The sequence below is a fragment of the Psychrobacter sp. TB67 genome (genome assembly GCF_000511065.1).
GTDB lineage: Bacteria > Pseudomonadota > Gammaproteobacteria > Pseudomonadales > Moraxellaceae > Psychrobacter > Psychrobacter okhotskensis.
This window is the reverse complement of the sequence record NZ_AYYA01000083.1, coordinates 1-86457: the sequence shown is the minus strand read 5'-3', so window position 1 is coordinate 86457 and position 86457 is coordinate 1. Positions and strand designations below refer to the sequence as shown.

The window sequence follows — 86457 nt, the reverse complement described above, 5'->3', positions numbered from 1 at the left end:
TGAGCTATGCTGAAGAAACCGTAGAGATAAACTTGGTAAACTAAGCGTATTAATCGGAGTTTATCATGACCAAGAAAGTAAGAACCTACAGTGACGAATTTAAAGCAGAAGCTGTCAAGAAGATATCAGACAATAATGGCAATATCTCGGCTACCGCAAAGCAGCTTGGCATTGCCATGCAAACGCTATCAAATTGGCATAACAAAGCCAATCAAGGCAAGCTTATCGGCACAGAACAATATGATCCTGATCTTATGACAGCGCTTCAAGAAATAAAGCAGCTCAAGCGACAACTTAAAGTTGCCGAGGAGGAGCGAGAGATATTAAAAAAGGCCACGGCGTACTTCGCGAAAAACAGTTAGTAAAGTACGCCTTTATTAAGGATAACCAGCAGATATTTAGTATCACAGCTATGTGCCGTGTACTAAAGGTTAAGCATTCTAGCTACTACGACTGGCTGAGTCGTGATATCAGCGATCAACAGATACATCGCAACCAGTCTGAGCTGCTGGTTAAAGCCGCGCACAGTGAAACAAAGGAGCGCTATGGATATGAGCGTCTGCATGCGCATCTAAGTGAGCGAGGCCATGACATTAGCCTATACATGGTGAGACGCATCAAAGAAGAGCACGGCATCAAATGCCGACGTCATAAGCGCTTTAAAGTGACCACCGACTCTAATCACAACAAGCTGGTTTATCCAAACGTGCTCGATCAGCAGTTTGATGCCAAGCGTCCTAATGAGTCTTGGGTCAGTGACATTACTTATATCTGGACAAATGAGGGCTGGCTGTACTTAGCAGGGGTCAAAGATCTATACACCAAAGAGCTGGTTGGCTACGCCATTAATAAACGCATGACTGCTGATTTAGTCTGTCGTGCACTAAATATGGCAATCAAGAACAGACGACCAGGCAAAGGGCTGATTGTGCATTCTGACAGAGGCAGTCAGTACTGTAGCCACGCTTATCACAAAATCATCAAGCAGCATCAGTTTACAGGCTCAATGAGTGCTAAAGGCAACTGCTTTGACAACGCACCCATAGAAAGCTTCTGGGGCATATTAAAGAACGAGCTGGTGTATCACCAAGACTATAAAACTAGATTTGCCGCCATTACCGATATCATTGGATATATTGAACTATATTACAACCAAACGAGAACTCAAAAGAGCTTGGGCTATAAATCGCCAAGACAGGTGTGGTTTGATTATTATCGTCAAGCTGCGTAATTAAATCTCCCAAGTTTAACTGTACGGATTTGACGGCAGGGGTCAGTCTCAGTAGTGGTGGTGTCCTTCATATATTTATCATATAAAGAATTTAGATGAATTTCTTCGATATTATCTTTCACAAAGACTTCAGGCGCTCCGCCTTCTCTAACGAAATACCACAAAATATGCTCTAGCAAGCTATCGGCAATAGATTCTATTTTTTTTGGTATATTGCTCAAATACTTTTTATTTACGCCCTTGAGAATAATAGTTGTTATCTGCTGTTTGGTATCTGCACTTAGTAGTTCGCGGTTATCTATTCCTCTGTTGGCAGTAAAGGTAAACTGCCTTTTTTGAAAATGACCTTCATCATTTTTAAAAACGCTGTTTACGGTAGCTATATCAAAGACCTTCAACCAAATTAAACGGCCTAAACCACGACATCCTTTATCTAGCTTATAATCAGAGTCAAGCGTATCAAAAGAGACAAAGTTTTTCTCTGTAAAGCCACAACCGTTATCAGTTATGATAAAGCCTTCGATAGGAGAGGACAGATCACTGTCTAGTTCAGATAAAACTTCCTGAGATCGAATAATGTCTAAAGTGATCTTACCATCTACTAAGTTTTTGGTTTCCTCAATAGCATGAATAGAATTAACTACAGCTTCGAAAACAGGCATCAAGGCATGGCTTTTAGGTAAATCCGTATTGCGAATACGTCCTGCTAAATTAGTTTGTAAGCTCATGGCAACCCCTTGATAAGTATTATTTAAATTCAGTTCTGATATGCAAATACTTTAAATCTTACGATTATTATGCTGCTGACTCTACCGCCCCTTTCCCATTCATCGGCATAGGCAGTAGCCAGTCTTTAAGCTCAGCTAATCTGCTTTCAAATGCGGTATCAGCTCACCACTAGGTAGCTCTATTAGGTAAGTTGTCACAAGGTACGGCTCTGCTGGAAATGTTAAGGCTTCAGGAATTAGTGGGCCATCTACGCCTATTCCATAGTTATTCATATTAGCAAATGACTTTTCAGCAGCTATTAACGTGTCCTCTAAAATACTGTGCATATATTGATTAAACATACCTACTTCCACAGCCCCAGACATCGTCCCATGCTCAGAGCTAAGCTTATAATTATCAGGAATCTTTTCTACCTGTGCGGTTCGGTAGTCAGAACGAGCGAGTATATTAAGAACCGTACTTATTTCCTGATCATTAGACTCTAAAGCATATGCCCTAAATAAAAAACGCTGAACGATACCAGTTGTTTGATCTACGATTGGCCAAACATTTGCTACAAGTTCCATAACCCTCTACCTAATTGTTACTTTAAAAGAGATTAGCATTCATTAACTAACAGTCACCTGACCATTCATTAGCATAGGTAATAGCCAGTCTCGAAGCTTCTCAAGTTGTAAGTTTTCCTGACGATTCACCATGATGGTCTTAATCATTGGATCAATAGTCTCTCCAAATTTCTCAGCTATCTTTTGGTCAAAAGGCTGGACAAAGCTCATCATCACATTAGGATTAACTCTTTTATGACTGTTCGATGTACCCGTAGCTGACTGAGTGCAATGGGCAATAAACTGATCTGACGTCGCAATTAAATACATGAAATTCTTTATAGCTAAGTTAGGGCATCTCCAAACAACAAATTCAGTAGAGCAAATTTGATCCTGTAAGTCTAAAGCGTATACGACTCTATTAAACCAAGGGTTAAGCTTAGAAACTAGCAAATCAAGTTCTTTGACAGTAAATTTATTACTCCCTATTGAAATACCTTTTTCGATACTGTAGCTGCTCGTGACATCAAATACTGGAATACTATATAGCTTAAATATCATCTCACTATTTTTAGCTGGGTCGATAGAATCATTACTGACACTTGTAATATCACGCAAAGGTTTGACATTCCACTCTTCAGGAATTTCCCTGTTTAACATCTCGCTATAAGCCATCTTACCGCCAGATGATTTGTAAGGCTTGCCCTCTGCATTAGAAAAATCGAACTGCACAAACCAGTAGTCATAGAGCGTCTTTGCTATGGCTTCTAGCTCAGCATTAACTTGGTTGTTTGTTTTAATTTTTTTATCTATCACTATTAACTTATTTGCAATATCGCACTGCTCATCATATGTGATATTTCTAAGAGATATACTAGTTAGAATAGGCATAGTCAGAAACTTAGTTTGAGAGCCTTGTGCTTTTTCTCGCAAGCGCTTTAGCTCAAGCTTCAAAGCATAATAAATGAAATCAATATTATAGCCAGCTTTAGCAGTCAATATATAGGTTCTCTGATAAGCATTAAACTTACCTTCATATCTATTAACATGGAAATTACCACTAGCATTATTTCCTGCTACTAATACAACGTTATCATCAAAAGCATAATGGTCTATTTCATCTGGATACTCTGCACATGTGAAAAATGGATAAATACCACCTTCAACTGCCGCATTTGCATTCAATTTACCAGTTCTAATATGGCAAGCATCTTCTAAAGTTTTATTCATCAATTAATAACTCCGCCAGCTGCTCTTTTATTTCCACTTCTAACTCATGAGACTGCTTAAACAAGTTATCCAAATTATTAGTAAAACCCTGCATCTTTTCGGCAAACTGCTCAGCGGTAATATCAACATACTCAATTTTTACCTCAAAGTATTGCCCAGCACTTAAACTATAGCTTTTATTTTTAATATCTGTATAGCTAACAGCTACTGACAAATTATCGACTTGCTCTTTATTATTGAAGGTGCTGATAATTTGCTGTTCTTCGCTAGCAGACAGTACCGTCTTTTGAGTTTTACCCTCTTTAACTTTTTTACCTAGATTAGACGCGTCAACCAATACGACATCACCATCATTGCTATCATCGATAAACAGTATCGATACGCTTGTCCCTGTAGTGGCAAAAATATCTGATGGCATTGAGACCACACCAGCGAGCATTTTTTTATCTACTAGCTTCTGGCGAATCTTTTTATTAATGCCAGACTGAGCCGTGATAAAGCCAGTAGGTACGACTACCGATGCCTTGCCACCCTTTTTTAGCGAGGTAATAATATGCTGTAAAAAGAGCTGATAAATTGCCATGCTCTCTTTTTTCTTTTTGGGTATAGTTGGAATACCTGCAAAGAAGCGTTCTTTATTCTCTTTGCTATCTAGCGCATCTCGATAATCGCTAAAGTCCAGTTTGAATGGTGGGTTAGAGACAATGTAGTCAAACTTTTTAAGCTCTTCATCATCCTTATGGTATGGATGAAAAATAGTATTACCTTGAATTACGTTAGGAATAGAATGCACTAAGTTATTTAAAATCAAGTTTAAGCGTAATAGGTTCGATGACTTTTGTGAGATATCCTGCGTATAAATGGTACAGCGGTCTTCACCGATGGCATGAGCAACGTTCATCAATAACGTACCTGAACCTGCTGAAGGGTCGTAACAGGTGACATCCCTTACCGTACCACGCTCCGCTTGTGGCACCAGTATCTCAGCCATAATGCGAGCAACTGCATGTGGTGTGAAATACTCAGCATATTTACCTCCCGAGTTACTGTTATAGTCTTTAATTAAGTACTCAAAAATACCGGCATAAAAATCGAATTTTTGGTCAAAGATACGCTCAAAACTAAACTCGATCAGCTTATTGATAACCGCACGGCAAAAATCATCACGCTTAGACTCATCAGCGATGTATTGGCTGAGACGATCAAACAGAACAACCTTTGCACCACCATCTGTTTTTACCGCAAAAATATCGTTGTTCTTAATCGCGATATCAATCAGCGTGTCATCAAATAGCTTAGCAAAGTCAGGCGCGTTACTTTGGCTGAACAGATAGCTGATAAAGTGCTGAGGCTCCAAACGAGCAGTATCTGCGCTCATCTGTAGCTGTAGCATCTCATAGTCTTCATCACTCATATCACTAAGCGACTTTTCCCAGTTATCCGCCTTGGCGATATCTTCATCTATTTTTTTAGCTTCATAAGCAAATTTATCATTTAGAAACTTGTACAAGAATATCTGGGTAATGATTTTAAACTCGTTACCGTCATTACCTAGACCATAATTGGCACAAATACTTTTTAAACTATCGATTAATTCTTGGGTTTTCGCTTTAAATTCAAGCTCTACCATGGTCTTGCTCCAACGTTATATTCATTGATGTATTCTGAGACAACCAGCTTATTGATGTAGCGTGAGCTGTCAGGTTTTAATTTGATTTTGTGGTCTTTCATAAAACGTTTAATAACGATGGGCATCATCTGCCCCTCAAAGTAGCTTTCGTTATCGACGATCTGACTACTATTAAGTACCTTCTCATCCGCGTCGTTTTTTACAGCCATTAGTGCTTCATGTATGGTGCGTTCGGAGCTATTTATATCCGTCTGCTGAGACTCAGTTAACCGCTTATGTATTCGAGCATATTTAGCATCACCTTTGTATTTCTGCCGCATTTGCTCATTCGTACGGTTGAGCTCTTTTATGCGTTTATGAATTTTAGTGAGCTCTTCAATATTTGCATTCATCTGCTCTTGTGAGACTTCGCTAAGCTTTCTTTTTTTGAAGATACGCTCAAGCTCTTCTTTTAGGCTGACAAATTCAGGATCTTTCTGATCAAAATTGCTTGCCATCGCTTCACGGGTTTTACGTAGGGTACTTTTAAGTTCATCAGCTAGTACCAGCTCTTCTTCGCCTATTTTAGTAAACTTAAATATCACATCTTCTAAGGCTTGGTTAAGTAAATTACTCGTGCCTATACCCTGCTCTAGATTTTGCTTGGTGTTTAGTAAATCAAGATGATGACTGGTCTCACGGTAAAGAACGTTTAACTTATTGAAATCAAGTTCCTCTAAGAATTTATAGTCGCCTTGGAGCCGAACCAGATTATATAGACTTCTAGCATCAGCAAGCACTTTTTTAAGGCTCAGTACTGTTTCTCTATCTTGAATCTGGCTAATTTGATCGCTGAATACTTCCATGTTATCCGTCTCGTAAAGAAACAGCACATCCTTAACATGCTCGATTTCCTGCTGTATCTCTTCGTGCGATTTAAACAGGTGTGAGTAGCTTTCCATCTCATCACCAAACTCTGATTGCAGCTCTTCGAAATAGGCTTTGTTAGTCGCATCAAACTCTGCACTAATATCCGCAAAGTCAACTACATAGCCATACCTAAAGTCTTTATAGGTACGATTCACACGAGTGAGCGCTTGCAAAAGATTGTGTGCACGAACCATACGCCCAAGGTATAGCTTCTTTAAACGCTTGGCGTCAAAACCAGTCAGTAGCATGTTATACACAAATAAAAGGTCTATGTTTCCAGCCTTAAAGTCCTCTACCCAGTCCTTACGTTCTTCTTTAGTACCAACATCATGCAAAATCAATTGAGCAGATTTGACCTTTATTTCTTCATGACGAATCTCTGCTAAGGTTTTAACATTTGAATCCGACGCTTGATTGTTAGTAGCCGCTTCGTCTTGAGCATAGAGTTTATTAAACAGCTCAAACATATGCTTGGCTTGCGGTGCGCTATCACAAATAACCATGCCGCCGATGCTCGCATCATTTAGCGCCCCACGACTTTTTTCAAAATCTGACACAATATATTCAAGCATTGGCTCAACAAAGCAGGAATGAGCATATATATCCTCTCGCTTAACATCGCCTACCAGCACCTTAGCTTTAGCAAGTGCTTCTTGTAGGATCAGTTTATACTCGGTAGATATCTCCTCTCTTATCAGTCGCAGAGTATAACCATCAGCAATAGAGGCGTTGTAATAGTACTTATGGATATAATCGCCGAACAAGGCTCTTGAGTTGTAGTCCTCCCCCAATAGCGGCGTACCTGTCAAACCGATCTTAATGGCATTAGGATCTGATTCTTTTAGATTCGCTAAAAAACTACCTTTAGGGTTATAGCTACGATGCACTTCATCTAAAAAATATATTCGCTGGATATCGACGTTATAATCTTTAGTCGAAACAACGTCAGGATCATCTTTAAATTTGTGTATATTGACCACTGTGATCTCAGGTACACCTGCATCATTGTGAATGGCTTTGGTTGCCTTGATATCACGAGCAAAATCATCTCTGGAGTCAACGGTTCGAACTCTTAAACCACGTGCTGTAAACTCGCGCTGTGCCTGTTGTAGTAAGTCTAATCGATCAACGATGAAATAAAACTTAGGTGTTATTTGTTGCTTTTGGAAATAGTCTGTTAGGAAGCGTACGTTATAAAAAGCCAAAGCCGTTTTACCACTGCCTTGTGTATGCCAAATAATGCCTTTTCTAATGCCTTCATCGAGTTTGTTCCCAATCGCCTTAGTCGCAAATATCTGCGGATAACGCATGATGTGCTTTTCTAGTCCTTTAGTCTCATTCACGTAAACCAGCGCATAACGCAAAATAAATGCTAACCGCTCACGACTGAGTAAAGAGGTACAGATGCTATTGGTAGGACGTTCTGGCTGCTTATTGGTTTGAAACTCCGAACTATTTCGAATAACTTCTAAGTTATTATCCTTTAATACTCTAAGCTCATCAGCTTCAGTAATTGGTTTTAGTAATGCCGTATAGTTAAACGTTTCTTCTTCACGGAAATAGTTGAATATCGGTTTTTGGTAAGAAGAACTGGCGTAAAAGGCTCCACGTAATGGCTCAGGATCGCCATCCACATATTCCATATTGTTTGAAAAGATCATAAACTGCGTGATATTAACGAACCGTTTGAACTTAGGGTTCTCAAATCGTGTATTGATACGATTTCTCTCAGCAATAATACCTTCTCGATTATGTGGCTTTTTGACCTCTATAAACACTAATGGCATACCGTTAATGAGCAAGGTGATATCAGGACGAAATTCTTCATCACCGTTTTTGCAAGTCAGCTCCGTCACCACATGAAAGCTATTATTATTAAAGTTTTCAAAATCAATCAACTTCGTACCTGAACGCTCAGATAGCTTGTCAAAAAAGGCCTTCCCTAAATCTTCATTGTCTAAGAGCAACTTCACATCTTCGAATAGGCGTTTGACCTCATCGTCTTTAATACCCCCATTTATTCGCATCATGGCATCATGAAAAAGTTCAGGGAAAATGTTGGTATCGATATCCCATTTGGCATCTTTAAGCGATAAGTATTGATAACCTAGCTTCATCAAATGAAGAATTGTTGGAATTTTTACGCGGGAATCTTCATTGAAGCTCATGATGGATAGCTCACTTAATCAATAATAAAATGGTTGTAGTAGCAAATCTATAGATAAGAATCACTATACGTCAATCGGTGTCGTTAGTTTTTAGAGTTTTAGGCATCAGTATAGCAACACAAAGCATGAAATCGCATTGTGCGATTATTAATATATTAACGAGTGGTCAGATCAAATTTTTCTAATCTAAAGCTCAGGAATTTTCTATTATTTTAAACAGTCTTTGCAAAAGACTGTTATTTTTATTGGCAAGTCTGCTTTCTTACTTCAATGTTTACCTTCGATAACAAACAAGGTAGTATTAAGAAACAATTTTACTAATACTTGTTCCTTACTTAAAACTAATATTGAACAATACTTAAGGTTAATAAATGAAAGTTTTCCAAGCACTTCCAGCTATTGCGATTACATTGTTAATTTCAAGCACCTACTCCCATGCCAGTGATGAGCGTATACCTATAGATTATCTAAATAACTATCCATCTGAGTTACAAGCTGAATTTGATGAATTAAAAGAGATGTGTGAAAGCGCTCAATATGGAGATGCAGTTGACCTTCCATTAAGTGTTCAGCAAGGGTTCATTACGCGTTCTGACGTCACTGGTGACGGACTTGATGACTATATCGTACACACGGGAAAACTAGCATGCGAATATGGTGCATCCATATGGGGTAATTTTCCTTCTTTTAATATTTATCAGGGAATGCGCAATAATGACGCTACCCTTATATACAGTTCATATAGCTTTAATTCTGACGAAGAAATTTACCCCAGAGTCGTATCAAATGGTAAAGGTTTTTTTGATATTCAGTACATTGGCGCTGGAGGGGATTGTGGTCAAGAGGGTAATTATAGTTTTGCTGAAATGAAAGCTTGTGAAATCACCGAGCGTTGGAACAAAGATACGCAGGATATGGATGTTATATCTGCAAAGGTGTTAAGTTATAAGTAAGTCGTCAAGCTAACAGAGCTATACGAAGTATGAGTAGTCAAATTTCTTGATATCATAGCCAAGGGATTATTTGATTTGTTCGAAATAGTAGCAAGTGGTATTAAGAAGTATAAGCAGTGAGATATAAAATAATTCCAATAACCCAAACGCTTTTTTAGTGATAGTATATATTTGAGATTAAATAGTATTCTAGAAATATTTAGTTACAATTTATCAAAGGATAAATTCCGTTATTCGCTTTGCATCCGATACTTGAAAGGTGTTGGTCTATTAGTTGGTCTACGCCTTTCCTTTATAAATAAAAATACTTTAAAATCAATGACTTATAATAAAAGTGCGGCTTCCTCCTTCACCGCCAATCTTATTCTGCTTTATCAAAGCCTCTAGTTTTACACTCTATCCAAATTTCTTTAAAACATCTCCTAAGTGTTAAGCAATAACGCTTAACTTTATCTTGCCTGATTTTTCTAGTTATTCCTATTTAAACTTATTTACTAAACCCCGCCCGCGCCTTTACTGGACGCCTCGCTGTTTTTTCTCAGTATCCCAGCTGCTATTTTTTGAGTATCAGCCACTACTGTCATCGACATGAATGCCCTATCTTCATGAGCGCTGATGGGTCTTAAACAGCTCATCCGTCAATATCTTATAATCAAAATATTATATTTTACTAAAAATCTAAGTTAACGGTAGCTAGCTCAAGGATTATATCGTTGGTATTATAATTATCTTGCAGTTCATTAAACACAAGCAGTTTTCAGCTATGTCCAAAACCTTACTCACCCGTATACTCCTACTCATTGTCGGTATCATCATCACCATAGACTGCGCTGTATTGATGATTATTGGCAAGATTAACTTTGGCTCAGTAGTGCCATTTATTATTGGCGTAATTTTTGTCATTCATGGCATTTACTGGGAACGAATTCGCCGTTTCATCAGGCATCACCCTCTATTTAAGCGAGTATGGTATGGCTTATGGGGCTTATTTATCCTATGGCTTATCAGCTTTATGGTGTTTGTTTGGTCACTGCAGCAGCAGATTAAGCAGAGCAAACAACCTGCGCCTGCAGTGGCAGCGATTATTATACTAGGCTCCGGTACGGTGGCTGGTAAGCCCACGCCAACGCTTGCCAAGCGTTTGGATACCGCTGTACCCATTATCAATGCTCAGTCAAACGCGCTGGTAGTAACCAGTGGCGGGGTTGGTTTTCAGCGGACGCGTAGTGAGGCCGACATCATGGCGACTTATCTAAATGACGCGCATGACATCTCATTCGAGCGTATCTTACAAGAGGGCAAAAGCACCAGTACCGAGGAGAACTTACGCAATAGCCAAACCCTATTAGCAGCACATGATATCTCTAGCAGCGCCCCTATCGCTATCGTGACCAGTGATTTTCATACCATTCGGGCAGCAGCCATTGCAAGGCATCAAGGCTATCAACAGCCAATTACGGTGGCTAGCCCGACCCCTTTATCCATTCGTTATAATGCATGGTTTCGAGAATATTTTGCCTTTGCCAGTGGTTGGCTGTTGGGGGAGTATTAAAAAGCTCACAGCACTTCACAGCCCTTATAAGTAAGCCTTTAGTAATATAGCATTTATCAATGTATAACTGGCGTGCCTTGCGTGGTAAAGGCAAAGGCTTTATTGCTAAAGTTGCCTATCATCACCGCCTCAATGACTGGGGCGACGGTCTCATCAATACCTTCGACTTCAATGATGAAGTTAGCTCCAGAGCCGCCTTTGTCTTCTTCTTTTTCGACAATATAATTGAGCGTGCCCATTGCTGGTAGCTCGATAGGTTTATTCAGATATGATTTTACGAAAGCCCCACGGGTATCGTAGTAATCGATTTTATTGATATAAAGTGATTTTTTTAAGGTGGTATTACGCACACTCAAAGTCGCAGACAGCAAGACCTTACGATTGTCTCTATCGGTATAAATGTCAGAGTAAATCGGCACATAAAAGGTTTGCTGATAGCCAAGTTTACTATGATCAATTTTTGAGGTGATCTCCAGCTGTTTGATTGGGTCTTTTTGCCCTTCTGACAGCATGACATTCGGGTCTTGCGACGATTGATCACAGCCTGATAATAGTGCCGTCATGGCAAGCATTAGGATGGATATGTGACGCTTATTCATAACTTTCCCTTTTATAATGTCATAGCGCGGCTATTTAAATAACGCTTATGTCGTCATTAATAGGTAGACAATATACCCCTTATTTAGATTTAGCCCGCTACTGCACTTTTACCCCAACGCTACGCAAAAACTGGTTAATATGCTTGTTTGCGCCATAGATTATCAAGACATCTTTATCTTGTAGCACCTGCTCAGGCTCGGCCAATCCTTCGATACTTGGCTTACGTTGCGTACGTCCAAAGCTATCTTCATAATACTCATAGCGCATGGTACTAAGCAATCGAATATTGAATTTTTGCTCAAGCTGTAAGTCGTCGACGGTCTTTCCAATCAAGGCGTTTGGAATACTAAGCTCAACGATACTAAAATGATCGGTAAGCTCAAACGAATCTACAAAGTAGCGCAGTGACAAGCGTTTTGCCCAGCGGTCGGCGGCTTCTTTTTCGGGCAAAATAAGATCGTCCACACCGATGGCTTGCAGCACTTTTTGGTGCAATGGATTGATACTGCGGCTGATCAAGCGCCGTGCTTTTAAGGTCTTAAATAGCGCCGTTGCCATGACATTTGCGCCTTGGTCTTCGCCGATTGCGACCACGACGATATCGGTATCGATAATGGGTAAACCGGTGACGGTATACTCGTCGGTGGCATCCATACAGACGGTATGCGAGATGACTTCTTTATAAGCCTCGACTTTTTGCATACTGCTATCGATAGCAATTACTTCGTGACCTTGACTGGTCAACGCTATACCCAGCGACGAGCCAAAGTTCCCCAATCCTACGATGATATATTTCATATTGTCCTTTTTGTGCCTTAATAATAGTGCCACACTTGAGGTAATAGAACTTTAATTAACAAAATCTTAGTTAACAGGTTCAATTAGCAAGAAATCATTTAATAGCACTTAGTTAATAGCACTTAGTTAATAGCACTTAGTTAATAGCACTTAGTTAATAGCACTTAGTTAATAGCACTTAGTTAATAGTAATCTCTTCCGTGGGATAGCGATAGTTACGCTCGCGCATGTTTTTGAGTAAGGCGATAAACAGGGTTAACATGCCCACCCGTCCAACGAACATAATCACCGAAATCACCATTTTGCTAAAATCCGACAACTCGGTGGTCAAATTCAAACTCAAACCGACGGTGCTATAAGCAGAAAAGCACTCAAAAACCACTTTAATCAAATCCAGCTCAGGTTGATCATAACTGATGAGCGTCACCCCAGTCCCAATGACCAATAACGACAGCCACATGATAGAAAAGGCACGACGAATCGAAATCTCAGCGATTTCCCGTTTGAAGACTTCTACTCTCGTCTGCCCACGCGCCAAACTCAAGGTATTTAATAGCGCAATGGCAAAGGTGCTGGTTTTGATACCACCGCCCGTCGAGTTCGGTGACGCGCCAATCCACATCAAAAAAATCGTCAACATAATCGTCGGAAAGGCTAGGTCACCCATATCAATGCTATTAAACCCAGCGGTTCGCGGGGTGGCAGCGGTAAATATCCCTGTCACTAACTTGCCATAAAAACTGCCATGGTCAGCCAACACGCCATTATATTCAAACAACATGACCCCAATGAGTCCGACTAGCAACAGTGCACCCGTGGTAATCAGAGTGATTCGGCTATTGATATTGAGCAGCCACGGGCGATAAGCGTAGCGCTGATTGCGACAATATATCAGGCGCTGGGCACGATAGCGTAAATACCGCAGCACATTGACCACAATCACAAAGCCCATACCGCCAAAGATAAAGGTAATGCCAATAATCAGCTGCAGAGGATAATTAAAGCGCAGCGCGTCATCATATAAGCCCGCACTAAAAGTAGAAAATCCGGCATTACAAAAAGCCGAAACCGCATGGAAAATGGAAAAAAATAAGCGCTCGGATACGTCCATGCCGGGTAAATTGTAAATACTGGCGTAAATGAATGCCGCCGCCAACGCCTCAACAGCAAAGGTGACATATAAGATAGATTTGAGGGTTGCCACCACATTACCCGTACCGCGCATATAGGACATCTCACTGATGCTCAGCTGAGTCTCGTAGCTGACACCGCCCTTAAAGAAATAGCTAAAATATGTGACAAAGGTCAAAATCCCGAGACCGCCTATTTGGATCAGACCCATAATAATGACTTGGCCAAAGGTCGTGTAATAGGTCGCGGTGTCTACCACGATAAGCCCAGTAACACACACCGCACTGGTCGCAGTAAATAATGCATCGATAAATGATAAAGGCTGGGTCGTCGCGTTGGGCATCATTAATAGCAAAGCGCCAACCAGTACCACCGACAAAAAACTTAGAATAAAGAATTGGGCTGGGTTCAAAAAAGTACGGTCGAGATTGAAGTCGTGATCAGAGATTTCACGGATAAAGGTCACTAGTACCGCAACCTTAATCGCAACAAAGCCATCAACGGAAACCGCCAAGCCTGAGCGTATTAAATCGGTGAAATGCGCCACGAGTAAAATGACGATAGCGATACTGGTCAACAAGTCAAAGACAGCCACTTTGTTAATCGTTAGCGGTTTTTTGCTATAGAGGTAACGCCCTGCCGTGACGATAAAACCTAAAAAGATAATGAGCAAATAAAAGAGATGAAAAACATGCTGTAGCCAGTTCGGTAGCGTAAAACCACTATCGAGAAGCGCCACTGCGACCCCAATGATGCTAATAAAAATCGTAAAATTATTAAGTAATCGATAGCGTATGGCGGCGTGCATAGCCTGAGTCCATGAGAGGAATAACCACGATATTTATACTCCTTTTTTTGACTATTAACTAAAACTGATTTTAGAAAATCGTAACCAGTTATGAACGAATTATCGAAAGTGATTAAATGGACTGACCGTATTGATGACAATCTGATGACAAGTTGGCTACGGTCGAAATGAGATGCCATGATAAAGTACGGATTATTAAATAAAGGCTGCAGCACCCTGCATAACAATAATCACAAAGGACGACGCCATGGTACTGGACATCTTATTAACCATTCATTTTATATTACTCGTGCTGATATCCTTACGGATACTCTCGCGTCATGATTTGACCTCATCGGCTAGGCTAGCATGGATGGTGGTGCTGTTTATATTGCCTTATGTCGGCGTCGTGGTTTACTGGATGTTTGGTGAGATACATTTAGGGCGTAACTTTAACCGCCAGCATGAGCAAATTATTAATAAACTGCATACTCACAATCCTGAAGTGTTCGGTAGCGACGCGGCTTTAACGCAAGCGATAAAACCTGAGTATCAAGCAGCGTTTGCTTACTCTGCGAACGTCACAGGCTTTCATACTACCGTGGGCAATCATGCGGAACTAATGGCGGATGCGGCTGAAACCCACAAACGAATGCTAGCGGATTTTGAGGCGGCAACCGATCATATTCATGTGCTGTATTATATTTGGCTGATTGATGGCACAGGTATCGATATCGCCCAAGCGCTAATGCGCGCAGCACGGCGCGGTGTGACTTGTCGAGCGATGGTCGATGGCATGGGCTCACGCAAAATGGTGGGCTCAAAGATATGGCAAGAAATGAAAAATGCTGGCGTGCAAGTCAGCGTGGCTCTACCGATTAGCAATCTTATAAAGGTATTATTATTTAGCCGAATTGATCTGCGCAATCACCGAAAGATCACCGTGATCGATGGCAACATTGGCTACTCTGGTAGTCGCAACTGCGCAGATCCTGAGTTTCGCGTAAAGCCCAATTTTGCCCCGTGGGTCGACATCATGCTGCGCGTTGAAGGACCAGTAGTGGCACAGAACCAGATGCTTTTCGCCAGTGATTGGCTGATTGAAAACCCCGACACAGCGGTCGAAAGCTTTTGTTATCCTACCGCACAACCAGACTCATCAGCCTCTACAGGCTTCGCCGCACAAGTCTTTGCCGATGGTCCTACCCAACGCTCGGGCGCAACGCCACAATTTTTAGGCGCGCTTATTAGCCAAGCCCAGCAAACCCTGACCATCTCAACCCCTTACTTTGTCCCAGATTATTCCCTAATCAATGTCTTGTGCGCCACCGCCTATCGCGGCGTAAAGGTCACAATGATCTTCCCCAAACACAACGACTCCTTAGTAGTCGCTGCGACCAGCCGCAGTTATTATTGGCAATTACTAGAAGCAGGAGTAAAAATTTATGAGTACAAGCCGGGATTGCTACATGCGAAGACCTTGACCGTCGATGGCCAGCTAAGCTTAATTGGCTCGACCAACTTAGATTTGCGCAGCTTTGATTTAAATTATGAAAACAATATTGTCTTTAGCGATAGCGCCTTAACCACTGACATCATGGAACGCCAGTCTCAATATATCGCTGACTCTGATGAAGTGACACGCGAGGAGGTCGAAAACTGGCCGCTACCCTATAGAATTTGGCACAATATTGTTGCTACCATGGGGCCCATCTTATAAATAACGGTTGGATGCTAGAGTGTGTCCTCATTATTTATCAGCGCTATTTATCAGCGCTTTTTTGCAAAACATAGACCACAAATTTTGCTTCGGTACTAAATGCTTGTTGTTCAACCGCTGCCAGTAACGCTTGTCTTTTTTCGCTACGGGCACGGTAGGCATAAGGGGTCATGGTCAGCAAATCAGCCAAGTCAGACGCTGATAATGTCATTTTGGTACTGACGCGATGCGTCTCTATCAACGTAAAGTATGGCGCCAACTCCTGCAAAAACTTATCAGAATCATGCTCGCGCACGCTATCAAATAGTGCATCGCGCATCGTTGCCAAATGCCCGACATCGGGCTTGGCAATGATTAGGTAGCCCTTATCAATCAAGACTTCATTAAATGCCTCAGGCAAAATAGGGCTAAAAATACTGCTGATGCCCGTGACGCTATGAGTACGCAGTGGTAGATGTGCCGCACTGGTGACCAATGGGTAAATCACCGTCGTCTTTTCCGCTTCGTCTTTATGTTGTTGATACCACAGCTGACTGGCTGCTTTGCTCACTTTAGCCAATTCAACCAACGCGGGCTTGCTGATATCAGCCGCTATCAAAGTAGTGATACTATCTGAGCCCATCTGCACCATCGCCTGCGTGTAATAGCCTTCCCCGCAGCCGATATCCAACCAGTTGACAGGGTTTTTATCCTGAGCGTTTGCTGATGAAGTGATTGATGCAGTAATTGGCTCAGAGATGACCTCGTTTTGCGCTAATAATTGTTCCATTTGCTGACAGATCACTGTCTGTAGCGGCTCATAATGTCCAGCTGCTAAAAACCGCTTGCGCGCTTCAATAGATTGCTGACTGTCGCCCGGTGCTTTGGATTTTTTTTGTTGCACAGGCAGTAGATTGACATACCCTTGACGCGCCACATCAAACGGATGGGTGGTTTGCTTAGGGTTTAAACTACCATCACAGCGCCACGTATCGGCGGCAGGCTGCAGAGGTGACTGACAAAGGGGACAAATAAATAAGGACACAAGCATCTCAAGATCATCGCAATATGGCTGCCATTTTAACAAAAATTGCGCAGGTTAATGGATAAAAGAAGCAGTTAAAAAAAGGTCTAAGAAAAACAAAAAGCCACCTCAGTGATTGCTGAGATGACTTTTTTAATCACATAAATACTTATTTACTACAGCACCTAGGTTAATACTATTTTAGCGCAGCTTCAATGTCATCAAACCAAGTATGACCAATAAAATGGCGATAATCCAAAATCTAGCGACCACTTGTGTTTCTTTCCAGCCAATTTCTTCAAAATGATGATGCAATGGCGCCATCCGAAAGACACGTTTTTTGCGCAGTTTATAGGAGCCAACTTGCAGCATAACCGATAGTGCCTCGGCGACAAATAGACCACCCATAATGGCAAAAGCAATCTCTTGGCGGGTCATGACGGCAATCGTACCGAGCATCGCACCGAGGGCAAGTGCACCCACATCCCCCATAAAGACTTGCGCGGGATGCGCATTAAACCATAAGAAGCCAAGACCAGCACCAATCATCGAACCACAGACAATAATCACTTCAGAGTTATAGGCAATATAAGGGACATGCAAATAATCGGCAAAGCGTACGTCACCCGAGACATAAGCCATCGCGCCTAAACCAGCTGCAACTAATACAACGGGCAAAATCGCCAAACCATCTAAGCCATCGGTCAAGTTGACAGCATTGGAAGCGCCATTAATCACAAAATAGGTAAAGATAATAAAGCCAATACCAAAAGGTACGGCTGAAAACGGAATCATCCAATCCTTAAAAATGGGTATTAATAAATCCTGCATCTCGCGGGTGGTGGCGATGTCCGGTTGCAAGGTGGCGATATAATATAAAGACACACCGACGAACAATGCTCCCATCGACAACCAAAAGTATTTTTTGCGAGCAATCAAACCTTTGGGGTTTTTATATTTGATTTTGAGCCAATCATCAGCCCAGCCAACCGCGCCAAAGATAATCATCACGATCAGCAAAATCCACACATAAGGATTGTTAAGGCGTGCCCACAGTAAGGTCGATACCCCGATGGCGCTCAAAATCAATACCCCGCCCATGGTCGGTGTACCAGTCTTTGCCAAATGCGACTGCGGACCATCATTACGAATGGCCTGACCATACTTTAGTGCCCGTAGACGTCTGATGACCGGTCCGCCTAAAAACATACTAAATGCCAGTGCTGTGACGACCGCAAGTAACGCTCGTAGCGTCAACGAAGAAACCGCAGAAAACGGTGTATAATACTGGCCAAGCCAGCCAAACAACCAAACTAACACCGCCTACTCCTCTACTAGCGCATGAATAAGTGTTTCCATTTGCATGGAACGAGAGCCTTTGAACAACACCGTACAAGGCTCAGCCTGTTGCGCTTGCAAGTAAGACTGTAAATACTGCAGCAGACTCTCTTTATCAGCGAATGCATGCGCACTAATCTCAGAAATCTCTTGCGCCCCAGCCACAGTATAAGGCGCGTACTCACCAACACATAGCAGCACATTGATGCCTGTGGTTGCGATAGTACGACCCAAGCTTTGATGCTCGCTCACCGCCGCCTCACCCAATTCAGCAATATCTCCTAGCACCATCACCTGCGTACCAGTTTGCGCCGCCAATACCTTAGCAGCGGCGCGCACTGAATGTGGATTGGCATTATAAGTATCATCAATCAGGCGATGCATACCGAGCAGCTGACTGTTCAAGCGGCCTTTAGCGGGACGCGCATTCTCAAGTCCGATTACAATGTCATCGACGTCGATATTCAAGGCATGAGCACAAGCCGCCGCCGCCAAAGCATTATTGACGTTATGCTCCCCTGCTAGTGGCAAGCTAATATCATGGACTTGGTTGCCAATGTGTAGCTTAAACTCACTGCGCTCAGGCTCGACATCTAAGTGACTGGCGCTGACATCGGTATTACCAAAGCCAATGACATGTGAGGTATGCTTTTCAGCAATACGGCGTAATTGATTGGTAAAGTCATCTTTATCTGGAACGATCGCAAATTGTGCATCATTCAAGGTATGATAAATCTCTGCCTTGGTCTGGCAAATCCCTTCGCGGCTACCAAACTCACCCAGATGCGCCGTGCCGATGTTCAGAATACAAGCCACATCCGGACGGACAATCTCAGTGGTATAGGCAATCTCACCAATATGATTGGCGCCCAACTCTAAGATGGCATAGCGATGGTGATCGGATAATTCGAGCAGCATCATCGGTACACCCAAGTCGTTATTGAGATTGCCACGAGTGATGAGCGTCGGTGCTAATCTGCCGAAGATACTTCCAAGCATCTCTTTACAGGTGGTCTTACCACTAGAGCCAGTAATAGCAATGACGGTTAAATTTTGATGCTGTTGACGACGATACGCAGCCAATTGCCCTAGCGCTAAACGGGTATCGCTCACGACTAGCTGCGGGATATTGGTAGAGATTGGCCGTGAGACGATAGCAGCAACCGCACCTTGTTTCATAGCAGTAGCGATATAATCGTGACCGTCAAAATTGTCACCCTTTAAGGCCAAAAAGATATCACCGGATTTTATCGTGCGGGTATCAGTGGCAATGCGCGTGCTCGTAACATCATTGCTCGATCCTGCTTGTTCTTCACTTAGCTGTCCTGCATCTAGCTGCCAGTGACTATCAAGCGCCGCTGTTGCTGTAAGCAGATTACCTGCCTGCCAGACATACAGCCCTTGCGACTGTATGGTGTTATCGTTGTCGGCTGTCATAGTAGTGATTACCTTATATGATGATTACTTATTTTTTATAACTGCATGTTAAAACTTATAAATATTATTAAAAATTAGTGTTGCTAAACACTCAGACAGCACTTTTTTATACGCGGCCAGCATGCTCTAGGGCGTTTTGTAAAATAATACTGTCGTCAAAATCATAACGGACATTATTGATTTCTTGATAAGTCTCATGACCCTTGCCAGCGATGACCACAATATCATCGGCAGCCGCTTGATTGACGGCATATTCAATCGCTTTTTGCCGTGCTGGTTCGATATGGGTACGCTGATATTGCTCCGCACTCATACCTGCTTGCATATCTTGCAAAATCGCCTGTGGATCTTCAGTGCGAGGATTGTCTGCCGTTAGAATCACTTGATCCGCGCCTGCCAGCCCCGCTTGCGCCATCAATGGGCGCTTGCCAGCATCACGGTCGCCACCGCAGCCAAATACCGCCCATAATTGACCCTTACAATGGGTTTTAAGACTGGCTAATACCTGACTTAAGGCGTCGGGCGTATGCGCATAATCAACGATAAAACAACCATCATTAGATGGCACACGTTGCATACGACCTACGGCACCTTGTAGCTGTGGCACGACTGGCGCAATACGCTCCAAACTGATCTCTAAAGCTACGGCAGCTGCCATAGCCGCAAGCAAATTCGCCACGTTAAAACGTCCAAGTAATGGACTGACGATATCTAAATTATTAACGTTACCATCGCCAAAATCTGTACGCAGGCTAATCTCGACACCTTGTAAGCTGGGCTTAATTTTAGCAGCGACAAAGGTAGCCGTTTTTGTAGCATCCAAACTATAGGTCCAAACCGTCAATTCACTAGCATGGGCGGTATCCAGCATAATCTGCGCATGCTCATCGTCGATGTTGACAATGGCGTGAGTCAAATCTGGGAAGTGTGCTTTATCAAACAGTTTGGCTTTGGCTGCCGCGTACTCTGCCATATCGGCATGATAGTCTAAGTGGTCACGGCTAAGATTGGTATAAATTGCCACCGACACCGGCATGCCTTGCAAACGCTGCTGATCCAAACCATGTGAGCTGGCCTCTAACGCCAGTAGCTGTGCCCCTTCGCGACCCATTTGATATAGAAATTGCTGAACCGCTAAGGCATCGCCCGTGGTATGACTGGCTTGTACCAAAGTGCCAAGCCTACCATTACCTGCCGTACCCATGACGGCGCTGCTCATGCCAGTCAGCTGGGTTAATTGCGCCACCAGTTGACTGATGGTGGTTTTGCCATTGGTGCCCGTCACCGCCACCACTGCTGGTAATGTTACGGGCTGCTGATGCTGCAAACGCGCTTGAATTAAGTCACCCAAAAAGTCACGGATGTTGGGCGCGTATACGACGGGGCAAGGCAAGGAATCTAATTGCTGCTGCGCCGTAGCTTGAGCATTATCAATCAATTCAATATTAGCATGTGGCGGCACATTAGCCGTGGCAAGCAAGGCGATAGGATCGATTTCTGATAGGATAAAAGCCGCATTTTTAGCGGCTTGATAAAGGTAATCACGGCTTTTTTGGCAGTTTGGTGTATGGCTCTTTAGTAGTACAAACACGTCATTTGACGCTACCTGACGGCTGTCTAAACGAAACTGCTGAAACGGTAAATTGACAAGCGTAAGTCGTTGATTGGAGGCTGATTGGTTCGTTAATGTTTTATCTGCTGCTATTCTCATTGCTGATAATGCCTGCGCTAGATGATGACTATTACAATTGCTAGCATTTATAAGCTGTTGCAGGGTAACAGTGGCACTGGTCAGCGATGAGTTGAGCATGGTCATGAGCAAATCCTAATCGGTTAAAACAAATCAAATCATTAATAGCTGAATACGTAAATATCCATATCCATGCCTACTGGGCTTCAGTTTTTAAGGGTTTATCTAATGGCACATTATAGAGACGTAGCGCTTCTTTCATGACGTTATGGAATACGGGCGCCGCTGTCAGACCAGCATAATGCAGCCCTCGAGGGTCTTCTACTAAGATAACACCGACCAGTCTTGGGTTTGATGCTGGTGCCATGCCCGCAAAGACGTTGCGATACTGATCGGTATAATAACCACCTTTTGGGTTGATACGACGCGACGTCCCTGTTTTACCCGCCACTCGATAGCCATCAATCGCCGCTGCTTTGGCGGTACCACCCTCTTCGGTGACGCTCTCTAACATCTGGACAATAGACATGGCTTGTTCGTGCGCCATGATGCGTTTGCTTGGTTGTACTTTGTCGCTCTTAACCAAGGTTAGAGGATGCATGACTCCGCCTGCCGCTAATGCCGAATAAGCCTGCGCCACCTGCGCTACAGTCGCCTCCATACCATAACCATAACTGATCGTTGCACGACGCGAGGTCTCTTTTTCTTCCGGTGTAACCACAAGCCCACTGCCTTCCGCTGGGAACTGTAGCGGTGTCTTTGCACCGAAGCCAAATTGCTTTTGCATATTGGTAATGGCATCAGCGGGCAAAGATAAGGCTATCTTGGTCGAGGCCACGTTACTTGATTTTTGTAGGAGTGTGGCAAGATTGATGGTGCCCAAATTATTATGATCACGAATGGTATAGCCACGCACACGAATTGAGCCCGGATTGGTATCAATTAAAGTAGTCGGTGTGTATTTGCCCGAATTGAGAGCCGCAGCCACGGTAAATGGCTTCATGACTGAACCCGGCTCAAATACATCGAGGAGCGCACGGTTACGCTGGTTTTCACCAGTCATCTCATTCAGGTTATTGGAGTTAAATGATGGCCATGTCGATAGTGCCAACACTTCGCCAGTTTGTACATCGACGACCATACCAGTTGACCAGCGCGCTTTTTGCACACGTCCTACTTTCTCTAGTTCTTTATAGAGCAGATACTGTAGACGCGAATCAATGGTCAACGCCACATCTTTGCCAGGTATTTCTGGCTCAATCTGTTTAATCTCTTTTAGGCTGTTTTGTTTGGCGTCTTTGAGTACCAGTACTTTACCATCATCACCCGCCAGCTCTTTTTCGAATTGACGCTCTATGCCTGCCCGTCCTTCGTAACCACCTTCAGGATCGTTGGCATTTTGCCCCATAAAACCCAACAGCTGCGAGTTTGGTTGTGGCTGCGGATAATAACGCTGAAAGAAGTTTTTCTCATACACGCCGGGGAAGTCAAGCGAGCTGACACTTTCGGCTATTTCAGGCGTGACTTTGTTGAGTAGTGGCAAATAATGCGAGCCTGCGCCCGATGGCAGGGCGGCTTTTACCGCTTCTTCATCAGTCACATCAATACTGTCATCGACAGAAGTGACTTTCTTTAGCTCACTGACCGGAATGTTGGCGGCCGCTGCCAGCCGAGTCAGATCCATATTATCCAGACGTTTTTGCATACGCGCTTGTAACTGTGGACTATTCGGATTGGTAATTTTGATACGTTTAAGCTCATAGTATTCGCGCGAATAATCATGCGGACTAAAGGAGACAGTCGCAAGCGGCGCACTAACAGCTAAGGGTAAATTATTGCGATCGGTAATCATACCGCGATAGGATTTTTGCGTCCGTACGCTGGTGATAAGCTCGTCACCTTTATCTTGATAAAACTGTGCGTTAGCCACTTGGATATAGTAGGCACGCCCTATCAGTAGCGCCAACACCACAAGCGCCACGCCCCAAACGGTACGGAATCGGTTTTTGTCATACTCAAAGCCGCCACGAGAGGAGGCACCAGTAGCCTTATTAAATACAATTTTTTTACGGTTTTTAACACTGGTATACGCGCCTTGATCTTCATTCTTTTTGAGGCGACCAAAGAGCTTGGCTTTGCGATTGTCTGAAGATTTGCTGTCAGTTTGCCCAGATTTGGCAGCACTGGCTCGGCGTAATGGTTTGGTTACTTTACCACTGGCGGGTTTTTTGCTGGGGTTTTTTGCTGATGTTTTACCACCATTGGCGTTTGGCTTTTTATCACTCATTGTCCTGCCTCCGCAAGATTGGCGTCGCTCACGGGAGCATCGGTTTCGACAACGTCTGAATCATTGGCTCTAATCAGCTCTGCGCTAGTTGGCTGGGCTGGTGCCAATGCGACGGCCGCACCCGGCTGAATGATCAGCTTATCCTTAAGAGTGGGTGAAAACATACCAAGCTCGGCAACGGCGCGACTGGCAATTTGCGGTGTGGCACTAAAGGTTTGCTGTTCAATTAATAGGCGCTGGTGCTCAATTTGCAGTTTGCGTTCTTGTTTTTTCATGCCTTGCAAGGTTCTATAATCCTGATGATATTGCTGCACTTCCTCAGCCGTTTTGATACCGCTCCAGACGATGGCTGCTGCCAATAGCAACAACACCGCCACATAAATGCTGACCACATTAAAGCGGCGCACGAATAGCTCGCCAACATCAGTGGTATTGGCCATTGCGGCGCGACGGTTTGCAGGTTTGTCAGATATTGCCATGACGATCTCAAAAAAGTAAACTTCAAATATAAAAGAGCGGCGACTGTATAAGGGTTATGAAAATCTCATCCCTGATCAGTACCCTCAATAAAAATAAAATCAAACGCGCTGTGCAATGATAGCCGTAAAAACCCGCTATGATTGACCTTTACTCTACAAGCTATAATCAAAATATCCTAAAAATGCGATGCTATTGCTGATATCAATTTTTTGTCGCCTCTGTCTGCGCAGGCACAGCAAGCCAGAAAAATAGATATCAGCAGTGCGTGATGGTTCGATATTACTTTTTACTGACTATAACTGTCTTCTACTCTAAGCTGACAAAGAAAATAATAGCTAATGGTCATCGCTAAATTAGCGCAGACATAAACAAAAAACTAGCTGCTGAGCCTAGCAGATAATATTTACAGCTTTTTAACAGTTGCGTAAACATTAAGACATTTAGTCACATCCACTAAACAGCATACTAGGGTGTGTCCTGAATTCAACTGATAGCGATCTAAATGGGCTAAAAACGCTTTTACTGCTATAGCGTCTGTTGATACTCAGTATCGGTACGAGTCGCCATGCGTAACCATGCGCTACGTGAGCGTGGATTTTGACTCACCTCATCTTTGCTAGGGCCCACGCGTTTTGGCTTGCTAAAATAACGCGGACGCTTAGGCGGCATCGGCAAATTCTCGTCTTCTGGATACTGCCCTTTACTATGACGCTGCAAAAATTGCTTAATGCGGCGATCCTCTAATGAATGAAAACTAATGACTGCCAGCTGCCCGCCTGACTTTAGAATCGGGATGCTTTGTGCTAAAAAATCATCGACATCGCCAAGCTCATTGTTAATGAAGATACGCATCGCCTGAAAGCTCTGCGTCGCTGGATGCTTACCACGCTGCCAGTTTGGATGCGCCACTTTTATCACTTCTGCCAGCTCAAGTGTGGACTCAAAACTGTCCATCTGCTTAATTGCACGTGCAATACGACGGCTGTGACGCTCTTCGCCAAACTCATAAAGCACATTGGCTAAGGTTTCATCATCGACTTTGGCAAGCCATTCAGCGACGGATTGACCACGACTGGTATCCATGCGCATATCGACCGCACCATCGCGCATAAAGCTAAAACCGCGACTACCATCATCAATTTGCGGTGAAGAAATGCCCAAATCTGCCATCAGACCATCGACCTCAGTGATACCCATAGCGGCTAAGCTGTCCGTCAAGGTCGCAAAGCTGTCATGCACCACTTTTACGCGACTATCGGTATTTGCTAGTTCGCGCGCCACACTAATGGCTGTTGGGTCTTTATCAAACACAATCAAGGTGGCATCGTCAGCCAGCTGGCTTAATAGCAAGCGGCTATGGCCACCACGGCCAAAGGTTGCATCGACGTAGATGCCGCTCATTCGTAAGCTGCTTTGGTTGTCACTGTTTTGTCCTGCGTCGCCGGTTTGCTTGGGCAGTGATTTGACACCCAACACCGCCGCGACCGCTTCTTGTAGCAGCACAGCATCGTGGACAAAACTTAATTCATCCGACACTTTATGGCCTTGACTAGAATCTTGCGCAGAAATGTCTTCCACAGAAGATCGGCTAACCACTGACTCAGCGCTATCGGTAGCAGCAGGACTGGCGTTAACATTTGGCTTTGGCTTAGATTTTGATAATGACACAAACAACTCAGTAGATGACGACCATCGTGGCCAGTAATAGTAAAAAATCGGATGAAAATAAACAAGTTATGACTTACCTAGCATTATTATCGCAAGGATACACTGGTAGTCAAGCGCTAGAAGGGCTTTTCATTAAAAATATCCCATCTCTCTGTTATACTAGCGCTATATTTTACGCTATTTTTCTACCTTGACGACTATTGTTTCATCCGTATTTTTTGTTCAAAGCTTTGATTAGCATTTTTCACTGCCCTATTCATTAACTACCCTATTCTGAGATTTTTATGATGCAACCATCGACTTCTACTAGCGGCACACGCCCTGTTCGTACCCGCATTGCACCCTCACCGACTGGCTTTCCTCATGTCGGCACTGCTTATATCGCCCTATTTAATTTAGCCTTCGCTAAAGCCCATGGCGGCGAATTTATTTTACGTATCGAAGACACCGACCAAACACGCTCAACGGAGCAATCTGAAAAAATGATTTTGGATGCGCTGCGTTGGGTCGGCCTTGACTGGGCGGAAGGTCCAGACATCGGCGGTCCGCACGCGCCTTATCGTCAGAGCGAGCGTAGCGATATTTACAAAAAACATGCTGAGCAGCTGATAGAAAACGATCATGCGTTCCGCTGCTTTTGTACCAGCGAAGAGCTAGATACCATGCGCGCTGAGCAAATGGCCAATGGCGAGACGCCACGCTATGACGGTCGCTGCGCACATTTAAGCTCTGAAAAGGCTCTTGGACTTGTTGCAGCAGGCATGCCTCACGTGATTCGTATGCGCGTGCCAAGCGAAGGCGTCTGTCAGGTACAAGACATGCTACGCGGCACCGTTGAGATTCCTTGGACGCAGGTCGATATGCAAGTGCTGCTAAAAACCGACGGTATGCCGACTTATCATTTAGCCAACGTTGTCGATGACCACTTGATGGATATCAGCCATGTACTACGTGGTGAGGAATGGCTGAACTCTGCACCGAAGCATCAGCTACTTTATGAGTATTTTGGTTGGGAGATGCCGGTGCTTTGCCATATGCCACTGCTGCGTAACCCAGATAAATCAAAATTGTCTAAGCGTAAAAACCCAACCTCTATCACCTATTATCGTGATGCTGGCGTACTACCTGAAGCTTTGCTGAATTACCTTGGACGTATGGGCTACTCCATGCCTGACGAAGCAGAAAAATTCACCTTGGACGAGATGATTGCCAGCTTTGATATTCAGCGTGTATCGCTTGGTGGCCCTATTTTCGACATTGAGAAACTTAATTGGGTCAATAGCGAATGGCTACGTGCACTTACTCCTGAAGAGCTAAAAAATAAAATACTCGACTGGGCAAGTAATAGCGATAAATTAACGGCTATCGCAGCAGCCATTCAGCCACGTATCGAACTACTGTCTGATGCAGTCAATTGGGGCGGCTTTTATTTCCAAAATCTCCCAGATATTAATGCCGAAAGCTTCACCCATAAGTCATTGACACCTGAGCAAATTATCGAGATGCTTCAGCTGTCATTATGGCAGCTAGAAGTCTTGCCAACGTGGTCAGAAGAAAATATCTACGCCACTTTAAAAGGGCTTGCGGCTCATCTCGATATTAAGATGCGTGACTTTATGGCACCGTTCTTTATCGCTATCGCTGGTAGCACCTCATCGACACCCGTCATGAACTCTATGGCGATTATCGGTGCTGATATGACGTTGACGCGCTTGCGTCATGCGGTTGATGTACTAGGCGGCTTGGGTAAAAAGAAGCTTAAAAAACTAGAGAAACAAGCGGCTGAGTTGCCAGACTTTTTGGCGGCTGAATAGTTTAGTTAGAACGTTCACTCTTGAAAAGCTACTTCAAATTTAGGCCCATAAGGGAAATCCTTTAAAAAGAATTTTCAATACTTCATTTAGATAGGACGCGAGTTTTGCAATAGCAAGGCTCGCGTTTCTATTTTGAGACTTGAATAAAGTTTATATTTAGAACAATATAAAGTTTTTTACATAATCTTTCGGTAGTAAGCGGTATTGAGTTACTCTCAAGCGAGCGTGACATCCCAGATGTCGATAATAATAAGCTAATTCATGAGCCTATCAAATAAATTCTCAGTATCAAGTTTTCTCATCATTGTGGTGTTATGCCTTCTGCAAGCTGGTTGTCTGCGCAAAGAAAGAGTAGACCCATGGAGCGAAGGTGAGCTGGTTACTTGGATGTTCAACGAGAATTTTATTGTCAAACTTGAACTAGGGCAAAGACGAGAGCACGTACCTCCTACTAAACTTTCCTATAATCCAGAAAATGAAATGTATCTTGGACAATTCCCTCTTGATTATCAGCCAAAAAAGTATGCGCTTTTAACTGAGTCAGAAGCAAAGCAAATACCCATTAAACGAAGAAGCTCGTTTGATGGCTTAGAGTTTAGTCTCATGCTAAATGGGTCAACTATCCAACCAACTGATAGAAGCGGTATGATAACGGGTAGCTTAGATCATCTTGATCAGGTAAAAGTCAACATAAAGGAAACTGATCGTGACTCCTCCTATCTGACCACCGAGCAAAACTATTTAAAATATTCACCGCTCGAAAATAGAAAGTATGACCCGACAATGTCGGATAAATACGGCATGCAATGTCATAAACTGGAATATCGCTATCAATGTTTCGGAGAATCTAATAACCCTAAAATATCTGGATTAGTGGTTGATATTTGGGATTCTGAACCTAAAGTGAGCGTCAGCTACTCTGAGCTTATTTATGGAGGAATTGAGTTATCATGGTATGTGCATAAGGATAATCTGCACCAGTGGAAGGAAATAGACGCTAATATATGGCGACTATTAGAGGCTTGGAATGTCTCACCTGTTATTAAAATCCAGCATCTTATAGATAATCCAAGAGAAGATTTGTCAAAGACTGATACACCAAAAGCCAAAACTGGTGAAATTTTTACGCTTGAAGTCACACCAAAACTGATTGTTAGTGTTAAAAAGGATGAAACCAACCCTTACAATCGAAAGTCGTCGGGGAATTTTTTGGGTCAATTTCCAATCGAATTCATACCTTCTAAGCCAGCTAAGAGCGACATTAAAGAGGTTAGAACTCCGACCTTGAATGACTCGCTTAAGTTTGTCCTCTTTCGTAATGGTCTCAAAGACCACTATATACGGTCAGGACCTTCACCCAATCGTGTAATGGTTAATGTAACAGACAGTGCAGGCATAACTAACCCTGTTTTTTTGTCAGCAAGAGCAAAAATCAATCATTTATTGAAACACGCTATTATCATAACAGACACGAAATTCGTTAAAAATAATTTGGAATGCTATCCGAAGGAACATGGGGATTTATCTTGTATTGGTCAGCCAAAAGACCCAATTTTATCTGAAGTATATTTGACTGCTGACCCTATTCATGATGGTGAATTATTTATTATACGCAGTCGTTCAAGTTCTAATAGATATAGCGGTATCATTGTAGAATGGTCTACTGTAACTGACTCTTATGAGGACTGGGAAGAGATAGAAGAAGCTATTTGGCATTTGCTTGATGAGATCAATGTAGCGCCTTTAGATAAGATTGAAGACAGTAGTAATCAAAACCCCACTATATTATTGGATAACAAGTAAACTGATTCAAAAATAACTAAAACCCACTGAAGACTGCCTCCTCTTTACGTTAGTATCAGCATTTAAAATTTAACTGGAATAAACATGGCCGTTAAAACCGTCACGATAGAAAGCAAAGATTATGTCTTTAACACCCTCAAAGAAGCACAGAAATATTATGATGCCATCGTAAAAGAGCTTTATGATGCAAAGCTTACCCTTACCAAAGGTCAAGACTTTGAAGATCTAAAGTGGATATATACGACTTACTCTGATTATAATAAATCAGCGCGATTAAATGAGTCTGAGATTATAGGCTTTAAAGGTATCAGCACAGTACAACAAAAAGGCGGGCAATATATCCCCACAGAATGTGCTGCTATTGTTTTTTTAGATGGCACCGAAGAAGAATTCTTTACCGATAAAGCCATTAAAGAGATTGCTAGTCAGCAAAATCCACGCTAATTTAGGCTTATTAAGTAGCTAAATCCGCTTTAAACGCTTTTTTTCGCATATTTATCGATTATTTTGAAAATAGCGGTTGACAAGACTGCTGCTGTTACCTAAAATACGCACACTCTTAGCGAGGGGCTATAGCTCAGTTGGTAGAGCACTTGCATGGCATGCAAGGGGTCAACGGTTCGACTCCGTTTAGCTCCACCATACTATTTACGACAAAGCTCAGTTTACTGAAACTTTAGAATGAATACTCGCTAGTAGGACGATATCAGCACCTAGGCAAGGCTTGCTCTATTAATAGATAAGCTCTCTGATATTGTGAAGTACCGTTGTAGCCATTTGGTTATGACACTCTATGCGTCCCCATCGTCTAGAGGCCTAGGACACCGCCCTTTCACGGCGGTAACGGGGGTTCGAATCCCCCTGGGGACGCCACTATACGGCGTCACTTATTAGCACTTTTTCTTAGTACCTTTAAGCATCAGGTAAGACTAATAAGCGAACAATAAAAAAGCCCAGTCATCATACGGCGACTGGGCTTTTTTACGTCTGTCGTTTTTATAATGGCTTGTTGCAACTTACTTCAAATATAGTCAATCCTATATAACTCAGATACGGTGTCAGTCTCGCTTAGCCTACTATTTGCAGTACTTTCACTCGTCTTCCTTGTATCCAAATTATATTGAACCGACTATACCATTCATCGCTTGAGCGTTTATCGGACAAACCTTTAGCCTGTCCGATAAAGCAGTTTACGACTTGACCAAGCCTTTTAATGACAAGTTTAATGATAAATAAGTGCCAAACAAGATCACGACTGAACCAATGATCGCGCCGATATCCAGTGCTTCGCCAAGCAAGATATAACCAAAAAATATCGCAAAAATAGGGATAACCAGCGTAATACTGGTCGCGCGCATCGGGCCGATATTTTTGATCAACTGGTTCATAAAGATGAGGGCAATGGCGGTCGAAAATACCCCGATACAGATCACCGATACCCAAGCTTGCAGGCTGATACTTGTGCCATAAGGGAATTTGTAGACGGCAATCGGCGTCATCACCACACTAGCGATAATGAGGGAGCCTGCCGTAATCGCAATCGGGGAGATATCCTGTAAATAATTTCTGGTGATATTTGCCCCTATCGCATAACCAACACTGGCAAATAGCGCATAACCCATCGGTAGCAACGCTGAGCCTAAATCCGTCCCCAAGCCCTGCCCCTGCTCACCAAATAAGTTCCCACTCATGAGGATAATCACCCCAACCAGACCAATGACCAATCCTAGCGTTTGCCGCTTGGTCAGTCTTTCTTTAAAGAACATACTGGCGATAAAGCCGCTCATCATTGGTACAGAGGCATTAAGCACCGCCAATACACCAGCGTTCACCGTCTGCGCTGAAAAGGAAAATAACACGAATGGAATGGCAGCCGAGAACAGCCCAACGATGGTTAGCACTTTGTAGCTTTCTTTGATACCTTTGCGGTTTTTCGCACTCATTAATATAAAAATAAGCATGGTCAGTCCAGCAAATACCACGCGCAGGCTGGCAAATGCCAACGAGCCAAACTCAGGGACACCCACCCGATAAAATATAAATGAGAGCGACCACATAAAGGAAAGCGCAAAGAAGGTAATAAGGTCGCGTCTGGTCATGGTGTACTCAATTTGGCTGGCTATTTATTTAGCGGTGTTAAATGGGTTGGCTAAGTCATAAAAAATATTGTGATCATAACGTTTTAATGGCTTCAGAGATGCTGTTTTTATGTGTTTTTGCAGGATAGATATCAAGAAATAGGCAAGACTTCTTGAGTTTTGGCAAGACGAAAATTTGAATGTAGCGCAGGTTTGTAATGATTGGGATAACTTGGTTTGAATGAGATTGGTTTGAACAAGATTGATTTTATGGATGTCCGGCGTGATAGGATTTGACGAAAGATGGGTGTTCTTGCTAATTCAACTTAAGCTCACTACTATCTACCCTATAAAAAACTTATAAAATATATAAACACTCTATAACATAGGGATATCTAGAGCCATCAAAGGGAGGTGCTTGTTGTGTTTGGTATTGAAAATTATCTAGGATTTATCGCTGCCGCCATTTTATTAAACCTAACACCTGGTTCGGATACCATGTACATCATTACTCGTAGTGTCTCACAAGGGCAAAAAGCTGGGTTTTATTCAGTACTAGGCGTGACTTCCGGTGCGTTGATTCATACTTTATTAGCGGCGCTAGGTCTATCAGTATTATTGGCCAATTCCCCAATAGCATTTATGATCGTCAAATATATTGGTGCCAGCTACTTGTGTTATTTAGGCTTTAAGATGCTAACAAGTAAACAAGCACCTTTGATAACGAATAACGTGCAAGACCACAAAAACATTGCAACTATGAAGCCTTTCAATTATTGGCAGATATACAAACAAGGGGTGCTCACCAATACCTTTAACCCCAAAGTGGCTTTGTTTTTTGTCGCTTTCTTTCCTCAGTTTATCGACCCCAGTTATGCTCATAGCATGTTGTCATTTTTGGTATTGGGGCTGACCTTTGCCACCACGGGTTTGATATGGTGCTCGTGTTTGACATTATTGGCGTCAAAGTTCAGCGAAAACCTAAGAAAAAACCCTGCCATTGAGTCTGTCTTGAACAAAATCAGCGGTGTCGTATTTATGGGACTGGGCGTTAAATTGTTGACTGACAAAGGTTAAGCAAGTTGGAATAAAGAGTAGAGGACATAAAGTATTTAAAGAGAATTGGAATGAGAACTTCAGATAATTCAATGAAATAAACTTCCCAATACTTACTTATTCCTTCTCACCCAATAAAAAAGCCCAGTCCCCTATATTAAGGAGACTGGGCTTTATATGATTCTAACTTTAATTAACCATTAAGCAGCGTCTTTACTCTCTGCTGCTAATTGGCGTAGTACATAGTGCAACACGCCGCCATGACGCACGTATTCGCGCTCTTTTGGCGTTTGTAGACCGACGTTAACCTCAAAGGTTTCAGTTGAACCATCAGCGCGAGTAGCAGTGACTTTGGCAGTTTTGCTCTCACCATTATCGAGACCACTAATGCTGATGACTTCTGAACCATCAAGCTTGTAAGTCTCAGCGTTTTCACCTTCTTTAAAGGTCAATGGCAACACGCCCATGCCCACTAGGTTCGAGCGGTGAATACGCTCAAATGAGCTGGTCAATACCGCTTTGACACCGAGCAAAATAGTACCTTTGGCTGCCCAATCACGGCTAGAACCAGAACCATACTCCGCGCCGCCAAGAACAACGAGCGGACGCTTGTCTTCTTTATACTTCATCGCGGCATCATAGATGGCCATTTCTTCACCATCTTGTAGCGTCGCGCTGTCGCCCTTGAAGTAATAAGTATAGCCGCCTTCCTTACCACCCATCATGGTATTTTTGATACGGATGTTGGCAAAGGTACCACGAGTCATGACCGCATCATTACCACGGCGTGAGCCATAGCTGTTGAAGTCCGCCTCCATCACACCGCGCTCTTGCAAGTACTTACCTGCTGGTGAGTCTGGATCGATATTACCTGCTGGCGAAATATGATCGGTGGTGATGGAATCACCAAACAGACCTAGGATACGCGCGCCTTCGATATCAGGGATACCTTCTGGCTCCATGGTCATACCATCAAAGAAAGGTGGGTTTTTAATATAGGTCGATCCTTCATCCCATGGATACAATTGGCTATCCGCTGAACTAATTGCGTTCCACGCTGCACTGCCGTCGAACACTTCGCCGTAGTTTTTGCGGAACATATCAGCATCGATATTGTTGGCAATCAGCTCGTTAATTTCTTCCGAAGTTGGCCAGATGTCTTTTAGGAATACATCATTGCCATCTTGATCCTGTCCGAGCGGATGAGTCGTCAAGTCAATATCAACAGTACCTGCCAATGCATAGGCAACGACCAATGGTGGTGAGGCTAAGTAACTGGCTTTGACATGCGAGTGAATACGACCTTCAAAGTTACGGTTACCAGACAGTACCGCTGCTGCGACTAAGTCGTTTTCTTCAATGCCTTTTTCGATCTCTTCTGATAATGGCCCTGAGTTACCGATACACGTGGTACACCCATAACCTACTAAATAGAAGCCCGTTTTTTCTAGCTCATCCATCAGATGAGTTTTCTCAAGATAGTCGGTGACCACTTTAGAACCCGGTGCAAGCGATGTCTTAACCCAAGGCTTGGCTTTAAGACCTTTGGCAGCAGCTTTTTTGGCCACTAGACCTGCACCAATCATTACTGCTGGATTGGAAGTATTGGTACAAGAAGTAATAGCAGCAATAACTACCGACCCGTCTCGTAACTTGTGTTGTTTGTCATTGATGCTGACATTTGAGAAGACATTGTTTGCTGGCGCATAACCTGCATTATCATCACTAGTATCAACTTCGATATTCGGCTCAGCCGCCAAGTGTTCAGCTTGCTCTTGCTCGCCGCCTTCTTGATCAAAGCGTACTTTACCTTCAACTTCCGACTTGCGATCTTTGGTCATTTTTTCTAGTGTTTCGCCAAACTTCTCATGCATATCAGACAAATTAATACGCTGCTGTGGCAAGTTTGGACCAGCAAGTGCTGGCTGTACTGACGATAGATCTAGTTCTAATTTGCTTGAATAAGTCGCCGCAGGTGTATCGGCATCGTGCCATAAGCCTTGCGCCTTAGCATATTTTTCGACCAGCTCAATCTGCTCTTCGTCGCGGCCTGATAGACGCAGATAATCAATCGCCATTTGGTCAATTGGGAAAATACCACAAGTTGCACCATATTCTGGTGACATATTGGCAATCGTCGCACGATCGGCAAGCGGCATGCTGTGCAGGCCTTCACCGTAGAATTCGACAAACTTACCAACCACACCATGGGCACGTAGCATTTCAACCACACGCAATACCAAATCCGTGGCGGTGACGCCTTCGGTCAATTTACCCGTCATCTCAAAACCAACGACTTGTGGAATCAACATCGATGATGGCTGTCCAAGCATGGCAGCCTCTGCTTCAATACCGCCCACGCCCCAACCAAGCACGCCAATACCATTAATCATGGTGGTATGACTGTCAGTACCAAACACCGTATCAGGATAGGCAGTAAGCTCACCGTTGACATCAGCGGCCATCACCACACGCGCTAAATACTCAAGGTTAACCTGATGGACAATACCGGTCGCTGGTGGTACGACGACAAAGTTTTCAAAGGCGTTACGACCCCAATGCAAGAACTCATAGCGCTCATTATTACGCTTAAATTCGATCTTTTCATTCAAATCTAGCGCATCTTCGCGGCCATAAGCATCGACTTGTACCGAGTGATCGACGACCAATTCACTGGGAATAAACGGGTTAATTTGCTCGGCTTTACCACCCAGCTCAACCACGGCATCACGCATAGCGGCCAAATCGACGACCGATGGCACGCCAGTGAAATCCTGCAAGACGACACGAGCAGGCATAAAGGCGATTTCTTTTGACGCCTCAGCACCTGCGTCCCAATTGGCGACAGCTTCGATGTGGTTTTTGCCCACAGACTGACCATCATCTTCGTTACGCAGTAGGTTTTCTAATACGACTTTCATGCAATATGGCAGCTTACTGATATTGCTATAGGTTTTGGTTAGCTCAGGCAGGCTGTAGTAGGTATGTTCCTTGCCATCGACCGACAAGGTGTCTTTTACGTTAAAGATATCACTCATGGTAGCTTCCTTATCTACTGGGTAGATTGTTATGAATTTATTGTTATAACTGGTGGCTAGATTAACTGTGAATTTATGAGCTTAAAGAAAAAAGGCTGATAAAATTTGCATCGACTGACCACTGGAATCAAAGAAAAAGATAAATAGTGTTTCCGTCGTTTATAACGAGTCCCCTTCACCATAACAAATTTCGAGCCCTTTGTTAACGCCTAGACGGTGTCAAATCGTGGCACAATCGTAAACGTAACAGCCGCTTAGCGGTTTATTAATAAGGTGTTCAATGATTTTTCACTTTTTCTTTTGACGGCGACCATGACGAAACACATAGTTATCTTCATAAAAGCTCATATCAGCATTTTCTGCCCAAAAATGTGGCACGCCCAAAATAGGCAAGGGAGCCAGCTGGCGCGGTGTGACATTATCTTGTGACAGCAATTTATCCATATATTGAGCAATTTTGCCATCTAGATAGACCATGCGTGCAGATAGCGGCAAGGCAAAAAAATCTTGCGGCACAAGGATGACGATACTGTGCGCACATAAAGGTTTGCGCGGTTTTATCAATTGCTCAAGCAGTGCATGACCAAAAACATAAACCGCAGCCCGAGACTGACTATTCAGTTGTTGTGGATTGTCCCACTGCGCGCGCGGCTCTATCAAACTTGCCTGCCAATCGAAATTAATCAAAGCCTCGCCAATACGCGGCTCAGACGTCACTAGTACCGCCCCATTTTCATCGAATACGGTGATGGTATCGCGGACACGACCTCGGCTAGCGCCAATCCCCTGCTGGGCAATCTCTACCATATGATAATAATTAAGCAGCGCTTTAGTCTTTGGAAAAGTCAGCCAAATACTGCCGTTAAATAAATCATGCAAGTTATCACGTGTCGGAATCTTACCACTAGTGCCAATAAAGCTTTCGTATGCTTCGCCTTCTGACAACGCCTCTTGTGAAACAAAGTTTAGCGCATGTGCTTGATTGTTTTGCGTGGACTTAGTGGTAGGTAATTGGCTTTGCAAATGCTCACTTTGCTGGTTTAACGCTTTGTTTAAAACCTTAGCGATCACGTCAGGCCGACTCTTTAGTTTAGCTTCATTAGAGCCCTCAACTTCATGAGAGCCTTCAGCATTGTTAAAGCCTTCAGCGTTTGCCCCACCGAGCTGAGCGATGGCGTTACTGATATAGTCCAACTGCTGCAAATGAGCCAGCCACGGCACTTGCCAATCAATCTCAGCAAAGCTTTTGTCAAGACTGCTGTCGCGTGTAGACAGGCTTGTAATAGGCGCTTCAGAAGAAGCTGTTGAATAAGGTTTGGCAGGTAAATCAGTGGCGGTCATGTTCACTATCTCTATTAGACGTAGGGCTTGTCTATGGTATCATAGAGCGCTTTTTTGCTGCTAGATAGGCGGCTCTAAACACCCTCCTTAGCGATATTTTATGGCAAATCTTTATGGCAAATTTTAATACCCACTTAAATGTCGCATTCATGGCCAGTGGTACGCTCAGCTTGACGGTTTATAAAGCGGGATTGATCGATGATTCAGGGTTTTTGATGTGCGTGGCGCTCGGTACCATCGGTGGGCTGTTGCCTGATTTGGATTCTGATAATTCGACACCGATTAAGCTGGGTTTTAATATTATCTCGTTTATATTCGCCTTTGGTCTGGTGATGCATTGGCGCAGTGAGCTGAGTTTACTGGCGCTCATTGCGCTATGGTTAGCTGGCTACGGCTTTATGCGTTATGTGGTTTTTACCGTTTTTACGAATATGACCGTGCATCGCGGTGTGATTCACTCCGTGCCTTATATGGCAATTTTGGGTTTGGGGCTGACTTATTTAAGCTACTACGTCTTGCACCTTCCACTGACGGCAAGCTGGTTTTACGGTTTATTTTTATTCGGTGGCGCGCTAGTGCATTTGACATTGGACGAGTTATATAGCGTCAATTTATCCGATATGAAAATGAAGCGCTCATCAGGTACAGCGATGAAGTTTTATCAGCCTAAAGATAAATGGTGGTATTTATTACTATATACACTGCTCGCCATGTTGGTCTATTTTGCCCCGCCGTTTGATGCGTTTTGGCAGCAGCTGCGTGACCCAGCACCATGGGCACAACTAAAAGTTGGCATATTGCCAGAACTAATAAAAAACATGCTGCGATAAAGATACGGTAAAGCAATAAAACCCAAGCAAAAATGAGAATAAAACATGCAACCTAATCTACACGTTTGCCCTTGCCAAATTCATCCATCATCAAGCGCTATCAGCTCACCACTACTGTATAAAGATTGCTGTCAGCCTTATCATGAGGCTGTTTATAATGATGCTCTTTATATTGGTGAGGTTGGCAAAGCAGATGGTATAAAAGCGGAGACAGCCGAACGTCTCATGCGCACGCGCTATAGTGCCTTTGTGTTGATTAAGCCAGACTATATCGTCAAGACTACGCTAACCGCGCAGCAAGGCTTGCTAGATATCAAGGCGATTGAGTCTTGGGCAAAAGAAACAGATTGGGCAGGATTAGAAATCGTACAGCACACGCCAAAGCTGGGTAAATGCCATTCGCAGGTTGAGTTTAAAGCCTATTTTAAGACGAATGAAGATTTGCAAGCACATCATGAGTTGTCTGCTTTTGTAAAAACAAAAAACAAAGCTGATAATGATGCGAGTTGGTATTTTTTAGATCCGACCGTTGCTATGTCTATCACACAGAAACAGCCGTGTATTTGCGGGTCAGGTGAAAAGTTTAAGAGGTGTTGTGGGGTGTACTTGAGTTAGAAACTAAATTAGTTTTCCTTCGTAAAGAGTATATAGCTTCTCAAGCTGCGGCAAGTGCTTGTCATTAGATAGCAATTCGATATCATTAACCTTAGCCGTAGCAAAATGAAATATATCAAACTGACGTTTATCAATATTTTTATTGACATTATTTTCGTTGGCAATAAATTTATCTAGTCGGTATAAGTCAGCAGCTAAATCTGCGACATCTTGACTTATATCTAAAGTGGTGAGCATGTTCATCACGTTAACATATCTTTTAACCTCGTCATCTCCTTTCTTCCATAAAAAGTATCTTAGAAACTCATAACGGATGAGTGGTGTGATGACTACTTCGACGTTATTTGAAGCTATTTCAGCACGTAAGGTCTTTAATTTTTGCAAAAGATTAGCGTCATTTTCGTCAACCTTACCCTCTAGTAAATAAATTAAATAATTGGCATCAAGCAATAGTTCTCTTTCACTCATCATTGCCCTGCCTCTAGTTGTTTAATTTTTTCATCTAATAAACTTATAAGCATCTGCTTTGCTTCTGCTTGCTGTGGCGCATTATCTCGCGCTAACTTAAGCTGATTAATATCAATATCAAAAGCATCTTTTAACAAGTCTATAAATGCGGCATTATTAGGATGATTTATCAGTTCCGTTTTTACTACGCCATCTGCTTTATCACGGTATAACTCATAAGCTTCACCATGTTGTAATTGGCTCAAAACAATTGCGGAGTGAGTAGTGATATAAAAGGTAGTATTAGGGAATAGACGTTTCAAGGTAGGAATAATAGTCGCTTGCCATTTGGTATGAAGATGGCTTTCTATTTCATCAATGAAGACCACCCCTTTGACATGAGCGATATTGGTTTCATTAGTGAAATAACTGTAACCTGCGATAATGGACTGCATGATTTTTAGTATTGAGGCAAAGCCACTAGATAATTCAGACAGCTCAGTTTTCTGTTCAGCTACCTTGATAAATACGCGATTGCTACCTGATATTTCAAGAAACTTACTATCAATTCGTTCGTCTACTTTGTTAAGTAAATTTAGCAGTGTGGTGATTTCAACTTCGCGATTATCTTCGGCAGTTTGGTAAGGGTTAGCAGATTGAGCACGCTGAATTATCCATTGGTTTAATAGTTCACCCATTCCTAAACTATGCATTTTTTTATTATTCAAAGTCGAAAAACTTTCATCAATATACTTTTTTAAACGTGTATCCCGAGTACCAATGTTCTTATTTACATCTATTTCTTCATAATCAATGGTTCCACGATTCAAAGCACCAATCATGACTACAGCTGAATTATGACTTTCGAAGCCCTTTAAGCTTTTATCAGAGATATGATTAAATATACGTCCATCAGAAATTATATTGTTAAATGCAAATAGTTCGTCACTCATAATATTGGCATAAAGGAGTCCGTTGGTAGTGAAGCATAGAGTAAACAAAGCCTCCAAACACTTCGTCTTGCCGATACCGTTCTCACCAATCAGACAATACACTCTTTGCTCAGGCTCAAAGCTAAGATGTACATCACCGACACCTACTAGCTGTTTTATTTGAATGTCATTGCCTAACATGGCTTCACCTAATTTTTATTAAACTATTAATTTCATAGTGGAACAACCAATTTAAAAATACAAGCCAACCATCCTAAACACTCGCCCCAACCGCCCGTGCCACTGCAATACCTTCATCAACGGTCAAAAATTTACGCTGACTTGGGCTGTCTTTATAAATGACATCACCATCTTGAAAGATTAAGCATTCATTAACTGCTAACTGCTGCCATTTCTCGTTTTCCGTCAATGGCACGGTCACTAAAATAGTGACTTTATCCTGATCAGTCGTCACATCACCAAAGTTAATGGCCAAATCATCATCCGCCAGTTTGGCTTCTCCAAAAGGTGCTTGGCGCGTGAGATAAAACAACAAACTACCCGCATACGCCATCTGCCATTTACCATTCGATATTAAGCAATTAAATAACCCATTGGCCGATAGATAGCGACATTGCGTGGTCAAAAAATTAAACAGTGTCTTGTCATCAGGACGCGATTTAAAGCTACTCTTTAGACGATTGACCAAATAGCAGAATGCCATTTCAGAATCAGTACTGCCTACTGGCTGACAATGCGCGGCATTGCCGTTGTCTTGTAAGCGCTGACAGCGTTTGATAAATTCGCTATTCATCTGTCCATTGTGCGCAAATACCCACTGCTCGCCCCAGACTTCACGGACGAATGGATGGGTATTTGCCAAACAGTTCTGCCCTTGCGTCGCTTTACGAATATGCGCAATGACGTTCATGGCTTTGATTGGATAGTTGTTAACCAAATCAGCGACTGGCGATAGATGACTTGGACGATTATCATGAAACAAACGCAGACCCGTTGAGTCATTTGCCGTCTCATCGTTAGCTTTGTCATTATTGCTGCATTCGCTACGCTCAAAAAACGCAATACCAAAGCCATCTTCATGACTGTCCGTCATCCCGCCGCGCTTGCGAAATCCTGCAAAGCTAAAGCCAATATCCGTTGGGGTATTACAGTTCATTCCTAAGAGTTGACACATTTACAGTTCACCGCCTTTATTGTTTGGTGTGGCATCTTTATCATCTTGCATGGTATGCAGATCCGTTTCTGGCCTGATGCCAAGCTCTGCATCGCTCATATTGGCGAGCAAGTCAGCTCTAGCACTACTGTCCGTATCGACATCCTCGAGGATACGCTGTGCTTGGGGCAAATCTGAATTTTCTACCCAGAGTACGATACCAGAATTCATACCAGGGATCGCACTGAGCGGTTGCAAGGACACGGTAATGCCATTGTTGCGCAGCAGATTGGCATGCAGCTCGCCTTGCATATTGGTATCGTAGCGTGCCAGTTTGTGCCAGTTATCAGCTTGATCGGTCATGGTAAATTCCTTTTAAACAGTTAAATGTCTTGTTAATACAGATGAATTTAATAGAAGTCAAAACCTGATGACCAGTTAATTTGATTTAGCGGATAAGCATCAATATGAAAACCGTTTGGATACTCTTTAAAACCAGGTTGTGATTTTAATTGGTTGATAGCTGCTTGCGCTTGTTGCTCAGTAGCAAATACGCCGATTAATTTAAAATCTTCGACATCGTTGTTTTTATCATCGTCTTTATAAAGCGCGTGTTCTAAAACAAACACCGTATTTTGCGCTTTTTCAACATGTGACCAATGATAAGCAGCAAGGCGTTTCATCAGGTCAGGGTTTTTGACCATGATATTATCGCCAGTACGCCCTTCGGTACGGTTGTAATGGATAACGTTTAAACGCAATAGCCAAAAAATAACCGCCGCTTTGGCCAGCATAACAGGCAACGCTCGTTTTTCATCTTCGCCAAGCTGACGTTTTGACTCATAGCCTTGCAAAAAAGCCACCATTTTACTGCGATCAAAATTCACCGACTCGCCTTGCTCAGCATCGCCCCACGTGGTACAAAAATCATTAATCGTAATGGCAATATCCATCACATAATGCTCGACGCTGACTTCGGTAAAGTCTAACAAGCCTGTGAGGCGCTCTTCACCTTTTTGGATATTATTTAACGATAAGTTCCACAGCGTATTATCAGCAAACATATCTAGATGACACAAGCCTTTTGGCAAGGTCGCAAGCGGTAATTCGCTATATGACTGCCAAATATCGCTCATCAGCTTGGCTTCGTCACCGGGCATAAACTGCATTTCACGGTCACGTACTTCTGACCATGGATACAAAGGTACGCCATATTCTTCCGCAGGCTGTAATACTTGCAGCGTCTCATGCAGCATGGCTAAGGCAGCACCGATTTCATGACACATCGCTTGCGTGGTTTGCTGTGGATGCGAGCCAGCCAAACAAGGTACTAAGGTAATGGCTTTATTGTCGTAATGGATAACATAGCGTTTATCACCACTATTTTTATCCCTGTCTAATCCTTCACCATCGATCAACGCTAATGGCGCAGCGACCGGCAATTTACCATCTAATTGATTAAGGATAACTGCCATTTTTTCGATATCTTCTGGTGGCCGCTCTTCAAATAAGGTAAATACATAAGAGTGCGCACCATCTACATCATCAGTCGTCTGAATAAACCAGTTAGAGTTCTTAATGCCTTGGGTAATCGGAATGGCGCGCGCAAACGAGACGCCAAAGCGTTGGCAAAAGGCGGCAAACTGATCATTGGTTAACTGGGTATAGACGGACATGACATCTCACTTTTGGCAATTAAATAAAAAGTTAAATAGGACAGATTTAAACAGCAATGGCGACAATTGTAGCGCGCTTGGGCAAACGATAGCGAAAAGCGTAATAATCTTGCGAAAATCTGCCTGATATGGCGGTGATTTTGCTAGACTAGCGCATTGAGAGAATTGATTATAAGGTGAAAGACCCTATGTTAGCAAAGCGTATCATTCCTTGTTTGGACGTTGATAATGGACGCGTGGTCAAAGGCGTGCAGTTTGTTGATATTAAAGACGCTGGCGACCCTGTTGAAGTCGCCAAGCGCTATAACGAACAAGGCGCTGACGAGATTACTTTTTTGGACATTACGGCCACCAATGACGAGCGCGACACCACCTATCATACCGTTGAACGTATGGCAGAAACCGTGTTTGTGCCATTAACGGTCGGCGGCGGTGTGCGTAAAATTGCGGATATTCGTAATTTACTCAATGCAGGCGCGGATAAAGTAGCAATTAATTCAGCAGCAGTATTTACCCCAGAGTTCGTCGGTGAAGCGGCGCAAAAATTTGGCAATCAATGTATTGTCGTGGCTATCGACGCCAAACGTGTCGCGGATATTGATGTTGATGGCATCATCATGCCGCGTTGGGAGATTTTTACCCATGGCGGTCGCAAGCCAACGGGCATCGATGCCGTCGCTTGGGCAAGTAAAATGGCTGAACTCGGCGCTGGCGAATTATTAGTGACGTCGATGGACGGTGACGGTACTAAAAAAGGCTATGATTTAGCTCTGATGCAACAAATTACCAGCCGCGTCAATGTGCCTGTCATTGCCTCAGGCGGCGTCGGCAACCTGCAACATTTAGCGGAAGGAGTATTACAAGGCGGGGTCGATGCTGTGCTTGCCGCCAGTATTTTTCACTTCGGTGAATATACGGTGCAAGAAGCAAAAGAATATATGGCAGCGCAAGGGATACAGATGCGCTTATAAGACGTTTGTAAAATGCAAATAAATTAGAAAAAATGTTATCATAGCGCTAACTGCTTATTATCATTTGGTTTTCGTTCATTTAACGCTCAATTCGTTTGCGTGATAACCAATCAAATAAGTGATACCATTCACAAAAATTAGAGTAGCAAGGAAAACGAGTGTAAGTACTACGTATTGTAGACTGAACAAGTTTGACACAGCCAATCGTACTTTTTGGGTTTGGTATTATTTGAATCTATCATTATATTTAGCTACTCCTACATTTTAATTAAAAGCCCATGAGGCGAAGGATGTTTTTATGTCGAATTTACAACAACAACGCAATGACGTGACCCATATCGATGGCAACCTGCATCAAAATGAAGGCGCTCGTATTGGTATCGTCGTCGGTCGTTTTAACGGTTTTGTCGTTGAATCATTGGTAGATGGCGCAATCGATGCCCTACTTCGCCATGGTGTATTGGGTAGCAATATTACCGTCATTCGTGTGCCTGGTGCATTTGAGTTGCCATTGGTTGCCCAACGCGCGGCTGAGTCAGATCGCTTTGACGCCATCATTGCGTTAGGCGCGATTATTCGCGGTAGCACGCCGCATTTTGACTTTGTGGCGAGTGAATCAGCCAAAGGCCTAAGCAGCGTTGCGATTGATTATAATATTCCTGTTGCCAACGGTGTATTGACGACTGACAGCATCGAGCAAGCGATTGAGCGTTCTGGCACGAAAGCCGGTAACAAAGGCTCAGAAGCCGCCATGGTCGTGCTAGAGATGATTGCAGTGCTATCACAGCTAGACATTGACGACGATAGCGATGACGCTTAATTAAACTCGTTACTTATTCATACTCATTAACATTTGAGTATTTTTAAGTCAGATTAAGCACCGTTGATTATTAATAAGCATTATTGTTGATTAAACTATTTAGGGCTATGGTTATTGCAATAGCCCTAAGTGTGCAGTGTAAATGTTCAACAGCAGTATCCAAAACTGTCTGGTAAATTTACCAGCCGACCACTACTTAACATTTTATTTTAAAACTTCTTATCTTAAAAACTAGGTATAGACCCCCTATGACTGACCAACTCAAGCGCGCTATCAGCGCTGCGAAAACCGCCCAAACCAATGATAGTCAAGCTGAAGCCACGCGTATTGCGAGCAGCAGTGCGGGTGATCAAACCTTCGACATGAGTGAGTCTTCTTACAAGACCAGTCACACCGCTATCCGTAAAGCGCGCCGCTTTGCGATGCAAGGTCTATACGAATGGCTCGTCACTGACCGCCGCTTCGATATTGATGGTAAGCTTGGCTGGAAGGCCAATGCGCCGCATGATATCGCTGCTCGTACGCGTGCGACCAATGCCATGCATACGGTACATATCGGCTATTACCATGAAATGATGCGCGATATTCCTGAGCAGATTGAGGCGTTAGATGCGCTTATTAGTCAGCATCTTGATCGTGAAATCGATAAATTGGATACCGTTGAACACGCTATTCTTTTGATTGGTGCTTATGAGCTGCAAAATCGTTTAGAAATCCCTTATAAAGTCGTGCTTGATGAAGCGATGAAGCTGAATAATCACTTTGGTGCCACTGACGCCCATAAACTGATTAACGCCGTCCTTGATAAAATGGCGGTTGAGCTACGTGCTGTCGAAGTAGAAGCAGATAGTAAAGCCAATCTACGCACCTCACAAAAAGCGGCTGCTAAACCTGCAGTAAAAACTGATAGCAATATAGAAAATAGTGCTGATACACAAAGTATTGAAGAAAAGTCAACTGCTTCAAACAAGCCACGTATCAGTGCCAATAATGCCACCGTCAAACGCAACAGCGCTAGTAAAGCCAGTGCGAATATTAGTGACTTTAAGGCAACTAAGAAAAATGCTGCTGAAAACACGGTTGAAAATGATACTGTTAAAACAGCGACTGCGGCAGAACCAATTGTTGAAGAAGGCATTGTTGAAGAAAGCATTGTTAAAAAAGATGTCGTCGTTGATGAACAGCCTGCAGAAGAAAAGGTAGCTGCTGACGCTGTCAATAACGACAGCAACGAAGAAAATACGGCCGTTGATATTGGTCTAATTGACTCTAATCTTGTTAGTCCTGATGGAACTGTTAGTCCTGACGAAACTGTTAGTTCTGATGAGATTGTTAGCCCTGATGCAAAAAGCCAAGACTAACCATGAACGAATTTGAGCTGATCGAGCGCATATTTTCCCAAATGCCACAGTCATTGTCCAGCATTGTCAAAAAAGGCAGTGTCGAAAAAGGCATTGGTGATGATGCCGCGGTGATGAGCTTGCCTGCAGGCGCGCGCTTGGTCAGTTGCATCGATACACTCGTCCAAGGTCGTCACTTTAGCGCTGATTGGCAACAAGTCAATGAACTGGCATTTGCCATCGGTTACAAGGCGGTTGCGGTTAACGTCTCAGACATTGCTGCGATGGGTGCAACCCCGCATAGCATTCTGCTAGCGTTGGCATTACCAGAACGCTTGGCAAATGAGCAATGGTTAATTGAATTTGCTAAAGGCTTGTTTCATGCCTGCCAATTATTCGGGGTTGCCCTTATTGGTGGTGATACCACGCGTAGTGATAGCTTAATATTAAGTGTCAGCGCACAAGGATTGCTTTATGCGGGCACGCCAGCTGTTTACCGCTCAGGGGCGAAAGTGGGCGATAAAATATACGTATCAGGGTCGCTCGGCGATGCCGCCTATGCCCTACAACATCCTGACAACGCTGAAGGCGTAGAGCTTGCGCATCGATTACACATGCCTACCCCGCGTATTGCGTTAGGGGCAGCCTTAGCAAAAATTGGTGCTACAGCGATGATAGATATCTCTGACGGTCTCTATCAAGACCTTAGCCATATCTGCCAGCAAAGCGGCGTTAGTATGCGCCTTAATCTAGAGCAGCTACCTACTAGCAAGCCATTAGCAAGCGTAGATTTATCTGAGCGCTTATTATGCCAGCTAACGGGTGGTGATGATTACGAATTGGCTTTTACTTTGCCTGCTGATATCGAACCTCGTGTTAATAACAACAGCAACACGCCAGTCACCTGTATCGGTGAGGTGACTGCGATGACAAATCATAAATACACAGACACATCTACCGCTTTACGTCCTGAGTTATTTTATCAAGGACAACTAGTCACCCCAACTCATTCCGCGCCATTTTCAACATGGCCCGACCTTACTGGTTACCAACATTTTGCAGGTTAATCCATGACCGATCAAGACCTCTCCAAGCCTGATATCCGTAAAGCCAATGACTGCCCACCGCTACCAGCAAATGCTAGCCTGCTTGATCGTGCGGTTTATTGGCTTGGTATTGGTTTAGGTAGTGGCTTGCCTCGCCGTGCGCCCGGTACTTGGGGGTCGGTGGGTGGTTTAATCGTCGCCATACCTCTAATGAGCTTAGGTTTTGTGCCATTTTTGATTATTACTATCCTATCCTGCCTCATTGGTATTTGGATATGTGGTCGTACCTCTGAGCTGATGCAAGGTCATGATGATCCGCATATCGTCTGGGACGAATGGGCTGGTATCTGGATTACTTTACTGCCATTTTCTTATATGAGTGTCTCTACTGCCAGTTATTGGCAAGATATCTCACAGAGCTTATCGGTCATTGCGCTTATCATCGCTTTTGTTTTGTTTCGCTTTTTTGACATTATTAAGCCACCACCAATTGGTTGGGCAGATAAGAAGGTCGCTGGCGGTCTCGGTATTATGCTTGATGATATTATTGCTGGCGTAATGGCGGCAGCGGTATGGATAATTGTGATGCTCAGTATGCTGTTATAGTCAATACTCTATAAGCAGATGCGTAATTAGGCTTTCTTATATTAATTGTTATGTAACTTTTTATATAACTTTAAGTTACAAAGCTTGCACGGCATTGCGTTTTTTCGTCTTAACATTTGCGTTATAATAATAGATTATATTTTGTTACATTTAACGAGCTACTATGACCTCTCCTCTTTCTGTCATTATCCTTGCTGCCGGTAAAGGTACGCGTATGCAGTCGGCTAAGCCAAAAGTGCTACAGACACTGGCTGGCAAATCATTGTTAAGCCACGTATTAGATACCTGTCATCAGCTGACGATGGATGAGACTATCATCGTCCATGGTTTTGGTGGCGAGCAAGTAAAATCAGAAATTACCAGCCAATATGCGCAGTCCTCAATTACTTGGGTCGCCCAGACTGAGCAATTAGGCACAGGGCATGCGGTCAAAGTAACTTTAGCTGACTTACCAGCAGAGGGACAGAGTCTCATTCTGTATGGTGATGTGCCATTGGTCAGCTGCCAGACGCTAGCGGCATTGAAGGCAGCTAACACTAGTGGCATGTCGATGCTGACGTTAACGGTTGATAATCCATTTGGCCTCGGTCGTATCAAACGTGATACAAACGGCAATATCGAAGCCATCGTCGAGCAAAAAGATGCCAGCGCTGATGAGCAGAATATCCAAGAGATTAATAGCGGTATCTATTGCGTTGACAATGCTCTACTGCATAAATATCTGCCCAAGCTCTCTAATGACAATGCGCAGCAAGAATATTATCTCACTGATATTGTCAAAATGGCCGTTGCTGATGGCATTACGATTGCCGCGATAGAGCCTGAACATACGTTTGAGATTGAAGGTGTCAATAACCGTCAACAGCTGGCCAGCTTGGAGCGCACATGGCAGGGTAAACTGGTTGCAGACTTACAAGAAGCGGGCGTCCAGTTTGCTGATCCGACGCGCGTTGATATTCGCGGTAGCTTGAGCGCAGGTCAAGATGTATTCGTCGATGTTGGCGTGGTGTTTGAGGGCGATTGTGTCTTGGGTGACAACGTTTATATCGAAGCGGGTTGTGTCATCAAAAACGCGAAAATTGGTAATGCCTGTCATATCAAACCTTATTGTGTGATTGATCATGCTGAGATTGGTGCAGGTGTCGATGTTGGTCCTTTTGCCCATTTGCGTCCAGAAACCGTATTGGCTGACAATAGCAAGGTCGGAAATTTTGTCGAAATCAAAAAATCGACGATCGGTCATGGCAGCAAAGTCAATCATTTAAGCTATGTTGGCGATGCCATGGTTGGTACAGGCGTCAATATTGGTGCTGGTGTCATTACTTGTAATTACGACGGCGCCAATAAATCGCAAACCATCATTGAAGACAATGCTTTTATCGGCTCTAACGCCAGCTTGGTCGCGCCAGTAACCATTGGTGATACCGCTACGGTTGCAGCAGGTTCAGTGATTACTAAAAATGTCGATAGTAAAGCATTAGCCTTTGGTCGCGCGCGCCAAACGCAAAAAGATGACTTCCAGCGACCGACTAAAAAATAACGGCAGCTTTGACAGTTAGTTCAATGAAGCTAGCTCTGAGCAAACTTAAGCAGTACGACAATGATTTGTGGTGCTGCTTATTTATATTTATAGATTAAACAAACATCATTACATATCGAAACATCATCAAAATCTAAACTATTGAAATATCGAAACATCAAAACATGAAACATCGAATTTAAGGAATCACTATGTGCGGAATAGTCGGGGCAGTTGCTGAGCGTAATATCGCTAATATCTTACTTGAAGGTCTTAAACGTTTAGAGTATCGCGGCTACGATTCCGCCGGTTTGACCGTCATTCGTGATGGCGAATTACACCGTGAGCGTCAAGTAGGCAAAGTACAAGCCTTGGTCGATGCCGTCGCAGTCAATCCAGAGTTTTTTGATGGTCATATTGGTATTGCGCATACACGTTGGGCCACGCATGGCGAGCCCGCCCAACGTAACGCCCATCCGCACGTATCCGGTAAAATTGCTGTTGTCCATAATGGTATCGTTGAGAACTACGCCGAGCTAAAAGAAGAGCTGATTGCTAAAGGCTATGAGTTCACCTCGCAAACCGATACCGAAGTCGTCGCTCATTTAATCAATGATATCTACAAAAGCACGCCTGATTTATTAGAAGCAGTTCGTGCGGTTATTCCTTTATTACATGGTGCTTTTGCCCTTGGTATTGTGCATATTGATTGCCCAAACGAGCTGATTACCGTCCGTTTGGGCTCGCCACTGGTCATCGGTGTGGGCATTGGTGAGAACTTTATCGCCTCCGACCAATTAGCGCTTTTACCCGTGACCAATCGCTTTATGTATTTAGAAGAAGGCGATATCGCCAAATTGACGCGTAGCAGCATTAAAGTTTATGCCGATGGTGTCGAGGTGAAACGTCAAATACATGAGATCGACGCCGCCCAGCATAATGCTGATAAAGGCGAGTTTAAGCATTATATGCTCAAAGAAATCTATGAGCAGCCAGATGCGGTCGCTCGTACGGTTGAGATGGCGTTAGATAGCGATGAGCCGTCTAAACTGCGCGATGACTTTTTACAGCGTCATGAAGCACAATTAAAAGGCATTAAACATGTCCAAGTCATCGCTTGTGGCACCAGTTATCACTCAGGTTTGGTGGCAAAATATTGGTTTGAGAGCCTAATTCGTGTGCCTTGTTCCGTTGAAGTCGCTAGTGAGTTCCGCTACCGTAATCCGGTCGTCGTTGATAACACACTGGTCATTTGTATTTCGCAATCTGGTGAAACGGCGGATACCTTATCAGCATTACGTGATATACAAAAGCACACGCCAGCAGGCTTAGTCAGCTTGGCCTTGTGTAATGTACCGACCTCATCTTTGGTACGTGAAACGGATATCTTTTTACCAACGCTTGCCGGCCCTGAGATTGGCGTTGCTTCTACCAAAGCATTCACGACTCAGCTAGCCGCTTTGATGCTACTGGTCTTAAAAGTAGGTGTCGTGCAGGAGCGTATGACTGGCGAAAAATTAACCACGCTGCTAGGTCAATTACAAGAACTACGTGGTCAACTGCATGCCAGCTTAAACCTCGACGCCCCTATCAAAGCCATGAGTGAACACTTTGAATATAAGAAAAGCTGCTTGTTTTTAGGTCGTGGCCTGCAGTTCCCAATTGCCTTAGAAGGCGCATTGAAGCTAAAAGAAATCTCTTACATTCATGCTGAAGGCTATGCAGCAGGTGAGCTGAAACACGGTCCATTGGCATTGGTCGATAAAGACATGCCTATTGTGGTGCTAGCGCCAAAAGACAGTATGTTTGATAAGCTAAAAGCCAACATGCAAGAAGTACATGCGCGTCACGGTGAGCTGTTTGTATTCGCCAGTGAAGAAAGCAAGATGGTCGCAGAAGATAGAATGCACGTGGTCTATGTGCCTGATGTTTGCGAGACGCTAGCCCCTATCGTATACAGTGTGCCCGTTCAGCTATTGTCCTATCATGTGGCAGTCATGCGTGGTACTGACGTCGATCAGCCACGTAACCTCGCAAAATCGGTGACGGTTGAGTAATTTTTTAATTTTCAGATGATTGATTTGTCATTCAGTAATTACCTATCATATCAAGTAATTACTTATCATACTGATTAATTACCTATCATACTATTGTGTGATGATTGATCCTTCGCTATCTCATATTAACGAGATCGCGAAGGATTTTTTTTGAGTTTTAGACTGGGGTCTATTGAACATTCAACCATGGCACTGACAGAGACTATTTCTGTTAGTATCGGGGCTGATGCTAAAATCGCCCCATACTGCGTTACAAGTCTAGCTAAGGTATTAACATTATCGTCGACTTGCGCCTTATATGGAACAATTTTAGCGATGAGCACTGCCTATTTGTGAATGTTCAACACGCCCTAACATCTAAAGTGTAATATCACAGAGAAAATGAAAAAAGTTATAGATGCGTTTTTGGTTAATGTTCTTTTGATGTTTTGATAAAAAACGACATAATCAACCCGCTAATCGCCAGTACAATACCCAAGATAAAGGCCGTTTGTACACCAGCGGTTAACGATGTGCTTGCCATAGAGGGATCTGATGGATTGGCAACATTTTTTAAGAAACTATTTTGCGAAGCCGACATTATTGTAATCGCCAAAGCGGTTCCGATAGAGCCAGAGACTTGTAGTAACGTATTGATCAAAGCAGTCCCATCTGTATACAGATTTTTGGGTAGTGCGTTCAAACCATGAGTTTGCAAAGGCATCATAACGAATGTCACGCCAATCATAAGACCTGAATGCAACAAGATTGCCATCAGAATAGAGGTCTCAGTGGTCACATTCGATAGCAGCCAGAGCATAATAAGCATAATGATAAAGCCCGGCGTAAACAGCCATTTGGCGCCATATATATCATAGACACGGCCTGCGACTGGCGAAAGAATGCCATTTATTGCGCCACCTGGCATCAATATAAGACCTGCAGTAAGCGCCGTTAACCCGAGTCCAATTTGTAGATACAAAGGCAGCAAAATCATGCTTGATAAAATAATCATAAATGTGGCGGACACACTCAATAAGGCTAAGGTGAACACTGGATATTTTAAAGTCCGCAGATCTAACATGGGCTTATCGAGTTTGAACTGTCTTGACGAAAATATGAGAAGAGAGATTAGAGCAATTATAATGGTACTAATGACCACTAAATTTCCCCAGCCTTTCTCTCCTGCGAGACTAAAGCCATAGACGATACCGCCAAAGCCAAGCGTCGATAAAAAGATGGAAAATACATCGATTTTGGGCTTGGTCAGCTCCGTAACATTCTGCATAAAAAGCAGTCCGTATATCAATGAAAAAACTAGAAACGGAATGAGCAGCCAAAGAATCCAATTCCAACTCAGTACTTCAATGATCAGTCCTGCCGTAGCGGGGCCTATAGCGGGTGCTGACATCATGACCAGCCCAACCAATCCCATAATCGTCCCTCTTTTATGAATAGGGAAAATAATCAAGATAGTGTTGAACATAAGCGGGATCAATAAACCGGTGCCGATTGCCTGAATGACACGGCCTAGGAGTAATACCTCAAACATAGGGGCGATACCAGAGACTAGCGCGCCAGCAATTGAAAATAGCAGTGAGGCCACAAATAACTGCCGAGTGCTAAACCATTGTATCAATAGCGCGGACACAGGAATGAGTATGCCCATCGTCAGTAAGTAGCCTGTGGTTATCCATTGTACTGTCGAGGAAACGACATTAAATTCAGTCATTAAATTACCAAGCGCCATATTTAAAGCCGTTTCGCTAAATAATCCGACGAATCCTGCGATTAGAAAGGCGATCAAAATGGGAATTGGTTTTATACCAGTTTGGTTTTGTTCAATTGCAAGGGTAGACATTAAAACTCTCTTCAGTTATTAACAGAATCAATTTTTGATACGCTAAGTAATTATTTCTCAACCAATTTTTTTATAAATAATGAGGGGATTTGTTCTGCTATCGCTTCAAGTGGCTTACCACTTTTCATCGTTAACGCTAATAAGATACCGCCTTCAGTCAACGCATGAAAAACAGTCGCTAAGCTTTTGGCTTGATCCTCTGGATAGCCTGCTTCAAGAAACTTCTCCGTATAGATAGATTGCCAACTCTTAAAAGTTGCTTCACACGCCAATCGAATCGGCTCACTTGTAGAATGTTTTTCTCCAGCAATGGTGCCAATCGGAGAGCCAATCGGATCACCACCCTCCCCAAATACCTTGGACAATTCATACACATAAGCTTGCAAGGCATCTATTAGATTAGAAGTCTTATTAAAAATATGCTTGATGTCTTCCATAACCAGTTTTTTGGTGTTATCAATCGCTGCAATTGCTAATTGTTCTTTGCCTTCTGGAAAGTAGTAATACAACGAACCCTTAGGGATGCCGCTCTCTTCAATAATGTCATTTAAGCCTACTCCGCAATATCCACGCACCTTAAACAGGCGTGATGCTGTCTCAATCAGCACATCTTTTGACTTCACTTTCTCATTCATTAACGAGATCCTTTTTAGAATTATAACAACCGGTCTATTAGTTGGGTATGGTAATGGTAGATTCACTATCTGTCAATGTCATAAGCATATGCCAAAGATGAATGCCACCCATACCCAAAAGGAGTTGAAAGTGGCTGACGAATTGCTCTGTAACTGCTTCACTGAGTCTTTAGCAGAAACAAAAAAAACACCCAACCAAGTTGAGTGTTTTCTATTTTTAGCTAAAGCAAGAGCGACTAGATGGGTTCAATAAGATTCATTTACACGATTAATTAGATATCGCTTTTTGAAGGTCAAAATCGATATGCTGCTGCGCTTAAACCAAGCCTTTATAAAGGAAATAAAACCCTACCACCGTTAATAATATCGCAAAACATTTTTTTAGTAATGCTGGTGATAGTATATGCGCGACTTTCGCACCTACTTTTGCGGTAAAAAAGCTCATAATACTAATGCCTAAAAAGGCATAAATATGGACGAAGCCAATGGTATTGGGCACATCGACTTGCTGCTGCATGCCAAAAATCATAAAGCCCAACGCACCAGCAATGGCAATCGGCAATCCACAGGCTGCTGATGTGCCAACGGCTTTTTGCATGACCACGCCATAACGCGTGAGATAAGGAACGGTTAAGCTGCCACCACCGATACCAAAAATGGCAGAAGCGACACCGATAACCCCGCCTGCTGCTAATTGCTTAGGCTTAGACGGCAGTTCTGGATTAACATCATTAGAATGACTAGCGACCTGCTTTTTACCCCCAAAAAACATTTTATAAGCGACCCAAAGTAAGAATACGCCAACGATAAGCTGGAGATATAGCCCAGATATTTGCCCTGCTATTCCTGCGCCCAAAAAGCAACCAAGCGCTAGACCTGGTGCGAGATTTTTAAAGACAGGCCACATGACCGCGCCCTTTTTATTATGCGCCATGAGCGAGCTAATAGAGGTGACAATGATGGTTGCTAGTGATGTCCCTAACGCCAAATGCATGATATTGTCAGGGCTGTAGCCCATTTGAGTAAAGACAATAAATAATAATGGTACGATGATGGTGCCACCGCCCACGCCAAATAGCCCTGCAGCAAAACCTGCCAGCGCCCCAATTATTAAAAAAATGAGTATTTCCACGGGATAGTTACTTCTCGGTTAAAGGATAGTTTTATAGTCGATGCTAAATAAAATAGATACGTTATCTTAAACGATTTCTATCTGACCTACTTGATGGTAAGCACGATTAAAATACACCAAACTTTCATCAGTGCCACCTTGTGATACGGCGTGCTTGATGGCGACTACACGACACATAAAGACGCTATGCGTGCCTACTTCTTGAATATGCTCAATCTCACAATCAAAACTGACCAGCGCATCCTCTAAAACAGGCGCACCTGTCGCTAATTGCGTCCAAGCGCCCTGTTTAAATCGTTCTTCCGAACTTAATTTTGAGGCAAAGGCATTAGATATTGGCTCATGCTGTGCGCCTAGTACATTGACACTCAAGGTTTTATTTTCAAGAAAGTGGGCATGTGAGCGAGAGGTCTGATTCATACAGACCAGCAAGGTAGGCGGTGTGTCTGTGACGCTACATACCGCAGATGCCGTAAACCCATGAATACCAGAGTTACCTTTTGTGGTAACCACATTAACGGCAGTCGTCAATAGCGACATGGCATCTCTAAAGTCGGTGGCTTCAATCATAATTTCAGTCCTAAATTTATCACAGATTATTTTTAAAACGCGCTCAGCTGTAGGCTGGGTTTTTGACCCAGCATTGTATTTTTAAAAATATAGAAGCTGAGTTAAAAACCCAGCCTACAATAATTAAATTTTATAGCTATAAGTTTGTTTAGTAATAACTGAGGCCATTCATGGGCTTAAACAAGCTAGGGCTTGTTAAGAAATGCTAAACGCTTAGCTCTTTGCGAATGATTGCCGCGCCCTCGCTCAACGCTTTCAACTTGCCGCGTGCTACCTCGCGAGGCAAAGGTGCCATGCCGCAATTGGTCGAGGGATAGAGCTTATCGGCATCGACGAATTGTAGAACTTTGCGTAGGGTATCTGCCACTTCTTCAGGGGTTTCAATAGTATTGGTTGCCACATCGATAGCACCGACCATTACTTTTTTACCGCGAATCAATTCAATCAAATCCATCGGCACGTGCGAGTTTTGGCACTCAAGCGAGACGATATCAATGCTTGACTGCTGCAATTTTGGAAACGCTTGCTCATATTGACGCCACTCTGAACCCAGTGTCTTTTTCCAATCATTATTGGCTTTGATACCATAGCCATAGCAAATATGCACCGCTGTTTCGCACTTTAGACCTTCGATAGCGCGCTCTAAAGTGGCGATACCCCAGTCGTTGACGTCATCAAAGAACACATTAAACGCAGGCTCATCGAATTGGATAATATCCACGCCAGCTGCCTCAAGCTCTCTCGCCTCTTGATTCAGAATTTTGGCAAACTCCCACGCCAATTTTTCACGGCTTTTATAATGGCCATCATACAGTGTATCAATCATCGTCATAGGCCCTGGCAGCGCCCATTTGATTGGCTGATCGGTTTGCGCCCGCAAAAACTTAGCGTCGTCTACAAACACTGGCTTTTGACGGCTCACCGCCCCAACGACTGACGGCACACTGGCCTCATAGCGATCACGGATCTTAACGGTTTTACGATTCTCAAAATCGACGCCATCTAGATGCTCAATGAAGGTAGTCACAAAATGCTGACGGGTCTGCTCGCCATCACTGACGATATCAATCCCAGCATGCTGCTGTTCTTGCAATGTCAAACGTAAGGCATCTTGTTTAGCTTCAAGCAGTTGCTCGCCTTCTAATGCCCAAGGTGACCAAATTTTCTCAGGTTCTGCCAACCAAGAAGGTTTCGGTAAGCTGCCAGCGGTTGAGGTTGGTAATAATAATTCCATATTGGTTACTCTTTTATATTTTAGTCTTTTAGTTTTTTATATGTCGGTTGATAAAGGTCTATTAAGCCGCGCGTTTTTTTACCGCTTCTTTTTGCACAGTCTCACTTGTCACTACATAGTTTGCCGCCCACTCATCAAGAATAGCCTGATATGGTTTAATGAACTCATCTTCGGTAAATTTGCCTTGCGTCACCGCCATCTGGCTGCGCTCCTCGCGGTCATAGACAATTTGAGTCAGTGAATAATCTTGGTATTTCAAACTTGGCTGATATACGTGACCAGCGGTTGAGTTGGCATTATAGATTTCAGGGCGGTAAATCTTTTGAAAAGTCTCCATGGTACTGATGGCACTGATTAGCTCAAGGTCGGTGTAATCACTCAGCAAATCGCCCGCGAAATAAAATGCTAAAGGCGCCACACTACCGGCAGGCATAAAGTAGCGCACTGTTAAGCCCATTTTATGGAAATAGTCATCGGTTAAGGAATACTCATCTTGCTTGTATTCAAGCCCTAGTACAGGATGCTGATTGCCAGTACGCTGATAGACTTTACTACTTGACACACTCAGACAAATCACAGGTTGTTTATCAAAGTTGGTTTGATAGGCCTCTGAGTTCAATAAGTGTTGAAACAGTTTGCCGTGCAAATCACCAAAATCGGCTGCTGGTGGCGATTTTGGGTTTTTCTCAAAATGTTCCGGCAGTACAATGCTAAAGTCATAATCGCGCACATAAGAGGAGAAGCTATTGCCAATCATACCGTCAATACGCTTGTTTTCTTTATGATCCACAATCGTTGTTTTTAAGGTCTCAATGACTGGGAATGTATGACCATTGCCTTCGATATCCAAGTCAGCAGAGATGATATCAACTTCAACGGAATAACGGTCGGCTGTTGGGTTATCCCAATGCGCGAGATCATTAAAACGGTTATTTATCATAGTCAGCGTTTTGCGTAAGTTCTCTTGACGTCTCTCGCCACGCGCCAAATTGGCAAAGTTAGTCGTCAGACGTGTGCTGTCTGCTGGCTGATAGTTTTCATCAAAACGAATGCTCGAGATGGAATATGTAAATTGTTTACTCATGATAATCTCCTACCCTAATCTCATTGACTGAGATAACACCAAATTTTTGTATGTGGTAATCATACCTAAATCAATACATGAATAAAAACGATACAATTTTAATATAAGATGAATATTATTCATGTTAGAAGAGTTGCCACACGATAGAAGAAAACTGATATCAGCAATATCGTCGCGTTTTTAGGATATTTTGACTATATGATGGATACGGCAGCCCTATCTAATGCAAGAGCTAAGTAGGCACCAATAAGGAAGATAGGAAGAGTCTGGCGATAAGTAATGACTCAATAAAAAAACCAAAACTCTATAAGTCTTGGTTTTTCTGCTTACCATGACAAATATACTTCACACGGTTACATAAAAAATCTGCTTCTAAGCCTAGAGCGTGTCCTCAATTCAAACGCTTGTATCTAAATGGACTAAAAATGGCTAAATTTTGCCAAACATTGTCAAATAGCTGATTAATATCTCGATATTATTTGCGCTACTTTCCTCTTTTGACGGCAATTTATCTTATTTTTATGACCATTTTTAAAATGAGGACACGCCCTAGAAATCTACTGCTTTGCCGCCTCAATCTGAATATCCAAATCAACTTTTTCAGTGATACCTAACAAGGTATATTTGCTAATGCCCCACTTGGTTCGATCAAGCGTCGTCTTAAAATCTCCACCGCACACGGATTTTTTTAGTATAAAGCTAAAATAGCAGTTGAATTTGGTTGCTGTTAACGTAATAGGGTTGGTCTTACCATGCATTGTCAGCATGCCATCAACTTTAGTGACCCCGGCGCTGCCTTTTTCATCTGCAAAATGCCACTTAGTAGACTTAAAAGAAGCCAATGGGAACTTTTCAATATCAAAGAAATCTGCACTTTTAAGAGTGTTATCAAATTCTTTGTTGCCAGTATTTAGACTGTTTAGCGGAATAACCAACGAGACATTGCCTAGCTTAGACTCTGGGTCGTACTCTACCTGACCCGTTATATTGTAAAAGCCACCTGTATTGGTAGAAGTACCAAAATGGTCAATCGCAAAGCGGGCATTGGCATGGGTTGGATCGATATTATAGGTGGTAGCTTGACTACTAGTGATACCTAAAGCAAGCAATAGAAGCGCTGCCAGAGGCTTACGATAAGATAAAACGACGGGTGGTAGTGAGAATCGACGCATAACGACATTCCTTTGTAGCGGTCTATGGTAGGTCAATCACGTCCGCTGTGATCAACAACTTTGTCCATATATAATGACGCTAAGACCCTATTTAAGCAATAAATATTGTCTTGCGCCATCATCATGTCATCATTCACGACCTATTAATGCCTTAAAATAGGGTATGCCCTAGACCTTTTCCTCCATCGTTGCCTGCTTTTCTTTGCCATGCGGCATTAGCCATTTAGCAAACCAGCCTGACAAATCATCCATCAAGGTATAAACCACTGGAATCACCACTAAGCTTAATAATGTGGAGGTTACCAGACCGCCAAGAACAGCAGCTGCCATCGGACGACGGAAAGTAGGATCCGCATCGCCCCAGCCAAACACCAATGGCAACATGCCAGCACCCATCGCAATAGTGGTCATAATGATAGGACGCGCGCGCTTATGACAGGCATCAATAATTGCCTCAAAACGTGCCATGCCACGACGCTGTGCAATCAGCGCATAATCGACCAGCAAGATAGAGTTCTTGGTAGCGATACCCATTAGCATGATAAAGCCAATCATCGATGGCATAGACAGACTACTATTGGTAATCACCAAGCCGACGAAGGCACCACCAATAGACAAAGGCAATGCCATCAGAATGGTGAAAGGTTGTAGCAGACGTCCAAATAACAGAATAAGCACGCCTAAGATACAGACCACACCGACAGACATAGCGATAATAAAGCCGCTGAATAACTCGGCCATGTTTTCTGCCTGACCTTGATCAATGACAGTAATTGACGATGGTAGTTGCTGCATCGTCGGTGTACTTTTGACCGCTTGCACCAAATCACCCAGCTCGCCACTGGCAGGCTGGACAGTAATCGTAATAGCGCGCTCTCTATCAAGCCTATTAATCTGAGCAGGTCCTGTGCCAAAGTTTAGCGACGCAACCTCACCGACCCGCACCCCTTGACCTGCAGGCTGGGTATTCGGCACATACAAACCCTCTAGTTGGCTGACATTTTGCTTGGCAATATCTGGCAAGCGCACCACGATAGGTATCTGCCGCGTGTCTAAGTTCAGCTTGGATAAACGCTGCTCATAGTCACCAACGGTCGCTATACGTAACGTGGTAGCGATATCTTGGGTGGTCACCCCTTTATCAGCCATCGCCAATCGGTTCGGCGTCACTGTCAGCTCCTGACGCGGCAAACTGCGGTCGCTGGTCACTGATCCAGCACTCGGTAACGCACGGATATCTGACATGATCTGCTGGACGGTCTGTTCTAATACTTCTGGATTAGTACTGGTTAAAGAAAAATTATATCCTGTCTCACCGCCGCTCGATAGACCGACCGTAAAACGAGCACCCGGTACTTCTGCCAACATATTACTAATTTTTCGTTCAATCTCTTGTTTAGAGATACGCTCTGCTCGCGGCGCTAGCACAATATCCAAGCCAGCGATGTTTTCTGCTTTACCCCCGCTTGAAGCGGAATCCATCTCCTGCTGCGCTTCCCCCACTGAGGTAAAGATATTGGTCACTTCAGGCATGGCTAAAATACGCGCGCTGGCCAGTGCGGCAACGCGCTCAGTATCCTCTAAGGCCACATCAGGCGTAAGCTCAATTGCCACACGCGTTTGGTTAATATCGTTATCGGGAATAAAAGACGTCGGTAGCAGTTTTACCAATGCCAGCGAGGCCACAAACAAGACCAAGGTTGCGCCCATCGTGAGCCAGCGATGTTGCAACGTCCATGAGACTATCTTGAGATACCACGTCATCATTTTGCTTTGTTTTTCGACGTACTTTTTTTCTGGTCGTAGGATATAGGCCGCCATCATGGGCGTGATCAAACGCGCCACCATTAATGAGGCAAAAATTGATAAGGCGGCCGTCCAACCAAACTGACGAAAGAACTGACCGACAATACCACCCATAAAAGCGGTGGGCAAAAATACTGCAATTAGAGTAAAAGTCGTGGCGACTACTGCCAACCCAATCTCATCGGCGGCTTCCATCGCCGCCTCATAAGGCGTCTTACCCATACGCAGATGGCGAATGATGTTTTCGACCTCAACGATGGCATCATCGACCAGTACGCCAATGACCAGTGACAGTGCTAACAGGGAGATAATATTGAGACTAAAGCCAAACAGATACATGCCTAAAAAAGTAGGAATGACGGATAGCGGCAACGCCACTGCCGCTACGATGGTGGCACGAATATTCTTTAAAAACAGGAATACCACCACCACGGCGAGCAAACCGCCTTCAATGAGCATACGTAGTGAGGCTTGATAGTCTTCTGCAATGGGAGTGGCCCGGTCATAGACTTTTTCAATATTGATATTGCCGACGTCTGCGGACAGCTTGGCAAGCTCTGCATCGACCAGCTCCATCACTTCAACTTCACTGGCGCCGCGTGAGCGCGTAATATTAAACGCCACCACCGTTTGTCCATCGAGTTTGGCAATAGAGCTTGGATCAGCCGCGCCATCAGTGATTTGTGCCATACGCCCAAGCGCTTGGGTGCCACCTGTTGGTACAGCTACTTGCAGATCATTCAGCTCACCTGCGCGCTCGACCGCACCCAACACCCGAATGGTTTGCGTGGTTGTGCCCACTTCCGCTTCACCACCTGAGCTGTCTTGTTGAATACCCGCTATTTGTTGCGACAGCTGAGTAATAGAATACTTTAGCCCACTCAAAGCGATAGGATCCGCCGCGACGGTAATCTCACGCTGTAAACCACCGATCCGGCTTACCGTACTGACGCCCGGAATGTCAGAGAGACGCTTGGTAACGGTATCATCCACGAACCAAGAGAGATCTTCTACATTCATGTTATCAGCAGCCACCGAATAGGTGACGACTGGGAATCCGGCAGTTGAGACCTTCGTAATGATAGGATCATTGGCCGCTGCTGGTAGGTCGCCCTGCACTTCACCGACCGCTGAACGCACATCGTCGACCGCTTCTTGGATATCTTTTTCTAAGACAAACTCAGTGACCATCGTGGCCGCCCCAGTTTGTAGCGTCGTCCGAATATGCTTGACACCTTCAATACTAGTGAGCTTATTTTCTATCTTTTTGGCAATATCGTTTTCGAGCTGCGACGGTGCGGCACCCGGCAAAGTCACCGTGACCACGACCGCTGGCAAATCAATATCTGGAAACTGCTGCACCTTCATTTGCATAAAGCCGTAGAGACCGCCCAAAGTCAGCAGCACAAACAGCAAAATAGCCACTAAAGGGTTTTTAATCGAGTAAGCTGATACGTTTAAACTCATGAGCGCGCCTGCGTAGCTGTGTTAGTAGCGGCTTTATTCGCGGTGGTAGCATCCGTTTGCTTGCCTGTTTTGTCATTGATTTGGTTCAGCCCATCAACGATACGCACTAAATCCCCATCATTTAAAAAGCTACCACCTTGCTTAACAATCTGACTGTCAGCCGCTAACGGCTCGGCGACTGCCACATTATCACCGAGGCGCTCGCCCAACGTCACTCTTTGTTGTTTGACACGGCCCATGGTTTTGCCGTCTTTCGTCGTAACGTTGGTGATTAGCATCACATAGTCATAGCCATCGTTGCTCACGATCGCACTATTGGGTACGGTTTGAGTGCTCGCACTACCTAACAAGAACTCGCCCGTTTGATACATGCCTGCCCGTACCTTTGAGTTAGCAGCGAGACTGGCGTAAATAGTAATTTGGCGGTTATCGTCGGCAGTTGGAGCAATACGGCTCACCTGCCCCATCACAGAATCGCCTCCCGGCAAACTAACGCGCACTGGGGTACCGACATTTACCTCACCGATAAGCTTTGGATCGATATCGGCGCGCCACTCTAAAATGCCACCTTTAATAATAGTAAATAATGGCTCGCCTCCAGCAACGCCTCCAGCAACGCCTCCAGCAACCATACCGACTTCCGCCATTTTTTCACTGATAACACCGCTGACTGGCGCGAGCACATTGGCGTTCTTCACACTCAAGCGTTGGGTACTAAGACGCGCTTTCGACGCTTGCAAGGCCGCCTCTGCCTGTAGCTTTGAGGTACGATAGCGATCCGCTTCTTGCCTACTAATGGCATCAATCTCAATCAGCGGTAGGACACGAGCGGCATCGGCAGTTGCATTGGCAAGCGTTGCTTCGGCTTCTGCCACATCGGCTTCTGCCTGCACGACTTGCTGCTCCATGGCATCGGTATCAAATATCGCCAGTACTTGACCTGCTTTTACCCGCTCGCCCTCTTCAACCAATACCCGCTCAATCGCAACACCATTGACTTTAGCGCTGACATTGGCGACGTCTTTGGCACTGATGGTACCGTCCGCACTCAAAGTATTGCCAATCGTATCTTGGCTTGGCATCACGGTTTCTACCGATAGCACAGACTGCTCCGTACTGGCATCGCTCGGATTTTTGCCATCGTTTTGTGTGCTTGCCGATGTTGGTGACCCATCGCTGAGCGCCTCATCACCAGCGCCCCAATATTTTCCGAGCAGGACACCAATGACCAGCACAATACCGAGCACTGGCAACAACCACAGCGGCATCTTTGACGAAGGTTTATTGCCTAGCGTGTCAGCTTGACGGTATGGTGGCAGCTCAGATTCAGGAGATAGTTTAGGGTTGGTTTCTTCAAGATCGCTCATGATAAGTCTCTATAAGTACGGGCAATAATAAAATTCAAAACAATTAGCATAGGTTGTTAAGCCTAGTCATAGCTATAAATGATAGTAATAATAAAAATGGCAGACAGTAGAGGCAGTCTCTAAGCTGATGTTTATTATTGCAATAATCTATAAAATAATTGAGGATAGCACAATCTAATCGTCATCTTGTTTTTTATATAGTCGGTTCAATTTGGAAATAGTACAAGGCAGCCGAGTGCAGATGTATAGGTCATACTTCAAACGAGGTCAACGCCGTAACATTTTTATAGTAATTTGACTATAAAACGAAGTAGCCACATAACACAACGCACACCCCTAAGAATGTGCGTTGTCATTAATCAAGTTCGAGCATCTATCACCAGTAAATTAGAAGCGATAGCCGACGCCAAGATAAGTAATGTATGGATCGATATCAAGGTTAGACTTGGCACGAATCAGTTTTTCGCCAGCTTCGTTTTTGACCGTAATAGTTGTGTCGCTATCGAGTTTTGCATAGGACAAAGAGCCGACGCCAAACCATCTGTCATTAAAGTCATAAGTCGCACCAAGAGTGAGGATAGGGGCAAAGGCGCTATCGGCCTCGACATCAACCTTCATCGCACTACTAGATTTTACATTTTCTAAAGCAGCGCCTGCTTTGCCATCTTTGATATTTTGGATTTGATCGCCAGCACGCTCCAAGTCTTGACGGATACCGTCATTCAAATCGATATCATTAAAGTAGGCATACATGACGCCTGCTACCACGTAAGGGCGGAATTTATTGACGCCAGATTGGCCAAATTGATACTGTATACCAGCTGCTGGTAGCCAAGCTCGCGCCGTTGATGCCACCCCATTGCCTTGCTCTAAGTCCGTAATCGGAATGTCTTTTTTAATCGCAAACTCTGGCAATACCGAGCCTATCCCACTAGCATTAACCTCACCAGTAAAGGGGGCGAAGACCTGACCCTTACCCATGATATCTACTTTTGGTGGTATGCCCGCTTTGAACTCTACTGACCAGTTGTCATCAAAATAATAGTTGAACAACAAACCTGCCGTATCGACATCATCAGATTCTAAACCAGTACCAGCACTGGTCCAGCTCTCTAAGCCATTAACGTTGACTGTGCCCGATGCACCCAACTCTCCTAGATCCGTATCAGCTGGCAAAATACCTAACAGCCCATTTACGGCTCTTAATGTGCCGGAATCTTGATCAGGGTCGATGACTTCTCGAACCGTTGAGATACGTACACTACCATTTTCTAACGTCCTGTTAGAAGCTATCAAAGCAACGACTATCGTATTATTTGGCCACTTTTCGTTCTAACTAAAACGCCAAAACAGCCACATACTAGCAAACCAGCACGGTCACAAGTAGTGATGCAGCAACATAAACTGCCATAGTAGTGAACATATATCAACCGAAATTATCGAACAAATAAGTCAATATTAGTTTATTAAGATATTTGAGCGCGAATATTTGAGCGCAAGCTATCGCAATACAGATAAACTATAAACAATTGATTATAATAATATTTTATATTCATAAATTGATATTAGCGAATAAATATAAACAGTAATAAAACATAACTTTATAAATTATTCGATAATAGTATGGTTGGCTCAAGATAATTCAGGTAAAAGGAAGACGAGTGAAAGTAAGACAAGTAGTAAACTTAATGAGTCTAATTTATATAGGATTGACTATACGGATAAAAAACCTGCTATGCATTGGTGTAACGGCTGGCTTCTGGCATCCAGCGATGGATAAGCTGACTGACATCTGCTTTACGTGCAGGATCAGCAATTAAGTGTTTGGCGAGGTGCTGGGCAATGGCAAATAATTGCTCATCACGAATCAGATCGGCCAAATAATAACCGACATTGCCCGTTTGACGTTTACCCAGCAGCTCACCCGGCCCGCGCAGCTCTAAGTCTTTTTGGGCAATGACAAAGCCATCGGTACTGTCGCGCAATACATTTAAGCGCTCCGTGCCTGTTTCTGACAACGGCTTTTGGTATAACAACACACAGTAGCTTTTGGTCGAACCACGCCCGACGCGTCCACGCAATTGATGTAGCTGTGACAACCCTAAACGTTCGGCATTTTCAATGACCATGAGCGACGCATTCGGCACATCGACGCCAACCTCGATGACCGTTGTGGCAATGAGCAGATCAAGATTTCCGGATTTGAATGCTTGCATGATGGCTTGTTTGTCAGCGGACTTCATCTTGCCATGGACGAGACCAATGCGAATATTTAAGCGCTCATTTAGGTCTTCATAAGTGGCTTCCGCCGCTTGCGCATCCAGCACACTAGATTCTTCTACTAATGAGCAGACCCAATAGGCCTGCCTGCCCGCCTCACAATTAATCGCAATACGCTCAATCACCTCATCGCGGCGATTACGGTCAATGGTCACTGTCGTAATTGGTGTACGACCGGGTGGCAACTCATCAATGATAGAGGTATCCATATCACCATAGACGCTCATCGCCAGCGTACGCGGAATGGGCGTTGCCGTCATAATCAGCTGATGCGGCGTGCTATTGGCTACGCCTTTATTGGTCAAGGCCATACGCTGCTCAACGCCAAAACGATGCTGCTCATCGATAATGACCAAGCCCAACTTGGCAAACTGTACTGTTTCTTGAAACAACGCATGAGTCCCAACCACTATTTGCACCGTATTCTCACTCACCGCCTCTAATGCTTCGCGGCGCTGCTTCGCGGTTTGTTTGCCAGCCAACCAGCCGACCCCAACACCTAAGGGTTCAAACCAGTTTTTAAAATTGACCAAATGCTGCTCTGCTAAAATCTCTGTGGGTGCCATAACCGCCACTTGCCAGCCACTGTCGAGCGCATAGCCTGCCGCACCTGCCGCGACCAACGTTTTACCAGCGCCCACATCGCCTTGTACCAGTCGCAACATCGGAATAGAAGTCGCCATATCAGCTGTGATGTCTTTCATCACCCGTTGCTGTGCGCCTGTTAAATCAAAGGGTAAAGCGGCAAACAACTTATCCGCAAGCGGGCTTTGAGCGGCACATTTAGGTGCTTTATGCTGATGTAATTGCTGACGTCGATATAACAAACTGAGTTGATGCGCGGTTAACTCTTCAATGATTAATCGCTGGCATGCCGCATGAGTACGAGCACTTAATTGAGTGAGCAGCTGATATTGCCGACCAGCATCGGTATAAGTGGGCGGCGTGTGCAATAACACTAAGGCTTCAAATATCGTCAGGTTATAGACATTACTATTGGCAATACTAGCAGCGGCTGTATGGGGTTCATTATTTGCACTATAAGTAGAAGGGCTGGTTTTATTGACACTATTATTAATCGAATTGTCAGGCACACTGCGGGCAAGCGTTGAAAAAATATCGTCCGGAAAATCATCTTCTACAATTGCTGATTTAGTAGGCTCAAAGGGCGCTAACGGTAAATCAGCGACCATGGCAAAATCCTCATTGGTAAACAGCGTCATCGGTAGACCTTGACTGCGCACAGTTTGTAGCGCCAACTTAATCAAAGTACGCAATTTATTCTGATGCAAGCCTTTGACACTAGGATAAATGGGCTGCAACCCAGTATTGGTCATGGCGCTGCTATCAGTAATGATTTGATACTCGGGATGATGCATCTGCTTACCATAACGGCTGACTTTTACTTCGCCGAACAATTGCAATTGCGTGCCCAAACTCATGGTCTGCGCCAGACCTCGATAGACTTTAAAAAACCGTAAAGATATCGTCCCAGTGTCATCATCTACAATCACGGTCATGCCACTGCGCTTGACATCGACGTGTACCACGCGCCCAGTGATTAACGCTGCTTGTCCATGCCCCACGTCTGCTATCGATACCAGTCGGCTACGGTCTTCATAATCTCGTGGCAGGTGCAGTAGCAAATCAAAGATTCGCACAATACTCAACTGTGCCAGTTGCTCGGCAACCTTGGAGCCAACACCTGCCAGCGCCGTCACTGGCATATCGAGTGCCGACATAGGCTGCTCAGATCTCCAATGCTCGGCTGACTGAGTTGAGGAAGGTGATGAGGCGTGACTAACCGATATGGGCATCAAAAATCCTAACGATATTGGTTTTACATTGCGTAAGTGCAAAATAGTTTATTAGGCACTCTGATACTACTTACGACCTATAAAAGCGATGATAATCAACTGGCTATAAAAATACTGAGTCAGACTCATTATAACTGACAATATGATTGATTATGCTAAGCTATTTAGTAATACTGCGTCTAGATGCTGTGATGCTTTGTGGAGACATACATCCAATCTATCCTTTATGGATTAGCAACTTTACCGATAAGAAACTTTATCGATAAATAGCTTGCTTGATAAATAAATGTCTCAAGAATTAAACGTATAAACAATCAACCAATGCCCTAACTTATGATGATTTTATAAGGTCTTTTTTATGTTTGCGCCCACTTTACTGCCTCAATCTTATCATCATTTGATATTCCTGCGTATCATTGTGCTTGCCATATTATCCCTAAGTATCAACGCTTGTAGCACGCTGACACCGCCACCAACATCAGTAGCACCCATAGCAGATGCACCAAAAGTTGCATTAGTATTGGGCGGCGGCGGTGCCAAAGGTTTTGCGCATGTTGGCGTAATTAAGGCGTTAGAAGCAAACGGCATCAAACCAACTTTGGTCGTTGGCACCAGTGTCGGCAGCTTGGTTGGTAGTCTATATGCCAGCGGTTACACGCCAGCACATCTTGAGCGCTTGGCATTGACCACCACTGATAGCGAATTGACGGACTTTACCTTATCCAACCAAGGCTTTATAGAAGGTATCAAACTCAAAAACTTTATTAATACCAAAGTTGGCGGACGCCCTATAGAGTCTTTTCCCATACACTTCGCTGCGGTCGCGGCTGAGAAGCACACACTAAAAAAAGCGGTCTTTAGCACGGGAGATGCTGGACTTGCCGTTCAAGCGTCTTGTAGCGTGCCCAATATTTTTATTGCCCCGCGTATTCCCGAAAAAGTTGGCAAAAAATATATTGATGGCGGTGTGGTCAGCTTAGTGCCTGTCGATAGCGCGCGTGATTTGGGGGCAGATATCATCATCGCTGTCGACGTGACAGTGCCTACTAGCAAAAAGAACGTAACGAACAATCTTTTACCTGCTATCACCTCATTGAGTGGCTTTTGGGCATTACTTGAAAACAATCTATCCTCTAATGTAGCAACTAATAGAACTTCCACCGTTGCTTATGCAGACGCCAAACACAGCGCATCGATACGCAATGAACGCGGGCGCGCTGACATCGTCATTACCCCTGATGTGGGTCATATTAGCTCATTAGATACCAGTCAACGTAGTGCCCTTATTACAGCTGGCGCGCAAGCCACCACACCGCAAATCACTGCGATTAAGCAATTAATTAAAGAAAAATCAAAGAGTAAATATGCGACTCTCTAACGATATATAATCAAAATACCCTAAAAACGCCACGGTATTGCTGATATCAATTTTTTGTCGTCTCTGTCTGCGCAGGTACATTACAGCAAAGAAAATTGATATCAGCAGTGCGTAATGTCTCGATATTATCTGCGCTATTTTCCTTGTATGACTGCAATTGACCTCACTTTTATCACCATTTTTAAAATGAGGACACGCCCTAGAATTTCAGCCATTAAAAAAGCACCGCAGTCATAAACCGTGGTGCTTTTTACTGTTAGCTAGATCAATTCTGCTTAAACAGACGGCATCAATTAATAAGCAAATTTATTTAACGCGGGCGCGATATTTCACTGCCACGGTGTCATTAAGGCCAACCCCTTCGATATCCCAGCGTACCGATTTATAGTATTTCAATGGGATTTCTTGCAGTTGGTTGTCTACTTTGCCACGTAGCGGCATACGGGCGAAAGTATTGCCATCGGTGCTACCATAGGGAAAGTCAGGAGAGACCGCGCGCAATAGTTCTACTTGCTCAGGGATACTCATGGTGACCGTCATTTTACGGACGCGATCAGCATTGGTATTGGTAAAATACCCTTGATACTCTAAGACATTGCCTGACTGCAAACGCGTATTGGCATTAACCGGCACCAAGACCTCTTGACCATTGGCATCAACACTAATCAGCGAGGCGGTAATTTTGCTATTAACGGCTTGCACGGTAGAGTTACCGCTATTGGTGCTTGCTTGATTGCTGTTGGACTGCACAGCAACTGAAGTATCGATCGCTTGCTCTGGGGTCGGCAGCATCGCTGATGCTTGGGTGACAGCCATAACACCGACAAGCGTACCGGCTATCACGTGAAACAAGCGGTGGCCGCTAAAAGCGCTAAAAGGATTGGCAAGATGGTTACTTTTTTTCATGACTTTCATTATCCCTAGTTAATGTATCGGTAAAACGTAGCTGGCAAAACTTGACTGTCTTGTTAATACTTTTTTAGTAATACTGTCTTGTTAATGCTTTTTTATCAGCACTGACTTCTGAATACTTTTTAATATAAAACTTATCGCTGCAACATTGCGTTTTAACGTCTTAAGTTTCTGACGATTTGAATAGATGAGACTTTATATAAGCAATGTATTTAATGGCTACCATCTCTGGCTATAGACCAGTCATCATCATATACACTGAGTACTAATAACGGTTATTTTTATTGATTATCTGCGTTAGCCGTCTGTAAAGCAATAGCGATTAGCATAGCAAAAAGCGTTTGTAGGTACACTAACCGCGTGTTGAGGTTGTGTATATCGTCAATCTACTATAAAGATTGATTAACGCTACTGAAATAAAAGATAGATCATAACGGCGTTTTTTGCTATGGTAATTCTTTAGCGACAGGTATCTTTTGTCACGCCCCTTTTCTTATTCTGACTACTATTGCTCCTATTATGACTACTAGCGCCATGCCACAGATTAATCCTGAATACGTTCATTGGTTCCGCAACTCTGCCCCCTACATTAATACCCATCGCGGTAAGACTTTCGTGATTATGTTTGGTGGTGAGGCGGTCAATCATTCGAATTTCAGCACGCTTATTCATGACTTTGCCTTGTTACATAGCTTGGGTATCAAGCTAGTCTTGGTACATGGAGCACGACCGCAGATCGAAAAGAACCTGCAAGGGACTGATATCACCTCGCCGTTGCATGAAGACATTCGAGTGACGCCGCGTGTGGCGATGCCTTCTATCTTACAAGCCGTTGGTGCCATCCGCTTACAGATAGAAGCACAGCTGTCGATGGGACTGGCCAACTCACCCATGTATGGCTCGCGCATCGATGCCGTTTCGGGCAATTTTGTCACTGCTCGTCCCTATGGCATTCGTAATGGTGTCGATTATCAGATGACCGGTGAAGTGCGCTCTATCGACGTTGAGGCGATTAAAAATAACCTACTCCACGATCATATTGTGATTTTAGGCTCAATGGGTTATTCGGCGACAGGTGAAGTCTTTAATTTACTCGCCGAAGATGTAGCATTGAGCGCTGCGGTGGCACTTGGCGCGGACAAGCTTATATTTTTGGGTGAAGAAGCCGGCATCAATGACGATGACCGCTTGCTACGCGAGATGATTCCAAACGAAGTCGATCGCTTCTTACGGGATCGGGACTTAAACTGTGAGATTAACTACTTCTTAAATTGCGCCAGTAACGCTTGTCGCCAAGGTGTCCATCGCACCCATATTATCTCTTACGCCAAAGATGGCGCGCTATTGGAAGAGCTATTCACCCGTGATGGCTCTGGTACGCTCATTAGCCACGACCCTTATGAAGAGATTCGCCGCGCAGATATCGACGATGTCGTGGGACTTATTGAGCTGTTATCGCCATTAGAAGAACAAGGCATCTTAGTCAGCCGCTCGCGCGAACGCTTAGAGCAAGAGATTGATCATTATAGTGTCATTGAGCGTGATGGTATGATTTTGGGCTGTGCAGCGCTCTATCCATTAGATGCGGATGCTGCAGAAGTGGCTTGTGTCGCGGTTCATCCTGAATATCGTAGCGGTAGCCGCGGTGCTGACTTGCTGGCATTTTTAGAGCAGCAAGCACGCAGCCATGGTCTGCATAAGTTATTTGTTCTGACGACTCGTACCGCGCATTGGTTCGTTGAGCAAGGCTTTGCGGAAGTTGAGGCAAGCGCTTTACCAGAAGCGCGCCGTAAAAAATATAATAACGGTCGTAACTCTAAAGTGTTCCAAAAAACGCTATAGCACCAAAATCTCTATAGTCAGCGCCTAGGTTAAGTCGTTAAAAGCTCACTTAATTACCGCACACGAAAAAGCCCTCATAATAGTTATGAGGGCTTTCTTATTTCTTATAACCACTATAGGTTAAAAGTCTAATAACGCATTATTTTACTTTTAACAGCTCAACCGTAAAGATCAATGTGCTGTTAGGCTCGATACCTGAGTTGCCCGCTTCGCCATAAGCGATGTCTGATGGGATATAAAACTCATATTTGCCGCCCTCTTTCATCAACTGTAGACCTTCGGTCCAGCCAGCGATGACTTGATTCAGTGGGAACTCAATTGGCTCACCACGCTCATAAGAGCTGTCAAATACCGTACCGTCAATCAATTTGCCTTCGTAGTTTACTTCGACCACGTCAGTTGCTTTTGGTGATTTACCAGTACCTGGGGTGATGACTTTATATTGTAAGCCAGAAGCCGTCTCTTTTACGCCTTCTTTTTTCGCGTTTGCCGCTAAGAATGCTTCACCAGCAGCTTTATTGTCAGTCGCTTTGCTTTCCATATCTTTGACAAACTTCGCTTCTTGCTCTTTTTGATAGGTCATCAATACTTCTTGCATTTGCTCTTGCGTCAATGCGGAATCATTGCCTTCATAACCATCACGGAAGCCTTTTTCAAAGGTATCAAGATTTAGATCACCGACCGCTTCTTTGTTACCTTCAGCCATCATATAGCCCAAGCTATAACCTACTTTTTCATTGGCTGGGCTTTTTTCAGTGACTGAAACGCTTTGGGTAGAAGTTTCTTGATTACCATTATTAGTACTACAACCGGTAACTAATAACATAGCACTAGCAAGTGCACTAACGCTTAAAGTGGTGATTTTTTTCATATATTACTCTCAAATTGTAAGAATAGTGGCGAGATGTCACATATTTCTATAATAACAAATCTTAGTTTTAGGAGCCACGGTTAGGATAAAATTATCGGGCTAATGTACAGTCTGTGTTAAAATTTATCATAAAAATAACAAGTTATCACACAAATATAGTAACAGGTTAAGCTTTCTGTCTTTAAATCTATCAATACATCAGCTAAGCTAAATTAGTTAAGGTGATAAGTAACTGAACGTAAGTTTTACTAATATATGTTTAGGTATCGGTAGCAGCGCTGCGCAGTACAAATGTATCATCAGCGCAAGCCTATGTTTACCATAATAGTATTACTGATTCAGTCATTATAATATCCCTGTATAACTTAAATTAAAAATACTATTTATAATTACCATCTATATGGTTTTGCTGAATAATAACGGTGCTGGGTACATGACAATTGTGCCAGCTATTCTTGTTATTTTGTGGCTCATGTATGATGATTAAAGGAGGATAAGATGAATCCAATGTTTACATCTTTTAACGGTTATCTTGGTGGGCCCATCGGCTCTATCATTGGCGCGATTTTGATATTTATTATTGGCTGGCTCGTGGCACTAGGTATCGCGGCGTTGGTACGTGGTGTGTTGTCTAAAGTGAACCTTAACCAACGCATGAACTCTTCCACTGGTAAAACCTACGATCTAGAGGGTATTATCTCTAAGATTGTTTTTTGGTTTATCTTTATCATCGCAATTTCAGGGGCTCTTAGCCAATTGAACTTGAACTCTATTTCGGCACCATTTGCAAACATGGTCAACCAAGTATTGGCCTTTATCCCTAACCTTATCGGTGCTATCGCCCTTGGTGTGATTGGTTGGGTAGTGGCAACTGTTGCCCGCACAGCGATCAATGCTGCATTGGCCAAAACATCAATGGATGAGCGTTTAAGTGCACAAGCTGGCGTCAAACCAATGAGCAGCACAATTGCTGATATGGTTTATTGGTTCATCTTATTGGTTGTTCTAACCATGGTATTGGGTCAATTAGAGCTTGATGGTCTATTTGCACCATTGACTAATATGGTTGATAAAATCTTCAGCTTTATTCCGAACATCTTAATTGCTGGTGTTGTGTTTGTCGTTGGTTATATCATTGCTAAAGTAGTACGCGGCATTGTGACCAACCTTGTTTCTACTTTTGATGTGCAAAAACTGGCAACAAAAGCAGGTTTAAGCGAACAAAACAGCCTACCTAATATTGCGGGTTCATTAGCCTTTTTAGTTGTGATTATCCCAACGATTATCGCAGCATTAAATGCGTTAAAAATCGAAGTGATTGCTCGTCCTGCGACGAACATGCTGAACAAAATCATGGAAGCGTTGCCAAATATCTTTATGGCAGTTGCTATCCTCGTTGTGACTTTCTACGTGGTACGTATGGTCGCTAACATCATCAAAGGCTTGATCGAAAACACTCAGATCAACCAATTGCCTGCCAAAGTTGGCTTGCAAGAAACGATGGGCGATAAGAAAGTTTCAGACCTTGTTAGCTATGCGATCATCTTCTTTGCGATGTTATTCGCTTCTATCGCTGCCGCTGATTTATTGGGTTTTGAGCCTATCTCAGCTATCATCGCGATGTTTATTGCTTTCGGTGCCAACATCATCTTGGGCGCGATTATCCTATTCATCGGTTTTTGGCTTGCCAATATCATTGCTGGTGTCGTTGAGCGCTCTGAGCAAGGCTCACAGTTCTTAGCAAACATCGTACGTGTATTAATCATGGGTTTGGTACTAGCCATGGGTCTAAAAGCGATGGGTATTGCTGACTCTATTGTGAACTTAGCATTTGGTCTAACACTAGGTGCCGTTGCGGTTGCCTTTGCTCTATCATTCGGTCTTGGTGGTCAAGAAGCAGCAGCACGTTTCCTCCGCAAGATGCAGGATAAAATGGACAAAGAGCGTACTGAAGCAAAAGCGAAGTCTGCTTTGACGCCTAATTCATCGACGCAAGACAAAGTTGCTGATTCAGTTCGTGAGAATACGCCGAGTGCACCAACTACCTCGGCAACTAACTTACGTACAGATACAGTCGATACCACAAAACTTGGTACTGACCCTGTAAATACTACTGATGTTGGAACGACTAGAACTCCTGGAATTCAGACAGATAATGATTTATTACCTGGTAGTGGTCTTATCGACAACACTAATAAATAAGTCTTTATGACAGTATAATTTTGCATGAAAAAAGACAGCTTAGGCTGTCTTTTTTTGTGGGTATAATCAAAACATCCTAAGAACGCGACGGTATTGCTGATGTATCAATATTACTTTCCATTGACTATATTGGTTCGTGTTGGTTATTTCAATAGTTATATAGATGTAGTCAATTCGACATAAAACCGATACGCTAATATTACCAGCAGCACTGTATTTTTTTATAGTGATTCAACTATACTTTTTAAGATTGAACGCCTACGCATTTACCTAATTACCAAGGCGTGCCACTATTTATGGTTTATCTTTGCGGGCTGGAATAGAAAGGTTGAGACGAACTTGAGGCAAATCGTTTGCTTGCTGCGTCAATTTCTTGCTCGTAGGCTGCTCAGTACCTTGTTGTTTAAGGCGCTGTATTTGCTTGGTAAGTTGACGCTCGCGCTGGGTCATACTATTCATAGGTTGAATCCACAGATCGATATCTATAAAGGTCTCGCCTGCCTCAGAGATAAAGTCTATACCAAGTACAATGACGTGATGCAGCTCAGCCATCGGTAGCCGCGTGGCAACATCTTGCGCAATCTGCTGTAAGTTTGGCTGAATAGCCGCCTTACTATTCTGCCCCTGCCCATCTTGACCATAGAATATCAGCACATAATGCCGACCGAGATTTTCATACGAATGCTGATGTACTACATAGCCAGTTTTTTGCAACGCCTGCTGTTGTTTTGGGTGTCTATATAAAGTGCGGATAAGCTCATGCCGCGAAAACAAAGACTCATCTAAGAGTTGCTGCTGCCAAACAGAAAATGAGGGTGTTATTGACTCTTTATCTGCCTTAGCTTTTAGCTCTGCACTGACCGTATGAATCATCTGCGCACTAAGCTGCGACCAAAGTGTCGCGGCCTGCGCCATATGTTTCTCATACATCGGTGCCGTTTTGCTTTGATTCTTTTGCGCTAGGCTCATGGCTATCAATGCAGAATTGGGCGCTTGCTGAATACCGTACTTGATAAGCGCGTTATCGACCGTGATAGCGTGGTTAAATAAAGATACACTGCTTAAAAACTGCCTGATAATTCTTTCTTCGGACTCAAAGCTCGCGATGTGACTAGATACCGACTGCTGTAGCTGCTCTAGATGATATCCCAAAAACCGCCATAGCTCGCATGGTGTCTGCAACGCTAGCATTATCGAACACCAATCATGCCAGCTGAATATTTGAAGTTGCTGACCACTGTCACTTATATCAACGACTAAATCTTCCATAAAGTAGCGTGCAGCAAATTCATGCGTCACACGCTTTACTAAATCACTCGACCGACGATTGTTTTCAATATTAATTTTACTATCACTGTTATTGTCACTATCATTGTTGTCACTACTTTTAGCATACTCGCCGAACTGGATATCGACGATCAATACGTCATAGCTGAGCAGCTGAGCGTCTTTACTTTGAGAGGTGTAACTCTTATGCCATGCCAGCGCTGCTTTGACTGCTGCCATCCGCACTGACTCAATCTTAGCCAAGCTCGTCTCAGAAGGCAGAGTTACCGTGAGCGTTAATAGTTGGAGCTTACCTAATGGCAATCGATAGTGATACTGCCGAGCCTCATAACGCGCCTCTATGGTTTGGAGATTAGGTAAAACAATCTCTGACGCAGCTGCTTGCAGATAACAAACCAATTCATCAGCTAAATAACCCAATTCAGATGTGGCAGTAGTCGAATTTAACACAGTTCCAACCTTTTATTATCAATTGAATATAACGCATCCCATAATGCCACTGAGAACGATAATGCCCTTCTTGCAAGGATAATAAGCATTCTTCGCTAAAGAAAAACTAAACTATAGTCAAAATATCCTAAAAACGCGACCTTATTGCTGATATCAATTTTTTATAGCCTCTGTCAGCGTAGACACAGCAAGCAAGAAAAATGGATATCAACAGTGCGTGAGGTATCAATATTACTTTTCACTGACTATACATAAGTGCAATTATACAAAGTCGCTTTCAAAGCAATGACTTGTTATGATGACATAAAAGCAGCAAAGCTGATGCATCGATTTATAACTCACCCACCACTTAGGGTTTGCTTACTCATTTTTTATGTAGTGACTATTATCTGCATATGATAACAAGGACTGAACATCATGAAACGTTTTAAAGAAAAAACCGTCATCGTCACAGGGGCCGGCTCAGGTATCGGTCGCGCAACTGCCATTCGTTTTGCTCAAGAAGGCGCTAGCGTCGTTTTAGTAGGACGTACAGCTGACAGTTTGGCAGAAACCGCTAAGGAGTTTCCGACAGATCGCACTTGGATTCATACCGATAATTATATGACCATTACCTGTGATATTAGTGTGCAGAGCCAAGTACAAGAAATGATTAAAAGAGCCATCGATAAGTTTGAAAAAATCGATGTTTTGGTCAACAATGCGGGCAAAGCCACTCAAGGTAAAATTACTGAGCTAACGGCTGAAGACTGGAAGTCAGCGATTGATGTGAATTTAAATGGTACTTTTTACGTCTGTCAGGCAGCCATGCCGCACTTGATAGCAACCAAAGGTAATATCGTCAATGTCTCATCATTGTCAGGGGTCGGCGGTGATTGGAATATGGCAGCTTACAATGCCGCCAAAGCTGGCGTTAGCAATCTAACACGGACGCTGGCTTTAGATCATGGTCCTGATGGGGTACGTGTCAACGCGGTTAATCCGAGCGTGACTAAGACAAACATGACCAGTGCCATTCAAGATAATGATGCCAAGACCGATAAATTCTTAGATCGTTGTCCACTTGGTCGTTTGGCCACGCCAGAGGACATTGCCGCTGCCATTACTTTTTTGGCAAGTGACGATGCGTCGATGATTACTGGCGTCAATCTTGCGGTGGACGGCGGGGTTAGTGCTTCTAACGGTCAGCCTCAGTTTTAGCTATTGCTCTCTTTGTAATTGAATATGAGTATTTTGCTAGCCATCCCTAAGAGGCTTAAATACTCATATTCGCAAGACATATCTAATCGGCTGATTGATTAACATCCTGTAGTGGCTGCGACAAGCGCTCAGGATATTTTGGTAATACGCCTTTATATTGAGCATAGATTTTTGGCAAGTCAGCCTCGATATCTCCAGTAGGATAGACAGCGGTCAAAAAACGTATTTCTTTGGTTTTATAATCCAATGCCACTGGCAAAATAGGAACATCAGCGCCCACTGCTAAATAATAAAAACCGGTTTTCCACTCTTTTCTATAATCGCGAGTGCCTTCTGGAGATAGCCCCAAAAACAGCGGCTCACCAGTCTTAAACTTAGCAATACTTGCTTGTAGCACTGAGCCCTTATTGCCACGATCGATGGGAATAATACCCAACCATAGTAATATCTGTGACAGTACTGGGACTTTGAATAGTGTGTGCTTACCCATAATGCTAACTTTTAAATCAATAGCAAACAAACCGGGCAATGCATAGAGGCCATCCAAATAAGAAGTGTGCGGCAAAGCCAATACCACTGCTTGCGACACATTTGGAATATCGCCAACAGTACGCCAGCCTAATACTTTTAACAAACGCGCACCGATAACTGGCGTAATAGCACCGCCACGTCTGGGAATTAAGTCACCCAAATCCTTTCTGCTAAGCTTTGGTAATATTTTAGAGCGTGTAGAACTAGCGGCAATAGGCTTAGAACGACGGCTAAACTTCGATGTCATGACGGCACCAGATAATGAAAGATAGCGATATAATAACATTAACCTTATGTCACTAAATTTCCTTTTGCAGGCTTTTATTGTGCTGCCTCTTACTCAATCGTACAACGAGCATCAGCCTATGTAATGCTCGTTGTTACTATAGTTTATGAGATATCAGCCAAGTTACCTTTGTCCTCAAGCCAAGTCTTACGATCCGCAGAGCGTTTTTTCGCCAACAGCATATCCATCACACTGTTGGTTAATACCATGTCGTCCATGTCTAGCTGGACTAAGCGGCGGGTATCACGATTCATGGTCGTCTCACGTAGCTGCTCTGCACTCATCTCTCCCAGCCCTTTAAAGCGGGTAATTTGTGCTTTTTTATTGCCGGGTACATTGGCCAAAATGTGTGCAAGTTCAGGCTCGTCTAACGCATAATGCACGTCTTTACCGACATCCACGCGATATAACGGCGGCATGGCTACAAACAAGTGACCTGCATCAACCAACGCTGGAAAATGCTTGACGAATAACGCACAGATGAGCGTGGCAATATGTAGGCCATCAGAATCCGCATCCGCTAAAATACACACCTTATCGTAGCGTAATTCCGACAAATCGTCTGACGCTGGATCGACACCGATAGCGATGGCGATATCATGGATCTCTTGGCTCGACAGCACGGTATCTGAGGATACTTCCCATGTATTTAGAATCTTACCGCGCAGTGGCAATATAGCCTGATAATGACGATCTCGTGCCTGTTTGGCACTACCGCCCGCCGAATCTCCTTCCACCAAAAATAACTCTGCACCATCACGTAAATCACCACGGCAATCAGCCAATTTACCCGGTAAGGCAGGACCTTGAGTAATCTTTTTACGCGCGACTTTTTTGGCAGATTTTAGGCGACGTCCTGCTTTATTAATCGCCAACTCGGCGATCTGAGCACCCATATCGGCATGCTGATTTAACCACAAACTAAAGGCATCTTTTGCCAATGTCTGTACTGCGCCAGCGGCTTCTCGACTCGATAAACGCTCTTTGGTTTGCCCTGAAAACTGCGGTTCAGAAAACTTAAGCGACAGGATATAATTGACCCCATCCCATACATCTTCTGCGGTCAGCTTGACACTACGCGGCAATAAGTTATGAATATCACAGAACTCACGTAAGGCCTCTAAAATACCTGTGCGCAGACCATTAACATGCGTGCCCCCCTGAGCCGTCGGGATAAGGTTCACATAGCTTTCTTGAATGGGCGTACCCCCATCTGGCAACCAAGACAAGGCAAAGGTAATGGCGGCACGTTCGCCCGCTTTCGCATCGTAATTATAATAGAACGGTGCTTCAGGCAAAGTTTCAAGACCATCTAACTGTTCATTTAAATATTCAACGACGCCATCAGCGAACTGCCAGACAACTTTTTCATTATTAATATCATCGACGAACTCAATCGTCAAACCCGCGGCCAACACCGCTTTGGCTTTTAGATTGTGCTTGAGTTGTTTAACATTAAATTTTGGCGTATCGAAGAAACTACCATCCGCCCAAAAATGTACTTTAGTACCGCGTTTACGCTTGTTTGAGCTGATCGTTTCCGTCAAAGGCGTAACTGGTGCACCATTTTCAAAGGCCATTTCAAACTGGGTACTATCACGCCATACGGTGACTTCCACTCGCGTGGATAGCGCATTGACGACCGAGATACCAACGCCATGCAGACCACCTGAAACTTCATAATTAGAGGTCGAAAACTTACCACCAGCATGTAAGCGGGTCAAAATCAGCTCAATCCCTGACTGTTTAAACTCAGGATGGATATCGGTCGGCATACCGCGCCCGTCATCCTCAACTGACAGCGAGCCATCACTATACAATTGAACTTTGATGGTTTTAGCATAACCCGCCAATGCCTCATCCACTGAGTTATCAATCACCTCTTGTGCCAAGTGGTTGGGGCGCGTGGTATCCGTATACATACCGGGACGACGACGTACCGGCTCAAGCCCTTCTAAAACTTCTAACGATTGCGCATTATATTCACTCACAAATGCTTCCCTTAATATTCACAGATCATTCATTCTATTGAACCATTATAACGAAAAATAGCGATGTTAAGGCCAATAGTCTATCGCTCACGTCAGATAATGTCGTCTCTTTAAGTCGATAACAAACGCTGTAGCATATCTATCACCATCGGTAATTGCTCACCAAAATCCGTAAATCTATGATCGCCACCCGCTTGCACAGTTACCGTCGCTCCCTGCGTTTGATAAAAGTCTTTTGATAGCTCAGCACTTAGCAGCTCGTCATCTTCTTTTAGCAAGACCTCAATTTTATTCGGATAATTAATGGATACCAATTGATGATCTGCAAACCATTGTAAATCCGCAGGGGTTATTTCCCAACCGCCAGCGGTCGTATGCAGGACATTACTATGAGATAACTCGTCACTGCTTTTTTTATTTGATACTGAGATGTCAGAAAAACGCTGTAGAGTAACATGAGGCTGAGTGCTAGGGTTTAGCAATAGTGCGGGGCAACCTGTATGATTACTCACCAAGGTAGAAAAATAGCCTCCTAACGAGCTGCCAATCAGTACAGTTTTGTCTTCTTTATTGAGTTCGGTTACCAATTTAACTAGTTGCTCAAACACTTGCTCAGGGGCGCTGTTAAGATCAGGGCGATATACGTTAATATCAGCATGATGCTGCTGGCCATAGCTTTCTAATAATATGCCTTTGGTCGAGTTGGCATCACTATCCAATCCATGAATATAAATAATGTTCACGTACAATCTCACTTATTAATTTTGTTATGATGACTTTATATAGACTATAAAAGCTAAGCATAGCATTGCCTCACCAAAAACAGTAACAATAAAGCGGCACACTATTATTCGTTATTTACGACATAATAGTGTTTTAAAGTAAGATGATGGCAGTTAAGGGAATAACGATAAAAGCGATGGAGCAGCCATGAGTCAGCAGTTTGAACTGTTCGAGATTGCCAATCCGTGTATTGGTGTGTGCACGAGCAATAAAAAAGGCTATTGCTTTGGTTGCCTGCGCAGTCGTCCTGAGCGTCAGCTATGGCTAAGCATGACCAATGAGCAGCGTCGTGAAGTGCTTAGATTAATCGTAGGACGAAAGCAACGTATCGAACAAATGAAACAGCGTAAAGGCGAACAGCTAGGATTTGATTTTGAAGAAGTGATTGAGATTGGTGAGTTGTTTTAAAAGGTTAAAGGTCAAACATCATTTGTACTTTGGACTTTTCATCAGCTCTCTTACCAATTTTTTGGATCAGTACTATAGTTTTCAGACATAACTCTTTTTAGTCCTGTAAACGAATCAGGTAATTCTTTAAACACTTCTTCAGATATATATATAAATATAGGCAGTGAAAAGTTAATACTCATACCTTTTTGCCAATTGTTCCAAGTATCCTCTCTTACTCTACCTGTTCTACGTAGAAATATTTGTTCGTTACAGAAATCTATATAGTTATATATTACATTTGAAGCTTGAGTGATTTCTTCACCAGTTAAAGTTTTCCCTATGAGTGCGTTATATGGGATATTGTTAGATATATCTCGATACTCTTTAGAAATAGAATCCTCAAAAGCTGTTATAGATTGCTCTGTATTTTTCCGAACTTGATATATAGCAACCATAACTCCTAAAGCAGTTACATATGGAGCTAAGAAGACATAACTTTTTAAAAATTCAATGATGAGTTTATACTCCTACAAATATTAAGCTTTGTTGAACGCAACAGAATGGTTAGATAAAAGATAAAAATAACGAACACTGATAGCATTTTGATTCTATTTAATAAATTTATTGGGATTCTCTATTTTTGGTAAAACATTTTTTTACCGACACGAGTCAACTTGAATTTATCAGAGGACGATTTTTTTAATATTCTTTGATTTAATAAAGAGATGCAGGCTTCTGTCTCAGAGTTATTTTTAGGCACATAACCTACTCCAGTGAGTAGTTTTAAATTGGATTCAAGGAAACCGAAATCATTATCTGAAATGCTAAGAATCGTTGGGTCAGAAACATTATTTTCACTTAATTTAAACCAAGCTAATATGGATGTACTTTTATCGTATAGAAACCAAATAGCAGTAATACCGCCTAGTAAGGTAGCTATTATTAATACTAAATCCAAGCAATACTCCATAAATATCTAAAAATTTATTATCATGTATATTTAACAGCAATATAACAATCAATAATATACCAATGAAATCTATATCACGCACTCTTTTACAGCTGCATAGAATCAATATCTCGAGCAGATTTCAGCTTTAATCTGTATATAAATTACGGCATGATGAACGTCAATAAAATCTCAAACCCACGCACAAAGAAAAGCCCCTTAATACGCTAGTATTAAGGGGCTTTTCAAGTATAGAGAGCTGACGATGACCTACTCTCACATGGGCGAACCACACTACCATTGGCGCAACGATGTTTCACTTCTGAGTTCGGGAAGGGATCAGGTGGGGCCATCGCGCTATTGTCGTCAGCAAAGGGGGTTAGATATGAGTCTGATGTTATTATGACGTCAAGATATTATCTATTGGTCGACCAACTTGTAACCTAACTGAATCAAGGTTAAAGGTGATATCGAAATATATATATTCTATAAGCTTTCGCTTATACAAGATAGATTAATTAGAGCTTTGATACAAACCACTTGGGTGTTGTATGGTCAAGCCAAACGAGCAATTAGTACAGGTTAGCTACACACATCGCTGTGCTTCCACACCCTGCCTATCAACGTCGTAGTCTTCAACGGCTCTTTAGGGAAATCTAATCTTGAGGTGGGCTTCCCGCTTAGATGCTTTCAGCGGTTATCCCATCCGAACGTAGCTACCGGGCAATGCCACTGGCGTGACAACCCGAACACCAGAGGTTCGTCCACTCTGGTCCTCTCGTACTAGGAGCAGATCCTCTCAAATTTCCAACGCCCACGGTAGATAGGGACCGAACTGTCTCACGACGTTCTAAACCCAGCTCGCGTACCTCTTTAAATGGCGAACAGCCATACCCTTAGGACCTGCTTCAGCCCTAGGATGAGATGAGCCGACATCGAGGTGCCAAACACCGCCGTCGATATGAACTCTTGGGCGGTATCAGCCTGTTATCCCCAGAGTACCTTTTATCCGTTGAGCGATGGCCCTTCCATACAGAACCACCGGATCACTAAGACCTACTTTCGTACCTGCTCGACTTGTGGGTCTCGCAGTTAAGCGCGCTTTTGCCTTTATACTCTACGACCGATTTCCGACCGGTCTGAGCGCACCTTCGTACTCCTCCGTTACTCTTTAGGAGGAGACCGCCCCAGTCAAACTACCCACCATACATTGTCCTCGGTATTGTTATACCTGAGTTAGAACCCCAACATGACCAGGGTGGTATTTCAAGATTGGCTCCACCAAGACTAGCGTCTCGGCTTCAAAGCCTCCCACCTATCCTGCACAAGTCAGGTCAAAGTTCAATGTAAAGCTGTAGTAAAGGTTCACGGGGTCTTTCCGTCTAGCCGCGGGTACACAGCATCTTCACTGCGATTTCGATTTCACTGAGTCTCTGCTGGAGACAGCGCTGCCATCATTATGCCATTCGTGCAGGTCGGAACTTACCCGACAAGGAATTTCGCTACCTTAGGACCGTTATAGTTACGGCCGCCGTTTACTGGGGCTTCGATCAAGAGCTTCGCTTACGCTAACCCCATCAATTAACCTTCCAGCACCGGGCAGGCATCACACCCTATACGTCCACTTTCGTGTTTGCAGAGTGCTGTGTTTTTAATAAACAGTTGCAGCAGCCTGGTATCTGCGACTGTCAACAGCTCAAGGAGCAAGTCCTATCACCATCAACAGCGTACCTTCTCCCGAAGTTACGGTACCATTTTGCCTAGTTCCTTCAGCAGAGTTCTCTCAAGCGCCTTGGTATTCTCTACCTGATCACCTGTGTCGGTTTAGGGTACGATTCGTTTATAACTATTGCTTAGAAGCTTTTCCTGGAAGCATGGTATTTGCCACTTCGCTGTACAAGTACAGCTTGCTATCAGATCTCAGCCATATAACAACCCGGATTTACCTAAGTTGTAAGCCTACATCCTTTCACCTGGACAACCAACGCCAGGCTGACATAACCTTCTCCGTCCCTCCATCGCATTATAAACAAGTATCGGAATATTAACCGATTTCCCATCGACTACGCCTTTCGGCCTCGCCTTAGGGGTCGACTCACCCAGCCCCGATTAACGTTGGACTGGAACCCTTGATCTTCCGGCGTGCGAGCTTTTCACTCGCATTATCGTTACTCACGTCAGCATTCGCTCTTGTGATACCTCCAGCATGCCTTACGACACACCTTCACAGGCTTACACAACGCTCCCCTACCACTTGAAAACAAATTCAAATCCGCAGCTTCGGCTCCTAGTTTGAGCCCCGTTACATCTTCCGCGCGGGCCGACTCGACTAGTGAGCTATTACGCTTTCTTTAAAGGATGGCTGCTTCTAAGCCAACCTCCTAGCTGTCTATGCCTTCCCACCTCGTTTCCCACTTAACTAGGAATTTGGGGCCTTAGCTGGCGGTCTGGGTTGTTTCCCTCTCCACAATGGACGTTAGCACCCACTGTGTGTCTCCCGGATATCACTCATCGGTATTCGGAGTTTGCATCGGTTTGGTAAGTCGGTATGACCCCCTAGCCGAAACAGTGCTCTACCCCCAATGGTGTTCGTCCGAGGCGCTACCTAAATAGCTTTCGGGGAGAACCAGCTATCACCGAGTTTGATTAGCCTTTCACCCCTATCCACAAGTCATCCCCTGGCTTTTCAACGACAGTGGGTTCGGTCCTCCGGTGCCTGTTACGGCACTTTCAACCTGCTCATGGATAGATCACTCGGTTTCGGGTCTATGCCCTGCAACTAAACGCCCTATTAAGACTCGGTTTCCCTACGGCTCCCCTAAACGGTTAACCTTGCTACAGAACATAAGTCGCTGACCCATTATACAAAAGGTACGCGGTCACCCTAATAAATTAAGGCTCCCACTGCTTGTACGCACACGGTTTCAGGTTCTATTTCACTCCCCTCACAGGGGTTCTTTTCGCCTTTCCCTCACGGTACTGGTTCACTATCGGTCAGTCAGGAGTATTTAGCCTTGGAGGATGGTCCCCCCATCTTCAAACAGGATTTCTCGTGCCCCGCTCTACTTAATATGTTAACGCTAATGTTTCGAATACAGGACTATCACCTACTACGGTCAGCTTTCCCACGCTGTTCTTCTACATTAGCACTAATCGGCTTCTCCCCGTTCGCTCGCCGCTACTTGGGGAATCTCATTTGATGTCTATTCCTAAGGGTACTGAGATGTTTCACTTCCCCTCGTTCGCTTCTTGTACAAGTACAAGATACCTACCTTATGGTAAGTGGGTTTCCCCATTCAGAAATCTCCGGATCACAGGATATTGCCGCCTCCCCGAAGCTTATCGCAGGCTGTCACGTCTTTCATCGCCTCTGACTGCCAAGGCATCCACCATGTGCGCTTCATTACTTGACCATACAACCCCAAGTAGTCTTAACTTATAAATAAGTTTTAACTTCAAAGTGTTATATAAGTCTAATTATGATAACGATATCACCTATGTTTATACGCTTGATTCAGTTCTCTTTACTTTTTTAATAACTCACTACTGGGATAACAACTGATGTCGTTAAGTAGTGAGTTATTAAGGTTAGGAACAACGCGTGAACACGTGTTCCTAACCCAGACTCATATCTATGTTTTTAAATAGTTCTTACGCTCTCGTCGAGTCATAAGTTCTGTATAAAACAGAAAGAAATAATCGTATGATGTAATATCTGAATTATTTGTTTCTGTTTATGCTTGTTTATATAGTTACTATCGTATTTATTATGGTGGAGCCAAACGGAGTCGAACCGTTGACCTCCTGCGTGCAAGGCAGGCGCTCTACCAACTGAGCTATGGCCCCGTAAATAAATGGTAGGCCTGGGCAGACTTGAACTGCCGACCCCCGCGTTATCAACACGGTGCTCTAACCAGCTGAGCTACAGGCCT

64 protein-coding genes, 4 tRNA genes and 2 rRNA genes are annotated in these 86457 nt (G+C 43.7%); 24 read left to right on the top strand and 46 right to left on the bottom strand.

What is annotated here, in order from left to right:
• Window positions 1-65 precede the first annotated feature (65 nt).
• A protein-coding gene (locus tag W293_RS0115205) for an IS3 family transposase (RefSeq protein ID WP_156915601.1) occupies window positions 66-1231 on the top strand; the annotation gives its coding sequence in 2 pieces (ribosomal slippage) (window positions 66-324 and window positions 324-1231; 1167 coding nt in all).
• Here the strand turns inward: W293_RS0115205 and W293_RS0115200 are convergent.
• The 5 genes from W293_RS0115200 to W293_RS0115180 all read right to left on the bottom strand — a co-directional run bounded on the left by W293_RS0115200 (window position 1219) and on the right by W293_RS0115180 (window position 8442).
• Window positions 1219-1959, bottom strand: coding sequence for an ATP-binding protein (locus W293_RS0115200; protein ID WP_025653244.1), 741 nt, complete (start codon window positions 1957-1959; stop codon window positions 1219-1221). The genes W293_RS0115205 and W293_RS0115200 overlap by 13 nt on opposite strands.
• Window positions 1960-2094: 135 nt before the next feature.
• Window positions 2095-2526: a hypothetical protein gene (locus W293_RS0115195; protein ID WP_025653243.1), complete on the bottom strand. Its 432-nt coding sequence runs from the start codon at window positions 2524-2526 to the stop codon at window positions 2095-2097.
• A 42-nt stretch (window positions 2527-2568) separates the two neighbouring features.
• Window positions 2569-3735, bottom strand: a complete 1167-nt coding sequence (locus tag W293_RS0115190) for a restriction endonuclease subunit S (protein ID WP_025653242.1) — start codon at window positions 3733-3735, stop codon at window positions 2569-2571.
• The gene (locus tag W293_RS0115185) at window positions 3728-5365 is read right to left on the bottom strand and encodes a class I SAM-dependent DNA methyltransferase (protein WP_025653241.1); all 1638 of its coding nucleotides are present in this window, start codon (window positions 5363-5365) and stop codon (window positions 3728-3730) included. The genes W293_RS0115190 and W293_RS0115185 overlap by 8 nt, the downstream gene beginning before the upstream one ends.
• Window positions 5359-8442: a type I restriction endonuclease subunit R gene (locus W293_RS0115180; RefSeq protein ID WP_025653240.1), complete on the bottom strand. Its 3084-nt coding sequence runs from the start codon at window positions 8440-8442 to the stop codon at window positions 5359-5361. The genes W293_RS0115185 and W293_RS0115180 overlap by 7 nt, the downstream gene beginning before the upstream one ends.
• Window positions 8443-8813: 371 nt before the next feature.
• On the opposite strand from W293_RS0115180, the gene W293_RS0115175 reads away from it, so the two are divergent.
• Window positions 8814-9395, top strand: coding sequence for a hypothetical protein (locus W293_RS0115175; protein WP_025653239.1), 582 nt, complete (start codon window positions 8814-8816; stop codon window positions 9393-9395).
• A 763-nt stretch (window positions 9396-10158) separates the two neighbouring features.
• The gene (locus W293_RS0115165; protein WP_025653238.1) at window positions 10159-10947 is read left to right on the top strand and encodes a YdcF family protein; all 789 of its coding nucleotides are present in this window, start codon (window positions 10159-10161) and stop codon (window positions 10945-10947) included.
• Window positions 10948-11003: 56 nt separating this feature from the next.
• On the opposite strand, the gene W293_RS0115160 is transcribed toward W293_RS0115165, so the two are convergent.
• The 3 genes from W293_RS0115160 to W293_RS0115150 form a co-directional block, all read right to left on the bottom strand.
• Window positions 11004-11546, bottom strand: a complete 543-nt coding sequence (locus tag W293_RS0115160; protein ID WP_025653237.1) for a DUF3124 domain-containing protein — start codon at window positions 11544-11546, stop codon at window positions 11004-11006.
• 97 nt (window positions 11547-11643) lie between these two features.
• On the bottom strand, window positions 11644-12345 hold the full coding sequence (locus W293_RS0115155) for a potassium channel family protein (RefSeq protein WP_025653236.1): 702 nt from the start codon (window positions 12343-12345) through the stop codon (window positions 11644-11646).
• 178 nt (window positions 12346-12523) lie between these two features.
• Window positions 12524-14284: a TrkH family potassium uptake protein gene (locus W293_RS0115150; protein ID WP_025653235.1), complete on the bottom strand. Its 1761-nt coding sequence runs from the start codon at window positions 14282-14284 to the stop codon at window positions 12524-12526.
• A gap of 247 nt (window positions 14285-14531) precedes the next feature.
• Here W293_RS0115150 and cls point away from each other — a divergent pair, with 247 nt between their 5' ends.
• Entirely contained in the window at window positions 14532-15983 is a 1452-nt protein-coding gene (gene cls, locus W293_RS0115145; RefSeq protein ID WP_025653234.1) for a cardiolipin synthase, read from the top strand.
• 43 nt (window positions 15984-16026) lie between these two features.
• Here the strand turns inward: cls and W293_RS0115140 are convergent, their stop codons facing one another.
• The 7 genes from W293_RS0115140 to rsmH all read right to left on the bottom strand — a co-directional run bounded on the left by W293_RS0115140 (window position 16027) and on the right by rsmH (window position 25787).
• A complete protein-coding gene (locus W293_RS0115140) occupies window positions 16027-17013 on the bottom strand; it encodes a putative RNA methyltransferase (protein WP_025653233.1) in 987 nt (328 codons plus the stop codon).
• 174 nt (window positions 17014-17187) lie between these two features.
• Complete coding sequence (gene mraY / locus W293_RS0115135) at window positions 17188-18306, bottom strand: phospho-N-acetylmuramoyl-pentapeptide-transferase (protein ID WP_025653232.1); 1119 nt, start codon at window positions 18304-18306, stop codon at window positions 17188-17190.
• A 3-nt stretch (window positions 18307-18309) separates the two neighbouring features.
• Complete coding sequence (locus W293_RS0115130; RefSeq protein WP_025653231.1) at window positions 18310-19761, bottom strand: UDP-N-acetylmuramoyl-tripeptide--D-alanyl-D-alanine ligase; 1452 nt, start codon at window positions 19759-19761, stop codon at window positions 18310-18312.
• A gap of 106 nt (window positions 19762-19867) precedes the next feature.
• Window positions 19868-21577 (bottom strand): UDP-N-acetylmuramoyl-L-alanyl-D-glutamate--2,6-diaminopimelate ligase, encoded by a 1710-nt coding sequence (locus W293_RS0115125; protein ID WP_025653230.1) that lies wholly within the window; start codon window positions 21575-21577, stop codon window positions 19868-19870.
• Window positions 21578-21647: 70 nt separating this feature from the next.
• Complete coding sequence (locus W293_RS0115120) at window positions 21648-23738, bottom strand: peptidoglycan D,D-transpeptidase FtsI family protein (protein WP_025653228.1); 2091 nt, start codon at window positions 23736-23738, stop codon at window positions 21648-21650.
• The gene (locus tag W293_RS0115115) at window positions 23735-24217 is read right to left on the bottom strand and encodes a cell division protein FtsL (protein ID WP_037025050.1); all 483 of its coding nucleotides are present in this window, start codon (window positions 24215-24217) and stop codon (window positions 23735-23737) included. The genes W293_RS0115120 and W293_RS0115115 overlap by 4 nt, the downstream gene beginning before the upstream one ends.
• A gap of 526 nt (window positions 24218-24743) precedes the next feature.
• Entirely contained in the window at window positions 24744-25787 is a 1044-nt protein-coding gene (gene rsmH, locus W293_RS0115110; protein WP_407074196.1) for a 16S rRNA (cytosine(1402)-N(4))-methyltransferase RsmH, read from the bottom strand.
• A gap of 383 nt (window positions 25788-26170) precedes the next feature.
• Here rsmH and gltX point away from each other — a divergent pair, with 383 nt between their 5' ends.
• The 5 genes from gltX to W293_RS0115080 all read left to right on the top strand — a co-directional run bounded on the left by gltX (window position 26171) and on the right by W293_RS0115080 (window position 30376).
• A complete protein-coding gene (gene gltX / locus W293_RS0115100; RefSeq protein WP_025653223.1) occupies window positions 26171-27700 on the top strand; it encodes a glutamate--tRNA ligase in 1530 nt (509 codons plus the stop codon).
• A 261-nt stretch (window positions 27701-27961) separates the two neighbouring features.
• Complete coding sequence (locus W293_RS0115095; RefSeq protein WP_025653222.1) at window positions 27962-29503, top strand: hypothetical protein; 1542 nt, start codon at window positions 27962-27964, stop codon at window positions 29501-29503.
• Window positions 29504-29587: 84 nt separating this feature from the next.
• Window positions 29588-29947, top strand: coding sequence for a hypothetical protein (locus W293_RS0115090; RefSeq protein ID WP_025653221.1), 360 nt, complete (start codon window positions 29588-29590; stop codon window positions 29945-29947).
• A gap of 122 nt (window positions 29948-30069) precedes the next feature.
• Window positions 30070-30145: transfer RNA gene (locus W293_RS0115085), tRNA-Ala, on the top strand.
• 155 nt (window positions 30146-30300) lie between these two features.
• Window positions 30301-30376 (top strand) — tRNA-Glu (locus W293_RS0115080).
• Between the two features lie 317 nt (window positions 30377-30693).
• On the opposite strand, the gene W293_RS0115075 is transcribed toward W293_RS0115080, so the two are convergent.
• Window positions 30694-31602 carry a DMT family transporter gene (locus W293_RS0115075; protein WP_025653220.1) on the bottom strand — a complete coding sequence of 303 codons (909 nt, stop codon included), beginning with the start codon at window positions 31600-31602 and terminating at the stop codon, window positions 30694-30696.
• 402 nt (window positions 31603-32004) lie between these two features.
• Between W293_RS0115075 and W293_RS0115070 the strand changes: the two genes are divergently transcribed.
• Entirely contained in the window at window positions 32005-32658 is a 654-nt protein-coding gene (locus tag W293_RS0115070) for a LysE family translocator (protein WP_025653219.1), read from the top strand.
• A gap of 179 nt (window positions 32659-32837) precedes the next feature.
• Here W293_RS0115070 and W293_RS0115065 read toward each other — a convergent pair whose 3' ends face one another.
• Together W293_RS0115065 and W293_RS0115060 are read right to left on the bottom strand one after the other, a co-directional pair.
• A complete protein-coding gene (locus W293_RS0115065) occupies window positions 32838-35675 on the bottom strand; it encodes an aconitate hydratase (protein ID WP_025653218.1) in 2838 nt (945 codons plus the stop codon).
• 288 nt (window positions 35676-35963) lie between these two features.
• A complete protein-coding gene (locus W293_RS0115060; protein WP_025653217.1) occupies window positions 35964-37016 on the bottom strand; it encodes a DUF3025 domain-containing protein in 1053 nt (350 codons plus the stop codon).
• Window positions 37017-37129: 113 nt separating this feature from the next.
• Here W293_RS0115060 and W293_RS0115055 point away from each other — a divergent pair, with 113 nt between their 5' ends.
• Window positions 37130-37846 (top strand): metal-dependent hydrolase, encoded by a 717-nt coding sequence (locus W293_RS0115055; RefSeq protein ID WP_025653216.1) that lies wholly within the window; start codon window positions 37130-37132, stop codon window positions 37844-37846.
• 45 nt (window positions 37847-37891) lie between these two features.
• Window positions 37892-38461 (top strand): YchJ family protein, encoded by a 570-nt coding sequence (locus W293_RS0115050; protein ID WP_025653215.1) that lies wholly within the window; start codon window positions 37892-37894, stop codon window positions 38459-38461.
• 3 nt (window positions 38462-38464) lie between these two features.
• Here the strand turns inward: W293_RS0115050 and W293_RS17100 are convergent, their stop codons facing one another.
• The 5 genes from W293_RS17100 to W293_RS0115025 all read right to left on the bottom strand — a co-directional run bounded on the left by W293_RS17100 (window position 38465) and on the right by W293_RS0115025 (window position 42690).
• Window positions 38465-38932, bottom strand: coding sequence for a type II toxin-antitoxin system VapC family toxin (locus W293_RS17100; protein WP_025653214.1), 468 nt, complete (start codon window positions 38930-38932; stop codon window positions 38465-38467).
• Window positions 38929-40041 carry an AAA family ATPase gene (locus W293_RS0115040; protein WP_025653213.1) on the bottom strand — a complete coding sequence of 371 codons (1113 nt, stop codon included), beginning with the start codon at window positions 40039-40041 and terminating at the stop codon, window positions 38929-38931. Before W293_RS0115040 ends, W293_RS17100 begins: the two co-directional genes overlap by 4 nt.
• A 73-nt stretch (window positions 40042-40114) precedes the next feature.
• Complete coding sequence (locus tag W293_RS0115035) at window positions 40115-41035, bottom strand: class II glutamine amidotransferase (RefSeq protein ID WP_025653212.1); 921 nt, start codon at window positions 41033-41035, stop codon at window positions 40115-40117.
• On the bottom strand, window positions 41036-41377 hold the full coding sequence (locus tag W293_RS16615; RefSeq protein ID WP_025653211.1) for a hypothetical protein: 342 nt from the start codon (window positions 41375-41377) through the stop codon (window positions 41036-41038).
• 47 nt (window positions 41378-41424) lie between these two features.
• The gene (locus W293_RS0115025) at window positions 41425-42690 is read right to left on the bottom strand and encodes a homoserine kinase (RefSeq protein ID WP_025653209.1); all 1266 of its coding nucleotides are present in this window, start codon (window positions 42688-42690) and stop codon (window positions 41425-41427) included.
• A gap of 188 nt (window positions 42691-42878) precedes the next feature.
• Here W293_RS0115025 and hisF point away from each other — a divergent pair, with 188 nt between their 5' ends.
• The 7 genes from hisF (at window position 42879) to glmS (ending at window position 51049) form a co-directional block, all read left to right on the top strand.
• Window positions 42879-43661: an imidazole glycerol phosphate synthase subunit HisF gene (gene hisF / locus W293_RS0115020; RefSeq protein ID WP_025653208.1), complete on the top strand. Its 783-nt coding sequence runs from the start codon at window positions 42879-42881 to the stop codon at window positions 43659-43661.
• A 298-nt stretch (window positions 43662-43959) separates the two neighbouring features.
• Window positions 43960-44481 (top strand): 6,7-dimethyl-8-ribityllumazine synthase, encoded by a 522-nt coding sequence (gene ribE / locus W293_RS0115015; protein ID WP_025653207.1) that lies wholly within the window; start codon window positions 43960-43962, stop codon window positions 44479-44481.
• A 248-nt stretch (window positions 44482-44729) separates the two neighbouring features.
• Window positions 44730-45842: a transcription antitermination factor NusB gene (gene nusB / locus W293_RS16860; protein WP_051395074.1), complete on the top strand. Its 1113-nt coding sequence runs from the start codon at window positions 44730-44732 to the stop codon at window positions 45840-45842.
• Between the two features lie 2 nt (window positions 45843-45844).
• Window positions 45845-46888, top strand: a complete 1044-nt coding sequence (thiL, locus tag W293_RS0115005) for a thiamine-phosphate kinase (RefSeq protein WP_025653204.1) — start codon at window positions 45845-45847, stop codon at window positions 46886-46888.
• Window positions 46889-46891: 3 nt separating this feature from the next.
• A complete protein-coding gene (locus W293_RS0115000) occupies window positions 46892-47473 on the top strand; it encodes a phosphatidylglycerophosphatase A (RefSeq protein ID WP_025653203.1) in 582 nt (193 codons plus the stop codon).
• A 163-nt stretch (window positions 47474-47636) separates the two neighbouring features.
• Entirely contained in the window at window positions 47637-49013 is a 1377-nt protein-coding gene (gene glmU / locus W293_RS0114995; RefSeq protein WP_025653202.1) for a bifunctional UDP-N-acetylglucosamine diphosphorylase/glucosamine-1-phosphate N-acetyltransferase GlmU, read from the top strand.
• Window positions 49014-49204: 191 nt separating this feature from the next.
• Window positions 49205-51049, top strand: coding sequence for a glutamine--fructose-6-phosphate transaminase (isomerizing) (gene glmS, locus W293_RS0114990; protein ID WP_025653201.1), 1845 nt, complete (start codon window positions 49205-49207; stop codon window positions 51047-51049).
• A 409-nt stretch (window positions 51050-51458) separates the two neighbouring features.
• Here glmS and W293_RS0114985 read toward each other — a convergent pair whose 3' ends face one another.
• The 11 genes from W293_RS0114985 to recG form a co-directional block, all read right to left on the bottom strand.
• On the bottom strand, window positions 51459-52889 hold the full coding sequence (locus W293_RS0114985) for an MDR family MFS transporter (protein WP_037025053.1): 1431 nt from the start codon (window positions 52887-52889) through the stop codon (window positions 51459-51461).
• A gap of 50 nt (window positions 52890-52939) precedes the next feature.
• Entirely contained in the window at window positions 52940-53524 is a 585-nt protein-coding gene (locus W293_RS0114980; protein ID WP_025653199.1) for a TetR/AcrR family transcriptional regulator, read from the bottom strand.
• 316 nt (window positions 53525-53840) lie between these two features.
• Complete coding sequence (locus tag W293_RS0114975) at window positions 53841-54656, bottom strand: sulfite exporter TauE/SafE family protein (protein WP_025653198.1); 816 nt, start codon at window positions 54654-54656, stop codon at window positions 53841-53843.
• Window positions 54657-54722: 66 nt separating this feature from the next.
• Window positions 54723-55226 carry a flavin reductase gene (locus tag W293_RS0114970; RefSeq protein ID WP_025653197.1) on the bottom strand — a complete coding sequence of 168 codons (504 nt, stop codon included), beginning with the start codon at window positions 55224-55226 and terminating at the stop codon, window positions 54723-54725.
• A gap of 205 nt (window positions 55227-55431) precedes the next feature.
• A complete protein-coding gene (locus tag W293_RS0114965; protein WP_025653196.1) occupies window positions 55432-56460 on the bottom strand; it encodes a methionine synthase in 1029 nt (342 codons plus the stop codon).
• A gap of 61 nt (window positions 56461-56521) precedes the next feature.
• Window positions 56522-57544, bottom strand: coding sequence for a DUF1852 domain-containing protein (locus W293_RS0114960; protein WP_025653195.1), 1023 nt, complete (start codon window positions 57542-57544; stop codon window positions 56522-56524).
• A 557-nt stretch (window positions 57545-58101) separates the two neighbouring features.
• Window positions 58102-58716, bottom strand: coding sequence for a YceI family protein (locus W293_RS0114955; RefSeq protein ID WP_025653194.1), 615 nt, complete (start codon window positions 58714-58716; stop codon window positions 58102-58104).
• A gap of 168 nt (window positions 58717-58884) precedes the next feature.
• Window positions 58885-61989 (bottom strand): efflux RND transporter permease subunit, encoded by a 3105-nt coding sequence (locus W293_RS0114945; RefSeq protein ID WP_025653193.1) that lies wholly within the window; start codon window positions 61987-61989, stop codon window positions 58885-58887.
• Complete coding sequence (locus W293_RS0114940) at window positions 61986-63356, bottom strand: efflux RND transporter periplasmic adaptor subunit (protein WP_025653192.1); 1371 nt, start codon at window positions 63354-63356, stop codon at window positions 61986-61988. The genes W293_RS0114945 and W293_RS0114940 overlap by 4 nt, the downstream gene beginning before the upstream one ends.
• 387 nt (window positions 63357-63743) lie before the next feature.
• Window positions 63744-64652, bottom strand: a complete 909-nt coding sequence (locus tag W293_RS0114935) for an OmpW/AlkL family protein (RefSeq protein ID WP_025653191.1) — start codon at window positions 64650-64652, stop codon at window positions 63744-63746.
• A 437-nt stretch (window positions 64653-65089) separates the two neighbouring features.
• Window positions 65090-67453, bottom strand: a complete 2364-nt coding sequence (recG, locus tag W293_RS0114930; RefSeq protein ID WP_025653188.1) for an ATP-dependent DNA helicase RecG — start codon at window positions 67451-67453, stop codon at window positions 65090-65092.
• A gap of 358 nt (window positions 67454-67811) precedes the next feature.
• On the opposite strand from recG, the gene W293_RS0114925 reads away from it, so the two are divergent.
• Window positions 67812-68831: a patatin-like phospholipase family protein gene (locus tag W293_RS0114925; RefSeq protein ID WP_025653187.1), complete on the top strand. Its 1020-nt coding sequence runs from the start codon at window positions 67812-67814 to the stop codon at window positions 68829-68831.
• A 306-nt stretch (window positions 68832-69137) separates the two neighbouring features.
• Here W293_RS0114925 and W293_RS0114920 read toward each other — a convergent pair whose 3' ends face one another.
• On the bottom strand, window positions 69138-69737 hold the full coding sequence (locus W293_RS0114920; RefSeq protein ID WP_025653186.1) for a hypothetical protein: 600 nt from the start codon (window positions 69735-69737) through the stop codon (window positions 69138-69140).
• Window positions 69738-70262: 525 nt separating this feature from the next.
• Here W293_RS0114920 and argA point away from each other — a divergent pair.
• On the top strand, window positions 70263-71585 hold the full coding sequence (gene argA / locus W293_RS0114915; protein ID WP_025653185.1) for an amino-acid N-acetyltransferase: 1323 nt from the start codon (window positions 70263-70265) through the stop codon (window positions 71583-71585).
• Between the two features lie 139 nt (window positions 71586-71724).
• On the opposite strand, the gene W293_RS0114910 is transcribed toward argA, so the two are convergent.
• Window positions 71725-72456: an FKBP-type peptidyl-prolyl cis-trans isomerase gene (locus tag W293_RS0114910; RefSeq protein ID WP_025653184.1), complete on the bottom strand. Its 732-nt coding sequence runs from the start codon at window positions 72454-72456 to the stop codon at window positions 71725-71727.
• A gap of 498 nt (window positions 72457-72954) precedes the next feature.
• Between W293_RS0114910 and W293_RS0114905 the strand changes: the two genes are divergently transcribed.
• Window positions 72955-74658: a mechanosensitive ion channel gene (locus W293_RS0114905; RefSeq protein ID WP_025653183.1), complete on the top strand. Its 1704-nt coding sequence runs from the start codon at window positions 72955-72957 to the stop codon at window positions 74656-74658.
• A 294-nt stretch (window positions 74659-74952) separates the two neighbouring features.
• Here the strand turns inward: W293_RS0114905 and W293_RS0114900 are convergent, their stop codons facing one another.
• Window positions 74953-76395, bottom strand: a complete 1443-nt coding sequence (locus tag W293_RS0114900; protein ID WP_025653182.1) for a hypothetical protein — start codon at window positions 76393-76395, stop codon at window positions 74953-74955.
• Between the two features lie 417 nt (window positions 76396-76812).
• Between W293_RS0114900 and W293_RS0114895 the strand changes: the two genes are divergently transcribed.
• A complete protein-coding gene (locus W293_RS0114895) occupies window positions 76813-77595 on the top strand; it encodes an SDR family NAD(P)-dependent oxidoreductase (protein ID WP_025653181.1) in 783 nt (260 codons plus the stop codon).
• Window positions 77596-77677: 82 nt separating this feature from the next.
• On the opposite strand, the gene W293_RS0114890 is transcribed toward W293_RS0114895, so the two are convergent.
• From W293_RS0114890 to W293_RS0114880, 3 genes are all read right to left on the bottom strand, one after another.
• The gene (locus tag W293_RS0114890; RefSeq protein ID WP_051395076.1) at window positions 77678-78373 is read right to left on the bottom strand and encodes a lysophospholipid acyltransferase family protein; all 696 of its coding nucleotides are present in this window, start codon (window positions 78371-78373) and stop codon (window positions 77678-77680) included.
• A gap of 143 nt (window positions 78374-78516) precedes the next feature.
• The gene (parE, locus tag W293_RS0114885) at window positions 78517-80403 is read right to left on the bottom strand and encodes a DNA topoisomerase IV subunit B (protein ID WP_025653179.1); all 1887 of its coding nucleotides are present in this window, start codon (window positions 80401-80403) and stop codon (window positions 78517-78519) included.
• Window positions 80404-80513: 110 nt separating this feature from the next.
• Window positions 80514-81146 carry a YqiA/YcfP family alpha/beta fold hydrolase gene (locus tag W293_RS0114880; RefSeq protein WP_025653178.1) on the bottom strand — a complete coding sequence of 211 codons (633 nt, stop codon included), beginning with the start codon at window positions 81144-81146 and terminating at the stop codon, window positions 80514-80516.
• 187 nt (window positions 81147-81333) lie between these two features.
• Between W293_RS0114880 and W293_RS0114875 the strand changes: the two genes are divergently transcribed.
• A complete protein-coding gene (locus tag W293_RS0114875; protein ID WP_025653177.1) occupies window positions 81334-81594 on the top strand; it encodes a DUF1289 domain-containing protein in 261 nt (86 codons plus the stop codon).
• 50 nt (window positions 81595-81644) lie between these two features.
• On the opposite strand, the gene W293_RS0114870 is transcribed toward W293_RS0114875, so the two are convergent.
• The 6 genes from W293_RS0114870 to W293_RS0114845 all read right to left on the bottom strand — a co-directional run bounded on the left by W293_RS0114870 (window position 81645) and on the right by W293_RS0114845 (window position 86457).
• Window positions 81645-82031: a hypothetical protein gene (locus W293_RS0114870; RefSeq protein WP_025653176.1), complete on the bottom strand. Its 387-nt coding sequence runs from the start codon at window positions 82029-82031 to the stop codon at window positions 81645-81647.
• 179 nt (window positions 82032-82210) lie between these two features.
• Window positions 82211-82534: a hypothetical protein gene (locus W293_RS0114865; RefSeq protein WP_025653175.1), complete on the bottom strand. Its 324-nt coding sequence runs from the start codon at window positions 82532-82534 to the stop codon at window positions 82211-82213.
• A gap of 248 nt (window positions 82535-82782) precedes the next feature.
• Window positions 82783-82896: ribosomal RNA gene (gene rrf, locus W293_RS0114860) — 5S ribosomal RNA — on the bottom strand.
• Between the two features lie 180 nt (window positions 82897-83076).
• A 23S ribosomal RNA gene (locus W293_RS0114855) occupies window positions 83077-85938 on the bottom strand.
• 357 nt (window positions 85939-86295) lie between these two features.
• Window positions 86296-86371, bottom strand: a tRNA-Ala gene (locus W293_RS0114850).
• A gap of 9 nt (window positions 86372-86380) precedes the next feature.
• A tRNA-Ile gene (locus W293_RS0114845) sits at window positions 86381-86457 on the bottom strand.

What these genes read in the sequence shown, in the direction of transcription:
- ribE (WP_025653207.1), top strand. Translation starts at nt 43,960, where the DNA reads ATGTCGAATTTACAACAACAACGCAATGACGTGACCCATATCGATGGC.
- W293_RS0114895 (WP_025653181.1), top strand. Translation starts at nt 76,813, where the DNA reads ATGAAACGTTTTAAAGAAAAAACCGTCATCGTCACAGGGGCCGGCTCA.
- W293_RS0115140 (WP_025653233.1), bottom strand. Translation starts at nt 17,013, where the DNA reads ATGCTTGTGTCCTTATTTATTTGTCCCCTTTGTCAGTCACCTCTGCAG.
- W293_RS0115130 (WP_025653231.1), bottom strand. Translation starts at nt 19,761, where the DNA reads ATGACAGCCGACAACGATAACACCATACAGTCGCAAGGGCTGTATGTC.
- W293_RS0114910 (WP_025653184.1), bottom strand. Translation starts at nt 72,456, where the DNA reads ATGAAAAAAATCACCACTTTAAGCGTTAGTGCACTTGCTAGTGCTATG.
- thiL (WP_025653204.1), top strand. Translation starts at nt 45,845, where the DNA reads ATGAACGAATTTGAGCTGATCGAGCGCATATTTTCCCAAATGCCACAG.
- W293_RS0115150 (WP_025653235.1), bottom strand. Translation starts at nt 14,284, where the DNA reads ATGCACGCCGCCATACGCTATCGATTACTTAATAATTTTACGATTTTT.
- W293_RS0114945 (WP_025653193.1), bottom strand. Translation starts at nt 61,989, where the DNA reads ATGAGTTTAAACGTATCAGCTTACTCGATTAAAAACCCTTTAGTGGCT.
- W293_RS0115060 (WP_025653217.1), bottom strand. Translation starts at nt 37,016, where the DNA reads ATGACCGCCACTGATTTACCTGCCAAACCTTATTCAACAGCTTCTTCT.
- W293_RS0114905 (WP_025653183.1), top strand. Translation starts at nt 72,955, where the DNA reads ATGAATCCAATGTTTACATCTTTTAACGGTTATCTTGGTGGGCCCATC.
- W293_RS0114925 (WP_025653187.1), top strand. Translation starts at nt 67,812, where the DNA reads ATGTTTGCGCCCACTTTACTGCCTCAATCTTATCATCATTTGATATTC.
- W293_RS0115180 (WP_025653240.1), bottom strand. Translation starts at nt 8,442, where the DNA reads ATGAGCTTCAATGAAGATTCCCGCGTAAAAATTCCAACAATTCTTCAT.
- W293_RS0114960 (WP_025653195.1), bottom strand. Translation starts at nt 57,544, where the DNA reads ATGAGTAAACAATTTACATATTCCATCTCGAGCATTCGTTTTGATGAA.
- W293_RS0115040 (WP_025653213.1), bottom strand. Translation starts at nt 40,041, where the DNA reads ATGTTAGGCAATGACATTCAAATAAAACAGCTAGTAGGTGTCGGTGAT.
- W293_RS0115120 (WP_025653228.1), bottom strand. Translation starts at nt 23,738, where the DNA reads ATGAGTGATAAAAAGCCAAACGCCAATGGTGGTAAAACATCAGCAAAA.
- cls (WP_025653234.1), top strand. Translation starts at nt 14,532, where the DNA reads ATGGTACTGGACATCTTATTAACCATTCATTTTATATTACTCGTGCTG.
- W293_RS0114985 (WP_037025053.1), bottom strand. Translation starts at nt 52,889, where the DNA reads ATGTCTACCCTTGCAATTGAACAAAACCAAACTGGTATAAAACCAATT.
- gltX (WP_025653223.1), top strand. Translation starts at nt 26,171, where the DNA reads ATGATGCAACCATCGACTTCTACTAGCGGCACACGCCCTGTTCGTACC.
- W293_RS0115155 (WP_025653236.1), bottom strand. Translation starts at nt 12,345, where the DNA reads ATGAAATATATCATCGTAGGATTGGGGAACTTTGGCTCGTCGCTGGGT.
- W293_RS0115000 (WP_025653203.1), top strand. Translation starts at nt 46,892, where the DNA reads ATGACCGATCAAGACCTCTCCAAGCCTGATATCCGTAAAGCCAATGAC.
- W293_RS0115035 (WP_025653212.1), bottom strand. Translation starts at nt 41,035, where the DNA reads ATGTGTCAACTCTTAGGAATGAACTGTAATACCCCAACGGATATTGGC.
- W293_RS0115160 (WP_025653237.1), bottom strand. Translation starts at nt 11,546, where the DNA reads ATGAATAAGCGTCACATATCCATCCTAATGCTTGCCATGACGGCACTA.
- W293_RS0115095 (WP_025653222.1), top strand. Translation starts at nt 27,962, where the DNA reads ATGAGCCTATCAAATAAATTCTCAGTATCAAGTTTTCTCATCATTGTG.
- W293_RS0114965 (WP_025653196.1), bottom strand. Translation starts at nt 56,460, where the DNA reads ATGGAATTATTATTACCAACCTCAACCGCTGGCAGCTTACCGAAACCT.
- W293_RS0115185 (WP_025653241.1), bottom strand. Translation starts at nt 5,365, where the DNA reads ATGGTAGAGCTTGAATTTAAAGCGAAAACCCAAGAATTAATCGATAGT.
- W293_RS0114920 (WP_025653186.1), bottom strand. Translation starts at nt 69,737, where the DNA reads ATGAAAAAAAGTAACCATCTTGCCAATCCTTTTAGCGCTTTTAGCGGC.
- W293_RS17100 (WP_025653214.1), bottom strand. Translation starts at nt 38,932, where the DNA reads ATGATGAGTGAAAGAGAACTATTGCTTGATGCCAATTATTTAATTTAT.
- W293_RS0114970 (WP_025653197.1), bottom strand. Translation starts at nt 55,226, where the DNA reads ATGATTGAAGCCACCGACTTTAGAGATGCCATGTCGCTATTGACGACT.
- W293_RS0114940 (WP_025653192.1), bottom strand. Translation starts at nt 63,356, where the DNA reads ATGAGCGATCTTGAAGAAACCAACCCTAAACTATCTCCTGAATCTGAG.
- W293_RS0115065 (WP_025653218.1), bottom strand. Translation starts at nt 35,675, where the DNA reads ATGAGTGATATCTTTAACGTAAAAGACACCTTGTCGGTCGATGGCAAG.
- W293_RS0114875 (WP_025653177.1), top strand. Translation starts at nt 81,334, where the DNA reads ATGAGTCAGCAGTTTGAACTGTTCGAGATTGCCAATCCGTGTATTGGT.
- recG (WP_025653188.1), bottom strand. Translation starts at nt 67,453, where the DNA reads ATGCCCATATCGGTTAGTCACGCCTCATCACCTTCCTCAACTCAGTCA.
- W293_RS0114890 (WP_051395076.1), bottom strand. Translation starts at nt 78,373, where the DNA reads ATGACATCGAAGTTTAGCCGTCGTTCTAAGCCTATTGCCGCTAGTTCT.
- W293_RS0115200 (WP_025653244.1), bottom strand. Translation starts at nt 1,959, where the DNA reads ATGAGCTTACAAACTAATTTAGCAGGACGTATTCGCAATACGGATTTA.
- nusB (WP_051395074.1), top strand. Translation starts at nt 44,730, where the DNA reads ATGACTGACCAACTCAAGCGCGCTATCAGCGCTGCGAAAACCGCCCAA.
- W293_RS0115165 (WP_025653238.1), top strand. Translation starts at nt 10,159, where the DNA reads ATGTCCAAAACCTTACTCACCCGTATACTCCTACTCATTGTCGGTATC.
- W293_RS0115050 (WP_025653215.1), top strand. Translation starts at nt 37,892, where the DNA reads ATGCAACCTAATCTACACGTTTGCCCTTGCCAAATTCATCCATCATCA.
- W293_RS0115075 (WP_025653220.1), bottom strand. Translation starts at nt 31,602, where the DNA reads ATGACCAGACGCGACCTTATTACCTTCTTTGCGCTTTCCTTTATGTGG.
- W293_RS0115190 (WP_025653242.1), bottom strand. Translation starts at nt 3,735, where the DNA reads ATGAATAAAACTTTAGAAGATGCTTGCCATATTAGAACTGGTAAATTG.
- W293_RS0115125 (WP_025653230.1), bottom strand. Translation starts at nt 21,577, where the DNA reads ATGACCATGCTCAACTCATCGCTGACCAGTGCCACTGTTACCCTGCAA.
- W293_RS0115025 (WP_025653209.1), bottom strand. Translation starts at nt 42,690, where the DNA reads ATGTCCGTCTATACCCAGTTAACCAATGATCAGTTTGCCGCCTTTTGC.
- W293_RS0115055 (WP_025653216.1), top strand. Translation starts at nt 37,130, where the DNA reads ATGGCAAATTTTAATACCCACTTAAATGTCGCATTCATGGCCAGTGGT.
- glmU (WP_025653202.1), top strand. Translation starts at nt 47,637, where the DNA reads ATGACCTCTCCTCTTTCTGTCATTATCCTTGCTGCCGGTAAAGGTACG.
- argA (WP_025653185.1), top strand. Translation starts at nt 70,263, where the DNA reads ATGACTACTAGCGCCATGCCACAGATTAATCCTGAATACGTTCATTGG.
- W293_RS0114955 (WP_025653194.1), bottom strand. Translation starts at nt 58,716, where the DNA reads ATGCGTCGATTCTCACTACCACCCGTCGTTTTATCTTATCGTAAGCCT.
- hisF (WP_025653208.1), top strand. Translation starts at nt 42,879, where the DNA reads ATGTTAGCAAAGCGTATCATTCCTTGTTTGGACGTTGATAATGGACGC.
- W293_RS16615 (WP_025653211.1), bottom strand. Translation starts at nt 41,377, where the DNA reads ATGACCGATCAAGCTGATAACTGGCACAAACTGGCACGCTACGATACC.
- W293_RS0114870 (WP_025653176.1), bottom strand. Translation starts at nt 82,031, where the DNA reads ATGGTTGCTATATATCAAGTTCGGAAAAATACAGAGCAATCTATAACA.
- W293_RS0115175 (WP_025653239.1), top strand. Translation starts at nt 8,814, where the DNA reads ATGAAAGTTTTCCAAGCACTTCCAGCTATTGCGATTACATTGTTAATT.
- W293_RS0115195 (WP_025653243.1), bottom strand. Translation starts at nt 2,526, where the DNA reads ATGGAACTTGTAGCAAATGTTTGGCCAATCGTAGATCAAACAACTGGT.
- glmS (WP_025653201.1), top strand. Translation starts at nt 49,205, where the DNA reads ATGTGCGGAATAGTCGGGGCAGTTGCTGAGCGTAATATCGCTAATATC.
- W293_RS0115115 (WP_037025050.1), bottom strand. Translation starts at nt 24,217, where the DNA reads ATGGCAATATCTGACAAACCTGCAAACCGTCGCGCCGCAATGGCCAAT.
- W293_RS0114980 (WP_025653199.1), bottom strand. Translation starts at nt 53,524, where the DNA reads ATGAATGAGAAAGTGAAGTCAAAAGATGTGCTGATTGAGACAGCATCA.
- W293_RS0115090 (WP_025653221.1), top strand. Translation starts at nt 29,588, where the DNA reads ATGGCCGTTAAAACCGTCACGATAGAAAGCAAAGATTATGTCTTTAAC.